The organism is Mastigocladopsis repens PCC 10914 (assembly GCF_000315565.1).
Taxonomy (GTDB): Bacteria; Cyanobacteriota; Cyanobacteriia; order Cyanobacteriales; family Nostocaceae; genus Mastigocladopsis; species Mastigocladopsis repens.
This window is the reverse complement of sequence record NZ_JH992900.1, coordinates 115,344-225,493: the sequence shown is the minus strand read 5'-3', so window position 1 is coordinate 225,493 and position 110,150 is coordinate 115,344. Positions and strand designations below refer to the sequence as shown.

Here is a 110,150-nt window from a genome sequence, read left to right as displayed (position 1 = left end):
TGACAATAAACCTTTTATTCCTGATTCGGTATAGTCCTTCAACCATCTTTGTACCGTTACCCTTGCTCTCCCTAGCACCACCGCTACATCCTGTATTGTTTTTACATGACCTATTTTCAGCAAATACAACGCTTGAATCCGTTCACGACTTGATACTATTTTTTGTTTTCTCAGCAGTTCCTGTAATTCTTCTGCTGACTCATATATTTCTACTTTGGTGACTCCAGCCATCTTTGCTCGTTGATATTTATTCCTTCTTTATCTGTATCATAGTTTTAGTGAATTGGTATCACATCGTTGTAGACCAACGACTGCATTGCCTGCTCGTTAGTCAACCCTGGTTTAACCATCCTGTTCGTATATTCGCAAGCATCAGCAAACGCCTGCAACAACTCGTCAATTTTGACAACTTGTTCAGGTAAAGTTCGCTTCTAAGGACTTCCAAAAAATAAAATATACAGGTAACAAAAATGATAATTATTTATTAGGGGGAGAAAGCGGTAGCCGACGGCTACGGCTTTCTCCCCTCTTAAGAAACACATTCCGTCGGAGTTGAAATAGGGATGAGTTCTAAGCCAAAAGCTAGAGTACGGGATAATTGCTAGGTACAGGGGGTTGTTGCCTGAGAGAGCTAAAAACTTTGTCGATGTATGTTTCCCAGCTTTCTCCTGTTTTGATTGTTTGGTTTATTTTTCCCTGCATATCAATCAAAACTTCCAGGGTTAGTTGATTTTTGATTTCTAGAAGTTTCAAATCCCAGGCTAATTCAAATGCCGGGTTAATTTGTTCGGATGCTAACTTGAGTTCGGTGATACAATTGCCCTTAGTTCCAGCGCGTTTAATTAGCCTTATTTCGGTTGTATCTCCTTGAGTATGTCTGGTGATTTCGGCATTCGCGTACTCTGGGAAATAGGTAGTGATTGCTAATTTTAGCTTTTCGTCACTGATTGCTGTTTCCTCTGGGATAGGTACTTGCTGCCCTTCAATAATGGCGATGTAATTCATAATTATTTAGAAAAGTGAAAGTTGTTTTTTGTTAGATTCGGCTTTTTGATAATCTTTAGGTAATTCTCGCTGTTGTACTTGTCTTGTTTGGTGAGAATTGCTGGTAGTATTTATTGCATTTTCAGCAGTTTCTATGATTTTGGGTAGTACTTCTTCCAACTCTCGGATGCAGTCTTTGATGGCTGGTTGTGAAATTATTTCCTGATAGTCGATACTTTTTCAGTTACCAGTTACCAGTTACCAGTTATCAGTTATCAGTTTCATGCGCGCATGTTTAAGTCCCCCACCAATTGGTGGAAAGCGTTAGTGGCGGGTTTAAATCCCCCACCAGCCCGCTGGCGTCACTGGTCACTGTTCACTGTTCACTGTTTTAAGCTAATCTTTGATTAAGAGCATTTTCCACTTGATAAGTTCCAAGAGTGCAGTTTGCATAGAGGGGGAATATAGGGAATTCGGGGTAGTTATTCATGGTTTTTGTGACCCTGCACAATACCATGACTCCCTCCCTCCCCTTTTTCTCTTGATTGTGATAGTAGCTGATGACCTCGAACTCATTGTTACCTGCTTCAAACTTGCTTCCTGCGTGCTGGGAGATAGCTTTTTTCCAGTTAGGTTGCCAGATCATAAGAGTATTTATTGCCATTGATCTAACAACGGGATTATCAAGCTTGGTAAGTATGTCTGGCAGGTAGTTACACTCTTGGGTCATAACTTCTCGGGCATAATTTACCAGCCAATACTCGGCTTCTTTGAGGAGGCTTTTTGATTCAATGGTTTGGCATACTTCATGGTGAACTTTAGACATTAAATATGCTCTTTGCTCAAAAACCATTCCATTGGTTCGCATTTTTAAATCTGATGGATAATCAATCATTAAATCAGCTAGTTCATCGCTGATAGCAGGTAAAGGATATTGAATTTTCTCTTTCTTGAAAATCGGGCTGATTTTCACTTGATACCCTAAATTGACTGCATGATTAACTATTAGATAAACTTCTGATGCAGGAATATAATCACCTAACTGATAATTTATCTCTAAAAGTAAATATGTTGGCGCATGGACAATTTGGAATTTTTGAGGAGATTGCTCGCAGTCAGGAACTAATTCTACGTACATCATACTAACCAAAATACTTTTAGTTTTAGTCAACGTTAGTTACTAGTAGTGGTTTGATTTATGTTGGTTAGTATTAGATTTATTATCACTAGTCCTACCTTATGAATAAGGCAGGACTGTTTTTTAGAGAGTTTGTACCTGTTCTTGGATTAAATCTTGGAGTATGAATAATCCAACTTGTTTGGAGATGGCTGTATTGTCATCTGGACATCTGTAGATAACAGTACAATTGGAACATCCATGCTTACATGGACAATGTTCCACTAAGAATTTTGCCTTGAATACAGCTTTTTCCAAATATTGAAACAGCGTATCGCACATTCCGGTTCCTCCTTCAACTGTATCAAAGAAGTAGCCGAATGAGTTAGGTTGGGTTGGTTCTTCATGGAGTATAAAGTCGATATCCTTACTGCTGGCTCCATGTTCGACTAGTGGTAATGCTAGCATAAGTTGATGTGCTAGACTGTGGATGCAAATCTCGGTTTCGTTGTATTCAAATAACTCTCTTTCCTCCCTGGAGACGTACTTCTGATTCTTGATTTCTGACCGAAACTTGTCTACTTTTGATTTGAAGAAAATTTTTGCTTGTCGGTCGATTGTAACTTGCAGACAACTTGTAGAATAACTAATAGTAAAAGCTTCCTTATATGGCACTTCTTCTACTAGCTGGATTATGTCTCTTTCTGTGAGTTGACTGTTGCATATGAGACAGTTTTCTAACTTACTTGCTAGAGATTGATTGTGGTTTCTACAATCTCGATTTGGACAAGTCCATCTTGATTCCCGATTGTATATTTTGTATCCGATTACCGACTCAGATATTTTACATATTTTAGGTGTGAGTTCTATCACTCCCCTCGGTAGTTTGATTGACTTTGCTTCGCTAGTAGTTTTAACCTCCTCAAATTTAATGACTCCTTGAGGGCGTGTGAATAAGTTTGTTTGTCCGATAGGCTTGAGGAAAGCTTGTCCCTCTTTGATTTTTAACTCTGATGATTTATACCAGACAGGGTTGCCATCAAAATCTTGGGCTGTATAAATTGCATCAGGGTATACCTCTCTTAAGGCAGTGTTAATTGCGCTTTGTTCAAATTCCTCTCCGTTTGAGGTATTTATGTAGTTGATGTTGTTGTTCCTACTCCCCCTAATTTTGATATCGCCGTGTATGTAACCCAGATGGCGGGCGCACGCTAGCTTGCTGTTGAAGCTGTATACCAGCTTATTTTCATTTATGAGTTGGTTTGCGATCGCAAGTCCTGATTGCCCGAAATGCCTGATAATTTGATTGATTGTCGGGCGTGATTCCTTACAGCAAGCTAAGATATGCCACGTGAGTAGATTTTCAAAATTCGGATTAAAATTGATGACCTCCGGCGGATCGGTTAACAGTCGGTCGGGATGTTTCGAGTAGTACGAGTCCAAGATTGATTGTCTGGAGGGGATAAATACCACCAGTCCTTCTTCTTTTCTGCCAGCACGACCCGCTCTTTGGCGGAAGGATAAGATACTACCAGGATACCCGCAAATGAGAACAGCATCTATACATCCCAGGTCTAACCCAGCTTCGAGGGCAGACGTTGAGACAATGAATTTGACTTCTCCGGATTTGATATCTGCAATTATTTTTCTCCTTTGGTTGTTTTTCAAGTTGGCGTAAAATGCAGAAATAGTATTTTTGAGGTGAGACAACCCATTTTCGCTTAATATTTTGCGGATAGTTTGGGTTAGGGCTTTGACCATTTCCCGACTGTCGCAAAAGCAGATTCCTACTACATCTTTACTGACGAGTAAAGCTGCTATTTGAGCAGTTGTGTACAGGATACTGTTCTGGGGTTTAAGACTGATAAAAGTGGTTTCAGCTTTTCTTGCATCATTTTGGTTAATTACCGTAATATTTTCTCTGCGATTGGAAATCTTTTGGGCTATCTCTTGACTGTTGTTGATAGTAGCTGAGGCGTAAATATACTTGACTTTAGATAAATTACCTCCAGCTGTTTCTATCATTAGTTGGGTGCGGCGGTTGAGTAGAGCAAAGTTCGCACCGAAGATTCCGCTGTAGAAGTGAGCTTCATCTACTACAATGATGGAAATTTTGCGTAGTGTTTCAATGAAGTTGTAGTTATCAAATTGGTAGTTGGTAAGTTCATGATTCCAAACATCGGGTGTGACACAAATAATCGAAGGTTTATGTGTATAGAGTTTTTTACGCTCTTGAGCTGGAGTATCGCCATTAATATTGAGAATTGCAGGGCGAATAGACTCTGGTAAGAGGTTGATGAACTCCTTTATTTTCTCCTCTTGGTCAAATGCTAGGGCTTTAAGGTTAAAGAAAATGATGCATGAATTGCCTTTGAGACATTCGTGAATAACTGGAAGTAGGAATGATATTGATTTGCCACTACTTGTTGGAGTTTCGAGAATTATATCTGATGATTGATTGTATGCTTCCCATGCTTGAATTTGGTGGAAGTATAATTGATTTATTCCTAATTGAATAAGTGCATTATTGACTGCTGAATGAATGTTTTCTGGTATTGGTTGACTCTTTGCTGCTTGTTCGGGAATCACATCGCAGTAGGCAAGTTTATTTCTACCCTCTAGTTCGGTTGCTATTTCTTGATAAATTAGGTTTTTTAGGGATGGCGCGTCTTGAAGTGGAGTAAGATTTCCTTGCTCTATCTCTTCTTCCCAATTGAAGATAATTTGGCTGATATTTCCTTTCCTGAAATAAAGGTTGTTACCGATGATTGTGCTAATTTGAATTATTCCATGCTGCTTGGAGTAGATGCTGCTGCTTGGTTGTAATACCAATTCACTAAAACTATGATACAGATAAAGAAGGAATAAATATCAACGAGCAAAGATGGCTGGAGTCACCAAAGTAGAAATATATGAGTCAGCAGAAGAATTACAGGAACTGCTGAGAAAACAAAAAATAGTATCAAGTCGTGAACGGATTCAAGCGTTGTATTTGCTGAAAATAGGTCATGTAAAAACAATACAGGATGTAGCGGTGGTGCTAGGGAGAGCAAGGGTAACGGTACAAAGATGGTTGAAGGACTATACCGAATCAGGAATAAAAGGTTTATTGTCAACGAAAAAGAGTCCAGGAAGACCGCCAATGATTAACTTACAAGCAAGAGAGCAGCTAGACAGAGAACTTCAACAGCCACAGGGATTTAAAAGTTATGAAGAAATACGAACTTGGTTAAAAGCAGTGGAAGGGATAGAAGCATCATATAAAGTAGTACACGACACAGTGCGCTATCAAATGAAAGCGAAGCTAAAAGTACCGCGAGCCGTAGGTGTCAAATACGATAGTGAAGCAGAATTGGAATTTAAAAAAAACTGCCACAATACCTAGAAGTAATTAAAAAACACATCATAGCACCAGTCGATAAACAAAAAAAAATTAGATATTGGTGTGGAGACGAAACCCGTGTGGGGTTGAAGACTGAACCTGGGAGATTAATTACGACAAAAGGAGTCAAGCCCATCGGCATTATGCAATGGAAGCGGGATAATTTTTATTTATATGGATTAGTAGAACCATTAACTGGAGAGCATTTTATTTGGGAATTCTCTCATTTAAATACAGCTTGTTTCAATATTTTTTTAGAAAAATTCTCAGAGACTTATTCTCAAGATATACATATTCTTCAGTTAGATAATGGAGCGTTTCATTTTAGTCAGCATCTCAAACTACCAGAAAATATAGTTTTGTTATTTCAGCCTCCGCATACACCTCAAGTTAATCCAATTGAAAGATTGTGGGAGGAGGTTAAAAGGCATTTAACTTGGGAAAGCTTCTCAACTTTAGATGAATTAAGAGAATTTATTTGGAAGCGATTGGAACAATTAAACACATCAATCGTTGCTTCTATTACAGGTTGGGATTTTATTCTTGATGCTTTATTTGTATCAGGCTTTTCGTGAAATGGTATAAGACCCCGTTATCACCGAAGTCATATTCGTATAAAAAACGTTCTCGCATTCTCCAGCTAAAATCTGATAATTTGACAACTTTAGGGTCGTCAGAAAACCACATTCCCCCAATTTGAGCAATCCCGTAATCCTTACCGTGAATTATGAAACGATGTAAGTGGGAATCCGTCCACCCCATTACTATCTGGATCATGTAGTGCAAATCGGCGATTGTACTGTCACTGCGGATTTTGACCCTACGCCAAATCATTGGACTGATGTCCAGGATAAAAATATGAAGCTGATAGATGACAAGTTTCTCAGAATCGGTCATTGGGTCATCTTACCGCATTGCCAGTCCCATCTCCCCCGAAAAAAATCGCTCTCCTAGAAGTGCGCCTGTAAATACCCCGTGTTTACCATCTAACTGCTGATAGGCTACTCCATAGTCACGGGATGCAGCAATCAAAAAGCGATCGCATCCTGAACTATGGCTTCTAAGTTCAGTATCGTTGAAGTTAAGTAGTTCTCCACTAAAGCAGCAATCTAGCCAGACAATTTGTTGTGGTACTTTACTTTGCTGTAATGTTTTCCATAACCATTGCAGAGATACACCCCATTGACTTTTTCTAGGATTGACATCACTGGTTGCTAAGAAACCTTCTATTAAACCGTTCAAATCCTCTCTGATTCCATGCCCTGCAAAAAAGAGTAGTGCTGTTTCTGGTATTTTTGTACTTTTTGGTAAAAATAGGTCAGCTATAGCTTGTTTCAACGTACCTGCTTCAACGGTTGTGTTTGGATCTACTTGTAGTCGTTCATCAATTATGATGTTAGGAAACCGTTTAACTCGGAAGTCACCGTGGTTTTCTAAAAGTTGGGCGATCGCTTCTGCGTCAGTGGCAGGGGTCGTGAGATGCTTATAGTTACCTGTTGAATCTTTAAGGAAAGGGTATTTGTTGATTCCTACAACTAAAGCATCTCGGCTCATGTGGGCAATATTAAAATAAGTATTGTAATTGAATGTGTAGATTATAACTAAAATGTAAAAGTTGTATTTTTGAGAGTAGTGAGTGCGATCACTACTGTTTTATTCACTTTCCCAAATATACTGACGACAGACTTCACAGGCTTGTTTGGCTACTTCTGTTTCAGGATTTTGCAAGACTGGATGGTAGCGTAATCTATTGCACGCTACTTCCAGCCAAGTCTGCCAATTTCCTATACCCCAAATTCTGACTGTATTATCCCAGCTGCCACTGACAATGTACTGCCCATCCGGACTAAAGGCGATCGCTCTGACAGCATCTGTATGGGCTGGGAAGGGATCACCAATTTGGATTCCCTGGTTATCCCACAAACGCAATGATCCATGCAGACTACCAGTAACAATGTATTGACCATCAGGGCTGAAAGCAACTGAATGTACCCAATCTCTATTTTTCGGTGGTAGCAATTGAGAAATTTCTTCTCCTTCCAAATCCCATAAACGCACAGTTCCATCCCAACTACCACTAATTACAAAATTGTCTTTGGTGAAAGCAACTTTATTTACAGCATCGTCATGTTTTCGCAATCGGTTGCCAATCTGATTACTCTTTAAATCCCACACTTGTACAGTACAATCTCCACCGCCACTGACAACGTAAAGGTTATCTTGACTGAAGGCGACGGTTGTCACAGCACCATCATGTATCTTCAACGTTTCCATAATTTTACGGTCTTGGAGATCGCAAACCATTACAGACCCGTCATGAGTACCACTCACAATGTAATTACCGTTTTGACTAAAGGCGACAGAATAGACAGAGTCTGTTGTTGCTAGTTGCCAAATTAAATCTCCCTTCAGGTTCCACAGGCGCAAACTCCGATCGCTGCTTCCACTAAGAATATACTGTTTGTCTGGATCTTGACCAATGCAACTCAATGCAATTGCATTCACTCTTTGTTCATGGCTTAGCACTAGATTATAAATCTGGTTTTCTTTCCACTTCCATACTCGAATGGTTTTATCTGAACTACCACTAACAAAGTACTGACTATCTAGACTAAAGGCGACTGAGCAAATCTCGTTTTCATGCCCAATAAAAGTTTGGCTGATTGGATATTTATTTAGATCCCATATTCTTAATGTTTTACTTTGTTTCCCATCCCAATTACCACTAACAAGGAACTGATTATCTGGACTGAAAGCGATAGATTTTATGCTCCCCTCTAGTCCATCCGACAATTTACATATTTCCTTACCATTGAGATCCCACACGAGTAAAACACCTTCAGCACTTCCACTAGCAATATTTTTGCCATCGTGACTAAAAGCTACTGAATTGATATACCATCTATGTCCTGGAAAAACAATTAAAGACTCTCCTTGAAGATTCCACAACCGAGCAGTTTTATCATTACTGCCAGTAACAACATACTCACCATTTGGGCTAAAAGCAACAGCATTGACTCTCTCTTTGTGCCCCTCGAAGATATGGAATTTATTAGGGTCTTGCCTATGCCACAACCGTACAGTATGGTCAAACTCACCACCTCCACTGATAATATATTGATGATCCTGGCTAATAGCAACGGACATTACCCGACCTTCATGCCCCTCGAAAATATTTTGAATCTTCCCATTTAAATCCCACAACTTGACAAGTTTGTCATCACCACCAGTAACAATGTATTGACTATTTTGGCTAATACTAACAGACCTGACTTCACCTTCATGACTCTGGAAAGTATGACTACGAGGATTTTGCATCCAATTTTGCCACACCCACACTTTCCCATCCACGCAACCGACAACAATATATTTTGCGTCGGCGCTAATAGCAACGGAATTTACGGCACATCCATGCTCCAAAGACTTGCAAAATAAATTCCCTTTTAAGTCCCAAACCCGCACGCTGCCTTCTAAACCGCCACTGATAACTAAATTAGTATCAGGAACAATAGCAACTGCTCTCACCTCAGTTTTGTCACCCTGACAAATATTTTTTTCAAAAACTATTTCTATTGCTCTTTTGAGACTATCCTGAACTGGGCTGAGAACCTGACACGATAATTTATCTAAACTTTGACCAGTGCATTGAATAATTTTGACTAAGCCTTCTACTGGTTCAGCTTTGACTAAATCAATTAGTTTTGGTGCTTCGTTCTGTAGTTTTTCTTGGGTTTTTTCTCGCTCCCATTCTTTTGTGCTAACTTCAATAAACTCTTGACTTAGAGATGATAGAGAAAAAACATCTATATTCCTATCACTATTGAGTAAATCTACTGCATCGAATAATCTTTGACCTCGTAGTAGATATCCTGAATCTAGAGGTTTGTCTTGATCTTGCCATTGCTTGGCAGCATCTTCAATATCTTGTTTTCTCATGAGCATTTCGCGATTTTTATTGACCCATTGGCGTAATAATGACCAATGTCGAATCAATGCTTCATGGGCAATCTCTACCAATGCTACACGCTTGTGATTAATTTCTTGTTCATAAGTTATTAACAAACCTACTTTGGCAAAACGTTCAATTACTAAATTAACTAGAGATTCTGATTGCTGTTTTATAACTAAGTTACCTTTAGAGACAGACCTGCGAGTATCATCTGTCCCCTCTCCTATATTGATCATTTGTAAAAAAATACGTTTAGCAACTAATTGCTCGTCTGGTAGTAAAGATTCATAAATTTTATTAGCTTGTTTTTCCAAAGTTTTTTTCACCCCACCAAGGCGGGTATACTCAGATAAAGTTAATCTATTTAAGGTTTTCTGTTGCCACAATTCTTTTAAAACATACTGTAATAGAGGTAAGTTACTGGATGCTCCTTCAAAATCTTCGACTATCCTAGTAACTAACTCACGCTCAACTTCTATACCTACTTGTTCGGCAGGTTTAATAATAACCTCCTTCAACTCTTCTTGGTTCATGGGCATAACTCTAATTAGATTTTGGTCAATTTTGCTAATTAGTCCCTTATATTCCTGCTCTGCACACTTACCCTGGAAATCCGCGCGCATTACCAGCAGCAAACAAAGTTTATTTCCTAAGCCTTCCACTGCTCCTAGAAGACACTCAAAAAAGTTTTGTCGTTCTGCATCATCCTGACATTGAGTAAAAACTTCCTCAAATTGATCTACTACTAGCACTTGTCTATCAGTAGCAGCCTGAATCAAAGCTTGTAGTTGGTCAGGTCTTACACCAATTAGCTGCTCTAAACTTTCGAGAGGATGCTCACCTGGGGTAAATGGTTCGTAAATTTTCCATCTGTCGCTTCCTGGTAAAATCTCCCCTAACTTCAGCTGATACAGTAGTCCGGCTCTTACAACGGAAGACTTACCGATTCCTGATGCTCCTAACACAGCAAGAAAGTTGCTTTGACGGACTTTCTCTACAAGTTGCTTTGTTAGTAATTCTCGACCGTAAAAATACTTTGGATCTTCCTCATTAAAATCAAAGTAAGCTAATCCTTTATAGGGGCAAACGCTGGAAATAACGGACTGCGTACCCGTGAGGATGATTTGACCACCAGAATTTTTGCAGATTGGGTGCTGTGGTGCTTCCTTTAAAGCCTCTTTGACAAAATCAACTAAAGTATAATTAGTAACCCATTTATCAGATTGTAATGTTGGATTAAGTCCTTGCAACAAAGCGCCACTAAGAACCCCATGCTCCCCTTGAGCTTGTGCATAAGCAACTTGGAAATCTCTAGAAGCGACAATAAAACATCTATCTCTTCCCTTCTCAAATTCTCCTAAATCTATCTCAGCAAAATTGAATAACTCGCCACTGTAACAGCAATCTAGCCAAATAATCTGCTGCCGTACTGGACTATTATGTAACATTTGACGCAACCACCTCAGGGACAAACCCCATAATTCTTTCCTGGGACTGGCATCACTTGTTGCTAAATAACCTTCTGTACTACCATCCCCACTTTTATGTAAACCATGTCCTGCAAAAAATAGTATTGCTGTCTCTGGGACTTGACCACTTTGTGGATGAAATAAATTAGTAATTGCCTTTTTCAATTCTTCTAACTTGACACTCTGCTGTGGATTAACTCGCAGCTTACCATCCTGATTAACAGCAGGCAGTCTTTGTACCTGAAATTCTCCGTATTGCTCCAATAATTGCGCGATCGCTTCCGCGTCGGAAGCAGGGGTTTTAAGATGCTTATAACTACCCGTTAAATCTTTGAGAAAAGGATATTTGTTGATTCCTACAACCAAAGCATCTCGACTCATGTGAACAGCTTGAAGTTAAATGTTTTTATTTAGATATAGATTATAACTACAAAACGGTGGTATAGTTTTTCTGAAAAATTTCTAGACATAGCAATTGTATTAACTAACTATCTCTCTTCCAAGATATCGTGATTTCCATATCTTCGTAATTCTAAAGTTCCATTTATGAACTTACAACTAATACGTAAACCTTGGCTAACACGAAAATAATCAATACCTGATTTATTGAGTAACTTTTGGTAGTGCAAACCTGGATCTTTTCTCAATACATTAGTATCGCCATTGAATTTTTTAAGTAAGTAAGCTACTTTAGCCAATGTTTCATTTAATCTAACTCTATCTTTCGGATTTCTTATTGCGTTATAGTCCTTTCTAAAAGAATAATTATAAGCTAAAAATGAAAATGGTAATAAATCCCCAGACAAGAAAAGATTTTTACACTCTTTCCAAATTAATTTTCCTAATTCTGACATTACCGCTTCATTCTCTATTACATCTATAAAGATGTCAGGTACATGATTTACTTCTGAGACAGGTATACTTCCTACTTCCATTAAAGCAAATTCAACAGGTTGAATAAAGGATGTATTAATCTGTATTGGAATTTTAGGAAGGTTAATCAGATTCGATTTCATTCCTTCAAAAATATAGATTAGTTCGTCAGCATATAACATTCCAATAATATCCATATATGCTTGTAATGTTCTAGGAGCACCAACTAAGTTAAAATATACTTTATATCCTCTCTCTTTAAATCCTGGAATCGTTTCACCAAACCACTTAAAAAGTTGATTTATTCCTCCAGCAAAAGTAGCATAATTCATCATCGAAAAACCAGATGGATTATAAACTCCAATATTAAATCCTTTTTTTAGTAGGAATTCGCGAATAATATCCGATGTTGTATGACCTAAAGCAGTATCTCCGGTTATCAAAAAGTGTGTATCATTTTTTCCTTGCTCTAGGTTTTGCTCATAAAATGCATAAATAAAGTTGAGTTCGCTGCTAATTCTTCTAATAGTCTGAATATCTCCATTCTTGAGTTTTTTATCAGCCCGTTCTTTAAGTATATCGATAATATCTAAAGCCTCTGGACAATACTTGTACACTTCTTCAAAAGTAAAATTAGAAATTCTGATTATTTTATTTATTAATTCTCGATTGTCTGAATTTATATCAATTTGATTAGTTAATAGATTGGTTCCGGTAAAAGAAATAATAACTCTTCTTTGAAGCTCAGATTGCGATGATAGGTTTTGAGGTAAAAAATCTGGAGTATTATATGCTAATTGATTTTCTAAAAAATTCTCTCGCCAATTTTTTTGTACATAACTCTGCTCTTGATCATAATCATCACTATATTGATAAAACTCCTTTGCTGTCGCATCGATTTCCATCTGGAAATCTAACCAATTTTCTCTAACTTTCGCTAACAGCCCCCCCATCATTAAATCTTCATCCTTATTGCCATTGGCATCCCATACTCGCAAGGCATCATCTACGCGATCGCGTAACCTAAGTATTTGTCTGTATTTCTCTCGCCATTGTGCAAACTCTTCCCATCCTGACATCAATGCTTCATGGTTCAGGTCAATTATTTGGATATGTTCTGAAGATTCACTGGACGAAATTTCTACTTCTGATGTTACTAACAATCGCCATTTTATTAATTCTTCTATTAGTTGGCTTAATGCTTCCTGTTGTAGCAAATCCTCTCCCGCAATTGCCATTAATTTAGTTTTTGGTTGTGGTTGGCGAGTATCTTTAACTCCTTCACCAGTTCGTAGCAACTTTAAGAAAATTCGCCGAATCAATTCTTGCTCTTGAGGTTGGCGTTTTTGTGAAGGGGATGCTGACTTATAATCTGTATAATTGTAAATTTGTTGGGCGTGACGATTTAGTGCCCCCATTACACCACCCATTTTTTGGTAAGCGTGCAAGGTTAATAGTTGAGAATTAGATTCTGTATTTCCGGTAGTATTAATATTGCGCTTTTCCCAGAGTTCCATTAGGGTAAACTGCAATAGTGGTAAACTTCCAGGGGATTTTTGGACATCAGCAATCATCTGGATTACTAATGTTTCTTCCAAGCCTAAGCCAACTTGTGATGCAGGTTCTTTAATCGCTTCGGTTAATTCCTCTGTTGTCATAGGAGTTACCGTGACCAAATCTTGCTGAATTTGTTTGGCTAATTTGGGATATGCTGCACACTCACCAACAAAATCTGCTCTGATCGTAATTACCAAACATAGCTGATTATTAGAGCTTTCCACTGCACTCAACAAACAGTCAAAAAATTGCTGTCTTTCCTTAATATCTTGGCAGAGGGTAAAAACTTCCTCAAACTGGTCAACTACTAATACAACCCGACTATACTTTTCAATGTCTTCAGCAATAAAATCTTGTAATCTGTCAGCACCATTATCTCTAAGCTCTTTTTCTAGAAACTGAATAAGCATTTTTTTGCTATCTTTGCCAGTAAACGCCTCTGCTAAAGAGTACAACGGATTATGTCCAGGTCGAATGACAGGCAGAATTTTCCATTCATTGCTACCAGACAATCTTTGCCCTAACTTTAATTGATAAAGTAGCCCAGCTTTCACTACTGAAGATTTCCCACAACCTGATGCTCCCATCACGGCTAGAAAGTTACCTCGTCTTAATTTTTCTAGCAATTCATCAGTCAGTGCAGTCCGTCCATAAAAATATTTTGGGTCTTCATCATTAAATTCAAAAGCAGCCAATCCTTTATAGGGGCAAATATTATTTTGTAAATGATTGAAAACTACTACCTTACATTGTTTAGCTCCTTGGATCAGTTTTATCTCTCCCCCCGAATTGTTGTATGACGGACGCTGAGGAAAGGTTCGTAATTTCTCATCATTTTCTAGTTGTTGAATAATAAAATCAGTCAAACTGTAGTTATTAATCCACCGACTAACTTCATAGCGTTGTGGGTCTAAACCTTTTAATAAAAGACTAGTCAAAATACCGTGTTCTGCATTTCCATAAGCAACAGATGCATCACCACAAGCTGCAATAAAACAGCGATCGCGTCCTTTTCCCCGTTCACCAGGGTTTGCTTCATCAAAATTAAGAAATTGCCCGTTGAGTAACTCGCCACCATAGCAGCAGTCAAGCCAAATAATTTGTTCCTTTACCGGACTTGATTTTAAAATTCGCTGTAACCAATTTAACGACACACCCCAAACATCTTTCCGTGGGTTGGCATTACTAGTTGCTAAAAAACTTTCTATTATACCTTTATCATTTCGCAGTCCGTGACCAGCAAAGTAAAGTAAAGCGGTATCTGGTACATCATTGCCTTGGGGATTAAAAAGTTCTGCGATCGCTTCTTGGAGTGTTGTCGCAGTAACTAACTGCTGTGGAGATGGGTTTTCATCAACACTCAGCAATCCTTGATTATCTTTTACAGGTAGTCGTTTTACAACCTGAAAACCACCATGTTTTTGGAGTAAACTTGCAATTAGCTCGGCATCGCCAGCAGGAGTCTTCAGATTTTGCAACCCAGGATAATTATTTATACCAACGACTAGAGCCTGTCGCAGCATGATTTTTGTTTAGCGCTAGTATTATTTAAGACTATAGCTTATTTGGTTAATTCTATGGCTGAACCACCTAAAATCACTTTACTAGCTCTGCTCATCGCCTTAGAACAATTACCAACCCCTCTTACTCCAGATGAAAAAGAAGCTTTGGAAACCACTGCTTCCCAACTATACCTTGACCCCGATGACTGGGATTTTATTAAAGAAGGATTAATTGCAACCATTGAGGCAAACCCGGCTCTGTATCAAAATTATCAAACAGCCTTAACTCAATTACAGTCAGTTAGCGGTAATATTCCTTCAGCGCAAATGCCTACCCAGAAGGAATTAGAAACAGAATTAATCAGTGATAATAACCAGCCTACGACTTTCGGCTACTTTGAAGGAGAACCAGATCGCGAAAGTGATGAGATTTTGAATGTAACAATTAATGTATTAACCAGGAAAGACCCAGACAAAGCAGCGAAAAAGCTAAGTTTTCTCAAGCGTCTGCAAAACTGGCTCCCGAAACAACAAAACTCCTGATAGCATCAACTTTATGAGTGAACTTATTTATCCTACCTTGGATTTATTTATCTATGACCTGCGGGATGGGTTGGGAGACAACAACGCAGACATAACTGCTAATCAGGAATATTTTTTACGCAGATTTCCCGAACGACTTCACCCTTTACTCAAACAACGAGATGCTATAGAAGCTGAATATGTTGAACTTTTGGGGAACCGAGGTAGAGAAACCTTTGACAGCAGTACAAAACAGCATAGTTTGAAGGGTTGGTATTACCCAGTGCGCTTGGGGGATAGTTACGGATTACTGTTAGACTGTTCTGTTGAGCATTCCTTGGGAAATGTGCAGCAGGGTAAAAATGAGGCTTTGCCTATTAGTTGTTTTGGTAATCTAAAAGCGGAAATAGAAAACAGATTAGCCAATACCCACAGCACCATTGGACAGGTATGGATGCTATCGGGACAACTCTCGAATTTTACTCCAGATAAAGCAGAAATTATCGCTCAAGAATGCAGTAAAGTAAGCGCACGTAGTTTAAATGTGAATTTGGAATTTACTGGTAAAAGTCCATTCCTTGGGGGAATGTTATTTGAGTTTTACAATTACCGCTTGCATATACCATCTGAGTTACAAAATACTTTCAATATTCAAGATATTCAGGATAATCACTATGTTATTATTGCTATTTATCCAGATGCCAAAACTGCCAGGAAAGCTTCTGAATTTAACTTTGACTGGCTGCGTTTGTTTGCTTATCGCAGTAAAATTCTCTGGGCTTATGCTCAAAGTCAGTATTTGAAAAATAAATTACGCGATGATTTTGTTGCTATCCAGCAATACCAAAAGGACTTTAACAAAGCCAAGTCTGGTAAGTTAGATTTAAACAAACTGCGTCAAACTTTAGTTAATGCTCAGGAAACACTTTGGCGTTATTCTGTTAACCTAAACTACCTTGCTACTCAAAAACGTACCATTGAAATTAATCTCCTCAATTATGAAAGACGGCTAGCTATAATTCAGCAAAAGTTAAATACACAGCAAGATTCTATTGATTTTGACTTACTACAGCCACTAATTGAAAAACAACTAGAAACCATCAAACAAAAAATTACTAATTTACAAACCCCTCGGAATTTGGAATTTCTCCAGAAATTTATTGAAGAAATAAGACTCAAATATTTAGAACAAGTTAAAAATGACTATGAAAGCTTGAATGTTGGTGTGATATTATTAACTGACTTGATTAATGCAATTCGTGGGGTAACTGAGATAGAAAGCTCGGAACGCGATCGCACTTTCCAAAGTACCATTGCAATTTTTGGTGTAGGTTTGGCTGTTAGTTCTTTTGTTGCTTCCATTGCTGGGCAATTTCCTGGTGCAGCAAATCCCAAGGAAGCGGCTAAGTATCCTGTAGGTTTAGTAATATCGCAGTTAGGGGTTCCAGAACCTTGGCTTTCTCCTGTGGTGTCTGCAACTATTAGTTTGGGATTTGGAATAGTATTTGCGTTTGTTACCTTGTTTGTGATTAAAACTTTTGAATGTTTTCGGAAGTAGTGTTCGTGCAATTGCCGAAGCCAGTTTCAGAAACCCTCAACATCTTCTCCTCCCAAACTGCCTGAGTCTTCCCCAAAAAGCCAGTCGCTATCACTGTCGGCATTACCTTCGCCATCCACTTGAAGATTTAAGGAAGGTATTAGCTGTTCAATTTGGCTTTCAAGTCGGGAGATCGCCAGCGTTAAAGAAGCAAGTTGCTCCCTATCCTTCTTAATTTCATTTGAAATCCCCACCCGCAATTGATTTAACCGCTCCTGGAGGGTATGTACTTCCGTTTTGGTCGCAGAAGGAATATTCACTTTCTCTTCCAGGGCGGCGATTTGAGCTTTCAAAGCTTCAATTTCGGCAGCAGTTGCGCTTACACCATCCGGACTCTCTTCCACCAGTGCGTTTCTAATTATAGTTCTCGGCATCGTTATTATCCGTAAGGAGTGCGCCCAGTGTCTGACGAAAATTTACCCCTTTTCTACGCGAAACCACTTGAAGTGGAACTCGTGACTTCGCCACTAGATGATGCCCGCATTGCTCTTGCAGATTATTACTTTCCTAACCGTCAGCGGATAAGTACGACCGAGCAGTTAATTGAGTTGTGGGTGCGCTCTGTTACTATTAAAAGTGAACAAACGCAACGCGCGTATCGTCAAATCGGTTATGAACTTGTTGACTTTATGCAGTCGCGGTTTGGGATATCCGATTTGCGCTATTGTACGTTGTTTCACCTTCATACATATATTGCTTGGTTACAGGATTCAAAACCTGTGCGGGGGAAGAAGGATAGCTATGGACTTAGTAAAAATGCGATTGCCAAGTACACTGCGGCGATAAAAAGTTTGTGGGAGTGGGGGACTAGAGCTTCTATTGGTTATTTTGCCGTAGACTTGGGTAAGGACTTAAGTATACAGTGGGATGATAAGCTCGCAGAGCGCATCTTATCGGAACGCGAAATTGCCAAGTTGGAAAAAGCTGCAATTGCAGTTGATAAAGAACATAAAACGAATAAGATGCATTGGCTGCTGTTTACTCTGGTCTTTTACAGTGGAGTTAGGGCGGGGGAAATTGCACGTCAAACTTCTGATGATGGTAGGAAGATAGTTACGCCTGGTTTATTTTGGCGACAATTTAGGGAAGATGGGGACTGTCTACTATTAACTGTGACGGGAAAAAGGAACAAAGTCCGTACTATTACCTTAGACCCCGAAACGAGTGCTGTAATATTGGAGTATCGTGGGGATGCAAGGAATGATGAGCCGGTGTTCCCCAGTCCTAGTCGGCGAGATAGGGGTAAACCTCTAAGCGACCGAGGGTTGCGGCGGATGATGGAGGAAATTTCTGATTTTGCTGGAATTAAGTTCTCTGCCCACTTTCTACGCCATACCCATGCGACGCTTGCTAAGAAAAATGGAGCTTCTGATTTTGACTTGCAAGCAGATTTGGGCCATGCATCGCCTGCGACAACTGCAAAGTACATCCACCACGTCGGGCGTATCGGGACTTCTCATGCATTGCGTAAAAAAAGGTAATTTTAGCCTTTTATTTTTTATTAATTCAACCTTGCGTCACCTGTATGCTTTAGCTGAAATTGGATAATACAACTTACCACTTGCATTGGCTAACGCAGTGCAGATAAACCATTAGAGCGACGAGGAGAATTTTATTTGATTGTTATCATCGGACAGCGAGCCACTCCAGAACAAATAGAGCAAATGCTGAGTGAGCATAAATTTTACATAAAAGTGGTGGTTGACATTGAGCGTCGTGTCCTGGCTGGTGGTGGCGAAATGCATTATGACTGCTTTGCAAGTTTTACTCGATTGCGGGAGTAGACAGCAAGATATCTGGGCTGCGGCGTATATGCCCTCGACTACTAAAATGACCTTTGACTCTATGGTCAACCTTCGTCCGCGCCAAAACAGGTCAATGGAAATACTCGACGCTACCATAAGAGAACGGGTTGCCCAAATTATCATCGAGTTTTTGGGGGGAGAAACATGAACACAGTAACGCTAAATCAAAAACGCTTTCAACTGAAGGATATTCCGACTCGGTTAAACGACTTAGCAGCGCACCTAGACCAAATTCAATCGCTAATCTTAACTGGCACAGACTCAGATACAGTTGTTAGCCTAATGCGCGAGAGTCGATATTATATCGAGTGGATTGTACCGGAATTTGTGGATATTGATGTTGACTCTTGTGCCGAACTAGTGGATTTAGGACGTGTTCTTACCCGGTGGCTGTTTAATTGGGAAAAAATCTGGGTTGACACAGATTCCCGAACCGAGGTTGCCCAAATTACTTCTGGTTTGTCAGAACGTGTCCGGGAAATCTCGAAAGTAGCATCATGACAGCTATCGTTCCAAGTGCAAACATCCTCAAAAACATCTCCCCACATGGAAGTGTTCCAGAAACTATAACAGTAGGGTTAGGGGCTAACTGAGATAGTTGCTTAGCCTTGGCTTTTACTATAGCGGCACCCATAATTGCTCATGTTAACTACTGTGCCAAATATCTACACCAAGCAATACGCCAAGTAGTTGTAAAAAGCTTCACCCAGGATATGGGTTTTTATCACTTGGTCCCGTACTCAATCTCCAAAACATTCAACAACTTTTCTTGTAATGGTGTCAGATAAGGTGCTAACAGCTTTCCCATTCCATGTAGTATCCAATAAGCAGCAGTATCTAGATTGCCTACTTGGTGAAGTTTCTTAAGGCGCAAACATAACTGTTGCATAAAAGTGCATTCTTCTTCCAGGTAATCCAAATGACTTTAAGTGTTCTAATTTCACAACATACTCGCAATCCCAGGTCGTTACTGTACAACTATAATCGGCCACATAAGTCACAATGCACCAACAACCGCTTTTCCCTTTAAGTTCAGGATTATCTTTGGGAAGAATTTGACAAACTTCCCCCACGTGGTAAGGATTTGGCACTTTCGTTCTTTCTCTAATACGTTGCACAATATCTTTAACAATGTTACCTGTTGGTACTTTACCACCTGCTTGCTCCACAGCCATCTGCCATGCTTGACGCTGTTCTTCTCTTTCCAGTTTGGTTAGTGGTCTGACTTGGCGTTCACTGGTAGGAAGAATTTGTGTCCCATTGGGACACATTTGGATAAGATTATCAACAATATCAGCACCATCAATCAGTCGATATGGATGACGGCGCTCAAATCCAAACCTATCTTTACAATATTCCTCAAATGTCTTGTGAGTAGAGCGATAGAGCCGCTTATCCCGCAGTTCCCGTAAAGCCTTACCAGCTTCGTAAAATGCACTTTCTACCTGACGTTCTAGCTCTAGGCGCAGGCGCAATTCCCCATCAGTGAGCTCGTCGCTAGGAAAAATTTCAACTATGACATTTGCAGTGACCATGGGAGCTACAGGATCGCTGGTTGTGGCAAGACTGTCAAGGGGCTTATCCATCTGCTTTTCCCATTTTCTTTGTAATAAACTTATTCAAAAATAGTGAGGTACTTTGCTATTAGTTTTGAATTATACAGTAAAATGAACGAAGAGATAGTGGTATCATCAAACTTCATTTAGTTTCCAAAACTGGCGATAATTGCACAAAAGCAAAGAAGATAGCTAATAAGGGCGAAAAGCTAAGTCCGAATCTCAAGATCACGATTTTCGGGGAGAGGCTCAATTAAGAAACAACTAGCATGACATTAATGTCCATGCTTTTTAGAACTATAATCAGAATGTTGTTTGAGGTGTTAGATGAATGGCGAGACCTGGGGGCAATCCTGATTTTGGAACCAAGTATCGCTTTAGCTATGGTAGGGAAGAGCCGCTATCAGAACAGGTGAAAGTATTGATGTATCCAGAAATGAAGCATCAACTAAAAAATTTGGCTGCTCAAGAAAATTGCACTGTGCCAGATTTAATCCGAGAGGCTATTGAGCAATATTTGGCTAGTAAAAAGACGGCTCAAGCGAAGCTTTGAGTATTTTAAACGTAGGGGTAAATGAGAAAACTGATTCAATTGCTCAGACATGAAAAGCTACAACGTCTTGAATAGATGCCTCTAAGTGTTTACGAGCCTAGGCTTGGACGTGATTTCATTAGACATCTCCGAAAATACTCAAATTGTTTGCCGAAGTGACTTTTAGCGTGCGATTGCCCAAGGGGCACTGCGCTTCGCGCAATCGCCAATTCCAAAAGTGAGCTAGACAACACGTAACAATAAGGGTTTGAGATGTTTCTTATTAAGAAGAGGGCAAAAATAAGTGGCTATGTACAGGAATTGTACTTGAGAATTATTCCGCTCTTTTATGATGAGAAAACTAAGGTTCCAAGTCGGAGTCTTACAAGTCCACAAATAGTCATAATTATTTGTTCATATTTATTAGGATTTAACCGAAACCGTTCTTGGGCTACTCGGAATATTTTCACGACACGAATTAAATGTTCAACAAATATTCGTTCCTTGGCCAATTCTTTATTTCGTTCTTTTTGTTCCGGAGTTAATTCTTGTTTTTTTGGCTTTTTCGTTGGGGTCTTGATTGATTCTTCTCCTGCGTATGCTTTGTCACCATGAAACCTCTGATTGGGGTCAAATCCTTTTTGATGTTCCCGAAATAAATTGATGTCACTTTTTGTTCCTGGTTTTCCTGCTACTACATCAATAATATCTTTCCCCTCAGGTAAAACGATAATTTGATTTTTCATAGTATGGTTTTTCTTTTTGCCAGAGTAATATTCTTTTTGCTCTTCATATTCCCCAGGCCGCTCTCTTGGCTGTTCATAGCTATCTACTATTAGCTCAAACTCGGTTAAAATTTCTTGAACAACTTGGTAGTCACTTGAGTTTTTTTTTACCTGCTCAAGTAGGCTTGGTGGTAATAATTCTCCTAGAATTGGAAACCAATAATTGAATGTATCGTTTGCAGTTGTCTCACTTACCCCAAATTGGATGCCCAGCAATTGAAATGTTGTTAAATGTCTGAGATATGTCAAAGTTAAAATTATTTGCTCTTCCAACGACAGTTTAGGTCTGCGACCTCCTCCACCCGCAATAATTCTTACCTTTTTAGACTCAGATGATACTTGTTTTTGGTTATGCACCTCTCTCGCTTGTTCTAAAAGTTGCTCTAATTGCTCATACTTGAGACCAATTAAACGCTGTGCATCTAGAGGATGATGTTGAATATGCTCAAATAGAGAACCCACAATAGTTTGGTAAAAATACATTTGTATATGATTTTACCAGGAATTATTTATTTTCCGGAGATGTCTATTGAACTGCTCGGCTAGGTACAGGCATACCCTTGCGCTATGTGAGCTTCCGTGCTGCGAGAATCAAAAACAGTGGAATACGCTTTCGCCGTTCGTAGGTTTGCACGTCGTGAAAGTATTCGCGTTGCGGACGCGCTTCACGCAGATCCTCAATAATAAATCCAGCTTTATTGAGAAGATGGAAATAGTCTTCGACTGTGCGCTGATATTCAAAATTTATCCTAATTTATTCTATCAATCATGACCGACAAGTATTGGGAGAGAGAGCCTCTAGCGTTGGGGGTGGTATAGTTCGTCCGAAGCCTTCCATTCCCAAGCAACACTCATTGGGTCACGGTTGCGAGACCAACTTAAAAATTCTTTGGCACTCTTGTTTTCTCTTTCAGCGATGAGGCCTTGGGGGGTGATGCCAAGTCTTGGTGCAAGACTTTCGTTTGTCCTAGGCTGTAGTTCAACTTGTGTTTGTTGGTACGGGTACGCTGTTTGTCTTCGCCCTTTGTTGTTGCCCAATCTCCCAGAGGCGTTAGCGGAGCTGATCGTAGATATCGCTCGCTCAATTAGCTCTAGCTTTTTGGTGATCCCTTCTAGTTTTGTATCCACCGAGGAGCCTTGAGCCGCAATATGGGATTCCAGTTTCAAGAGCTTCTCCTCTAGCTGTTTAACTGATTTACTGCCTGCTGTTATATCGATATCATTTTTGCTATCAAATTCTCCTAGTAATTCCTCTAAGGCTTGCAGCAAGGCAATTGTATGCCCTTGCCTGTGTAGCTTGGATAGTCGCCGAACCACCCCAATGAGTGGAACGGGCACACGAATCATTTCGCTTGGCGGGGACTTTTGGTCAGGCATTTGATATCAATTTTGATATCGGCAAGCTGATTGTAAAATGTTTGGTGTCACGCTGTCATTTACTTCAGCTAAGTTGTGTCCATATTTTGAAAAATTGTTACAAAACAACACAATTTGTGATGGGAGTGCCTGCTTGAGAACGCCCAGGTATTGTTTTGGTTGTTGTTTTGGATAATTCATCACCTAGAATTGATTACATTCCCCGCCAATTTATCTTGAGAAGAATATACCAATATGATTTAGATACTGAAGATGTAAAAGCAATAGACAATATGGTGGAAGTCTATGAACTTGAAACGGATATAGTCATGGTTTATGTTAACCGGAAGAGTGAAATGTATACTGCTATGGAAAAACCAGAAAATACTCTCCCTGAATGCTATGAAACTCTGCGTAAAAAGGATGAATCAATATAATATATTATGGTATAAGTATCCTAATAAAATCATTAAATTAAATTTATTAAATGGGTATTTTAATAAATAATTAATATTAGGAATTAGGAGTTTTATGTGCAACTAAAAATTGGATTACAAAGGGGCGTTGATAACACACCTATTGAAGCCTATTTAGTAGATTTAGGACAAAGGCATGTTGATGATTATGTCAATAATTGGGTAGAAAAATTAAGGCGGTTTAGCCAAGAAGATAAATACTGGGACTGGATATTCAAATTAAGATATATTGCAAATCAAGAAAACCTTGAAGGTTATGCAGTTGAGTGCGAAAACAAAACTCAAGGATTAATGATAATAGAAACACAAATGCACGGTTCTCGGTTGAATATTGGTAAGAGGCTAGTTTATGTTGATGGCATTGCCACTGCCCCGACTAACCGAATCGAAATTCAACGTCCGCCTCAATTCAAAGGTGTTGGTCAAGCACTATTAAATTTCGCAATTCCTTAGAAGTGTTGAGTTAGGGTATGAAGGTAGAGTTGGGTTGCATTCCTTACCAAGGTCTGAAGGATTTTACGAAAAACAAAACATGTTTAACTGCGGACCTGAAGAAGACTATGATAATTTGGTCTATTTTGAATATGGTGCATTGAGACGAAGATAAGGGCTGATAAGGTAAAAATTTATGAATCACCAACAGCAAAATGATAATTCTGAGGCAAACGAGTCAATAACAACCCAAGAGGCTATAGATTTACTTTTTGGTGAAGGATGGCTGGAAGATGCTGTTTGCATCGAAGATGAAGCAAATTGCACTATCGGCGCTGGTTTGGATTGGGGTAGCGCATTCGCACCTTTAATGCTCAACAAAACTTTATTTGGTCGTTTATCAACGCTACGTGTATCTCTCAACCTCGAAGTCAGGCTAATAATTGAAACATGGGATCTGGGTATAGGTACTTTTTCAGCGACAGAAACTGCAAGGGCACGCATTAAAGAGCGGTTGCTATCTCCTACGCCTGAATTAATACCTCATTTGTCAGCTACTTTGCTGCAAGATGATTTATATGGTGAAGAGTTTATATCTAACCGCGAAGCCCTCAAATCACTACTTGCAGTACTTCTTACTGATTCTGATAGAGAAGAAATTGTAGAGAAGGCTGCTAATTCAATACGCACACAAGTTATGTCTCAGGTGAATTTTTCCGAAAAAGTTTCTGCGTAAATAGTAAATATAAGAACAATGATATCGTGTCAAATTCAATCAAATTCATAAAAGGGGCGAACGCGCTCTTCAGCGGCTACTCTTGACTCTATTGTCAATAAACTTGAGTTATTTATTTCCTCATCCTATTTTTGTAATTCCCACATAGCAACCTTTCTAAGCTTTTTTGTTCGTCGAACTCACGTTCAAGTTAGTAGTTATTGGTTGCTCTTTTCTTACATATTGGGACAGGTTGGCATATCATCTCCAACGAGTAGCCTTGCGAGACTGGGCAATGCCTCACCGTAGGTTGGGTGAATGTGAACCGATTGTTCGAGTACCTGCCACGTTGCTTTAGCTTCCATAAGTGACAAAAAGACATGCACGAGTTCAGCCGTTTCGTACCCAACTAGCGTTGCTCCTAAAATCAAATTCGTGTGGGTGTCGATGACCATGCGGTAGAAACCCAGATCGTGCCCCCACTCAATGCTACGGGCGATGTGAGCCATAGGCAGGGTGACTTCACGGGCAGCAATGCCCTGTTTGTGAGCCTGCTCTAGCGTCATCCCTACCCGGCCCACTTGCGGCTCTGTGTAGACAGCATAGCCTAACACCCGATCGTTGCGTGTCCGGTGTTCGCCACACAGAATGGCTTTCAAGCGACGATAGTCTTCCCAAGAAACATGGGTAAAAGCAGGCTGCTTGGCAGCGTCTCCGATGGCATAAATCCCAGAATGAGTCGTCTGAAACTGATCATCGATTTTAATAAACCCTTGTGCATCTAATTCAACGCCTGTCACCGCAGTATTTAATGCCTCAGTATTCGGTTTGCGCCCAGTTGCAATCAGCAATGCTTCTCCATCAAGTACTTCGCCATTACTCAGCGTTAGGGTAAACACACCGTTCGTGTAAGCAACCTGCTGAACCGTCACATTGAAATGCAGTCCAATTCCATCTTGCTTAAATGCATCCAAAAGCACAGCACTGACATCGGATTCTTCTTGAGCCAGCAGGCGATCGCCCCGCACAATCAATTCGGTTTGGCTTCCTAAACGCGCCATTCCTTGCCCTAACTCTAGGGCAATATAGCCACCGCCGACCACGAGCAACCGGGGCGGAATCTGCTGCAAATCAAAGAAATTTCGGTTGGTGAGATAAGGCGTTCCTGCTAAACCAGGAATGTCAGGAATGGTGGAGGATGTCCCTGTATTGATAACAATGATCGGAGCCTGCACCGTCACACCACCTCCGCTTACAGTTCGCTCTCCGGTGAAAGCAGCTTCAGCGTAGACAACTCTAACCCCTGCACTCTCTAATCGCCGCTTGGTACCCTGGTTAAACTGGCTGCGAATGCTACGCACACGCTCCATCACTGTAGAAAAATCAACTTCAACTTGCGCGTGTATACCTAGCTTTGTGGCTTGTCGAGCACGACCTGCGGCATGGGCAGCCGCTAGAAAGGCTTTAGAAGGCGTACAGCCATAGTTGATGCAACTGCCGCCCAACGCATCGCGCTCAAATAGAACGACGTTCTGACCTGCTTTGGCAAAGTCAGCCGCGAGTGGAACTCCGCCTTGACCACTTCCAATCACAATTACATCTGCTGTTTCCATTGTTACCTCTGTTGATAGCTGGTGATTACAGTTTGTTGAGTACGACTGGCTTTAATTAAATCGACTGCTTTTTCACCAATCATGATGATCGGTGCGTTTGTATTGCCTGTCGTCAGCGTTGGCATGATGGAGGCATCGACGACCTGCAAGCCCTCAATTCCATGTACTCGCAGTTTAGAGTTTACCACTGCCATTGGATCAGTGCCCCGGAATGCAAGTACATACCTGTAGTGAGCTATTTCAATTGGATTTGGCAGCACAGCCGCTTCAAGACCACCGCAGCGCAGCGGGCAGGTTTAGCCGATCGCTGTTGGAGTTGGCATGAGGCATGCGATTTACCCCACAATTATTTGACGCACAATCGAATGGGCTACAGGGGATTGAATGTAACAGGGGAGTGTGTTGGGTTTACTGTCGTCAACCCAACCTACGCGGCGGGCGATAAGCTGGGTACAGCTTGCGCTTCGCGATCGCACTACGGGAGATTCAGAGCAGGTAAGCGATCGCCTGAAACCCTTATTCTTTCGTCAACGTACAAAAGTTTTCGGTCTACTGTCCTTGACTGATGAATAGAAACAATAAGTCAGGCTAATTTTGCCCGCCAGTAACTGGAATAAAGCATTAATCATAGTCTTGTGATTCTTGCCAGACTTATGTACAACCATATTGATATCAATGATTGTCTCATCAATCAGACTTGCTTGAACGTCGAGGACGCAACCCAACGGGACGCGCGATGTGTGGAACAGCTTATAATCACAGTTGTAACGGATATCGCACGACTCTTAATTGCATTTATGGGCGCAAACAAACGCAGTCGCTATCCCTCGAATTGGAATTCTATCGCGTTAGACATTAAATCAAAATCCGACTGGCGATGTACGCGCTGTGGGATGCAATGTCTGAGACCAACTGATAAAAAAGAAGGATTATCTCGTAGGGAACGTAGCATCAAAACATTAGTTGTCCACCACTGGAATTACACGCCCGAGGACAATCGAAACGAAAATCTCGCGGCTTTATGCCAAGGTTGTCATATGCTTTTCCATACGCGGCGGAGGGGAAATATATCACCAGGACAACTGTCTTTATGGTAACAAAACCAGTAATTTGAGACAAATAAATAGTAAGTAATTCTGATAAGAGAAGAAGATAATCTTCCCTTTTAAAATCTACATCACAACAAATGCTGACGCAACAACTTCACGCTCATGAATTGAAGTTGTATAAAGATGAAAACTGTTACTAATTATAACTCAAAAACCAATCAAAAACCAGCAAAATCTGCACCAGAAGTTCAACAAATCAGAACAATCCTAAGCGAAGTGGATTACTACGACTACGAAGCAGAATTGGCGCAGGAAAAGTCAGACTACTATCACTTATACGGTTACTAAATTCAATCTCCCTTCAACCATCAACTCTTAATAGTCAACAGCCAGTAACAAGTAACCACTACTGGCTTTTCATATTAATTAGGAACTTTTCATGACTCAAGCACAGATGCGCGAAATCAACCAACTTACGCTCAAGGAATTAAGCTTAGATGCTGCTAAACTCTGGTCACAGATAGAAGAAGCAAGCGAGTTAGGCGAAGAAGGTAAAGTAGAACAACTCGTACAAGAACTTATGGGTGTTCAAGATGGTATCGAAACCAAAATCGATGCGATCGCCTGGGTAGTTGATCAGCTAAACCTTGACCTCGAAACCTGGGAGGAAAGAAAAGCGCGAGTAGCCGAACTCCACAACCAAGTAATTTCACGCCGAAAAACTCAACTTGAACAAATCAAGCGCACCCTCATCCATTTATACGAGATTGGATTAATCAATGACAAAAATATCGGTAAGGAAAGGGTGATTGAGATTAGAGATAACCCACCTAAAGTGGCTAACTTGCTATTAGAAGTAGATGATGAAGATTTTCCGGATGAGTTTAGAACTATCAAGTACCAAGCTAACAATAAGGCAATTCTCGAAGCTTACAAATCTGGTCAAGATATCAGCCATGTTGCTGAGGTAACTATCGGAAAGCAGGTACGGTTTAAAGTGCAATCAAGTGGAAAAAGTCGCAACAATAAAAACCAGAAATGATGGCATAAGCGAAGTTGGATAAGACAAAATACCTGAAAGATTACCATCGTGGTTGAGTAAAATCTCAACCATGTTTTTTATTAACTCTTAAGATTATCTTGTACCTATAAGGGGAAAGGATAAAAATATCCGACAATATAAAACACCACAGCAGCTTCGCTCTCATGATACTAGAAGAAATTGCGTAACGTAACTCACTTCATCAAGGCAACAACAATTCAGTATTAAAAGGCAACTGCAAATGGAAACTTTAGTTCATTTTATCGACAACTTACTTTACATCCTTATTTACGGATTTAGCAGCTTGTTTATTCTGGTATTCATGTTAGAGATACAAGCTGCATTCGTCAACTATATGCCAGGTAACACCGCACCAAACTACATTCAATCATTCAGCCATCAACTGCTACCAGTTATAGAAAAAAATGAGTAAATACCGATTTTTTAGCAAACAGAAAATTTAGATAAAGAAGCATTACCATTAGTTTTCAAAACCCAAAATTCTAGACAAGCAGCCATATTAAAAAGCGGTTGTGACAACTCTCGTCGCTAACTGCTGCTTAAGCAGAAGTAGAAAAAATTAACCGCAAATACCCCAATCTTTTCTTTTAGGTAAAGCAACCAAATGCCAAATAATCACCCTTACAAAATTATTCCCAATCGGATTACCAAACTAGGAGAAAATCAAATTTTCGTCTTTGGCTCCAACACTGAAGGAAAGCACGGGGCAGGTGGTGCCTTATTTGCCCGTCAGCACTGCGACGCCCAGTACGGCAACCCCCAAGGGCTTCAAGGTCGCTCCTGGGGAATTATCACCAAAGACCTGTCCAAGGGTAAATGCTCAATCCCCCTTCCCCAAATTAAATATCAAATTTCAGAAGTAATCAACTATGCAGCAGCGCACCCAGAACTGGAATTCCTCTTCTCTGCAATTGGCTGTAGCCTGGCTGGTTACTCAGCCACAAAGATAGGTGGACTGTTTGCAGACATTTACCTTCCTCCCAACATCTGGCTTCCTCAAGAGTTTGTAGACCACCTAATAGAAGATAAACCCACTCTTAGAGTTGTATTCATTGGCAATCGTAGACAAAAGTTTAAACACCCAGATATTTGGAACAAAACATGCTCATCAATTGCACTTCTAGTTAATAGAATTTGCGAGCGCGCGGTGGAATGGAAGTACCAAAGGGTAGAATTTTATTCTGGTATGGCGTTAGGGGTAGACACTGCCGTCGCCGAAATCGTCTTGGAGCAGAAAAATAATCCGAATATTGAGGTGATTCTTACCGCCGCCGTGCCATGTACAAACCAGGATGCCAAATGGAAAGAGGGTGACCAGCTCAAATATCACCAACTCCTCTCCCAGGCAAAATGTATCAAATACGTGTCAAACCTCCCTTATCAGGAAGCTGGTTCTTTCAAGTGCCTGGACAACCGCAATAAATGGATGCTATCTCAACTGAAGGGAAAACCAGAACACGATGCGGTAATCGCCATTTGGGACGGGCAACCAGGGGGAACAGCCAACTGTCTAAATAATGCGATGAGACTCGGACACCGCGTATATGATAAATAGGTCAGCACAAATATTTGTCGTTGAGACAAGGCAGTGGGAGCTCAACGGAAGAGGATTTCAATGCCTTAATCTTTCTGAACATATAGCAATCCTATTTGATAGGTGAACAGTTCGTTTGGGCTGTTGACTGTTAACAGTTGACAGTCAACAGTCTTAACTCAATATTTACAAATCATTTAGGACTGCTATAGTTATGTTTTTTTGTGCTTTCCTACTTAGCGCCAAAGCCGTTAGTTCAATATTTTTTACAAAGAGCGTAGTTGAGCCGTAAGTGATTGAATTAACTCTTCTGCTTCATCCTTGCCAATACCTTGTAAAATCGCAATCGCTTTTTTCAAATTAATTTGGCAGTCTTCTGAATATCCCTGCATCATATCCTCTAAGGCATGATTTAAAGTATACTCACCTAAATCAGCAACTTCGCGGTGGAATAACCAATATGTTAATGTCACCCGCAATGCCAACTTATCAGCTAGGGTAAGTTTCTCTAGCGTTGTGCCGAAAGACTCGATAAGTTGGTCAATTTGATTCGTATGCGTAGAATCTGTAACGCACTTGCTCATCTTGATAAATTCCCTAATTTTTTCTCGAAAATATCACCAGTAGTAGCCGCTACATTTTTCCTAGACAAAACTGGACAACCTTCGCAGTGAGGCGGTTTGAGTCGTGTAGAATTTACGGTTATTTGTCAATAACCGCCTCACTGCGTCAATAACATCAACTCTAACTAGTAATATTTGTAAAAGGTTGTCCAGTTTTGTCATGGGTTCACCCTTCCTAGAACTCTTTTGCTAAATACCTGAAAAACTTTACTATTGCAGGGTGGCGATTGCTATCCAGTTGAAAAAGGTTAAAAAGCTTACTGTACAAGCTTTCCTTGCTACCCTACATCCATCGAAGGGCTTTGCCCTACAGCTCCCGTTGACGAATTGCACTAGTTCCTATATGCCAAATACCCCTGGCGGTAATTACTTTTCTTCAACTTCGTAGCCTGACGAGGTGTCCACTGCTTAATAGCGTCTACCCTACCCGCATGGCGCAACTTCTCTTCATAAGTAGTATTACCCGTCAGTTTTGCGATCGCAATAGCGATGACAAGCGCACAACGCTCCGGCTGGCTGGAAATCTGTTCCTCTGCGAACCGCACTACCACCCAGTTAGCTTCGACAAAGCACTTGTTCCTGTAGTCATCCTCCCCAATACAGTGAGTAGGTTTTCCCGTCGCAAACGATATCGGCTCATCCACTTCAACATCTAGGTGTAGCCCAGTGGTGGGTTCCACAATCAGAAAATCAGCCGTGTAATGTAAATCGTGCCCTGGCGGTAACATCTTCTGTTGGGGTAAAACAACCCCTTCACCAAAATAATGCTTCAAGACATTCCCGAATAAATTCTCACTCGCGCCCACAAACGTCTGCTAAGACTCGCTGATAAATTGTCACAAATCATACTTTATTTTGATGATTTTGATAAAGCTTTTGCCGGAGATGATGATATAGCTAAACGATTAGCTGGTAAGCTTTTGACCTGGATGCAAGAAAGACAGTCTGATGTATTAGTTATTGCTTCAGTAAACCGGATGGAGTGGCTACCACCCGAACTCACCCGCGCCGGACGGTTTGACTACCTATTCAAGGTAGACTTACCCAACAACGGGGAAAGACATACTATCTTCAAACTGCATGCTGCTCGATTTGACGAACGCTTCCGCAATGGGGGCGATCCTTGGGACGAAGAACAGTGGCGCAGAATTCTTAAAGCCACCAATAGGTGCGTAGGTGCTGAAATCCAGACAATTGTAGAACGTGCTGCTAGCACCATATTCTGTCAGACAGTAACAGAAGATACCTACTCACGAAGCAAACTCCCCCCACTTGAACTAACCATCGAAGCACTGCTTGAAGAACGCCGCCAGATTAATCCGCTTGCTATCCGCGAAGCAGATAGAGTCGAGTCAATGCGTAATAAAGCAGATCAACAAGCTTTACCTAGTAGCCCTCGAGATGAAAGCAAGTTTGCTGTTGGAAATATCGATATTTTTAGCTAGCAAACATCAATAAAAAAGGAGTCAGAATGCAGAATTCAGAATTCAGAATACTCTACTCATCAAGGGATAAAGTTTTAGGAAGGAAGAGTATTTAATACTGGTTTCGCCCCTGACGGGACGTTAGCGTAGCGGGACGAAGTCCAGTTTTCAACCAACAACCGATACCACTCGTACAGAATTCATGACAGATTTTGACTCCTGAGTTCTTGTTCATAAATCAGTTCAAAGTTTCATCATGTTTGGGCTAAAGCAAACAGACCCAAAACATTTCAACAGTTCATAATGTTTGCCATTTCTAACCACTTTACCACTTTATTTCTCTAAAATTATGGAAGTTACAAGACAAACTACTCAAAAGCACGCTCAAACAAAAAGCGCACAAACTTCAGAAAAAAGCTTATTCTTCAAATTTCTCAATGTCGCTGGACCAATTGCTGGTTTCATTGCTGCCCTCTCACCCCTACCACTCTACTTTTAGACTCATCAACCCCAGTCTCTACCGATTGGTGCGACCTTTACTAGTAATAACCAAACAATCAAACTAGAGGTAGCTAGAGTTGCCCAAGAACTATCCAAAGGACTCAAATTCCGCAAGTCAATACCCAACAACCACGGGATGCTATTTGCTATGAACAAATCCGAACCAATTAGCTTGTGGATGAAGGATACTCACATCCCCCTAGATATGATATTTCTCAAAAATGGAGAAATTAAACATATCGTCAAGAATGTACCACCCTGTACAACGAGGGAATGTCCTAAATACAATTCAGTGTACCCTGTCAATCAAGTCATCGAATTACCCGCAGGTAGCGCAGATTCTCTCGGGTTAAATAATGGAGGATTTCTCAAAATAAATTTTAATTAGTCTCAACTCCTGAGCAAACAACAAAAGAGCAAAAATCAGGCTTGAAATCCCTAAACATAAGGATGTTTAGGGTTTTTACTTTGCTTAAAGATACGATTGAGATACATTTTTCTTTTTGTCAATACAACTATATTTGAATTTAGCTTCAACACTGTATAGGCAAAGATAACATCAAAACTTAAACAATTCATCGGATGTATCAAAAATCCTGACAGCCATAGAATAAACGTATAAGTCACAAGGCTTACAAGAGTTTTAACAGAAAGAACTCAGGAGTCAGGAGCCAGAATTCAGAATTGAATTCTGTGCGACTGGTGAACCAGTACTGCAGGAGGTGAGACCAGTGCTGCAGGAGGGTTTCCCTCCGTAGGCAACTGGCGAACCCGAAGGGGTAACCCGAGCGCAGGTAACTGGTGTTCGCGTAGCGTGCCGAAGGCATACCCGGAGGGCGGATGAGTAAAGGGGTTTAAATCCCCACCGTCTATACGGTGTTCAATGCGCGTTGGGGTCTGAATCCAAGGGCGTACATTGATTCTGACTCCTGAATTCTGACTTCTGAATTCTTCTTCAACCAATAACGATGCTTTGTTGGGCTTTGCCTAAAAGAGTATCTCTGCGACAAGTTCTCTCAAAAATTAGCTCTCATAAACCCATAATTACACCCACATGAGAACAAACTACGACTCCGATTACAATAAGGACTATACATCCTACGAACAAGAATACGGATATCCTGTTTCAGCGAGACGTCGCCGCACTTGGAAAGAAAATGGCACAATCGCGGGTTTGATGGCTGTTGGTACCGGATTGATGATTGTGGATATCTCAATCCACAACATGGTTATGGCATCACTTGCATTTGCTACTGCCATCATCGCATTAATGCCCAAAAAAGCAAACAGTTTGCTTTCTAACTTTGAGAAATGGCAGCGCAAGTACGGCATCAACATTTACACAATCATGTTTTGCTTGGTAGGTGTGGTATTCCTGCTGGATATGTCAGTTGCACCAGCCAGCGCGCAATTCATGAACAGTGCTGAAAAATTCTTTACAGATGATAAGTACTTCCCTGGTATTGATAAAAAAGTAACTGGTTTCATTTTCGCAGTACTGCGCGGTCTGTTCCTTATTTATCTCGCTATCGGTCTTATCCGGGTAGTCCAAGCAGCCAGAAATGATGAAGATTGGCAGACCATTGCCCGTACTCCAATTATTATTGCCATCACCATAGTTGTTGGCGATATCCTCGCTGGACTAGTAGTTGGTGGTGGCGGCGGCTAAACACAAAGCAGCACAGCCAACCCAGCTAAGGCTTGATTAGTAAGCTGTCGGCTATACAATTTTCCTGCCCATAGCCTTGCTGTAAGGACGGAAGCTTACAAAAAGTGCAACTTGTAGACGCGACAGCTTATCACTCCTACTTGAATCAAATATGCCTAGAGACAAAGAATTCCGTACCGTTAACCGAGTCTTAGGTGACCAACCCCGCCTCGGTCCATTTCCCGCTGACCAAATTGTTCCTTGGAGTGCGATCGCCCTGATCATGTATGTAGTAGTCCAAGGATTTCTTCAAGCAGGATGGCTAGCAACAGGAATATCAATTGCCTGGGGATGGGCAACTTGGTGGACGGTCACATCAAATAAAGCCTTCTTAGGTAAGTTTGTCGGTACTCCCCGCATCACTCGCGGATATAAGCCCTTCGTTTCATTGGTTAATCCACACCAAAGCGAACCAAGGAAAAAACCCGCTTCTAAGCGCAAACGCAATTGAAGAAGAATTCAGGAGTCAGAATTCAGGAGTCAGAATAAGAAATTGGGAGAGGATTCTGACCCCTCCCAATTTAAGACAAAGATGCAAGGAGGGGGTTTTAGACCCGTATACGAGGCGAGCCAGTCGTATAGGAGCCACGCTCATATCTCTCTCAATTCTTATTTCTTCTGACTCCTGACGACTGACATCTGAGTTCTTTTTGATAACTTTTTTTTAATAACTAACGCAGATATTATACCGCCATGACTTCGACTAAATCAACCAAGCCGAAAGATAAACTTGGCAGACAATCCCTCGAAACCGAACAATTAGGAGTAGTCAAAAATCTTACCCCGTTTGAAGATATTACCCATCTAGCAGGGATTGCAAGTATCTCACTTGGTGGTCGTAAAAATATTGGTGCACTGATTCTCAAGAAGAAGGAAGATATCCAAATCAGATTTTGCTTTGATATCCAAGGTATTCACCCATCCCTTAGCTCGGAACAAATTTTACCTATATTTGAAAATATCGAGGGCGGACTCAAAGAATTACCCGAACGCGAAACCCTCACTATCCACATTGGCTCATTTACCGATGATACCTTCCGACAACAAGAGTTAAAGAAAATCGAAAAAGAATGCGACCTCGAACAGCTAACATTACTTATGAGGTCAGAACGCCTGCGAACACGCGAACTTACTCAAGCAGGGGTACGTAAAAATAAGTTTCTCCGCTTCTGGTGTACTTATACCGTACTTGCAGCTGAAAACAGCAAAAGCAACGACCCCATCGAGAAAACTATCAAACAACTACAAACCTATTGGCAAGGATTTACTGGGGAAATTCATTCTGTACGTCACCAGAGAATCGAAACCATTCTGCGGGATAGCTTCACCTCTGGATTCCAAATGTGGGAGCAAATTATCTCCAATACAATGGGATTAAGCGCCAAAGTACTAAAAGCAGATGATATTTGGGAAGTCATCTGGAATCAATTCAACCGTAGTGAAGTACCACCCATTCCCAACCCCCTTATCCTTGATGAAGCAGGGCTTAGGGAAGAACAAACTAGCGATTTTCATATCAAACACCTAGTTCTGGAAAACGAACAATCAGTTCCCTTCCTTGACCGTGGTTGGGTTAAGCTTCAAGACAAGTATATCGGTGTGCTGCAATTTAGCGAGAAACCCCAAGGATGGGTTGATGAATACGACCAACTACGATACCTCTGGGAAGTTATATCCAAAGAAAAAATCTCTGATACGGAAATTATCTGTCAGCTATCCAAAGCAAATCAAGGGTTAGCAAAAACAGCTTTACAACGCATAACCAAACAGTCAATTACATCTAGTGCTATGTCTGCTGATAAAGGCTCTATCGATGTTAAGGCAAACATGAACATTGAAGAAGCTGTACGGGCACAAGAAACTATCCTCAGAGGTTCTATTCCCATCCATACAGCAGTTGTTTTTTGTATCCATCGTCATAGCCGTTCTCAACTAGATGAAGCTTGCAAATATCTTTCTAGCTGCTTTCTACGACCAGCAGTAGTTGATAGAGAAGTAGAATACACATGGAAAACTTGGCTGCAAACAATACCTATTATTTGGGAGAATTTACTAACAAAGCCATTTAACCGCCGTCTTCCATATTTCTCTTGTGAAGTACCAGGAATCATGCCCTTAGTACGCACCGCCACAGGTGATAAAAATGGGTTTGAACTGATCGCCGAAGAAGGAGGAACACCCGTACATCTCGACTTGTACAATCAGCATAAAAACTTAGCTGTGTTTGGTACTACCCGTGCTGGTAAATCTGTACTCGTGGCAGGATTATTAACACAAGCCCTGGCGCAAGGTATCCCCGTTATCGCCCTGGACTATCCCAAGCCTGATGGGAGTTCCACATTTACTGATTATACCAAATTCATGGGAGCAGAAGGAGCGTATTTTGATATTAGCAAAGAATCAAACAATTTATTTGAATTACCCGATTTGAGGGGGTATGAACCTGAAGTTATTAAGGAGCGGATGACTGATTTCAAGGATTTTTTGAAATCAACGCTCCTGACAATGGTACTAGGGACAAACCCGATAGGAGTCAGCCCCACAATGATATCAAATATTGAGAGTATTATTACAATTGCAATTGAAACATTCTTTAATGATGATGATATCAAACTTCGGTATAAACTCGCTCTAGAAAATGGAGTAGTCACAACCGAATGGGCAGATATACCAACTCTTAAAGATTTTTACAATTACTGCTCACCAGGATTTATTAAGCTTGATTCCATTGCTAATAATAGTAAGGAAATACTTGATGCATTAGACCATATTAGGTTGCGATTAAAGTTTTGGCTAAATTCACGAGTTGGTCAATCAATCGCTAATCCATCTAGCTTTAGAACTGATGCCAGACTACTCGTCTTTGCATTGCGTTCACTTTCTTCAGAAGCAGATGCAGCAGTCCTCGCACTCAGCGCTTATGCAGCTGCCTTGCGTCGTGCCTTATCATCTAAAGCAAGTATCTTCTTCCTTGATGAAGCACCGATTCTCTTTTCTTTCGAGTCAATTGCCGAACTCATTGGAAGACTCTGTGCCAACGGTGCAAAAGCTGGTATACGTGTGATTTTATCAGCACAAGAGCCAGAAAGTATATTTCATAGTAAATCTGCTGACAAAATATTCGCGAACATTACTACACGACTCATAGGGAGAATTCAAACATCAGCAGTAGACCCGTTTGTTAACCGATTCAAATACCCATCAGAAATTATCTCACGCAATAGTACCGAAGCTTTTTTCCCGAAGCAAGAAAGTATTTACTCGCAGTGGTTACTTGATGATAATGGCAAACTCACCTTCTGTCGTTATTATCCTGCCTATTGCTTACTTGCAGCAGTAGCAAACAACCCAAACGAGCAAGAAATGCGTACTTTATTCCTCAAAAAATATGCCAATAATCCAATGCTTGGAATGGTGAGGTTTACGGAAGCTTACGTACAGATGATTCGTGGAGATGAGTTAAGCCAAGAAGCTAAAGAACTACTGGAAATGCTGGATAAAAATAACGGTACGCAATTAAAACTAGTACAAACTATAGAAGAAAAATTAACTAATAATCAGGTTAATCTACCTGATGAAAAATCAATAATTCCTAGACAAGTGGCTTAGTTTTTATGTAAGAATTCAGGAGTCGGGAGTCAGGAGTCAGAAGAAATGAGACAGGCAGCCAGGACATTTCAGGATTTGATAGTTTGGCAAAAGGCACATAAGTTTGTTCTATCTGTGTACCCATTTACTAATCAATTTCCTAAATCTGAAACGTATGGATTAACTTCTCAATTTAGACGAGCGGCAGTTTCCATTCCAGCAAATATTGCTGAAGGATTTAAGAAAAAGGGAGCAGCAGATAAAGTACGGTTTATGAACATTGCACAATCATATGACGGAAGAATGCCGCTACTATCTAATTCTTTCTAGAGACCTAGAATAGGTCGATACTAAAGAATTAATGCTTCAGCTTGAAGAAGTCAGTAGACTACTGACAAGCTATGCTAATTCTATTCTGTTCGCGTAGCGTGTCCGCAGGACATATTCTGACTCCTGACTCCTGAATTCTTACGTTCTGTTAGTTAATTTATCCAGCAAATGTATGAAATTCAAGTTAAAGTTGAAACCAACTAAAGTCGTTATAATCGGGTCAGCAATTGGTCTTGTGACTCTCTTCGGTGCAACCCCCAGTTATGCCTTCTCAGTTAAAGATTTCTTTCATGGGATTTTAGGTGAACTCAATAGCTATTTTGAACAAACCAAAAGCGAACTGACTGCAGTGATAAATGAAAGCTGGGGTGGGATGAAAGGAGAAGCAAAAACTGCTACTAACAATTCAACCGGAACTATGGGTTTACCAAACCCTGTAAAAAGTGCAGACAAACTAAAAAACCAACTCAAAGGCAAGGGTAACTGGAACGAAAGCAATACTGTCGAGGGTGCAGTTTTTGCTGGTAACGAACTCGAACGCGAAACCACCCGTGCTACAGTTGAAAGCGTCCTGGGAGAAAAAGGGCAAGAACGTACCAAGAAGGAAATTGAAGCAACCCAACAAACAGTAGCCGACGCGCAAGATTTGGCAAACCAAGCTCAAGGTATGGATGCTTCCCAAAATATCCTCAAGGTAATCGCTGCTCAAAATGCCCAAATTGTCTCGATGTTGGGACAGTCCCGCACTGATGGACTGCAACAAAGGCACGACGCACAACAAACTAACCTCATGCTATCCCAAATCGCCGAACAAGGCGCAAGCGATCGCCGCCGTCAAAACTTAATAATGGACGGCATAACCGCCCAATACATGGAAATCAGCGGGTTTAGCTCTCTCAAAACGACTGCTGGTAAATAGTTTGTTGTAATAAAAGGTTTTGAGCAGGTTTAGCCCAACCCACAGGGGTGTCCTCTCTATTGCAGAGATGGCACTCTCGCCACCAGCCACTAAGTCATCAAAGCATCATGTTATACCATTTCACGAAAAGCCTGATACAAATAAAGCATCAAGAATAAAATCCCAACCTGTAATAGAAGCAACGATTGATGTGTTTAATTGTTCCAATCGCTTCCAAATAAATTCTCTTAATTCATCTAAAGTTGAGAAGCTTTCCCAAGTTAAATGCCTTTTAACCTCCTCCCACAATCTTTCAATTGGATTAACTTGAGGTGTATGCGGAGGCTGAAATAACAAAACTATATTTTCTGGTAGTTTGAGATGCTGACTAAAATGAAACGCTCCATTATCTAACTGAAGAATATGTATATCTTGAGAATAAGTCTCTGAGAATTTTTCTAAAAAAATATTGAAACAAGCTGTATTTAAATGAGAGAATTCCCAAATAAAATGCTCTCCAGTTAATGGTTCTACTAATCCATATAAATAAAAATTATCCCGCTTCCATTGCATAATGCCGATGGGCTTGACTCCTTTTGTCGTAATTAATCTCCCAGGTTCAGTCTTCAACCCCACACGGCTTTCGTTTCCACACCAATATCTAATTTTTTTTTGTTTATCGACTGGTGCTATGATGTGTTTTTTAATTACTTCTAGGTATTGTGGCAGTTTTTTTTAAATTCCAATTCTGCTTCACTATCGTATTTGACACCTACGGCTCGCGGTACTTTTAGCTTCGCTTTCATTTGATAGCGCACTGTGTCGTGTACTACTTTATATGATGCTTCTATCCCTTCCACTGCTTTTAACCAAGTTCGTATTTCTTCATAACTTTTAAATCCCTGTGGCTGTTGAAGTTCTCTGTCTAGCTGCTCTCTTGCTTGTAAGTTAATCATTGGCGGTCTTCCTGGACTCTTTTTCGTTGACAATAAACCTTTTATTCCTGATTCGGTATAGTCCTTCAACCATCTTTGTACCGTTACCCTTGCTCTCCCTAGCACCACCGCTACATCCTGTATTGTTTTTACATGACCTATTTTCAGCAAATACAACGCTTGAATCCGTTCACGACTTGATACTATTTTTTGTTTTCTCAGCAGTTCCTGTAATTCTTCTGCTGACTCATATATTTCTACTTTGGTGACTCCAGCCATCTTTGCTCGTTGATATTTATTCCTTCTTTATCTGTATCATAGTTTTAGTGAATTGGTATAACTCCATCACCAGTGCGATTGGTTCGATGATAACCGGGTTTGTTGCGGTCATCCTTCTGGCTCTAAACAATGCCTACCAATGGGGAATTGAGTTCACAATGCTTTTAACCGCTTTACTTGGTCCATTAGCAGTCGGCGGTTCGCTACTTCCCTTTGGTGCTAAACCCATTTTCGCTTGGTTAACTGGTTATTTTTCAGTTGGAATGGCGAAACTTTGCTTCAACATCATTATTGGGTTATGCGGACAACTCATTGCTAATTCTGAACAAAACCAACCAATGATTTTCTTATTATTTGTGGGATTGGTTTCTCCTATTCTTGCATCAGCTCTTGCTGCTGGTGGTGGACTTGCTGTTTGGACAGGACTAGGTAAAGTTACATCATTTGGATCTGAAATTGCAGCAGGAATTGCCACTGGTGGAGCAAGCACAGCAGCGACAGTAGCTATCAATACCACAAAACTTATCGCTTCAAAAACCAGGAAAAGATAATCAACCATGCTCAAATCAAAATCAAAATCACAGCCACTTCGCCTCCTCAGTTATGGACAATCTACATCAGCACCAGTTGCAATTACAACTACAGTAGGCGCAGCAGCAGGCATACTCTCTCTTTTATTACAGTTTGTCAATTTTGGAGCAAATTCTGCTGCTGCCAAATACATGAAAGGTATGACATTTGTACAACTCCAAGATGGAACAACCGCAGCAGCTAAAACTCTTGGTCCAGGAGAAAGAACTAACGAAACTGTGAAAACTTTCGTCACCAATAGCATGGTGAAGTTATTCAACTGGGATGGAATTATCAACACCGACGAAAATGGTAAGCTCATTCAAAAAGTTGATAAGGGAGTAGAAATCGAAACCGAAAATGGAGGTAGAAGGAAAATCCCCAGTGATGTTTGGTCAGCAGCATTTACTTTATCTGAAAACCAAGATTTTCGTGCCAGCTTCCTCAAAAAACTAGCTGAAACAATTCCTGAAGGCATACTCTCTGGGCAAGGTACAGTCACACTCGTCACCAACTACATCTCTGAACCGAGAAAAATATCTGCGGGCAAGTGGGAAGTTGATATTATCGCCAGTTTAGTTACGTTTAATGGCGAAAGAAACAAAAGTAAAGGTTTACCTTTTAATAAAACAATAACTGTTGCAGCAGTAGATACACCACAGAATCCACCTCAAACTACTGATATTGCTCAAAAAGTATACCAAGCCAGACTTTCGGGTTTAGAAATTATTCAAATTGTCAATTATGAACTCGGTAAAAAGAAAATATAGCAAGAAAAATTAACTATTATTAATAATTTAAAAAGAATTATGTTACAGTTCCAATCTGACAATCAATCCAAGGTTAATAATAACGGGAATTCACAACAAGCTAATTCTGTTGATGCACTCTTACCGTTAGATGAGGAATTAGTGAAAAATTTCGAGTCTGAAGATAAATTAGAAGAAGAAGAGGGGGAAGGGGAAGAGGAAGAAAACCCCGCAGCCGTTCAAACCAAACACGACTTTGTAACTTCTCCCTGGTCAAGACTTGGTATTATTGGAGGTGCATTTGGAGTAGGTTTTCTAGTCATGTTTGTCGTCCTTAACGGCATGATGAACAGTGGCAGCAATACTGCCCAAACTCCAGTTGCACTCTCCTCTCCTACTCCCACATCCACACCATCCGAAGAGAAAGATGGGGATGTTTATGCAAAACTAGCACTGCAAAAGCAACAGCAAGAACTTGAAACACTCAACGGTAAAGAGGAAGAAACTAAAGACAATAATACTGAACAAGAAACTCTAAATAAAGAAAAACAAGCTTTAGCTACCACTGACACAAATACTAACAAAACTGCAAGTCAAACTAGAGTTACTCCCCAACAGACACCTTCCAAAAGACAAGTATATCAGGAACCAAACCCCGAAAGCGAATACAGACTAAGACGCAGTGCAGTACTCGCATCTCGTTCCATCGAACCCAAAAGCGCTACTGCAACTTTCCCTCGAATAACTCTACCAATTAGTAAAAATAATACTGCTCCTGCACGCACAATCTCATCACTCAGCCCTCTTCGTATATCAGAAACACCAAAAAACCCCCTCGCCGAACTCGAACGCCTTCGTAACTTAGGAAGTATCGGTAGGGTTGAATATACCAGCGCTGACAACACCATCGTTGCAAGCAAGGTAAGTGAAGAAGAAGTACTCAATAGCGATGAAACACCCCGTCGCCGTCGCCGCAACCGTCGCAGTGAAACAAGCGAAACAAGCGTTGAAAACACAATCAACAGTACAGCCAACAACACAGGGGAGGTTGAAGAACTGCGTCCCCGGTGGGAACCAACTCGCAATACAGCCAAGTTTACTGCATCTTATAGCAAGCAAACTCAACTCGCTTCTGTTAACTACCTCAGTGATGAAGCCCAAATTTTAGAGGAAAGACAAACTCAATATTTAGTAGTAGGTTCTTCTGCAAGCGCTACCTTGGTTACTCCCCTGATACTTGCCCAAGGCAGTACAAATAACAATATTAGGTTTGTTGCTCGGCTAGATGAACCAATCAAAAGTAATACAAGTGGAATAGCCATCCCTGCTGGCACCCAGCTAGCAGTTGCTATGACTGGTGTAGATAGTGGATTTAATATCACTGCCCAAGTCAGCGCCATACTCAAAGATGGTACTGAATACCCCATCTCCCCCGGCGCAATCTCAATCCTGGGTAAAGGTAACACCCCCCTTATTGCCCGTCCCTACAAAGGTAAGGGGGGTGAAATCGCTCTTGGTGACGCCACTCTCGGTACTATCGCCGGACTTGCAAAGGTGGGGGAAATTATCAACCAGCCTGAAGAAATAACCGAAGATTTACTGTTCGGTGGTAGTCGCACCCGTTCTAGAGGCAATAACCGCAATATCGCAGGTGCATTTTTACAAGGTGCATTCGGCAAAGTTGCTGAAACTATGGGCAGCCGCACTCAAAAGGCTACTAGTGAAATTACCAGCCGTCCCAACATCTGGTATGTACCTGCCAATACCAAAATTTCTATCGTTGTCAATCGCTCTATCAAACTGTATTAAGCCGTGAAAGCTAAATATTTATTCGGTTTCAGCTTACTTTTCTTCAGCGCGAGCGCACCCCTCGTTCTACCTATACAAACCGCTACAGCAGGTATCGTAAGGCAGGTGCAAGCATCCCAGGTATCAGGAGAAAAAGCGACTGGGCAAACAGTTAAGGTATGGGCGGGACACGGGGTATCTATCTCGTTTTACCGCACCGAGGAAGTTATTAAAAAAATCTGGTTAGACGATCCCTCTAAGTTCGTAATTGATGTGGATGGATGTTTGGAAGGATTAGGGAGATGTTCAACAGAGGGAACAGGAGCAGGACTTATTCACCTTCGCCGCATCGAAACAGTAAAAATCCCCGGTTTGCCACAAGCTACCTACGGCACACATCTGACTGTAATCACTGAATCTGGAAGTACCAAAAAATCCTATCACTTTCGTATTGTACCCGGTACGGGAAAACCCGAATACAGCCAGTTAGAAATCATAGGCGATTCAAGCAATGACCGGGAACTCAGACAACCAAAAGCTGATTACACCGCTATATCTGATAGCAAGTATATCGCCAAAGGAATGCAGTTTGCACTTTCCAAACAGTGGATAACCAGCGATACCCCGCTGTGGGAAAGACTAACCAAACTCGTTGAGTTGCGATCGCTTGGAGAAGAACTCACCATCGCTGCAAGCAACGCCGGGGTATCGATGAAATTAGTTGAAAAGCTCATGCTTATGGGTGGAAAACGCTTGCTAGAGATGCCCCCACGTTCACTCAACACCCAACAAGTTAATACAAATAATACTCAACCTACACCATTCAATCTAGTTGTTGAAAAGAAGAGATAATTATGGAAACCAGAAACGTTACAACAGATAGTCAAAAACTTAAAGTCATAAATTTTACAGTAAATCAGGAAAGTCCACAGGAGGAGAGAAGTGAGCGGGGGAATACCATCCACGTAAACGATGAAATAGTGGCAATTGTTCCAGTTTCAACGACCGTACCCAACCAACCTACGAATAATCGCAGTCAGGGATACCAATGGCGGGAAGCAAAAATGAATACATGGCGGTATCTCATGGTTGCTGGTATGGTAGCAGGACTCGCCCTGCACGGGTTAATGAGATTCGGGGGTAGCTACAATATCGGCAGTCTCGTATTTGGGGATAAAGTTGTCGCAGCTACACCAACGAATGTTTCAAATGTGAGAGAAGTTGCCAGAGCAAGTATCCCCCCAGCAAACCTTTCCTCGAATGATTCAAATTTGAATCATTCGACCAAACAAGCTAAAACACTGAAAGAACAACCTCTTGCGGTCAAATATGTCAACGGCATTCCCGTCCCCGACTGGAGCAAAATTAACTTCGAGAACATGAAGTTAAAGGAAGCGGGTTCAGTAGAATTTCCCAATGTCAAAAACCCCGGCATGAAAGAAAAGCGCGTTTGGAGTGCAGGACAGTCGCTTACTCTTGTCATGGAACTGGGGGATTTTGAAGCAACTGAATTCAAAATCGAAAACCTCAACCTCCAACAAATATCACTTGTTACAGGTATAAACCTCAAGGATTTCAAGCTCTCAGATTTTGAGACTCTCAAATGGCAAACACTTGGAGATTTAGCAGAAGCTATCCCAGGACTGGAAAATAAAGATATTGCCGATATACCCGCCCTTGATGATTATGTTGCTAAAGTAACAGGGGATAGCTACACAAGTCAAACTGTCGGGGAAGCACTCAACAATTACCCCCAACTTGAAAAAGCGGAACTTGGTAAATATATTAAGCTCGACCAGTACAAACTCAACAGTATCCCCGGCATAGAGAAAGCTATACTCAAGGAATTTACCAACTGGCAGAATACCACGATCGCCAAAGTACCGGGATTAGGGAAAGTACCATTTGATGAGTTTCCAGGAGTACCAGTACCCGATATCAGCTTTGTCGGCAAGGTAGATATGGTACTTAAAGAGGTAGAAAACGGTAGGTGGAAATCAATATCGGGTAGTTATCAAGAAGGGTTCAATGTACCCTGCTACAACTTTGAATGTGCTCACATCGAGGTCGCTGGAAGCGATACCCTCACTGGCGCAACCTGGATGTCAGGTAAATTCCAAAAGGTAAGAGGTGGATTTGGGATACTGGGTAAACTCAACGGTGGGAAGGAACCAACCGGACGCCACCCCTTTGGTAAATCATTTAAACACGTCCTGTGGGATGTCAAAGAATCGACAGGTACAGTCACAAGCGCGATGTTCTTTCGCATCTGCAAACGCGGATGGATTGACTTGGGATGTTCACCCTATTTTATCGGACCAGTCCCCTTCTTTGAGTACAAGGAGATGGACCCTATCATCTTAGGGGCACCTCTCACTGTACCCAAAAAACCGTAAGAAGAACGCAGAACCCAGAATGCAGCTTGGGCTGAATATCCCCATGAATTCTCTTGATTTGACAAGGAAAGAACTTTTATTTCCTCCATGCCATCTCTGTTGGGGGCTTTAAACTCAACTTGCCACCCACAAAGCACACTCGTCATTCTGACGACTGACGCCTCTGTTCTTTCTTGGTAAGTAATACCCTTTGGCTCAGAATTTGAATCAAGACAATTTTTAAAAGTTTCTTCAAACACCAGAAGAAATATGCAACCCACAATGCATATTTCTCAACGGAAAGTTTGCTCAAGTCAAGACAGTTCCCGCTCTTTCTTTATACCAACTTTTATGAATAACCTATATTTCGCCACAGCCAAAACCATCAAAGTTACACAAACTCAAGAGGCTCAACCCTCTGCTTCCAGCTACAACTTCAGCAAGTATACCAACCAATTAATGTCTCCCCAAGGACTAGCACTCGCCGGGGGAATATTAGCACTATTTCTCCTACAGATGTTCTCTGCTGGTAAGAAGGGCAAACTCGCCACCAGCTATTGGGGCGGAGGAAAAGAAACAGCACGCGCCAAGAAAAAAGCCATCAAGCAAGTCACCTCTCCCAAGTGCGATAGTGCTAGCTTGTATATTGGAGTACATAAGTACAAAGGACAAAAACCACCCAAGGGAAGTGGGGGAACACCTGTATATGTACCCGATGTTCAAAGAGGTACAGCTGTTATTGGGGCACCCGGTAGCGGTAAATCCTTCTCGGCAATCAACCCCATGCTTTACTCAGCTATCGACCAAGGGTTTGGTATTGTTCTATACGACTTTAAGTATCCCAGCCAAGCCAAAATAGCCAGTTACGCAAAATCAAAAGGGTATTCTGTACACGTCTTTGCTCCGGGTTTTCCCGAATCTGAGGTATGCAACCCCATCGATTTCTTGCGCGATAGTAGCGATGCTGAAACTGCAAGGCAGTTGGCTACCGTGATCAACAAAAACTTCCGTATGCTTGGTGGTGGCTCAGAAGACGCATTCTTCGGTCCTGCGGGCGACCAGTTAACTCAGGCAATCCTGATGCTCACCAAAGAGTTTGGGGAGTTTGGGGAGTTTGGGGAGTTTGGGGAGTTTGGGGAGTTTGCTGATATCATGACCGCAGCAGCTATTCTCTCAAGCGAGAAGATGGTCGAACGCTTGATGGCAGCAAGTCTTAATCCATGGATACGGATAGCCTTCGGTCAATTATTTAGCTCCAGCGGAAGTGAAAAAACCATCGCGGGTATCGCCGGTACTGCCTCGCTCATGTTCACGCGCTTCATGGCAAAGAACACGCTTGGCTGCTTTGTCGGCAAGACGACCCTACCACTAGAGGTGGGCAAGAAACAGATGATTATCTTCGGACTTGACCGCGAACGCCGCGATGCAGTTGGTCCACTGATGACTTCAATCTTACACATGACTGTCGCCCGCAGTATTGCCAAAAAGAGGAAAGAAACTGGTCCACTCGTAGTTAGCGTTGACGAGCTGCCATCGATTTTTCTCCCAGATTTATTCAAATGGCTTAACGAATCCCGCAGTGAAGGATTTTGCGGAATTCTCGGATGGCAAAACATGGGGCAGTTGGAGAAAATTTACGGTAAAGAAATCTCAAAAGCAATCCTCGGTGCATGCGGTACCAAGTTTATTTTCAACCCAGGTGAAGAGGAATCGGCAAGGGTTTTTAGTGCTTACCTTGGTGAAGAAGAAATTAAATATAAGCAGAAATCTCGTTCGACTGGAGGCGGGAAAGCTTCAACATCTATCTCAGACCAAGAACGGACTCGCAAGTTATTTGAACCTGCCCAATTCCTCAAATTACCATCTGGTAAATGTGTATTTATCAACCCTGCTTATAGCAATAAAAATGAAGGTTCTGTTCCACTATTAAAGAGTATTAAAGTCCCAAAGTCTATCATTGGATTAGAGGAAGAAAACGATAGGCAATGGGATAAAGTTATCAAACAACTTGCTCGAAAAAGTACCCAGAAAAGACCAACTCAAGAAGACTTGGATGTCAGAGTCAAAGAAGTAGACAAGCGTTTTCCCATTCCTCAAGCACCTGTACAAGCAGGTAATGCGCCATTACCTGTGGATAGTTACAAAGAATTTTTCTCATAACTTCTACAACTCTTGCAAGAGAAATTAGCAAGTATCAAAACTCCCCTAGATGAAATTATAAATTTCCTTTTCGTGTAAAATTATTTTTTCATAAATTCTATTATATCACTAAAATTGCAATAGCCTAGATAATATTTACGACAATAAATATTATTAATATGCTGCTAAACCAGCATGACTAATCATTAGATTCGACAATTAGTTAATATTCGTTCAATCCCAAAACTTAGTACTTCTCGATAGATGACCAACACCACCATGTTTGACCCCCAGCAACAACGAATAGCAGATAACTATCTTCAAGTAGCTGATACTGCTGGTAAAGCAGCATTGGAATTAGCCAAAATCCTGATTAATACTTTTAAAAAGATTCAAGAAATACTTAAAGAAGGGGAAGAAACAGATAAAATCGCAGTCGAGATTGGCAAGGATATTTACAACCTCGTACCTGATGAATCTAGCCCTGGGGCTTACAAATGGGAAAAGGTAGATTTAAATCAGGAGGTAGGTGGTAGAGACACAGTAGTCTTAATGCCGGATATGTACATGGATAATGTACAGTACAGCATGACAGTTGAATATAATACACAAAACGAACCAAGCGAATATCAAGCACAAATTATCGCCGCCCAAATTGTACAAGACGTACCTGATTTAGATGATAATTCCACAGATTACGAACCAGCTATCAAAATAACTGTCTATACTGAATCAGGCGAGAAAACTGTCATTTACGAACAAGATTCACAAGGCAAATGCCGAATAAACTTAGTCACAGAAAATCTGTCTCAAGATGAAATTCTGGATGTAGCTTACGAACCACTCGTGAAGCTACTACCTCCTTCATCTGATATCATTAAAAATTCCCAAAATACCAAAAACAATCTAGAAGAAAATAACAGTAGCGTACAGTCTGAAACTAACGTTAATGACAAATTAGATATTAAAAACAACAAAATTGAAAATCTATCGATAGCAGCAAATGATATGCTATTGCAAGTCTTCAAGAATAACAATTTTGAAGAAAATCCAACAGAGTTAATTACTACTGATGCCAAGGAAATTCAATCAGTAGAATATACTCCAATAGAAGATGTACCGCCGGAAGAAGAAACAGTTGGATTTCTAGAAGATGTAGATATTAGTAATCCTCTAGATTTTGATGATGCACCAGATGAAGATGAGAAAATTGCTACAGTCATTCCGATTAATGAGTCAGCAGAATTAATAGATAATACTGGTTCAACAACTATATCAGAACCAAGTGATCAGATAGATAACCAACCTTCAAATATTGAAAATCTTAACTCCACATTATCAACTATATCAGAGTCAACCGAAGAGAAGTTTGAAGAAAATGTCATCAGTAATCTTCAGGAAGAGGTAGAAAATCAGGATAAATCTACCTCAAAAGAAATAATACTTACTAATAATAAGAAATCTGTTGAGTCAGAAGAAAGCCCAAGCACAACTCCCAAAAGAGAAAATTTCCAGGAAGAAGAACAATATGCTGCTCAAGATACTTACCAACAAGCAGCTAACTCCAAGGGGGTAGAACCGCAAGCGCAACAGTGGGCACGTCAAGTAGAAGTACCAGTATACGAGATAAAAAACAAACAAGCAGAAAAAGAACGTTACAACGGCGAAAACAAAGATATTGCCCAAGCTGCAACTGAGATGTTGAAAAAATACGGCACCATCGAGCAAGATGGTTCTCGTATTTACAGAAGTGATACCTTTGTAATTCGGCAAGAAGCAGATACCATCAGCGTCCACCGGCGCAGTGACGAACTTCAGGGTTGGAACAACTCCTTGATGGAGTTCAAACCCGGTAAGGGAAACAAAGAACCCAAAATCACCAAACAGCCTAAAGAAATGTTAGGGGTAGAACGTCAGGAATTTTTGATGGTAAACGAACACCTTCAGGATAAGGGTAAACTACCCGACTTAAATTCTTCAGATATCCGGGATGTGGCAAATACACTTGGTTCTCTTGCGCCTGCTGGTACCATCAAAACCCTTGAGGTATTCAAACAAAACGAGATGCTGGATACTCTCAACAACATACTCCTGACAGCAGGGAAGGATGAACTCGCTGTAGGAGAATTTACCATTAAACGCACCCGTGACCCTCAAGGAAAAAAAGCCAGCCTGCAATTATTTAAAACCACCGAGGAAAGGGGTACTCAGGAATTGGTCAAGTTCGACTTAACCAAAACTGAGGAGGGCATAAAAAAAGAAGTTGCCAAGATGAATATCAGCGACTATGACATCAACCAAATGAAGTTTATTGCCCAACAGCAATGCAAACTCAATCTTGAACAGATATTTGACGGCGGACAAACAGCACAGGCGCAACAACCCCCCACTCCCCAACCTCAACAAATCCAAAGTGCAGGTGATATCCCTGTCAAAATTCACCCCTACATTGCTCAAGAGTGGGCAGAGATAACAAGAAAGGGTGGTCCCGCCTGGGGAGGGGCTATCAATCAAGGTAATGAAGAAATCCTACAAAAGCTCAAAGACAATGATGGCAAACTACCCATCGCCGATCAGCGCGAAATGTACCTCAAAATCATGACCCACAAAACAAACGAGGCAGAAAGGCTTGGGGAAAGCACCATCGAATTTACCCCCCTCAAAGACATTATGCAGGACTTGCAACAGTGGCGGGCTGAAGAAATCAAACAACAATTCACCCCCACTCAGGTTGTTGGCTCCCCCCAAAGGCAAACAGTCGTCGCTGCTGCACCTACAAGGAAATTGGGAGGGATAGAGATTTGAAACTGAAGATTTACTTATGCAGATTGAATCGCTCTAGCCGTTCGTGAAGCTTTCTTCAAAACACGCAATGTATTTGTTATTTGACAAGCTTTAACTTTGTACTCCCCCAACTATTAGGTGCGCTCAATTAGGTATCTTCACCTCTCTGGGCTTTCTGACACAGTAAAAATTAGAAATCACCACATATGAGCTAACGCAGTTAGATAAGAAATAACTGGTTAGCCGTATGAGTTTAACTTCAGAATTAAAGAATAAAGAATTACCCATAAGAAAGTGGTTTGATAATAGGTATAATACAGCAGTAGCAAGAATTATCACAAGGCACAATCAGTTACTATCCCAACAGAAAATAATTCAGCCAGTAGAGGGAACAGACTTTCCACTAACAGGAAATGCTCTTAGCAAGGCACTCAGCAAATACTTGGGACTCATTTACAACCAGAAAAACTGGTATCAAGAGTGTACACCACTAACAGGCGCACAATTATTAAAAGTTGAATATGCGTTCGACTACTGCATTACTGAGTCTAAATCCCTCGAAGAAGAAGCACTCAAATGCATGATACTTAGTGCCTTAGAAAATTATGTTCGTACTAGAGAAATCCACGAAATAATTCAACCATTTCTCCAAGGAGAAAACTACCTAAATCTAGAGGCTGAATATTTCATAAAGTGGTTACCTACTATCCAAGACACAGCCCAAATAATTGGCATATTACCCCGCACTTGGGAAACAGTTAAAAGTCAAATAACACCTGGTAAAATCATCTGTAATGGTTCGTTCCCACTTAGTGAATTTATTGGCGGCGCGGATTATCAGGTCTTAGTAGGAAATACCCTCATTGATATTAGAACAACTGCAAAACGCCGTCCATTCACTCTAGATAATTTCTACCAACAAATTAGTTACTGTCTACTTGACAGTAATGATACCTACAAAATTAACCAACTTGTTTGGTTTTACAGCCGCCAACAGTCTGCGTTTTGCTATCCAATTAGTAAGCTATTTCACAATCTTAAAGCCACGAGAGAAGAGTTTAAAAAGATGATACTCGCTAATTATGGATATAACAGCAAGCTCGATAGTATTGAGAGAAAACTTTCTCTTAATTCCAATTTTAAACTGTATCTGAAACCATAACACCTCTATGAACGATATACCTCAACCGAAATTTAACATCGGGATGTTAGTTAATTACACCAAAGAAACAGGATGTATCCTCCCAGGTGGAAAAGCTGAAATCATACTAATGAAATATGACACCGATGTCAAAATGTGGATTTATCATATCCAAAATGAACATATCGGAAAAGTCAAAGCCCACACAGTCGGTGAAATTTGGATTCAGTTAGTTGAACCAAATAGCGAAATTGAATGTATTAAATATGCAATGGCAGCCCACGATAAAAAATATTGGGTAGTAGTTTCAAATGAAGATGAGAAATGGATACCCTTCAGAAAATTCATGGCAAAAAATTCTGTACCAGGGCACGGGTTTACACCAGGATATGACACATTTTATATCAAAAACCATATCCAAAGCTGGAAACAAATTCTCGAAAAGGAAAACCAAGTATGAAAATTCAAGATTTTCAACTAACACCCAGCTACAGCATTTACCATGATGGGATGCAGTACTGCTGTCAGATACATTTTGATGACCAGTCAGATAGCGAACCAGAAGAATTGTTCGCAGATTCCGAAGAAGAACTAGCGCGCAAAGTTAGCGAGTGCTGGAAGAAATACTTCAAGAAACAAATGGAATTTCATCGCTTATAAATATCTAAGCAGAATTATGAAACTAGGTTTCTATGCGGTTTTGGGAAAAAGAGATTATCTCAAGCTAAATAACAAAAAAGTTGGAATCTGGGAGCTAACTGAATACCAGCCAGCTGGATGGTTATGTTCGCTCTTCATAAAACCAGAAATCATACCGCAAAACTGCCCAATCATCCATGACTGCGGTGCATTTGGCTACCGTGAGCAAGACTACCCCACCATCAACAGTCAATATGTTGACGCGCAATGGGCAGCCAACCGATATCGAGAGCGCAGCTGTGAGGGAGATACTGTAGTAGCCCCCGACAACCTACTTCTGGGAAATATTAACTGGCGACGGCAATATAATCTAGAACAGGCACAAATTTTCATCCGGATAGCCCAAGAAAAACTGCCCGACAGAAAACCCCTCGCTACCATTCACGGACTGTCAATTCAAGAGAAAATTGAATATGGGATAAAACTTTATCAACTGGGATACAAATGCTTGGGGATAGGGGGGTTGGCACAGCAAGTAGCATCCCATATCATGGAGACAACCAATCCCAATGTAGAAATTATCTTCCTTACTGGCAAATTATACCGACAGCAAGTAATTCCTATCTTGCAAGCACACAATTACACCACCAGGACTCCGATGGAAGGTTTAGGTATTGGTCAACAAATCAAATGGTTATTAAATCAATTATCAACACCCAAACAACTTAGTCTCAAGCTATAAAATGATAATTAGCTGGTTCTTGTTTAAATCAAGAACCAGCACGCCTACACTTGTGTTAAGAAGATTGTTCTAATTAACCATATTTTTATATAAACTAAATCTTTAAAGAAATATTACTAAATATGCGTAATCGAACTATTGACATTGGAGAAAAGTTTGGTTATTGGCAAGTCATCGAAAATCAAGGGACAGAAATACTATGCCAGTGTACAGCATGTGGAACAAGAAGAGATGTATTTAAATTTAATCTTCTCAACGGCAGAACAAAAAGCTGTGGCTGCATTAAAAAAGGAAACCTACTAGAAATAGGACAATCCTTCGGCAAGTTAACAGTAATTGATAACCAAGAAATACAACAAGCAGGTAGATTTGTAAAAGTTCTAGTACTTTGTAGCTGCGGAACTGAGAAATCTGTCTACAAGCATAGCTTAATTGCTGGTAATACCCTAAGCTGTGGCTGTGCAAGAAAGAAGCCAATTAAAATAACAAGCGAAAACCCAAGAGAATACCACTCATGGAACTATATAAAACAAGTTTGTTATAATAAAAAACACCCTTTTTATAAAAAACATGGCGGTTGTGGAATCGAAGTACATCCAGATTGGAAAGATAATTTTAACCAATTCTTTTTAGATATGGGGACTGCTCCCAATAATACAATTATCGCCCGTATCGATCCCACTGGGAATTATGCACCTGGCAATTGTTTTTGGAGCAACCGCAAAAAATATTGGCAAGAACTCGAACGAGCAGAAATCAACAAATTTATCAAAAGTTTTTACACCAGCACAGGTCAAGACAAAAAGGTAAAGATATCTGAATCAACTATTCGCATGATACTACTGGAACACATGAACGGGGAAGCCAATATAAACAACATTGCTCGCAAATTTAACATCTCTAAAGATGATGTATTAAATATAATTATTAATATATAAATTACCACTTCATATTTACATACAGCACATTGCAAGTAAATGAAGTACAACGCTGTTGTCTAAAAGCCAGACATAAAACCCTTTTTACTTCTGACTTCTGACTTCTGACTCCTGAATTCTGCTGTATAAGTGGATGAAATTAAAGAAGAAGCACACCTAATTTTCAATTTACAAAATGCTGCTAACAATCAACCGCTTAAAGATTTGCAGCCATGTTTAGGAGCAAGAGGACATTTAGTCATCGCGTGCGAGTAGCATTGGAACTAAAATGTACGCTAATGACTAATTCCTGCGATAACAATAAAATTTCTACCTTCTTCAACGCCTCATTGTCACCGTTTATTCAGACAATGAGTGCATTTTTCCTGTGATAAAGATTCTTACCACAGGAATAGGCACGTTTAAGGTCTCTGGCTCGAACTCATGTACAGTATGCATTTTGGGCTTAACGTACATTCCTGTTCCATTGCTACTCACGGGCGGTCATCCTCAAACAGTCATAGGCATTGACAGCAACAGACTACACTCATGCTCATGCATGAAAAGATACTTCAGCAGGAGAAGTTCATTTTCTCACCAATTTCCCTCAAGTCGGAAAATATAAACTTTGGGGTCAGTTCAATCGTAATGGCAAAATCGTCACTACTGATTTCTAGGTCAATGTGCAATGGCTAAGTTGAAGTTTCATTTTGATTTCATCTTAATCTTCTATAATAGCTGGAAAAGGTTTAATAAGCTTACTCCTCAACTACCACACCCTCATCAGGCTTTCTAGTTGTGCCACCATAGTATGACTATAAGCCTGATTTTTTTTAGCTCGCATAGACCGACAACCCATGCCAAACCAGACGAGAACTTTGTTACCCGGATGACATTAGACATCTCCAAAATAGAAGCGTTCTGTGGTAAAAGAGTATAAAATTAACTTTTTTACCACAAGAATATGAGTGACACACTCAAGAACAACGAATGAGTGCAGTCAGCAGAATTGCTATCAATTCTTTTGCCAGTTTCAACTTTTTGTAAATTACGTTACTCCGTAACAGATATCAATAAACCACTTGCCTAAATTTGGTAAATTCTCTTGGGTAAAATTAGTCAAGCGTTCGATTTTGTTCTCAATTTCTTGCATAGCTTTTTTAGTGAAACGCACTCCGGTAGAGTAAGTTTGCGTGACCAACTTAACAACTGGATGCTTACCATTCCAAGTCATAGTTTTAGCAAAATATAATGCAGTTTCTATCTCATCTAAAATGCTACCATTCCAATGATTCTCTAAAACTGCCCAAGTTCGTTCAATGGGATTATACTTGCGCGAGATATGGAGGATAGTATGCTAAACGTAAATTGAGTTGATATTCGTGAGAAAATTCAACTATGCGTTTCATAAATTGTGTGCGCCGCGAATTATTCTCTCCTCCATTATCCTGATTGATAACTAAGGTTTTTATTTGAGGAAATCGCCAGCTTTCTGATTTCCAAAAATCCGCTAAAATATCAACAATAAAATCGCTCGTTACTTTGGATTCTGTAAAATACAAAAATAGCTCGTCAAGCTCTGGAAGGAATATACCATAAGGAGTCAGGCTTGTTTTTGGATGGAAGTCATGGTCATCAGTTTCCGTCGGAACTCGATTTCTACCACCACGGTTACGGGGTCTTACACGTAAAAAATCAGCCAGCCTTACTACTACGAGTACTCGTCTTGTCTCATAGATCAATCAAACAAAGGCTGGCTGATTTTTAGGGGACAATGCGTCAAACGAGCCAATATTTACACGGGCTTTCGCATCTAGACTTAAGCGTAAAATACTTGGGTCATCTGAAGCCGATTGATGAACTATAGCTAATTGCTCAAAAATTGCATCTGTTTCGGGAATTTTTTTTGAGGCTGAATTTTGGCAACCCGTTTGAGGCGATACCCTAAATCATTTAACTTAACACGAATTGTTTCTGAAGTTGGTAGTTGTTCATCATTATAACCAAATTTCTCAATTAATTGATGTCTGACCTCAGTAGCTCCAAGGCGTGTGTAAAGCCTTTGACTTTTAAAGCTTGGGTCTATTTGGCTTTGAGAATCAACCAATGTTTTGATATCATCTAAAAGATTGGGGAGGTGTTCTTCTACTTTTTTACGTCCTCTACCCCGATAATTATCAATACAAGTAATACCACTATTTAATTCTTTAATTCCTTTCCCAATAGTTACACGATTCCATCCCAACTCTCGCTCTGCTTTAGACTGTTCGCCGTATCCTAATGCTACAACTGTTTGTGCGATAAATTTACGTTTGGCTGCTCCTTTTAATTGCTGTGCGGTTTCCTTCAACAACTTTTTTAGTGAATCCGTTAATTGTATTGACACCTCTAGACACCCAAAAATCGAATCATCATTGAATTTACTACAAAAAGGGGAAGGGAGAGGCTGCCGTTAGCAGCTTCTCCCTTCCTCTTATAATGATTATCATTATTATAAGTTATATATTTTATTTTCTGGAAGTCCCTAAACAAATGTTGCAATCTGCATTTGATGGGGGTATCCGTCCAGCATCGGTAGTTACGGATGAAGTCTATGAGAGTGATGGCAAATTTTGGTTGTGGTTGGAGAGCGAACATCAACAGCCGTAGTTGCAGACCTTTGGTGTGAAACATTCAGTGTCATTATCGAAAACCAAGTTTCCTTCTTCTGTGCTAAGTACAACTCTAATACTTACCTTAACCGCAGTTTGCCTTCAGCCCTCGCTACCTATCGCAATATGAATAATTTTTATTAACCAGGCAAAATTTCATCTGAATTTCATAGCGGTCTGTCAAGCTAGTTGAGTGAAGGTTTATGCATTAAGAATGAATCGCAATCTAGTTGACATAATATTATTAATCTGACACTTAAGATGAAGAGAACACCGATTTACACTGCTGCATTTGCTCTGGTTACCACAGCTTTAATGTCTCCTAACTATGCAAGTACCAAGACAGACGATAGTAGGGTTCCTGATGTTGATAATAATGTGGAATTTCCTTCCAGTCCTAGTCGCTGGCGTATAGTTAAACATACTTTTCGAGTACACATTCCCCAGAATAACAAAGCTCTTTCTCAGATAATTATTGATGTTCCATCTACTGTAGCTGTAAGTAACGATATTGTTGTTTCGGATGAAAATGGTCAAAAAATTAACACTAATGTTTCTGTAAATGGCAGAAGAATCATTGTAAATTTTCCGGAAACAGTTATTGCTAACACCAAGCTCCTCATTGAATTCAATAAAGTAAAACAACCAGTTAATGGTCCAGCCTCTGTTTACAGCCTTTCGGCTAAAGCCGTTGGCAGTGACGTAGAGATTCCTGTGGGTTTAGCTCAGTTTTCTACATTTTCATCTATAAATTCTGACAACAAGCACTAAAATTTCATCTTAATTTCATACTGACCTGTCATTCTAGTAAATAGAGGAAGTCTACCTATGAAGGCAAAAACATCCCAACAGGTTAACCCGCCTACGGCGAGTAAGCTGTCTAACTTTCCCCAAACAACGGGTAAATGTCGGGGGTAGTTAACTGTGGCTTTACCAAATTGTGATGCAGATGAATGAACCTAAAATTTAGCTGACTTAGTTGATTTATAGGGAATTAAATATGAAGAAATTACTGATGTACACTGCTGTATTGGCTCTAGCTACTGCACTCTCAATTCCTGCTACCCATGTAAGTGCCAGGAATGATGATAGTAATGTTACCCATATTGATGGAAACGAGCAATTTGCTCCAACCCGGCGGGGGCTTGCTAGACATACTTTCCGGGTACACATTCCCAAAAACAGTAAGGGGGTTTCCCAGCTAAGTATTGAAGTTCCAACCACTGTAACTTTAACTAATGATATTGATGATATCGATGTAGTAGATGAGAATGGTCAGAAAATTAACACTAATGTTTCTGTCAATGGGAAAACTATACTACTATCTTTTACCGAACCAGTTGCTCCTAACACTGACCTAGAGATTGACCTCAATGATGTAAAACGACGACATCTTGGTAATAGTTATGTCTACCGCTTCAGGGCTAAATTTGCTGGCAGTGATGCAGAAATACCTATAGGTGTAGCTAGTTTTCGTATGCATCATTAACCCTATCGTTATCTAGTAATAAATCAGTGTAGGTACTAATCTTGCCAAAGTTTTTTATGAAAAAGTTGATTAACACGGGTGCAGTCTTTTTTCAGTAACTTCTTCGGCTTCTTCGGATGTTTGATAACGGGGTCACTATTAAGGGTAATTGAACGATGAAGGTGCTACCTTTACCAAGTTCGCTTTGCACATGGATGCTACCGTCGTGAGCCTGAACAATTGCAGTCGCGATCGCCAGTCCCAATCCCGCTCCGCCCGTGCTACGCGAGCGATCGCTATTCACACGATAAAAGCGATTAAAAATCCGCTTCTGCTCACCTGGTGCAATGCCAATCCCCGTATCTTGAACCTCAATCACAGCATGACTGTTGTTGCGCTTGAGAAAGCAATTGAGTCTCATAAAAAAGATATGAAAAGCATCATCACAAAACATAGGTCTGGTTCCCAGGCGGAACTAATCAAAGACCTTAACCCTGTTATTAGGGGATGGGTTACATATTACAGAGTTTCAGACGCCGGAACTAATGGGGATTTCGCCCGGTTAGATAGAATAACCTATCTTCGATTAAGAAGATGGGCTAAAAGACAAACCGGAAGCACTAATAAAGGTCATCAGAAATATTGGAAAACCATCGCTGACAATCATTGGGTATTCACCACGCGACCAGACAGTAACGGTTTAAAGTTACTAACACATATCGAATTTCACTCAAGTGTAAACGATTATGTTAAAGTCCGGGGTGATAAAAGTCCATATGATGGTGAGACTATTTACTGGAGTTTAAGGTTAAGCAATCATCCTGATTTACCTACTACTAAAAGAAATCTTCTTAAACAACAAAAAGGTAAATGCATGGGATGTGGCTTACATTTTAATGAAGGTGATTTATTGGAAATAGACCACATTAATCCCATTTCTTGCGGAGGTAAAAAGGAATGGAAAAATCTCCAATTACTACATCGCCATTGCCATGATGTTAAAACTGCCACTGATGGCAGCCTGAAGTCCCGTAATGACAAAAGGGAAACACATTGAGTAGCCGTGTGTAGTGAAAAATTACAAGCACGGTTTCGGATGGGAGGGGTGGAACAGTAATGTTCCCCTCGACCCTATCAAACGGAAATAGAGGCTGAAAACGCTTACCAATTCTAGGTTTCAGCTTTTAATGCTCTATTTAAACCAAACAGTCGAATCCAGCTTTACCATCCTCACTAAACTCTGGATTGAGTGTGTGAGTTAACCGAGTTTTTTCAGGTTTTAGTTCAAGTCCTATACCAGTTAACCATTCCGCAATAATTTCTCGGCATCTTTGGACAACAGTTTTGTTTTCGTGAAGTACCACAAAATCATCTGCGTATCTTATTAAGGATAAGGATTTAATCCTATCCTCTTCCTTCATAGCTACCCCGTTTGGGTATCTAAGTTTTAAGGTTTTTGCAAATTCTTTAATGTGGTTTTCTAAACCGTGCAGAGCAATATTGGCTAACAATGGGGAGATAACTCCTCCTTGTGGCGTACCCTCAGATGTAGCGGTGAATACTCCATAGTCTATTACTCCGGATTTTAGCCAAGCTTTTATTTGTTGCCTGACCTTATCTTTCCTGTTCAACTTCTGGAGCAGTACTTCATGGTTGATGCGGTCAAACAAACCCATTAGTTAATGCCCATCTCAAGAACCCATTAGAAGACTTAACCCAAATAGAAGTCACTGACGTGATGCACCCGTTGTTTGGGCGGCGGTTTGCTGTGGTGTCTTTATCAAATCCACCAAACGGTGCTGGTCATGTAGTTGTGGCTTATCGGGGTTATATGCGATTACGCATTCCTGTATCAGCAACGCAATTAGTCCCTCCTCAACGATATTTAAGTACTAAGCTCACATTAGAAAGTGTGACTGAGTTGGTCACGCTGGCTAAGCAATGTGAGGTTTTATGTCAATCCAACCGCGTGCAATCTGGAGCCGACTCACTCCGGAGCTCCAACAAGCGATCGTTGACGAACTCCAAACCGTCTTCGAGGAGGTAATTTATGACCACATCCGAATTAGTAACACGTCACCACCTGACCCGCAAAGCGATAATTTACATTCGTCAATCTACGCCGCACCAATTACTCAGCAACCAGGAGAGTCTCCGTCTGCAATATGCCCTACGTCAACGAGCGATTGAACTGGGCTGGTCAGACGATAATATTGAAGTAATTGATAGTGATTTAGGAATAACTGCTGCCACTGCACAACAGCGACCAGGCTTTAAGGAACTATTAGCCCAAGTGACGTTAGGACTGGTAGGGATTATCCTTTCTTATGATGTTACCCGCCTGTCGCGCAATTGCTCAGACTGGTATCCCTTGCTGGATCTGTGTGGTTACAAAAGCTGTTTGATTGCTGACCGGGATGGTGTTTATGACCCTGGTAGCGCCAACGGTCGATTGTTGCTTGGACTCAAAGGACAAATCTCAGAGGTAGAGTTGCATACGATTCGCTCTCGCTTAAATGCGGGGATTCTCAGCAAGGCTCAGCGTGGTGAACTGGCACTGACTTTACCTGTGGGTCTAGTTCGTGATGAGCTGGGAGTGGTGCATAAAGACCCAAATCGTGAAGTGATTGACCGAATTAATTTGGTGTTTGAGATTTTTGGGCAGCGCAAGTCAGCTTCCAAAGTGTTGCAGATGTTCAACAGTGAAGGGCTGTTGCTTCCACGAAGGAATCGATTCGGCGATATTGTCTGGCGCAAGCCGAGTGTGGCGGCTATCTTGTCAATTTTGAAAAACCCTGCCTACGCTGGTGCGTTTGTATATGGACGTACACGTACTCTTAAAAGGGGCTTGGTTTCAAATCAGCCACAACAAAAGCATCTGCCAATGGCAGAATGGAAGATCCGAGTCAATGACATATATCCGGCTTACATCAGTTGGCAAACCTACGAGCGGAATCAGGCACAGCTTATGGACAACTATGCTGAGTATGACCGTAATAAAACCCGTGGTATCCCTCGCCCTGGTGCAGCATTATTGCATGGGCTAGTTTACTGTGGCGAATGTGGCCACAAAATGGTTGTGCAGTACAAAGGCGTAACCCGCTATATTTGTAACTACTTGCGGCAGCAGTATCGTGTACCTGTTTGTCAGTATATTCCTGCTGATGTAATTGATGAGTACGTAGTCAATGCCTTTTTAGAAGCTCTGTCGGCTGTAGAGCTAGATGCTTATCACAAAGCTGTCAAAACCCAACAGCAGTCTTTAGAGACAGTGGAACGAGCGCATTCTCAACAAATCGAACGTTTACAGTATCAAGTAGCACTAGCCGAAAGACAGTTTAATCGAGTTGACCCGGATAACCGATTGGTAGCTGCCGAACTAGAACAGCGTTGGGAAAATGCTTTACGTGAACTAAAGCTTGCCCAAGAAAACTATGCTCAACGTCAGCAGCCTCAAACAGTAACTCAGTTACCAAAAGAACTCAAAACTGCTTTTATTAACATTGGGCAAAGGCTCCCCGAACTTTGGCACACTGGCACCTTAACCCAAGTGCAAAAAAAATCTCTGCTACGCTGTCTCATCGATAAAGTTGTCATTCATCGTCTTGTCCGCGACACAGTTCGCACTCGGATTATTTGGAAAGGAGGTGACACTACTACTGTTGACCTACCAATTCCAGTAGGTTCGTTGGCTGAACTTACTAATGCGGACGAATTGGAAACTCAGGTTGTTGCTCAAAGCCTTCAAGGTATTGATGACCAAGTTATTGCTCAACAACTGACGGCACAAGGTCATCGGTCGCCGCTACGCACAACTCTTTTACCCAGTACGGTCAAAACTATCCGGCTTAAACATCGCATTTTTCAGAACCGTAGCCAGTCTCATCCCCGTCAAATTTCAGGTTATCTCACGGTTCCCCAAGTTGCCAAGTCTTTAGAACTTTCACCCCACTGGATCTACGATCGCATTCATAAGGGAACGATCGCCATCAGCAAGGACGAATCAACAGGGCTTTATCTTTTCCCTGATGTGCCCGATACGCTAGAGCAATTCCAAAAACTTAAAGCTGGACTCGTCTACAACTTGCGTTTTTGATAGGAGTATCAAGATGTCTAATCAAAGCATTGCGAAATATCTGCATCTAGTACAAATTTTGCTTTTGATACTATGCAGTTTTTGATATGCTTGATGGCATCATGGCATGACCTGCCTTGTCGAAACCCGTAACTGGATGGCTCAAATCGAGCTTCCCATTCCGGTTCTAAGGTAGCTTTTACTACAGCTTGTAGGGCACGGTCGAAAATAGTGGGTATCGAAAGCGGGCGTTTTTCGGCTTTCCCTGGTTTAGGTATCCAAACTCTTCGTGTAGGTTTGGATTTGCCGTTTATTCTTAGCTCTTTTGCTAGGTTCAGACGTGCTTCTGGGGACAAGGATTTAACCCCATCCACTCCTGCGGTCTTTTTACCTTGATTGTCTTGCGTTACCCTTCTTACCGCTAGTACCTTATTCGACCAAGACCTCATTAAGGTTTGCTGGAGTTTACGAACTCGCTTAATATCACCACAACGCGAAGCGGCGTAAATGCGTTTTTGCAACTTAAAGACGTATTTCTCGACTTTGCGCCAATTAATACTTCTCCATCCCTCAGTATTCTCGGTTGAATCTGCTAAACGGCGTGTTCATTGCTACTTGCACCTCTAGCTCTATCCACATTGCGGGTTACGTCTGCGTATCCCGGACATTACTCCATCCCTTTTCAGGCTTTAACCGTTACTTCGGTTTGGGCATTTGCTTCTTAACCCATCCCTCCCAAATCAAGCATTTAGTTTGACTACTTACCTATGTATCGACCATCATAGGAGCTAAAATTTGGGTTATTTCGTTCCTGATATCCATTGTTTTGAGTTTTTAGAGGATGCCTATCCACCGGGGTTCTAGGAGGTGCGTTGTTTCGGTTGCAAGAACCTAACAGTCCTTACCCTATCGGTTATTTCCGAACCAAGGTGTGTCCGTAACACAAGCTTATATCCCGGGCGTGAGATATGACGATGGCGAGGGCGGCATTTCGTTTGCTCTCCCCATGAACTCTTGCTTGCGGCTGGTGCTTTCAGCAATTACCACCAAAAAACCGCTTTCATCCCCGCTTTACAGATTTGATAGTCAGTCTCTTCTGTAGGGGCTACGATGATTGGTAGTTTATGTGCTTTCAACCCCGCACCAGGGCAATAGGACTTGGTTTAAAATTTCACCTCACCTACATCGATATCAAGTTGTCATTAGCAGAGGATTAAAGTGCGTTCGCGTTCGCGTAGCGTGTCCGAAGGACTCAGCGTGCGCCCCGCGCATACTCAACCCCTGATGGAGTTACTCTACTAAAGCCTGGAATCCTCCCAATGGGTTTCTCCAGAACGAATCGCACTTGCACGTATCCCGGCTGTACCCCATCACCTTCTGAGTTGGATAAAACTCTGGCTTGTCCTGTGTCTGGTTCCCAAATGGCAATGGCTGAATTAGTTGTCCCTAAATCAATCCCTAAAACATCTACCTCACTCACTGTCTACTCCCCTTTTAATTTTAAATTTTTTAATATGTATAGCAACTTAAACCGCAAGCTGTACCTATCCATAATTTAGTCTCTTTATCTTCACCAATGCTGATGGTCAGTGCTGTAACTCGATTTGCCCCTAAGCCACTATTGTGGATGTTAAATTCGTTAATTTTCCTGCTATTGCCCTGACTTAGCAAACAAAATAGCCCCCTATCTGTCCCAACCCATAAACTGCTATTGTTTCTATCCGATATCAAGGCTGTTATGATGTGGTTATCAAGCTCAGGTATTGGTTCCCAATTGTCAATATTACCTACATATAATCCCTGACTTGTACCCACCCAAACCTGTTCCGACTCATCTCTATTAATTGCTAGTAGCGATCGCACATCTGCGCTGCCTAAGTTACCAGTAATTGGAGTCAGTCGTTTTGTATCAGTTTTATATAACAACAATCCTGCCGAAGTACCTAGCCAAACATGGTCTGTGACAGCTTGGGAAATTGCTTGCAGCCATCCCCTCACAGGCAGTTTTTTGTTAGAAATTACTTGTAACCAAGCTGAATCTTTGTACTGATAAAGACCATCTAACCCAACTGCCCAGTAGCGATCGCTTCCAGCAGTTAGGGTTAAAATTGGTTCAGAAATATTGGGCGCGGTTTGCAGTTCATTCTGCTGTTTTAAGCTATGTAAACCACTACTCCAACTCGCAACCCAAACAGTTTCTTGGTCTTGGCTGGTGATGATAGCGCGGATATCTTGGCCAGCAAGTTGTCCATAGCGTCGCCAACTTTCGGTAAATAAGTCATATCGAAATAAACCCTGTGCCGTTCCTATCCATAAAATAGAACGGTCTGCAAATTGTTGCACTGATAGTGCTTGCACTAAACTGCTGAAAGTGGGTGGAGATTTTTCACGGGAAGCTAACCCAATGACATCAGGGGGATTATCTGTTAAATGCAAAAGTATTTGTTTGTTCTCGCCGCGCAGTAGTCCATCATGAGTACCAATCCATACTTGATTATCACTACCAACTAACAAACTGGTAACAGGAGTATTAAATCGCTTTTCTCCCAATGGTGTCCAACTTGTTTCTGTTGCTAAACCCACCTGTCCACCGCAAGCTGCCCAAACTCCTTGCGGATGGGGAGCTAGGGCGGTAACTTCGCCAGGATATGTAGTATCAATTTTATGTGCTTTGTTGGTTGTCAAGTCGATGCGTATAAGTCCGCGAAAAGTGCCTAACCACAGGTTTTCACCTTGACGAACTAGCGTGAGAACATCTGGCTGTACGCTGTCGCTAGTACGTATCCAACTAGCATTTTTGTAATTATAAACGCCTTGAGCATTGCATAGCCAAATATCATTTTCGTTAGCAATGGTCATTGCTCTGGGAGGAAACCCAGCAGGGGGTAATTCAATTAAGGGTTTGCGGTCTGGAGTGTTGATAGCATAAATACCGCTAGCAGTTCCAGCCCAAAGTTTACCAGTAGAGTCCAAGGTTAAACAACTTACCCTTACCTCGCCCAGAATGCGGTAAGGTCGCCAAGTATCATTTTTTAGATAATAAATTCCAAATTGTTCGTGAGCAGCCCAAACTTGACCTGCACCATCTACGGTAACTGCTAACACTGAGTTACCTGGCAAACCATGTTCGCTGGCGTATCTAACAAATCGGTTTAATTCCAGCTTCCAGTGCAGTATCCCTCCCCCAGTCGCCAACCATAAATTTCCCTGTGTTGGGTCAAAAGCTAAAGAGCGCACATGGCGCTGATTTGCCAAGTTACTCCATTCTACAAACGCTTTATCACTGGGTTGTTCTTGTTGCGGTGCAGTATCAGCAACGGGGATGGGCAAATCTTCTACCCCTACTGGCACAGGTAAATCAAGTTGGTAGTCTTTACTACTCATAATCTGTTATTGCTGGTGAGTCCACTGCTGTAGACGGGTTTCCCGTCGCAGGCAAGTGGCGAACCCGAAGGGTGATGCGCCCCCACTCCTCTTTTAATTTGTCTAACTCAGCTTGTAATTCGTAATTTTGGTCTTGCTGCTGTTCGATACATTGATTGAGAAAATTATGCCAGTGTTCTTGACTTTTTTGCTGTTGCTGCCAAAGTCCGTAACGTGCATCTTTATACAAACGTTCTGTTGCTTGCTTTAAATTTTGTAGCTGTCGGTTTAACGCATTCTCCCAAATCTTCAGACGTTGGTATTGCTGTGTCAAGTTTTCTTGAGAGTTACGAGTTATCCAAACTACTCCCCAAGGTAATTCTTCTAAAACATCAGCTAAACTGGCGGTAGCGTCACTGCATAAACCCTGGAGATTAGCGAATAACTCTGCATCCTCAGCGTTGACATCAGGATCTAATAACCGAAAAATATGCTCCAGTAGCATATCTTTATCAATCGCTTCTGGGTCTTTTTGGGTAGATTCTGTTGTTTGTTCTTCCTGGTAGAGAAAATTATCGTTTCCTACATCCTGCTGTTGGGTGTCGTCTTCATCCTGGGTGAAACGTTGAATTTGGCTACGAAGAGAGGCAATTTCTACTTGCAAGCGCATTGACTGGCGACGTAATGCACCAACTTCCACCTGAAATTCGTTATAAGCTGCTGCGAGATTTGTTTCTAGTGGTGCAATTGTTTCCCGTGCATTAGTAATTGAGGAGCGCAATTGTTGCAGTTGCGTCAGTAACTTATCTAATTCTGCTTGGGTAATTGCTGAGGTAGATGGGTAGTTTGTCATTAGGCGACACCTACTGTAGCCAAGGGTTGAGTTAGTCGATAGTAAGGCGGACTATAAAGACCATAAGCCAGACCTAAAGGGTTATTGTACTCCTCTATAAAATATCTGCGGGTAGCTTGTAAGGCTTCCCCAATTGTCATTTGTTTATCTATAAAAAATGTATAAAATTGTTGAGCAAACGCCGCAGCAAACCGGTCAGGAACGGGACAAGCAGTTGCAATTACTGCCTCAGCACCCCGCTTAATAAACATTTGGGGTAAGTTAAAAGTTTTGCGTAAGGCATCAGTACCACCTGCTGACTGACAGGCATTTAGAAAGACTAATGGTTGGCACTGAAATCGTTTATCTTCTCTTACCAAAATGAAAGATATAGCTCCTAATTGAATCACTAAGGGTTCGCCTTCTTGTCCTTCATCCTTTAACAAAGTAAATAGCAGCGTATCAATATCTAGTTCTTCTGACAGACAATGACATGCAAAATGCAAAATATTATGGTTAGCTTCTATGAAATAATCAAGTAGGTTTTCTCCACTTTCAACCCCTATTAATTTCCCTGCTGCCGAAAGAAGAGAGCATCGGCTATTTTGGTAACTGCGAATCAGTTTTTGAATTAGCAGCCATTCTTTTTGATGAGCTTCTCGCAGTCGATGATGCAGACAAAACATCATATCTAATGGTGTGGTTCTGTCTGCCAAAAAGCGAGAGATATCTTTTTCGGGAGTAAGAATTCGAGCGGGAGTGTAGCGCAGTCCCCAAAACATTTCTGGATTAGCTTCTTGATAATTATCCCCTGCATAGAGTACTTCCCAAGGAAAAAGTACCCGCTCAGATATAAAGGTGGGCGCTGGGATTTCACTACCCATCATTTTACAACGACCTTCGATAAGTTGACGGGAGCCTTCTTCTTCAAAAAATCTGCGGTAAGCTGCTAAACCCCACTTTGCCAGTTCTTTCATTTCTTGCTGGCAAGTTTCCGCATCTAATTTGATGCTTTTGGCTTGATTAATTGCTTTTTCTAGTCTCCAAAAAGACTCTAAAACATTATTTGTAAATTTTAGAAGTTCTTCATCACTAGCACTTATTTTAAACTTTTGCCAACCAATATTATAATAATTTTCTTTAGGGATTACAATTGGTAAAAAAGATGCCATCGTTTGATGGCGAATAGCGCTACTAATACCGCTCATTCTTCCCTCCCGTTTTCTATGTTGAGAGAGAAATTTAGGTTATGAATTGGTCGCATCCCATCTGCAAAGTACACCTGAACTAAAGCTGAGGTATCAGTAATTTCATTAGGTACAACTAGGGTAAACCAGCCTAAATAATCACCTTTAGCAGTAAGTGTCATCGTGACGGGCAAATCTGGAATCACTTGCAGACCATAGGTTACGATATGTACCTGTAAATTTTCAAAGAGGAGATTCTTTGCTACCTCGATAACTCTATCTTCATGCCACACAGGGGGATTTCTTCGCAGGGTAACACGAAAACGAGCGATCGCACCAGGGGGCAATGGGTCATCAATTTCCCGTCCTATAGGTTCGACAATGGCATAGCCATCACCAGGAACGGGATGGTAAGGACGCGCCATTGGGTCGCCAAAAAGAACGTAGGCTAGCCAGTCGAGGGAATCAGGCGCAGCTGCACGGGCTAACTGACGGCTAGTATAAAAAGCTTCGCTCAAGGAAGCGCCAGCCCACAGACGGTTGTAGAAGCAGCTAATAAAAGCAGCTTCTACTGCTGGTTCTACAGCCCAGAGGGAACCTGTAAAGCCGCTACATCCAGCGCGGATAAAGGCGGATGCCCATGTGTTTTCTAATGCCGTCAATTCTGGTGCATCGGTTTTCACGTAACTCAAGGTGACAAATGGACGATTGCGCCGCAGGTTTAGTTTGGCGGAACGCATTTGGAGTTCTATGTCTTCTGTGTCGTTGATATTATCTAAGGTTACGGGAGCGTTACGAAGGTCTGCATCTGAGGACTGACTGTAGCGAATTAAATGCAGACCCCGCATAGCCTCAGTGGAATCATGCAATACACCTGCTGGTAAAGGCTGGGGTAGAGGTGCGCCGGGGGCTTCGAGGAGAGTAGCCCAAAGTTGGGGTTGTTCGACGTTGGCGTAATGAGCGATGTTAACCGTACCTAGGGGAAATTCGTAGGGTTTAGTGTTGTTTAATTCCTGTAGCCATCGGCTAATAATGAAGCGATCGCCCAGGAACTTCTGCCCATCATATAATAGTTCCCAAGGTATCCAAGCTTCTTGGTCAGCGAGAATTAAAAGTGTAAAAGTGGAATTTTGGGGTATTAAACTGCGAAAGTCGGTTTGTAGTTCCGTGGGTAAGACTTACCCAAATAAGTATTGACCAAGGGAAATTAAACGAGATTTTCCCTCAGTTGGTAAACTACCGGATATATTTTCGAGTGTAGTTGCTAACAATCCCCGCGTCTGTTCTAACCTTACTGTGCTTCCTGGGGATACTGGGTCGTCAATTTCTTGACCAATAGGTTCCACAACCGCATAGCCCTGTCCCTGTACTGGTCGGTAAGGACGCGCCATTGGGTCGCCAAATAATACATAAGCCAACCAGTCTAAGGATTCCGGTACAACAGTTTTAGCCAATCTGCGAGCCGTTTGGAACGCCACACCCAAAGTTTGCCCTGCCCCAATGCTGTGATAAAAAGCACTAACAAAAGCCGCTTCCACATTGGGTTGTACTGCCCAAAGGGAACCAACAAAGGCGCTACAACCTGCTCTGACAAAGGTAGAAGCCCAGGTTTGCTCTAATGCTGTTAATTCCGGTTGCCCTACATTTAAATAACTTAAAGATACAAGGGGATGATTGCGACGCAGACTCAGCTTGGCTGGTTGCACTTCACGCTCAATATCCTGAATATCGCTACTGCTATTAACCAGCACTGGCGCATCCTGGCGGTTTGCTGTGTCCACAGATTGACCATAGCGAATTAAATGCAAGCCACGTATTGATTCAAACAAAGTAATATCATTAAATATACTAGCTTGCATGGGAATTGGGGGTGGTGCGCCTGATGAGTGCAAAAGCTCAGTCCAAAGTTCAGGTTGTTCCACACTGGCATAATGGGCAACATTGACCGCACCCACAGGAAACTCATAAGGTCGTGCTTTTTCTAACTCCCAAAGCCATCGCCCAATAATAAAGCGATCGCCTAAAAATTTCTGCCCATCATGCAACAGTTCCCAAGGAAACCAAGCATCCTGGTCAGCTAATATCAGTAAAGTGAAAGGGCGGTTGAAACCTGCTATGGCGCGAAAGGTATTTTGCAGTTCTTCTGGGAGTAAGGATTGAAATAAGTACTGACCGAGGGAAACAAGGCGAGAACGGAAATCTTCTCTGAGGCTACTTGCTGCTTCCTCAAGGGTAGTTTTTAATAATGAGTGCGATCGCGAAGCGACTCCTTCGGAGTATCGCTCGACCCAAGTAGTAGATAAAGACTGTGAATTATAGTCAACGTTATCCGCGAATAGCAGGCGTGGTTGATAGCTATCGATGTGGTAATTGAAAGTACAGGCTGAGATATCTGCGTTCCAACTAGTACGCACTTGGAGAATTATATCTGGTTGGGGAACGGGACGCGATCGGGCGGCGATAAGCGGGCGTAGTTCTGTTTCCTCAAACGCAATAACTTCTACTTCAGTTTCGAGCGTTGTTTTATAAGTTTCACCGCAGTAAAGTTCTGCTTTAATTTTGGTTTTACCTGGACGCAGGGCGGTAAGATTGAAAGTTGCGGTTTGAGTTATGTTAATGGTGTCAGTTTCAAGGGGTAAGCTTGTGGTGTTGTCACCACTAAATTGAAAGCCGGGAGCAGTGAGAAATATGTTAAGTTCGTTACCGACGGCTTCGTCTTGCGTAATTTGAAGCAAATAACCTTCTTTTATAGTTTGAACTTGCCTCAGATTAATTGAAAGTTCTATTTCTCCTGCAACTGTTGTAACTGATTGTGACGTAATAATTGATACATTGTAATCGAGAAGGTTTTCTAAAAATAATGCTTGATATGCAACTGCATAAGATTGATATGCCAATTCGTCAACAAAAGCGAAAAAAACTTTTTTGAGGCGAGAACCCTTTTTTATGTGAGCTACTACAGTGTTTAATATATTAAAAACTAATGTTGCTGAATTAAATCCTAGAGCGCCTGTACCTATTGAAGGGAAAGCTATTGTCTTGACTTCTGCTAAATTTTCCGCTTTATTTAAAGCAGCAGAAATGGCTTGAGAAATAGTTTCAATAAAGGAGTTTTTGTCTTGATAAGTTGGTAAGTGAAAAATATAACGGGCAGGTAAAATATTGGCATCAGTTACCAAAACTTCACCAAATGAGATTTTGGAGTTATTTTCTTGAATATTTTCAAAAAAGCTAATACCCAATCTTTGAATAATTTCTTGACTAATCAACCCGCTAAAGTTTAAGTTTGTATTTGTAGGATTAACGATAACATCAACTTCTAAATCCAAAATATTTATTCTAATTAGTTCAATGCGTGTAAGTGCTTCATCATGGCTAATAGATTGAGCTAAACCAAGCGCTTACATAAGAATTCATTTGTGCCACGGCTTTCTATCTTCTTTACAAGTCACGACGAATACAGCCTCCGGAGATTGAATTTTCTTACTGGTTCGGAGTACTTCTTTAAAAAAGGCGATCGCTTCCCGCGTATTCGAGCAATAACGCTTCACTGTATGTTGGATTTGTGCATTTATACAAAATTCTAGTGTACAAAACATTTCACGTAACAGTTCTTGAACTTCTATCTGACTTGATTGGCTTAATTTTTCCACAGGATCGGACCCTGGGGGTCGAATAATTAACCCCAAATTCTGGATAATTCCATGTGACTTGTCAACAAACACTGTTGCTGTGCCTAGATTTAGCAATAATAAGTACTACGTTCTCTTTGTCCGGGTTGTAATACTCGTCCTAGTAAGCCAAAATAATATTTATTATTGGCAACCATCTCTATAATTGCTAACTAGCTGAGGTCACTCACTAGTTCATTTTTAGCCTGCTGGAGTTAACAGGCTATTAAAAAATTTATTTTTTGATTTAAGTAGCGACTGAGGCTATTTCCGGTGAGAATAATTTGTGATTGTCAATAGCATATTTATAGCTAAACAATTCATTGTTTGATAAGAAAAATTTCTCTTCGCTACCCGATATCTTGAGTACCGTGATCACGCACGGTGGTTGAATATTGTTATTGCGAATGAATTTCCTTGCAGTTGTACAGGTTTTTTCTTGATGGTTTTGTTGATAGCAGCTAAAGCTTGTAACCTTTGATAGCAAAACTTTCCCACGTAACTTACGTCTCAAATGGTATCTACCTAGTTTTTGTCGAATTCGTTTTGGCATTTTGCACTCTCCTTAATAATTGTGCATGGTTTTTATATCGTTTAAGTTGAATTTCAAGCTGACGGGCTTCTTGTTTACTTGACGTTTTCCATACGTAAACAATTTTGAATTCGATGCCGCGTTTTATGGCAGCACGAGTAAATGCTGCGCCAGATCCTTGTAGATGCTGCTGAAATCTTTTCTTGAGGTTCGCGCATGAACCTAAGTAGTAACGAGCTTGATGTTTCTCATTTCCAAGCGGACGAGATAGCTCAATCATGTAGCAGCAAGGAATTGAGGGTATCTTTCCTGACAATTCCATTTATGCTTTTTTTAGGATTATTTTGAAAACTGAGGCGTTAGCTGTTTGTGGTGGTTTACGTAGTTACGCAGTTGAGTCTTTCTTGTTCCTGTATCCAACTAATTACATTTGATTTACTAATGCTTACAGGCTTATCTTCACCTGCAATAAATACTTGAAACCAGCCAGTTTCTAACTCATAGTAGTCAATAATTAAACCTGTTTTTCTGGCTGTTTCTAGAGCTAATACTTCCTGGGGCAACAATCCTTTAATTCTTAACTGTTCTTCTGGGGAAAGCTGTTTCCAAGCTTCATCTTTAACAGCCAGATGCCTATATATAGCACTTCTAATTTGATAGTAACTGGTAGCTGATTTGAGTTTTTCTGCCAGCATTAACACTTCTTCTCCAACTGGCTGCTCTTCTGTAGTGTTACTGGTGCTGGTTTGTTGGTTTTGTTTTAGCCTGGAGTTAACTTCTATAGCTTTTTCGCTCTCTGTTGAGGATGTTTCCTCTTGTGGTATTCCTGACTCAACCACAACCACTTCAGATTCAGCAGTCTCTTCTTGCGGCTGCTCTTTTTCTTGAGATTTGATTTTGGCGTGATAATCTGCGATCGCAGCGCGGAGAATTTCTTGGGGAAGTAGCCCATATCCATCAATTAATTCCTGTGTGAGTATCCCTGTTTGGTGGTCTTCTTCCCACTGAGGAGGGAATTGACAGTAGCGATCGCCTTTTGGAGTTCTGCGCCAGATTGATATCTGCTTTTGTTGTTCCTGTTTTTGGGTTTTAAGGAGGGCTTTCCTTTCTTCGATTAACTCCAGTACCAGTTTGCAGGTCAATTCCTCAATTGGATAATCCTGTAGCTGACTGATAATTGGCTTGTATTGAGAAGAACACAACCTGAGAAGTATTGTTACTGGAATTGCGGCTAGGTGTTGAGGACAAGTTAAAAATTCTTGGAAGTTTTCGGCTATTTTGAGCGCTCGTTTTTCCTCAGAGCTTCCTTTGTCCCAACCGTATGTATCGAGCAAGGTTCGGTATTCTTTCTTGCTGTAGGTGGTTTTATATTCGTAGAGCAGGAAAGTGGCGTGCAAATATTCCAGACTGCTGGTTTCGATATGTATGGTTGGATTTGGATCTAATTGATGTTTTTGGGAGTAAGGGATTGATGCGATAGTTCCTGGCATGATAAGATTCACTTTGCATTAATTTCGTTGGTCTTAAAAGCTCGTTGGTCTTAAAAGACCACCAGAAATTAAAGGCCGGGTGCCTCTGCCTTGAGAAATGGGGGTGAAGCTCGTCGGCAATTTTAACTGCCTAAGATTTCTCTTAAAAAGCATACGAATATCCGTCCTTCTTGTGAATGGGTTTGCAAAACCTATGATTGATGTCTCCAACTCTTCCGGTCTTGGTAACGATGTCAAAACTGCCTTTGGCGCGACATAATACGCGACCAACGTACTGACCCACTTTCTTCCCTGAAAGCACAACAGCTTTAACTATATCGCCAGTCTGGAAGCCAAAATGAAGCGATTGACGAGTACGATGACGGATAGGAAAGCCATACTTGTTTGTACCAGCCATTTGTCTGGTTCCCCAACCATTCGCTTTAATTAGTAGTGGCTGCAATGTTAGCAACTTAATTGCTTTAATGTCGCCAATACAAGCCGCGTCAATCCAGTGTTGCTTTTCTAGTTGAAAAAGAGTTCGATTGTACTTTGTTTGAGCACCTGTTCCTGTTGTTGTTGGCAAAATACCTTTTAGGGTATGAAAAAGTGTCCAACGAGTCGCATTAACAGCGGCAGCATCTTTTAATGGTTTTTTGGCTTGTTGTTTAATTTTCTCTAATCTTTTTGCATCTTTTTTCAAAAACTCATCAACAAGTTGTGTCCCTTTTTTAAGATTGCATCGTTTACAGCTAAGAGCTAAATTGCTGACACGATTGCTACCACCTTTGGATTTTGGATGAATATGTTCAATTTGAAGTGGCACGCCTTCTTTGTCACAGTAAACACATTTACGCCCCCACTTTTCTAGAAGATATTGTCGGACTTCGTAACCAGCGAGTTGTCCTTGCTGATATTCGATGCCATCAATCTCTGGGTTTTGCATTTTTTGCGTGTCGAATTTGACTAATTCCATAACAGTTTGAGCGATGGGTGCGTAGCGACAAAGCCGTTTTACCCAAGTTTCAACTGTGAGAACACGATGCATCAACGAAGGAGGTAGCCACCCTTCTGGTCGCTTACGGTTATCAAAACGAGCCATACGGTAACGAGTTTTGCGGCTACGACGTGAGCTACGTAACGAGCGGCGGCTGTTAAGTGCGTCCTTGATGGACCAGCCCCTATGTTGTAGTTCTGCTGCCCAAATAACATTCTCCCCATCTAATAATGCTATCCCTGTGGTTTTGCTACCAGGGTCAAGCTTAAGAGTAAGTAGTCGAACAAGTGGGTTATCAATTGCCTTGTGCAGCACAAGAGTGAAAGGAAATTGTCGGTAAATTGCTGCTTTATTTTTGTTAAGCAACTCTCGCGCTCTCGCGGGATGAATTGGGTTTAATGGTTGTTTATTGGTGTCAACAAGAAAAACATAATTGGTTTGCATTTCTGCATCTCCTTACGGGTAAAGTTTGCCTCGTTCATGTTTACGATCGGTAACTATCCAAATTGCACAGTCCTAAACCTCCTCGGACTTTTAACAATCTGGTTTCAGAGCCTGGGGCTGGCACGCACCCCAAGGTGAGTTCTTAAACGCTTGTCGTAAACGTAGTCCTTTAATGGACTTGAACTGGTCAACTAGAGTTAACTGCAAGCCCTTGCCTTATAGGGGTTTGCACTCAACGGTTAGGTCGTTGACTTACCTATTTCAGTCAGTGCAAACAATTTAGGCTGCTTGTTTGTCCCAAGCTTTTGATGATTTGGAGATAGCAGCCAAGGCATAGCCCAAGGTGTGCTTGTGAATTTTGGGCATTTTGTGAAACGACATATCCTGACCCCAATCTTGGACTGACTTTGTGCCAATATGTAATACTTGCGTGAGGGTTTTGACACAAGTTGCGCGAAAATTGGCGTGAGAAACAGTTTGCAGTATTTGCTGTTCAGTTAACCCTTCAAGGAGTATTCTTTCAAGAAAGGTTTGAGCATCTACTTCCGGTGCGTTGTATTCTCCTATCAAGATGCTTTTTAGCTGGTTTGGTATGATTTCGGCCGCGTGAATGTAAGCAAGTGAAATTTTGCAGTAGTTGGGTATTCCGTCAAAGTTGAGATCGCTTCCCCACTTACGGACTGTTGGTCTTTGCACACCTAAGACTGCACATAGTACAGTGATACATTTTTTGCGGTATTGCGAATCTGTTTCTTCTTCGAGAAGTTCTGGGGGGCTGAGTTCGGCTATACCGAAGCAGTAGCGTAGAAATTGTCTGGGTTCTAATCCTTGCTTTGGTAGTATTTCTACCACTTTGTAGTTCTTTTGCATCTTTATTAGCTCTTACAGGATTTTTACCGAGTTAGCTTGATTTATCTCAAGCCCTTGTTTTGTGCTTTTTAGGTAAAGTTTACCGATTCGCAAAGTTAGTGATGTATTAATTTAATATTATTTAATATTTAGTGCATCACTAATTAAATTTAGTGATGCACTAAATGTAAAGGGTTTATTGAGGGCAAGACATTTAGTTGTTGTAGCGATATGGGTTTTGATATAAAAGTTAATGTTTGTAACTAAAAACCCTGTTGTTTCTATAAACTGAAGAGAAACCTAGATAAACCAAGTTCAAAAAACGTGTGTCAAATCAGCGCGAACGCTTTTCTGGAGGGGATACTGACCGGGTATCCTTTACCCTTGCACCCGGTGTGCGGCAAAAGGTAGATGATGTACTGCCGATATTGGGTGGCACTTTAGCAAAAACTCTAAGGCGTTTAGTTGATTTGGGTTTGGATTTAGTTGACCTAGCTCAAAAAAGTGGTAAACCAGTTCCTCAACCGGGTAATTTGGAGCAGATGTTTTCGGGTTATACCTCTTTGGGTATAGAACTGATATTTGCGTGCGAATCCTTGGGTTTACCAGTACCTGAAGTGGGTCAGGTGGGAGTTTGGTTTGTAGATAATCTCTCCCTTGGTTTGGATGATATTGAGGGGATTAAGAAAGATAATGATTTTGGAGCATCACGTATATTTCGTTTAAGTCGAGAAATTCAGAGGTTTTTTCAGCAGCAGCTTAATGTACTATCAGAAGATGAGTATGCTGCATTTTTGAGGAATTTGCATCGGGAAGCTATTATTGGGCAAGAGTTTGTAGCTGCTTGTCAGACGCTGGGTTTGCAGTTACCAGAGACAGGAAAACTACAGGAATGGTTACAAGATTTGGTGGAGCGATCGCGCAGCCTCTCCACAGTAGAATCTCAATTATCAAACGAGTTATTAGAAGAATGTGAGCGATTGGGGATAGATCCGCCAAAACCTGGTGAGGTTGGAGCGTGGCTACAAAATACCCGCCCTGCGGTATTTGAGGAGCCAATGCACGAACATAGGTTACCTTTTACAGATGATGGTTTGCCTTTAGGGGGGTCACAACCGTTTTTGGAGCATTTACTGGCGCTAAATGCACCGCCAACTGAAGATGAGGAGTATGACATTGCTCATAGGTTTGGTGTTGACCCAGCGCATCTGAAGGAACTCATATCCCGTATGAAATTTGATAGGAACGGACAGACAAATAATTGTCATTAATAAGCTTCGGGGATAAATGCATGGATGCCATTGAAGATTCCTCAACATTGTGGACTTTATTATCTAGACCTGGATGGGAGATTAAGCCGAACCCAGTAAAGCATTTACTCAAAATTAAAGCTCCTAACTACCAGGAAGCATTAATACTTTATACTAACTATCGAAAATTTCTAGCGACGTGGGCAGCGTCTCTCAACTGTACCTGTGCTTTGATTGGAATTCAGGGGATGCGCGGATCTGCATTCAAAATTCTTGCAGCAACGCCAGCATCGCAGCAGAAGTTATACGAAGACTTAATTTTTGCAAGCTTACAAAAGTCGGTTCGTTTTGAATCTGATGGACTTGCCGGAAGTGATCGCTACGCCCACCGCAGGCATCGCTACTTTGAGGATAATATCTGCGAGTCTCCAGGCTTTTACATTGCCGAAACTTTTTTGTACCCTGAACTCAGACCAATTGTTGATGAAATATTTTCAAATCCAGACAAGAAACTTGCTCTAACACGAATGTCTGACAATTTTCAATTGATCGTGTCCGCATCAGCAGCACGGGCAATGAGTTCTGACTCACAAGATGTGGTGCGTCGCCGGACCACAGATTTTTGGCACGCTAGAGACTACCAGATTTTTATACAGAAATTTAAGCAAGATGGTAGTACAGGTTTTGAAATCACTTATCAGGCAACGACCAACCTGCCCAAGACTAATCCTTTAGCACCGTGGGCACAGTTTACTACGAGTTATAGGTTTTTTGAGATTGATATAGGCGGGCGCAGGGAAGTGTACCGTTTGGGCGAAGGTAAAGACATTACACCAATTAGCCGTCCCAAGGTTGTTTCATAATATAGTGAGGTTTTATGGCAGTAAGATTCCTAGAAAACAAGGGCAGTGGCAATATCCTAGAGATTAGTAGAGCTAGGCTTTTAGAACTAACTCCTAATGTTTATCCCCTTACTTGGGAAGCGATTCTTTCAGGTAAAGGTGATAGTGCAGCTATCTTGGGTGCAGGTTTTGCCGAACGTGAAGTTTTTTTTGGTTTTGAAGGAGTTGACCTAACGCGCTACCAACTTCCGACAATCGACTGTTATGACATTGCTATTAATCCGCCAGAAAAGTTTTTAGCTTTACGCAGCCAATACCCAAATCTACAGTTAAAATATTTTTGCGATCGCAATTTAGCAGAACTAGAACTGACAAAACTTTACGCTCCTAAAACCTTACGGTTGGTTTCGGTTCATGGAGTGTTAGATTATTTACAACCAGATGCCGTTATGCGGTTGTTACTCGATATAGTAAAGGTGCAACCGGAGGCAATATCAGTGCGGCTATTTTTAATTGGCAACCCGTGGTCGCGGAATTTTGCAAGCACAAATCAGTTAGCTGAGGAAGTAAAATCAATTGAAATAGCAACAAGTGATTTAGTTGAGCCAATTGAGTTTGATGTATTTTGTCGTACAGGTATTGTTCAATTAAATATTTCATCCGAAGATAAAATTGCACATAATTTATTACCAACATATGGTGCATCCCACGTAATCCCTGATAAGTTAGTTGGATATTTTAAAAATCAAGGATATCAACTTATAGCAAGCGATGTATACTCACTTAATAATCAAGATTTACAAGGAGATAAATTACACAACTATAATATGAATGAAGATGCATATATAAATTATCCACACGGAATATTGTTATTTTTTAAGCAATGAAATAGCTGGTTGGATAAAACTCATAGGCGTAACTAGGTGAATTCATCCATCTAAAAGCGCAGCTGAAGAAATAATGTTAATAATTAAGGTAACGGTTGTCTAATTTATAAGAGGTAATTTGATAAATAGAAATATGTTTGGGAGAGCCAAATGTTAAAAGAACTTCACCTCCAGCAAGTTGGTCCTGCTGCCCATTTTGATGTTGCATTTGCCGATAGGCTCAATATATTTACAGGTGATAATGGTTTAGGTAAAAGTTTTTTACTCGATATCGCTTGGTGGGTGATGACTACAAATTGGGCAGAGCAACCAGCGTACCCACATCAAGCGAGAGGTGAAAATCCACAAATTACAGGCGTAGTTAGCACTAAAAAAAATATAAGAGAATATCAGAGTTACTTTGATTTTTCTGAACAACAATGGCGTAGTTTACAAATACCTCCTTTATTAAAAGAGGTAGTTATTTATGTGCGAGTTGATGGTAGTTTTTCTGTTTTTGACCCGGCTCGCCAACGCGATATTGCTTATAATTTTAATCCAAATACACTTTGGAATGGATTAAAGTCAAAAAATAAAGTTCTTTGTAATGGTCTAATTCAAGATTGGGTAACATGGCAAAATCAACCGAATAAATATCCATTTAAACTGTTTTATAATGTCATTAAAAAACTTGCACCTCACCCTTCAGAATGGATAGAAGTGGGAGAACCAACGCGAGTTTCTATTGAAGACGTGCGCGATATTCCTACAGTTAATCTGCCTTATGGGAATGTTCCTGTCACTCAAACATCAGCCGGAATGAAGCGTATTCTGGGACTAGCTTATTTACTAGTTTGGACTTGGTACGAACATAAAAAAGCTTCTGAATTACGGCAACAAAAGCCAGTAGATCAGATAGTTTTACTAATTGATGAAATTGAATCTCATTTACATCCTCGTTGGCAGAGAGTGATTTTACCAGCTATTTTAGCTGTAGTGAAAGAATTACAACCCAGGATGAAGATACAGGCTTTAGTAACTACTCATTCTCCACTTGTTCTTGCTTCCTTAGAGCCAAATTTTAATGAGCAAGAAGATAAACTATTTTTATTGAAATTACAAGATAGAGAGGTTAGCCTTGACGAAGTACCTTGGTCAAAACAAGGGGATACAGTTGGATGGTTAACCTCAGAAATTTTTGGTCTCAAACAAGCCCGTTCCAAAGAAGCAGAAATTGCAATTGAAGCAGCAGAGGCTTGGATGCGTGATGATGATATGAATGCGTTTCCAGAAAATCTGAGAATACCAACACAAATTCATCAGGAACTTCAAAGAGTTTTACCAGGACATGACCCATTTTGGCCCCGTTGGATAGTTACAACGGAGAAAATAAATTTTGGGTTATCAGGGGCATAACACAGATGATGCCATTTAATCCTCCTCTAGAACCACCTGATTTTGATAAAAAAGTGCGACAACCAGGAAATGCTTGGTTGAGAAAAAATCCAGATCCCAAAAAAGGAACCAGAGATTATTGGTCGCCTTTCAAAAGTTATTTAGCTGATGGATTTAATAATCTTTGTGGCTATAGCGTTATGTACGAACCAGTTGGTACAGTAGATCATTATCGCAGCCGTGAAAATTATCGCAATTTAGCTTACGAATGGAGCAATTTACGCTTTGCTTCTGCTTGGATTAATAGTAGTAAAGGTACACTTGACGACCAAGTACTTGATCCTTTTGATTTGGGAGAACATTGGTTTGAAATTTTACTTCCTTCCCTACAATTAGTATTAACAGATAAAGTTCCTCCGCAACAACGTCAAAAGGCAGAATTTACTTTGGAACGGTTGCGGTTACGGGATGATGAAAGAGTCTTGCGCCAGCGTCAACAATGGTATCAACTTTATTTGGATGGGGATTTGACTCTACAAGGATTAGAAAAAAAAGCTCCTCTGATAGTGCGTGCGATAAAGAAACAGCAGCAGGCTATTTCTCAACAAGGGTAAGCTTTGCAGTCATCAGATTGTGAAGGCAAGTATTTTCATAACACGATACTGCAAGATAAACGGGTAAAAGTCCGATGAACTTGTCACAGACTATTAAGGCGGATATCGCGTTATATATTTCTGTTAGAGTACTTTCTTACTAAAAGAGTAATTTTTTTATTTTTTTTACTCATATATATGAACGTGCTTGCATTCTTAACAGGCAGTATGTAACTTGGCAAGTGTGAAGTTTAGCAGGAGATGGACTTAAATTTAGTTGTATTTGAGTTGAGCTATACCTGTACTAAAGTGACAGAAATTGTAAATTATTTTTTAATTTACAATAAGTTTTGTAAGGTCTTAGTTTAATTCGCTTTCAATTGATGTTGTCTTTCAGTTGGAATTGAGTTTGATGATATGTGAGAACGTTATCTACACCCAAAAAACGCTTGCCGAAAGATACAGGATTTCGATCGCCGCTTTACAACGGTGGTATCCCTATGCCGGTATAGTAAAACCGCGAAAGCGGGGAGGATATTTTGATGCAGCAACAGTTGAGATTGCTGACATTTTCTACGTTGCTATCAAAATTCGGCGGTTGACTTGTGAAGAATATTTACAACAGGTGATTCCTGCTGGTGGCTTAGATGCTTATTTACAAAAAGTCAACGACGTAACCCTTTATGACTTTTTGAACAAGCATATATCAGAGTCAGAAAAAAACAACCCGATTGTGCAAGCAGTAATTAGGAGAATTGAGCGAAATGAAGCATATCAACAAAGTGGCAGAGACTTTGCAGGTGTCGCCTGATGTAGTACGTACCTGCTGTCGGTTGTTGGATTTAGCTTTGCAGCCAAATGATACGCTTGACGAAACTGTTGAGCAGCAGCTAGTTCAACTCAAAGAGATAGCCTCTCGTGAAGGTATGTCCCTTGAAGAAGCAGCCCAGCATTTGATTGCAATGCGCGATCGCAAATCAGAAGTAGGCGAACATAAGTTCGACAAGCGCGAGTACATCAAACAGCGATTTGGCGTAGACCCAGAGCAAGCTTTGCCCGACAGCTTTGTAGGAATACTTTACCGAGATGCAGATAGGGGTATTCAGTTAGGGGAATTACGCCATAAGGTGGTGCTTGAATCTTCCACACTTGCTCTAGAAGAATTTGTTTTTCATGGCAGCAGTTCACTTCCAGGAGGTAATACTTCCGTTCCATCTGGTTACGATGAAGCGCAAGAGCGAATTAACTCGCGCATCGATAACGATTTTTTCGGCAAAGTGAACTGGGGGGAAGAGACTCATCCACTGTTAGTCGGTACATCGACACCGCAGCCCTTGCAGTTGAAGTCCTCGCAGCCGAAAACCGGGCAATCTCAGAAGAAATAGTAACTCAAATGCTACCCATCTGCTATCGAATACGGGATGATAGTTTACTCAACGCTCGTAAGACATCTACCCAGGCAGTTGGTATAAATTTGCTTTCGGTAATAGCTGGTACTGTGGTTGGGACGTGGGTAGCAGTTCCCCCAACTCAAGAGAGACAGGAAATTCTTACTATTCAACCAATTTTGATTGGTGTGGGTATAGGCGAATTAATTGGTTTAATTTTGGCACTAGTAATAATTTGGTTTACCAGGGACGAACAAAAAACCTAATCAACCTTTCTCTCATCAAGGACATTACTCATTTTAGTCGCATCATTGCCAGGGAGCAGTTATGAGTGCAGCATTTGACTTTTTGGTTAACACAGCGGGTGGTTTGTTGATGAACCTGGGTGTTTCTGGGATGGTAGGACAACTGTTGGGAGTGGGGGCGACCCTTGCCTTGCACCCTTTGTTACTCCTAACTGGGATAGTTGTGGGTGGTGCAGGAATTGCGATTGCACGCGAATTAAACAAGCGCCCTCAGTTGCAGTTGGTTGTTGATAATACATGAGGGGTACATGATGTTTACTCCTATACCTGTGCGAAATAAACAACCGAGTCGAAGAAGAAAAAAGGTAAATGTCACCCTGTGGACGGTTTGTTCGACTGTTAGTGCGCTGTCTGTTATTGGGGCGGTTGCATTGATGGTCGGGTGGAAGCAACAAGTTCCGGGTAATCAGATATCGGAGGTACAGCAGGTAAAGGCGCAAGTTTCCCAAATTCGGGAGGTGTACTTAGAGAAGCTTTCCCGTACTGACTACAATATAGACCATCTGTCCAGTTACTCCTCAGTAGAGGGTGCGCCTACTCTTACGGGCTGGCGACAGTTGGCGGCGGCATTGTGGGGACAGCAATTGCGGAGTGAAATATCTAGAATGCAAGCTAATGAAAAATCTGGGTTTTACCGCCTTCACTATATGCCGGCACTGGAGATAGTTAAGTTCAACTCTCTGGATGTTTTACTCGAAGCGGCTTCTGGAAATAATAGTTTTTACTGGGGATACCGCAAAACTGATGGCACGAAAGTTGAGGAGAAGATACCAACCGGGGCTGCTGCTGTTTTGATCTTGGGTAAATTAGAGGCGATTGATTACGCTCAAAACTTGGAATCTCAACCATCAGTTGATCTGAATCAAATGCTAATTCAGATTAGGAATGCTCAAGAACCATACTCTCTTGCACAGGCGCAGTTGTTACGGGCACGGGGATATCTAGACCCAGTTGAGCAGATGGTACAGGTGGCAGATATCCGCGAGAAAATACGCCAGAAGGAGGAGCAAAGGCGAATATATCTCCAACAAATGAAGAAGCAATTACCTAAGCCGATTCTTAATAAACAGCCTGTCAATAAATCGGGGGGGTGATGTCATGTATGCCAAGTTTGCTGCTGCGATAGTTTGCATAGCTTTGTGTTCGCTCAATGTTGTAGCGGCAGTCAAACGTACCCCTATTCGTACTACCCTTGAAGGTTCAACTCGTACAACGGTTGAGATGATGCCATCTCCCAATTCAGGAGTGCATTGGATGAGTGCAGTTATATTTCTAGCTGGGTTTGCTTGTTTTTTAGGCTGGGGAATTTCTGACTACAACAATGCAGTTGAAGAAAGAGATGAACTGTCTGATAACTTGGCTAATACCGACAATCAACAACTTCATGTTGGTGTTTCTGATACTGATATTCAGCCTTCTTTAGTGCCCCCGGTGTCACCTTCTCCTGGGATGAGATTCAATAGCGAGTTCTCTGCTAAAAATGTAGTTCAATTTTCTCCTCGTTCTACTGTTTCTGGGTTAGAGCGAGTACATAGTAGTCAGTTTGTTGAAGATGGAGTGCAAAACCAACCTGGAATGTTATCTCCAGAAGAGTTTTACGCCCAACTTCAGGATGAAGATTTCTGGGAAGATACTAACTCCCAGGTAAATGATAAACCCGCCAGCTAGTTAGTTAATTTGAGGTCATATTATGAGTAGGAATCAACGCCGTAATTTTGATGTTGATTATTCTGAAGGTGGAGCAATCGTGCCTGCAAATCGCTTACAAAATATGTTGCAGCAGGTACAGCAGGGAGGAATGGTAAATCAGCAACCTAACGTTTCTCCCATGACTACTTATGATACTCAACCCGTAGAGGTTAGGTATATTAATGCACCTACTGCCTATAAGCCGAGGGTTCCTCAGATAGAGATTCCCTATATCGAGACTTGGAAAGCACATAGGCTGCATCCGCAAAACCCTTGGAGATTTGGCTGGTATCCAGTATATTTTTTATCTGATGTAATTAAATCTCCTGTGGGTGTGGCTGCTGTGGGAGTGTGGTTGTTAATAATGCTGTTGAATTTTTTCCTTAATGGCAGTTACACCGGGCCGGGGTATGCGTCTGGGAAGAAGATTGAAGTTGTACCCAAAGAAGTTCCCTCTTTTGCCCTGCCTGTGGTTAAGCAGTTGGAATAATGTGGGTAAAGGCAATTTTTTGGTTCGTACTGCTGGCATGGATTGCAGATATCTTGCAACCGGGATATTTGCAATTTTATAACTGGCGTAATGCTGTGGTGTTGGCACATAAGTTTCAGTTTTCATCGCCTGGGGCAGTTGTCCCTAATCCTGCACCTGGCGTGAATATGTCTTCTACTCCTGTTCCTACACGTTACTCCCCTAAAGTTAGGGAACCTGCAACATCTGGGAATGGCCTAAATTCTCCAGATTGCCGTGTGGTTAGGAATGATTTTGAGGAAGTATTGAGTACTGCAAAGATTGGTTGTTGGCAGGTTTCTCCTGCTAATGCAAAAAGGCGTTAAGGCAATGCGAATAATCTTTGAAACTGACGGTGACAAGGAGGTTAGCAATTCGACTGTAACTAGTTTGGAGGAGACGGTCGATACTAGTTCGAGTGCAAGTTGGAGATATGCGATCGCAACCTCAGTTTTAATTGCAGCTATAGTGATTCCCCAGGTTTCTGGATGGATTGAATCTCAGCTGTTAGTTAAATCTCTCCAGGGTCTAATATTACCGAAAACTATTGGTAGTAATCAGGTTTTAAATAATGGTCGAATTGCTTTTCCAACTGCGCCTGGTACTCCTGTTACCTCAGAGTTTGGTTGGCGAACACACCCCATTACGGGCGAACGCAAGTTTCACACGGGGATTGATTTTGGTGCAGCAAAGGGTACGCCAATTTATGCGGTTGATGCTGGTCGAGTGGTTTTTGCAGGTGACAAGGGTGGTTATGGCAAAGCAGCTGTTATTCAGCATCAAAGAAGTTTATCTACTCTCTACGGTCATGTCAGTCAGCTGTATGTACAGCAGGGGCAACAAGTTGTGCGTGGGCAGATGATTGCGGCAGTAGGTAGTACGGGCTTTTCGACGGGGCCGCATTTGCACTTTGAAGTTCAGGTTAATAGTGTAGCGCAGAACCCCCGTCCTTATTTACACGAGTATTTAGCTAACCGTTGAAGGTTATCGCCCTTGAAGGCAGGAGGCAGAGGAGGCAGTGCGGTGGACGGGTCTCCCGGCATAAAGCAACTGCCGTGGCAGAAGGGGATAACCAAGGACTGAGGAAAGTTCTTTTGCCTTGCCCATTAGGGTCTAAAACCCCACCGTCTACACGGGAGCCAGTACTGCAGGAGGGTTTCCCGACCTAGGGAACTGGCGTTGTCTTTGATTGGTTGGGGTCGGAATCCACATACTACATTCCTTCAGCATAGCTGCCCTCGTACTTCTGCCTTTCTTCAATTAGCTATTAGCAAGAGAAATGCAAATTGTACCGATTTTTATATCAGGTGTAGTTGGTGCAGCCTGCTCTGTTGCATTTTCTTATGGAGTAGCTTCACTGCCATGTGGATTGGTATCAAAAGGTGCGGATACTATTTGTCAGGTGCGTAGTTTTGGTAAGGCACTTGATAGTTGGAAATTTGGGTTTATTGTTGGTGGTTTGGTTGGGTTGATTTTGAGTCCTCGCCATCAATTTATATCCCGTTTTCAACCCATCCATTTGTCAACTGCTTCTTTAATTACTTTGGGCATTTATTTTTCAAATTCTCAAAGTACTGGTGTTTTTTCAGCGTCGTTAAATAGTTTAGGAGGAAGAGTTAGTACAGGTTCTTATTCACCACGATTGAGTGCTTTTTTAGCGACAATTCGTTGGGCAGAAACAGGAACCAGTGAGCCAGAAAGTTATCGTAAGTTAGTATTTAACGGAACTTTTAATGATTTTTCTACACACCCGTTAAAGAAACAGTGCGCTCCTATTAATGGTAAAAATGTTTGTTCAACTGCGGCTGGTGGATATCAAATGTTAAATAAAAGTTGGCAAGACTTAGCGCCAAAGTTAAACTTGAAGGATTTTAGCCCAGCTTCTCAGGACAAAATGGCAATTGAATATATTCGTCGTAATAATGCCTTAAATGATGTTGAATCAGGAAGGTTTGATACTGCTGTTTGTAAAGTGGGCAGGGTATGGGCTTCGCTGCCTTGCAATAATTATAACCAAAATGCTAAATCTATCGATAAATTAAGAACTTACTATCAGCAACAATTACAGAAGTTTGAAATTTCCAGGAGGTGAAAATTTAGTGATGTTAGTACCATATAATGCTCAAAATAATATTGGATATCAAAAACACCAAGTTTTAACTGCAATTGTGCAAGCCAAACAAGATGGTTTAAGCAATGAAGAGATTATGGCGAATGTATGCGAAGCTTTACCTTCTTCATTGGTTGATTATGCTGAAACGGTTCTACAACAGATTGATTTTAAGACGAAGTTATCACGTCCGGTTATTGAATTTGATTTAGAGTTTTTATTCCAGGTAATATACGAATCAGTGATTGCAGGTACAAGTGATGAAGAAATATTATCGGTATGTGCAGAGCACTGTACTTTAAATCAGTATGAGTTTGTGCGTTATGCTCTTGAGTATATCCATGTCAATCGGATTCCATCGCAGTGGGAGCAGAATAACGTATATCGAAAAATTATTGAACTAATTACTATCTCACCAATCGAATCCTTATTTGAGTATATAAATTCACTAAAGAATATTTACCTCAAGCAAATTGGATATGAAATTGTTCGTGAAAATCTTTACAAGTTATTTGTCAAGAATAAATCGGTAAGTTTTTTTATAGACTTAGCTAATCAAAGTAGAGATAATATTATCAAAAATTATTGTTATCGAACCGCAGTGCTTGTTGCGCGTATTACGGGTAAATCTACAGATTTAAAACTTACAGGAGATGGTTCAAGAATTAACGAGCCTAAATTTTTAGACAGTAAGACTGCTACTCATGAAATCGTTCATTCACAGATTTCTACTATGGAACAGGCAGGAAAATTATTAGTTGATACTTTGGAAGATTTTAGTATCAATGCCAAGTATATTAATGCCAAAACTGGTCCTACTTTTAACCGCATTAAGGTAAAACTGGGACGGGGTGTTATACCATTTCACGAAAAGCCTGATACAAATAAAGCATCAAGAATAAAATCCCAACCTGTAATAGAAGCAACGATTGATGTGTTTAATTGTTCCAATCGCTTCCAAATAAATTCTCTTAATTCATCTAAAGTTGAGAAGCTTTCCCAAGTTAAATGCCTTTTAACCTCCTCCCACAATCTTTCAATTGGATTAACTTGAGGTGTATGCGGAGGCTGAAATAACAAAACTATATTTTCTGGTAGTTTGAGATGCTGACTAAAATGAAACGCTCCATTATCTAACTGAAGAATATGTATATCTTGAGAATAAGTCTCTGAGAATTTTTCTAAAAAAATATTGAAACAAGCTGTATTTAAATGAGAGAATTCCCAAATAAAATGCTCTCCAGTTAATGGTTCTACTAATCCATATAAATAAAAATTATCCCGCTTCCATTGCATAATGCCGATGGGCTTGACTCCTTTTGTCGTAATTAATCTCCCAGGTTCAGTCTTCAACCCCACACGGCTTTCGTTTCCACACCAATATCTAATTTTTTTTTGTTTATCGACTGGTGCTATGATGTGTTTTTTAATTACTTCTAGGTATTGTGGCAGTTTTTTTTAAATTCCAATTCTGCTTCACTATCGTATTTGACACCTACGGCTCGCGGTACTTTTAGCTTCGCTTTCATTTGATAGCGCACTGTGTCGTGTACTACTTTATATGATGCTTCTATCCCTTCCACTGCTTTTAACCAAGTTCGTATTTCTTCATAACTTTTAAATCCCTGTGGCTGTTGAAGTTCTCTGTCTAGCTGCTCTCTTGCTTGTAAGTTAATCATTGGCGGTCTTCCTGGACTCTTTTTCGTTGACAATAAACCTTTTATTCCTGATTCGGTATAGTCCTTCAACCATCTTTGTACCGTTACCCTTGCTCTCCCTAGCACCACCGCTACATCCTGTATTGTTTTTACATGACCTATTTTCAGCAAATACAACGCTTGAATCCGTTCACGACTTGATACTATTTTTTGTTTTCTCAGCAGTTCCTGTAATTCTTCTGCTGACTCATATATTTCTACTTTGGTGACTCCAGCCATCTTTGCTCGTTGATATTTATTCCTTCTTTATCTGTATCATAGTTTTAGTGAATTGGTATCACCACTAGAAATGGCGTCTGAACTACCAGTGATAGTAACTATCAATGAGCAGCAGCAACGGAAGCAAAATTTGATGAACCTAAGCACGAGAAAATTACAGCGTTTTTGCTCCAAAGCTTCGATCCCAGGCTATTCTGCTTATTTGAAGCGAGGCAAGGAAGCGTTGGTTGATTTTCTTTTAGGTTTGTCGGTTGATAGCAGTCAGGTTGTTGAGTCTTTGCAAATAGGAAGCTAGTTGCTAGACTACCCCGGCGATACCAGGGGATTGAACTAGGAGGATTTTTTTAGTTCGGACGATGATTCCTGCAGTACTCCTGTGAAGTTACCACATCACAAAAAACCACCCCTTTGGGATGGGATGGTTTTTTGCTCTATTAATCTTGTCTTATTTATTGGGGTTGGGTTGCTAAAATGCGTTCTATGCTTCTTGGGGATAGTGTTGGCAATCCCCTCCGCGTGGCTTCTTCAGCTACTTGCATATGGTGATGGTGCTTTGAACGACTGGGTTTTCGGTTCTTGCTCCACTCGCTAATTTCAACGATCTTGCTCTCTTGTGTACTTTTGCACTTCTTAGGTCTGCCTACGTTTACACCTAATACCTCATTAGCTTTTGCGATCGCCGAATCCCAGGTTTCTGATGTGATGGTACTTGATGTCCATCTTTTCTTCCACTTTGCTATTGATTTTTCGGTTACACCAATCTCTTCCGCTAAGGCTACATATTTTTTGCCTTCGTCTAGTCCTAGCAGAATTTTCGCTCTTTTACTAACTTCATCGCTACTCGTTGCTGCTATGTGCTCTAGTGCTTGTTTTTCAATAGGATTTAATATCTGAAGACGAGGCATCTAAAATTTACCCCTCTTTACTGTACAATTTTGCCAAATGGAATGAAGCCTGATATACTCTTTTATAACGTACATTTGTAGCGTACATACTTTCTAAAAATTCATTTAAAGCCCTGCTCGTAACAGGGCTTTAAGGAAAAAACAACTCCACCTGTTATTAGTACAGGACGGAACTTTGTTTTGTCGATTCAATAATCCATAACTATCATATCATGATTACACCCACCTTCTCAAATCTTCCCTTAGATAGTTGTTTTTCTCCCGGATGCCAAGACACCACATATTTCTTCAGTAGTATTAGGGAGAAGCATTTAAAGAAAAGCGAGCGCTGTATTCGGTTATCGTGAATGCTCGACATACTTGTGGAGAAAGCAACCCTTTAGGAGTTAGCTAAGGAGCGTGCATCTTTTTTTCAGGTAAATGCCTTAGCTCTAAATGCTCTAGTAATGAGACTTTTCTACATCAAAAAATTCCTTCGATAGTTTTCCTGGTAGGTAATTTTTTGTTATCTACAAAGCCTAACATTTTTTAATCATGTTGTTTTTGCTGATAGGTGGTAGAGCTAGAAGTTTTACTGTCTAAATTTTTCTGTTTTTCGTGCTTGTCTTTTAAAGACTTAAATTTCTCTTCAAATTGTTTGTAACCCGGTGTAGAAATATGTCTGAGATACATAATCCGGATATTGTATATATTTCTCCTTCAGAATTGGTTGTTCATCCGAACCTGATAGAAATATACGGTGAAAATGAGAGCCGCCCTGCTTTGGAAAAAAGCATCTCTGAACTAGGGATTCTCGAATCTTTGAAGGTTTCAGCACGTACTGGTGTAAATGTTGTCCTGGCGGGTAAGTGTCGGCTCCAGATAGCCCGCAAGCTGGGAATCAGCTTAGTGAAGGTGGAATTTGTCGAGTCAAACTCGCCTGAAGAGGATTTGAAGCTAGTACTTGACTTTAATCTCCATCGAGAAGGTGGGAAGACTCATTTCCAGAAGTTTCACGAAGGGCAGTACTGGGAGAGCGTACTTCGTCCCTTAGCTAAAGAAAGACAAAGGGAGAGCGCTCGCCGTTTGAATCAGCCGAATGATTCAAATTTGAATCATTCGATAAATGAAAGTAACTCTCAATTAAAAAAGGGTAAGCGAGTGATTCAGGAGGTTTCGGACAATCTAAATATAAGTGTTGGTAGTTATCACAAGGGCAAGAAAGTATTTGATTTTATTTTGCAATTACGAAAAGTTCAAAAATTTAGGGCGGCTGTTGCGCTGGAGAAGGAGTTTAACCGGAGTATTGATGCAGCGTACAAGTTTGTTTGCGATCAAGATATCTGTAACCAGGTGATAGAGCTAATTGAGGCGGGTAGTTGCTGTAGTGTTGAGGATGGTATTGCTTGGATGCGGAATGGTGAACGCAATCCATTTCGGCATTTTAAGCTTGACCATGTGTATCAATTCAAGAACAGACTGCGCCCTGAGTTGGAAATCGTGGGACGTGTTATTGGTATAACTAACGAATTTGTTGTGTTTGGATTTAGAAATTTGGTGAATATGTCTGTTGAAGTTGTGAATCTACGTCCGCGACAGATTGATGCCCAGTTGCAAGATGAACCATCTGCGGAACAGAGGAAGAGGATATTTCGCTTGATGCAGAAATTTAGTGATGTTTTCCCGGTTCAGGTGTCTTTGGCGGAGTTGTTGAAACTTCCAAATTTGACTGATAAAGAGGAGGTTCTGTTGCGAGTGTATGAGTCGGATGTATTTGAAAAAACTTGGGAGGATTATAGGAAGCAGATAAAAGCAATGGAATCTACAAATAGAAATAGGGATAATATTCGTGCTGCGTAGGTAGCGTCAGAAAGCTAATCTAGCAGAGAATATATCCCGATAATAACGTTAATTACTAGATTAGCAGCTAAATACTTATTGCGGTACGAGTTCACAAATTTAGTGGATGCCGAACTCGTATGAAGATATGTGACTTTTTTTTGCTTTTAAATTCAGTGGTGGAGTATGAGTAATTTTATCTCCACCAGCCGTACCAAACCCTGTCCTGTGTGTGGTGATACTCGCGGGCGCTGTCGAGAACTGCGAGACGATCCCAACAAGTTCCTCTGCATGACCGTTACCGATGGGTACAGTACTCCTCCTGGGTTTACCTTTCGGGGGTTAACCAAAGATGGAACGTGGGGAGTTATCACCCGCGATATGGGAAAAGCTGATAACGAAGCCCGCCACGAGTGGATTTCGCGATGGCGACACCTTAAAGCTGAACGTCTTAAAGCTGAAAAAGAGCGTTTATCTCGCCTACTCCCGGAACCCGACCGAGACAAACACATCCGAAATATCTTTTCCCAACTGTCGTTATTCCCAGACCATCGCGATGACCTACGCCGACGGGGACTCTCGGATGACCTAATTAAGGCGGGAATGTTTCGGTCGGTGGTTTCGTGGCAAAAACTCGACCGGGAGGTATCGCACCAACTTGCAGGTGTAGGTATTTCAGGGAGGAGTTTGACCAACTTTGATTCGGGTTATCTTGTTCCAGTGTGGAATGAGAAATTAGAAATTGTCAGTTGGCAGTTGCGCCTTGATAATCCTGACAAGGATGAAGGGAAGTATCGGTGGGCGTCGAGTCGATTTAAAAAAAAGCGCCCTAACGGTCCTACCTCTCATTTGTCTAATGGGGAATTACCCCTTACCTATTGTTTGCCGATAACTGGGAGGTGTGGTGATAGTCATATAAGTAATTTTGAGGTGACTAACCCGCAGTCCAATTTATTGCCTGTTGGTGATGCTTTTTCTCTACCTCAATATATTGGACTTGCCGAGGGTATTCTCAAACCGTGGATTATTTCCCAACTGCGATCGCAGATTGTAATTGGTGCTGCAGGTGGTAATTTCGGGTCATCGCCTGAAACTTTCAAGCGCTACTTGTTAGCAGCAAAAGCCCAATTGGGAATTGATAATTGTCAATTGATTCTCTGGGCGGATGCCGGGGCGGTTCTCAACAAGAACGTGATGCGTCAGTACCGCCGTACTTATGAGTTGGTTACTCGCTGGGGTTATACCTTAAGGGTGGCTTGGTGGGGACAACTCGATAAATCCTGTGCTGATCCGGATGAGTATGCTGGTAAGTACGAGTTGCTCACCTGGGCGCAGTTTGAGGGTTTATCGAGAAATCCTTCTCGCTTTTGGGATGACGTAAAATACCAGATCTTGAAAATCAAACGGTTGGTTCGCCCCCACCGGGGATTCCAACAACAAAAGCGTCAGTACCGACAAGAGCAAACTGCGACAACTATTATATATATCCCTGGCGAGTTACCCACTCCCGACGAATATATCCAACTTGGTTGTCCCAAGATTATTTACCAGGGGGACGAGCGCGTTAGTATCTGGAAGGAAGCCGTCGCCAAGGGTTGGCAACATATATTAGATAAGTCTGCTCCTGGGTTGGGTAAGTCTCACACCGCGGGCAGTATGAAGGCATCTGAATTTAACTTACACCAACTGTGGTATTTAGCTTGTGACCATCGCAATCCAACAACATTCACAGTCGAGCAGAACTTTGTAGATTTGCCTCCCCGCCATAACGGGTTAGCTTATGACCATGACAGACTTACACCTATGGGGCAACCTTTTTTGGTGCATCCAACGGGAACTTACGTTGGTAAGTTATTTCCTTCTAACTGTCATCGTACTCCCATTTTCCGTGCCTTGGGGTCGAAAAATGTAGCTAATATTGAAAACTCCTCTAATCCAATTTGTCTTAGCTGCCACCTTTACAATGCCTGTCGCAGTAACAGGGGTATGGGATTTGGTTATAGGTATGAACGCTACTCTGTATTTGGCTATTCTCAAGTACGTGCCCATCCCGATAGTTTGCCTAACTGTGATGATTATGAATATTCTGAGTGTGGTGCATTCTGGGATGAAGCTTCACTGGTTATGCTCACGCGCAAAAAAATTGAAGTTAGTATAAGTGATTTCAATCAAATGGCTGGTGAGTTAGCTGTAGCCGCGCCGTTCCTATTTACAAAACTTAAACCTATATTTGAGAGATTAAGGTTTCTGCTTTGGCCAGAAGAGTACGGGTTCGGGATGTTGTGGGCAAACGATACTACTCTACCAACTCGTAACGTCTCTTCGCCCAAGCCGACAAGCTTGTCCACACGAGTGGCTCCTCGTTATGGCTATAACGATACAGCTATTCGTCAGATGTTGGGAGAGATACCACAAGATATTACTGATATAATCTCCGAGGTTGAACTTGCTCTACGTCCGGATTTATCTTTCCTGCTCTCAGCTCCAGATAATATAGATGCCAGTACCGGGACTAAAACGGAGAAAATAACATCGCGGCGTATAAATAAACTTCTTAGAGGTCAAACTTATACTGAAGCTAAAGAGCAAATCAACCAGGTACTGCTCAACTGGTTGGTTCCTCTACTTGAAGTATGGGCAAACTATATTAGAGGGTCGTTTCATTTTGATAAAGGTATACTTTCTGTACATTTAGAAGATAATCGCCACCGGGAAGTGGCAACTGCGACTAAGTTTAATATTTACCTCGATGGCACCTTGGATGTGCGCTATTTAGCGCTGAAATTGGAAGTGGGAGTAGAAAATATCCTCGTTATCTCGCAGCTTGTGCCAAGCTATGACAACTTGACAGTTGTCCACGTTACTGATATGGGCTTGTTGGGTCGCGATAGACGCGATTCGCTTTTACAGAGAGTGGCAGCGCTAAGAGAAACTATTACCAATAAGTACTTGGGTTTGTCGGTTGCTATTATTGAACGTAAAGCTTTTGCACAAACAGGCGATGGGTATCACTTCCGCGACGGGCGGGGAATTAACCGTTTTGCGGATGTCAATGTACTGGTGAGTTTGGGTATTCCGTATCCAAATATTGGAGAGTTGGCAGCCGAGTATCAAGTATTGACTGGAGTCGTACCGGATATATCAGTTGAGAAATCCCCACTTAAAGAAGAAAACCTGGCAGCAAAGTTCTCTGACCTCAACTTCCAAGAATTTGTTGATAGTTTGGTTCGTGCTGAAATTCTCCAAGAGTCAGGTCGTTTGCGAGCGCACCTGCGTTCCGAAGAGGAATTAATCTATTACTTTGTGGGGGATTTCGATGTCGGATTCCTACAAGAGGAATTACCTGGGTGCAAATTCCAAAGAGTGCGGGCGATTGAGATAGATTGGCGGGCTGCTGAGTGTGGCGAACAAACCAAGTTTGTTTTAACCAAGGCGATCGCCAGACAAATATTATCGGGGAATGAGAAACCGACGCAGCAGGATGTTGTTGATGAAATTGCTCAAGCGTTACCAAAGGGGAAGGCAATCAAGCAATCAAGGGTATCTCAAATTGTGAAAGAACATATGTCCCACATTGGGGGGTGGAACCAATTGCGGGTATTGATTGCGAAGCTACTTGAAAGAGTTACACAAGAGCGAGGCGAACAAGTTCTCTCTAGTGATGAAAGTTGGTTGGCAAAAATTTACTTCCCTCTGCTGGGTGAAGAGTCTCCCGTGGAGGCGATAGTAAACCTCATTCAGGTTGCCCAGGTGGTGGGTACTCGCTTTGGAGCAATTCTTCAATATGTATCTCTTGATGTGCGATCGCAATTGTTGAGCCATGCCTTCGCTGTCATGGCAGATATTGGGGTGGGGATAGATTGGTTGGTTGAGGAGTTAATGCCCCTATGGAATAGTTCTTGATTAATTTTGAATTAATCATTTTAAATTTATCACTTCTGATTGGTGAGTAGCTTTGCCCTAAACCTTGGCGTGTTGGTATTTTAATTGCCTTAGGTGGAATTGTTACTTACTGACTGGATATCGCTCCGCGTGAACTACCCACCACGCTCACGGAGTACTGTTATAGTGAGGGATGTACACTTGAGCTTCATATCGTTTGGGACTGTAATCGGCAAGTCTAACCGCATACGTCAACTGGGTAGAGCAACGGATGAGGCAATTAACCGAGGTATTGCCTTTGCTCTTGAGTCAATGACTGAGTGCGATTGGTCTACTACCCGAGTGATTTGTATCGACAACAAGTGCATCAAGGCTATCGCAATTGCAGATATCGTGCCTGCTATCAAGGAAGCTTTAGGAATTACCAATTAAATTTAACTTTTTATAGGGTTGTAATTTGCGTGCTTAAATGAATTACCAGCTTACTTTACTTACAAAAAATATTAATTTTGTATAGAAGTTCTTAAATATTTCCCTTGACCTGGGGTAAAATTATTACTTTTGTATAAAAATACTAAACACAAAATTAATAATTTTATCTCTGATAAATCAGGAGTATGTGTTCATTAGATATTTATCTAACTGATGCTAAATTTTGAGTTAAAAATTATTAGTTTTGTAGAAAAATACTTGATACAAAACTAATAATATTATTTAGTTTTATAGTTAATTTGTTATAGTTTTTCTCTGAAATCGGCTTAGTGTTTGATATTTTAAAAATAGTTTTATATATCTATAAACGGGGAATTGAATTTACATTTAATACTAAAGTTACAAAGCAAATTAAATATTAGTTTGTTTTTCTTTCTAGTTTGGATTGGGATACTGAGGGTAGTTTCTGAGCAAACTATCCTAACTTATGGCTGATGACTAGTATTTATATTCAGAATTGATAAATTTTATCTATTCCCCTTAATTGGAGTGTTGTCAGGAAATATTTTCATGCAGGTTGTGTACGAACACGACTCTTGTGAAATTATAGTACCTCCAAGCTTTGGGACTGAAATTTGCTTATCTCAATTCGTTGTCAACTTTAATAGACAATTTTTCTTTCAAAACTTCTTAAATATGGCTCGTACTAATATTAAAAGGAATCATCCTATGTCTGATAATAATGAACAACAGCAGCAGGACAATCAACAACATCAGGTTGAAGAAAAAACAAAGAGACTTGTCATTGTTACTGGTGATAAAGGTGGTGTTGGGAAGAGTACCTTTTCACGAGGCTTGCTTCAGCTTTATATTGATAAAAATCTTTTTTGTATTGCTTATGATGCTGACCAGCGTAATAATCAATTACGCCGACATCATGAAAAATTCAACCCTGGTTTAGTTCGTTGTATTAATGTATTTGATAGAGGAAAAGCAGACCAATTATTAATAGACTTGGAAGCAGAAACTTTTCCATTAGTTTTACTTGATTTACCAGCTCAATCAGGCGGAGTTTTTGAATTATTTGTGAAAGAGCTATCTTTCTTTGATACGCTGGCAAATGAACTTGGCTACAGAGTTACTATGGTGTCGGTTATTAATCGACTTCGTGACTCTGTAAACATTTTAAATGCTTTACATAAATACTGTGAAAACAAAGTTGATTATGTAGTTGTTAAAAACCTGTTTTTTGGAGATAAGGAAAAATTTGGTCGCTATGATGGATCTCCTATTCGTGAAACATTACTTGGCAAAGGTTTAGTAGAAGTTTTAATGCCTGAGTTAATTGATTATTGCTATGATTTCATTGATGAAAATGATTTAACTTTTAGGCAAGCTTCTTCTAAAGATTTTGGTTCTCTTCTTGCTGTTAGGGCAAGAGTTAAGTCGTGGTTGGATGATTTTGAAGAAAAATTAAAGCCAGCTCATAACTTGCTGGGTTTTAATTGCGAGCAATTGCCTGAAGGATTTTCACATACTGTGAAAGAACATGAAAGCGAGAAAGCTACTGTAGACGACAAAGCTCAAAATGCTGCATAACCTATATGTTTAGAAGACGATTTATCATTACAATGGGTGATTCGCGTGTTGGTAAGTCTACAGTTTCTAGATTGTTGTTGGAATTGTATAAGAAGCATGATTTAAATATTCGTGCTTTTTACCATGGTCAGCGTCCTGGTGACTTGTCTAATCAGCTATCAGTCTATGATAAATTAGGCTTTAATATTAGGCATTTAGGACTGAATAGAGGTGATTCTGACCTTTTATTAAACGAACTGGAAATGTTTTCAGAAATTGATTTGGCATTTACTGATATGCCAGGTCAGAATCTATTGGATTTTTTTCGATTTGAGAAGGAAATATATTTTCTAGAAAATTTGAGTTCTTTAGGCTATCGTGCCACTTTTATTCATCCTATTTCAAACCGCAGAGATTGTGTTAAGTACTTGCAATCTCTCTATCATATTTTTAGTAGTCACGCTGATTATTTAGTAGTGAAAAATCAACATTTTGGGGATGGTTTTAAGTACTATGATGGGACTCAAATTCAGGAAGATATTAACAAGTTAGATGGGATAGAACTGATATTGCCTAAGCTCGAAGATTATGTTTACCAAGATTTAGAAGATACAAATTTACCTTACGGTATTGCTATTACTCCGGAGTCAGATATGCAAGTATTATATCGCTCGCTGGTATTTAACTGGATGGATAATTTTCATGATACTGTCATGAATCACAAGGTTGCTCCGGTATATTTAGGCTTGAAAAGAGACCCTACTGAATTAACTCATCAAGAAGCCAGTTTCTAAAATATTTCTTATTATTATCAGCTTATTTGATTGCTATTTTATGACTGATACTAAAAATGTACCCACAGAAAATAATCCTAGTAAAGAGCAATTAGAGAAAGAGTATATAGAAGAGTTGATAGCCAAGTCGGGTATGAAGCCATCTGACCCTTTGTTTAAGTTATGGGCGCAGATTGGTACTACTCAATATGCGATTATGCAGCTACCTGCTAAACTTGATAGTGTGATAGCTGGCTGGACGCTCAAGGTTGATAACAAATTAAGTGATGCGGCTGAGGTGGCGATAATTCAGCAGCAGGCTGCAATAGCTAAAGCAGCGCAAGAGTTGGTAAGAAATACTAAAGAATTTACTCCCCTTAAAAGTGAGAAAGGTGTTCCTGTTGGGTTAGGTTTGTCTGATGTCAGCCACTTTAATTTAGCGACTATTGGTTTTGTCTTTGGCTGCGTCCTGGCGTTGGGTGCGGCTATAGGGGCTTTTACTTTCAATATGGCTATAGCATCCCAATTGAGTGCTAAATCTCCTGCTGTGCCAAATTTGAAGCCTGAAGACGCTAAACTTTTAGAGTGGGCTAAATCTAAAGAAGGACGCGATGCTAGACAAATTTATACCGAGAATGCTGGCATTATTCAAGCCTGTCGTAAGGGTAATAATCCGGGCGGTTGTATAATTGACGCTAAAGTTGAGAAATAGCTGATTACGCAGTGAAAAATTCGCAGTTATTGTAATCGGGAACGAATTCTTTCGCTTCTGTGTATACTTCTTCAGTTAAGTCTTCTGGGCAGAGTATTCCTAGTTTTAAAGCTTCACATACAGCTTTTCCTCTAGTAGGTCTATGTTTTTCGTCTTTTTCTGGTTTGTCGAGCTTACTGATTATTCGACGAGCGTGCGAACGTACAGTACTAATTTCCACACAGAGTTTGTTAGCCATTTCCTCATAGGTTAGTCCTTTGGCTAGCAATTTTAGGACTTCACACTCTCGTTGTGTTATCTTGTTTTCGGGAGTATCTTCAGTATTAGGCTCCCACATTGCCTGCGCTACAATTGTGTGTATTGTGCTATCAATCCAAGATTCACCTTTGTAGGTAGTTACAACAGCTTCGATAATTTTACTTTCGACATTGTTTTTGCTGTAAAAGGAAGTTGCCCCTTTTTTAAATACTTCTTTGACTATCTTTTTCTCACAACTTCCTGTTGTAACAATAATTTTAATTCTGTTTGAGTAGACTTTTCTGATTTCTTCAACTACTTGTACGCCACTGATGTCAGGTAGTCCGATATCTACAATTACTACATCTGGCTCTGTATTTTTAATTATGCTTAGAGCTTCTTTTCCGTATCCTGTTTCTCCACATACCTTAATTTTGTTGCTTCCTTCTAGTACAGTTTTTAAACCAAGTCTGAATATATTTTGGTCTTCTACTATGACGGTTTTAATAAATTTCATTTGAGAAATATTTTTGATGACACCGTGATAATACTTCTAACATTCCTTTCAACCCTGTGCTGAGACTTGACAAAATTTATACACAAATAGCTATTAACTTCATTACTTTTTTATACTGTAAACGCGACTTCATTTCCCCAATTGGCGAAATTGACGAAGATACGCTCCTGATGGGGACGCATTAATCTACACAAAACGCGCAACCCTCCCCAAATCGAGCGGCATTTTTCGTGAAAGCTTGACAATTTTTTCTAAGAAACCGCTCGGTTTGGGGCACTTCACGAGTAATCGTGGAGCGTAGAACGAGTAACCGTAAAAGGGTTGCGCGTTTTGTGCAGTTTTTTCCACGGGATAGGGTGTGGTCAAAACCTATTGGTGAAGGAATGGACAAGGGAAGAACACTTGTATGTCCAGAGTTGTCTGACGGCCGGTTTCCTCCGATTGCAGGGAGCACACTGCCCTTGGCAATCGCCATTATTGAGGGTATAGAAAACAGAGCCGCACAAGGTCACTATCAAGTTGAACGTTTTATGTTTAATTAAGTTAACCTACTTATGCAGCTTGAAAATACTCTGACCCGTACTTCTGTTGTAGTTGTACGACTGCTTCTTAGTCAATATCACCCAGCCAGTCAAAATTAGCAAAAAACTCTTTGAAAACCTCTTTCAAATACTCTTTTGAAAACTAGTGAACATCTGGTGCATCATGTTCATAACTATCAATTAGAAACTTTTCTAGCTCAATTTCTAACTCTTGCTTTCTATTAACTGGCAGTAACGATTTAGCTTCTTTTAAAGATAAAGGAAAGTCTAAATAAGGATGACCTTTCGCTAAGTAAGAATCACCCAATTGCTCTAAACTATCAAGCACAATAGAACGGGCAAAATACTTATCTTGTGGATGTAAATAGACACCATCTAGTTCTGAGCCCACTAGCATCATCGCGCTCGCTAACAAGGCATACCACCCAGCCCTTCGGGTTCACAGATCTCTGCGGAGGGAAACCCTCCTCTAGGGATGGGGTGAACTTTAGACAAAGCCGTAGAACCGTCCAAACCGCCCACCTAATTAATTAGTTTTGTGTCCGGATTTGTCCGGATTGGCGGTTTGACCGCCCTAATAGATCAACTTTAAAGACCAACTCAAGGGTAAAGGTTGCCCGGCTTAGGAGAGGATTAATGTAGCGGCTGATTCACCGTCAAACGCGCGATTTTCCGGGACAGTGCCAACTCTCCATACCACGGCGGTTGTATGATCTACGCTTAAGTTGAGATAACATTATCTCAAAATTACCAAACAAAACTGATATAACATTATCTCAGGATTGAGAGTGAGAAATGTAGTTAGCCAACAAAGAAAAATGACCATGCCAGTCAATTTAATCCTTTCCATTGAGACAAACGCTGGAGGGGTAGCTAAAAGTACTGTTTCGTACAATCTTGCTTACGAGTTAGGTGTTCGTGGCTATTCAGTTGCGCTACTAGACATCGACCCTAATGAATCATTGACATTGTTTTGTGGACTAAGAGAAGTTGAAGCACCAGGAACGATGGCTGATGTATATAACCATGAGTTCAAAGGGAATTGGCCTTTAGTTACAGCTTGGCAGGGGAAAACTGACAAAATTCAGGTTTGTAAGGGCGGAAAAGAATTGCACGAGACAATTCGGATGATTTCAAAGGATCTACGCGGAGCTTATATCCTTGCAGATAGGCTTAGTGATTACCCCTTATCTCACGATTTTGTGATTATCGATTGTCCCGCCACCTTGGAGCCTTTACCACTAACTGCTCTTTCAACCTCTACTCATGTATTAATTCCGATTCAACCCGAATACAAGGCGTCCCAAAGCGCTGCTGCAATGATTGAGTGGTACTATGACAACTGCAAGCGGCTGAGATTGAAACCAGCTCCGAAAATCATTGGTATGGTCCCCACTCGTTGGAAAAGTGACTGGGGAGCACATAGAAGTATTGTTGAGGAACTGCCACTAGTCTGTAAAAATCTAGGAATTCAGTACTTTAGTCCAATCCGCGAGTCGGCAGACATTTTAAACGCATCCGGTAGAGGCTTACCCTTAGGGATTTACAGACCAGGTAGAGAGGCCAGAGCAGACTTTCTGCCTATAGTTGATGCACTAATTCAAGAACTTAAGGTAATGAGAGGTCAATAGATGCCAAAGTCAAACAAACCAAGTGTCCTGGGAATGTTTGCTGGAGCTACTGGTTCACAGCAGATATTTGAACTAGAAGAACGGATAGAACAGCTGCAAGCAGAGATTACTAGATTGAGAGATGAACGGGTAAATGGAGAGCTTGCTGAACAAGAACGTACGCGACTCAATCAGACTATTGAAGAACTGCGAGAACAACTCAAAGCATCTGGTATTTTTAAAATTCACTATAGTCAAGTTAAACCCAATCCTAAGCAGGTAAGGCAAACATTTACACCGGATAGCATCCACAGCATAGCAGTTTCAATTAGAGAAGAGGGGCAACAAGAACCAATTATTTTACTTCCAGGAAATCTCATCTTTGATGGAGAGCGGAGATGGAGAGCAGTTGGACAATATTTGCAGCCGGAAATTCAAACGCTGGATGCAGTCATGTTACCGAAGGAACTCTCCGACTCGGAATTACATGCACTGACACTATTAACTAGTCTTCACCGAGAGGGTTTGAATGAGCTAGATTTAGCTGAGGGTTTGATTCAACAAGCTAAGTTAGCTTTTGAAATTGAGCAAGAAGAGGTTGTCAAGGCAGTTAGGAGAGTTATTGCCAGATTAAATGCAAAAAAACTTTTACCTCAATTAACTGAATTAGTTAGTGCAACAAGAGTTGAGCAGTCAGAGCGCATCAAAGAATTTGAGTTAAACGATACTGAGCGTAATGTCTTTCTGCTATTGCTACGTTTTCAACAAAATCCAGCGTCTGTAGATGCAAACGTCTTTCCTTGCTTACGGCTTCCAGAAGATTTAAAGACTGCGATTCGAGGATCAGGACTTGGTGCTAACCATGCTCGCTCGCTTCAACAACTGAATCCTAAAAATTTAGGAATCGAGGAAACTGAGGCTACAAAAATTCGACAAAATGCCACTTTGCAAGTTTTGCAAGAAAGGCTAACAGTGGCTCAAACTCGTTCTCTAGTTACCAAAATTATTGCTGAACATACTCCTGAAAAAAAACCGAAGCCAAACCACCAAATTAGTTCTCTAATTCGAGCTGTTTCAGCAACTAAGGTAGATAATATTCAGCAGGAGCAACTCTTCGATTTACTTTCTGCATTAGAGGCCAAGGCTGAAGAAATTCAGAAGAAACTGAGAGATACCACTAATTGAAAAGCCAAAGTCCTACCTGGAATATCAGTTCCTCGATATCTTCATCCATCTTCGAGTGCAGCCATCTAAGAAGCGCTCGTCAATACTCGTCTCTGGCTAGCAATAAAGCTTTGAACGTCAACTCGCCGTCGAGTTGAATCTCCTTGCGTTTACGCTTGCGCGAGAGTTTCTGCATCATTTGAGAGTCGCAGCTAACCCCAGCTTCTACCAACACCTCCACAATATTGGGATTATCAGGTTTAATTGATAATGGGGTATAAGTGGGGGCTATAGATACCCCAAAAATTAATAACAACTTTTTTAGCAAAATTAACCCCTATACAGGGTATATATAGGTACTTCTTAGGGTATATTGAACTCATTTCGGTTTTATACCCCATTTGACCCCTATGAGTTCTAAGAACATTCACGCGAATCAAAAGATTTTTTGTGCCGGTTTTGATAATGGCTATGGTAGCGTCAAACTGTTAGTCGATGGTTTTGATGTCGTGAGAATTCCAAGTTACATCTCACGAGAAGACATGGAAGATGTACCCGGTCGGGTGGTTTTTAACGGCAACGCCTACACTGTTGGTGAGTCGGCTTTCCGCACTGGGTATTATTTCGAGCGAAACACAGATAGCAACATCAACAAAGTCAACAATGCCCTCATCACTTTGTTAGGTGCGTTGGCTCATTTACCACATCGTAAGGTTTGGCACTTAAAGCTAGTTGTCAGCTTACATGATGTTGCTTTGACAAAAGAGTTGTGTCAAATACTCAATGGAGAATACCAACCAATGCTCGCTGGCAAGCTATCTGATGTCAAAGTAGAAGTTCTCAAAGTCGTGCCTGAAGGTATGGGTGCTTTGTTTGGTCGAAAGCTGCCCAAAAAGTTAACTGTCGTAGATTTTGGGAATGGTACAACGCTTTATTCTCGTTACTTTCAAGGTAAAAGAGAAGTACATACGCCCTACGCTGCTGGTGTGGAAGTTCTTATCGGTGAGATTGCTAAGAAGATGAAACATCTCAACGGTGGTAAGCTTGGGGACTTATCGAAAATTCGCTTTTGTCTGGAAATGGGACATACGAAATACAGCCGTGATATTGATATCAAAGACATATACACCACTTGTCTGAAAGATTGGTATGAAAGCTATCTGAAAAAGCCTGTCAATCTCGCCCTTGATGCCAAACACCAAGGGGATGAAATCTGGGCTATTGGTGGTGGTTGCTTGCTTCCTGGGTTTAAAAAACTGCTCATACAAAACGGGTTTGAAATTCTAGAAAACCCGGTAGAGGCTAATTCTTATGGGCTATTGCAAATGGCTAAAGCAATTGTAATGACTGTTAACAGTTAACAGTGAACCGTCAACCAACTATTTAATATGGTTTCTCAGCAAGACAAAACTCCAGAAAAAGTCCGTATCAAAGATAGCTACCGCGAGCGTATATTCCGAGAATCCCAACGATTAGGTAAAAGTTATCTAGAGACGCTTTACTTTATTGTTGATTGCTACTTTGCGTTTAAGCAGGGTGCATTACCAATACCAACTGTAGTCCTCAATTCCCATACAGTCCCCATACAAGCGGAGTCAGCCACAGTGGCTGATTCAACGCATACTCTAGATGAGCCCCAACACCAAGCAGAAGATGGTGACGAAACTTTCACACTTGATTGGGATTTATAATGCAGCATTTAGGAGCTTTTGAAGCAGGAGTTGGGCTAAACCTGCGATAAAAGTGAAATTGTCGGCGTCGGGGATGCGTTCGGGACAATCGTAAGAGGAGTCTAGGTAGCACCCGTAGAGACAGGAAACCAAAGGGGTGACTCTTTGGTTTCCTCATCAAGAGCCGTTAGGTAGGATGGGGAGGATGTCAGTGATGCATTAGTGGTTATCCTGATAGGTGCAATATAAGAAATCACTTATCTTATTTAGTAATATTTCTGTGGTAAGTCCTGGTAATGTGGTGCTTTGATAATTTCAGTAGCGTTTGTATGTAACTGCGGTGCTGTATAAAATACTAGTAATTGGTAGAAAGCGAAATCAGATTGTTGCGAGTGTTGTTGATAGCTTGCAGCAGTCAAATTATTCGGTGGTTACTAAGTCTGCAATACCTGACAATCTTGAAGGTATTGACTTGATACTGGATGTTACTTTAAAGCTAACCAGTATCCGTTCGGAAGGTTTACCAGCTATTAAGGTGGTGCAGTCACCGGATCATTTATGGGTTTCCGATTTTGACGATTTTTTGGTGTATCCTTTTTCTTCCTCTGAGCTACTGAAGCGTGTAAATTTATGCTTGCACAGGCGAAGTGATTATCTCCGGAGGCTTCCTCAGTATTTGGAAATGATAGCTCACGATGTCTATCACCCTTTAAGGGCGGTTAACTTTGTTTTAGGCTTGACTAGAGTAGGTAACTATGGTGATAGCCTTGAGCAGCTGCGTTCCGTGTTAGATACCTCCTGCTCTACAATCACAGCTACTTTAGGTGTGCTTACTGATTTGAAGAGTGAGTTGAGTCAACAGCCAGGAGGAAACATTGAATATATCAATATTGCTAACCTGCTGCATTCCATCCATGCTCAGTTCTCTAAGAGTGCTCTAGCGCAGAATATAAATTTCTCCCTTATAATTGAGCCTGAAGTTGCTGATGTGTGCATATATGCGAATTACAGCCACCTTTGGCGGATGGTTTGCAACTTGATTGTAAACGCTTTTAAGTATACTCCTGCTAGTGGCTCTGTTACCATCAAGCTTGATACTCAAGTAGGTGGTTTCCTCCACTTGGCGGTTCAAGATACTGGTGTGGGTATCACTTCAATGCAGTTGGAGCAGTTGAATATTGATTTGGGAATAAGTGGATGCAACAGAATATTTACTCTTGATGGTACTGGTTCTCATATACCTCGTGCTGGCTTGGGCTTGCGTACAGTTAAGTATGTTGCGGATTGTTACCAAGCTAGTGTTAACGTGTTTTCTCAGGTAGGCGAAGGTTCAACATTTGTCATAATCTTTAATTTAAAGGCTAATTTTCAATGTTATTCTCAGGATAAACGCTTACTTGTGGCTAATGCCGCCTCTTAAAATGGAAAAGCCCAAAAAAAAAAGATATGGTTGGATTATATTATCGATAGCATTGTGAATTTCTCCAATCGATTCGATATATCGTGGCTCTTTTTTTGCGGTTTTACTCTTCAATCATTAATTTTTCTTAGCAATCTTTTTGTAGGTCAGTTTGCTGATGCTGACTACTTTCGACTCGCTTATTGTATTGGCATGGCTGGAATTACTTTTCCTAAAAGCAAGATACCGAATAAGTATATTTTTATTACTTGTGGATTTTTTTTCGGTATCTTGATAGGAATACTTTGATTAATTACCCAAGCTCGTTCTCAGAAGATTTTGTATTAGCCTGTTGTTGAACTTGCTGGTTGTTGCGGCGGTTTTGTTCCTTATTAAACAGTAACTTAAACCTTTCAAATTCTTCTTGGGTAATATTGTTGACTACGATACTATAACTAGGTTCATCATTATTTTTGGAAGCTACTAGCGCTTCTCTATTTTCTAAATGTGAATTTCTATCAAGGAAAAGGGTATTTGAACTTTCTTCGATTTTGATACTAACTGTGTACTTTTCACCCTGATAAACTACCAATCCATTTTCCTGCTTTCCTTCGTGACTTAAGACTTCTAATAATTTAGGAATTATTACTAGCTGTACATCGGAATTTTTGGCGATGACTATTTCTCTATCTTCTACTGTAACTTTGCTCTTACTATTTTTGTCATCATCTTTTTTATCCGAATTGAAACTTTGATTTTCTGAATCGGCGGTTATAGCTTGACTTTGATTTTGGTGAAAGCTAAAGTTCTTAAAATCGATTGGTTCTACACCTTTAATGCTAATTTGTGCTTGTGCCATTTTTTCTTCATGGTCAATTATTGATTCTTGCCAAAGTGCTTCTTCGGCTTTTTTTTGTTCTTCTGCGGTAACTAGACCAATTTCTTGTGCTTTTTTAGCAACACTTTCATCAGTTATGCCTAAGAGAGCCATTTTTTCCTGAATATTGGCATAATGCATTGCTTCTGTTATATTTGTCATTTTATTTACCTTTCTATAAGTTCTTTTTTGAAACCTTGAAAACTACTTTCAATTCGAGAATTCATAAATTTAAAGTCATTTACAACTTCTTCATTAAGATTATTAACTAGGGTTTTTCCCTCTTTAATATATAGCACTATATTACTATCTTTATCCTTAATTAAATAAATCTCTTCTTGTGCTTTCGTTGCTATTTGATAATTTTTATAGTTTTCAGTTTTCACACTCATTATACCGTTAATATCTTCACTACCAAAGGTTTTAACAACTCTTTGGGCAAGCTTTGTCATCTCATTAATTTGCTGTAGTTCCTTGATGTCACGCGACATAGCTTGGAATGCATTTTCCAGACTACAACTGCTGTCATTCATATACTGCTCGGTTACTTCTTGAATTCGGTTTATATAATTTTTATTTCTACCTAATTTTTGGGCTGTTTCATACCAATTTTGCAGGTTTTGAATAGTACTTTGTTTAATGTTATCGAAAGTTCTTTCTATCGACTTTGTTTGGCTATTTGTAAATCTTTGTGATAATGCCTGTTGAATGTCTGCATCTAGGGTTCGCGAACTTTCAATTTGATTTTTAGGAGAAGTGGGCGCGGAGATATTCCTTCCGTCCAATTTTGGAGTGAAGCTTATCTCTGTGTTTTTCCCTTGTGGTTCTGGTTCTGATTTTTGGTTGGAGGTAAGCTGTATTGCTTCTGCTTGTTGAGAATTGGAATTTTCTAGTGCTTTAGTATATCCCTGGATGAGTGCGCGGATGTAAGGTGATTCTAATCCCTTTCCTTCCCAGAAATTTTTCTCTCCACTTGATACGAGATAGCTGCACTGTTTTAACCATTCGGCTCCTCCCCTTCCGGCTATGGCTTCGGCTAATTTGGGGTGTTGCTCAAACCGGGCTTGGAGAATTTCAGCCATCAGCTGTACCCTTGGTTCTTTTAAAGGCACTGTTTCCTTGTAGGCGTAGAAAGCTTGTTCGGCTGACAGGAAAGGTTGTCCTGCTGGCTTAGATTCGGTGTAAGTTTCTGGTCCGTATGTTCCAGCGGGCATTTCCTTATTATCGCGGAATGAAACCGGTTTTTCGGAACTAACCTTACCCAAAATCTCGATAGCTTTAGACTTATCTGCCGCTTGGGCTGACGGTAGGGTGATAGGTTTGTTGTTTGACTGTACTAGTTGCGGTTGCGTCTGGATTGTTTGAGCATTCTCTATGGCATTACTTTCATTATTGTTACTATTGGCGATCGCGGAGCGCGCCCTTGTGACAACTGCTTGAACAATATTTTCTGTAGGTGGGTTAACTTCGACTACAGTTTTATTAATTGGTGATGCTGATTTTGGAAGTATATTTAACTCTTTATCGTTAGTACCTTCTTCCTGAACTGGCTTTGCTGGTGCTATTGGTAAAGGTATTTCCTCTTTACCAATTTCTTTGGGGCGATTCGGGAGTGATTGAAGCGCCTGCTTGTATTCGCTTAGCTGTGGTGTAGAGTTGATTTCTAGCAGGCTCCCTTCTTTTTCTACTTTTTGATTAAGCTCATTACTTAATTGTTTATATTGGTCAAATCCATCTATTTCACCAATATTGATAGGTTTTCCTAATAAACTATTGAGACCTTCTTCTAATTCACTACTAACTGTCTCTTTTTCGATTAGAAATATAGCTATATTGCTATTTTTATCAATAATGTAGTTATTATTTGTGCCTTTAAATTCTAACCAACTGTTGACAGTAGTGGAATCTTGGGCTGGTACTACTAATCCAATACTTTCTTTAATGATTTGCGAGTTATCTTCTAGGGTGTACTGTTGGTTGGGGTTGCTGAAATATACAGTTTGTTCAGGAATAATGGGAGCAGGTAGTGGCGGAGTATCATTACTTTTGATAGTGCCAAACCTTTCTATAAACTGTTCTTTTCTTTTTGGAGTAATTGTACTTTCATCGAGCATGAATACTGTCATGCCCTTTCTAGCTCCCAGTCTGCTTTGTGACTTAGCAACTTGGTCGTATGTTATTCCTACTCTTTCTAAAAATTCTTTTGTCACCTCAGCTTTTTTACTATCGACAGCTAACCCAATTAATCCTACTAATTTATCCTCCTTACTTTGGAATAGTATAGTAGGACGTTCGGTAATTTTATCAAATAACTGATTATTTTTTTGCTCTACTGGATTGACCTCTTTTTGTTGGTCAACTAACTGGTAGCGCTTCACCCATATTTCAGGATATTGTACTGATTCAGGGTCAATAGTTAGTTTACAGGTAGTTTCATTGCTTGTGATAATAACAGGAATGGTTGTTTGTACTTTACTTTCATTAATTATGCCTGCATCGACTAGTTGTTGTACTGAACTTTTCTTTTGGCTGTACCTACTTTTATTTCCAAATGCTTTTTCCGTATGTTGACCGATAATACCAAGAGATAAATTACCAATCTTGGCTGTATATACATCCTGTTTATCGTAAGCTTTAACTGTTGCTGATATCTCTTGTCCTTGAAATTCTATATTTTTAAGCTTGTCGTTAATATCTATTCTTACTAGATTGCCATTGGGTGTCTTTCCAATAGCGAAGGCATTTTCACCTGTAGCAATATTTGTAACTTCTAACTTTAATTGTTGACCATTTTGACCCGGCTTTTCTGCCAGCCATCCCTGTTCTATTCCTGCTTTTACTGATTCTTTAGAAAGAGTACCTAATTTCTCTTCTTTATTGCCATTTTTAATGGTAATAACATAATCTTCCCGTTCAAGTTTATCTTTAATGATAGTTAAATTTACTTCTTCACCATTAAATTTTTGGTCTTTACATTGAAATTTTTGTAATTCTTTGACCTGAAATTCTAGATTTATGCCTCCAGGTATGTTTATTTTAGCTGTGGCTGTATACACTTCTCCTTTTTCAATAGTACCAGTTGCGGTTGTACCGATGGGAAGTTTACCATCAGTGGCGTTGATGTTAGCGAAGGTTTCATACTTTCCTGTTTCAGGATTTTTTACTTCGATGACATCTTTAATTACAATATTACCTCTACTGTCTTGAGACTCGCTAATATTAAATCTAATTTCCTGTGGTTGATTTTGATTTTCCTGATTGATGATTTCACTTGTACGGTTGTATCCTGTCAGGGTAAATTCAGTAAATTGAAGTTTATCTACTTGCTTGATAATTTCTTGAGGGAAACTAGCAAATACAAAATTTGATACTTTCTTTTGTCTTTCAACTTCTTGTTCAATCTCGTTTTGCTGGCTCTTAGAGTTAGAACCTTCACGAGTAGTTGATACTGCCCAAGTAGCAGCAGCCATCGCTAGCTTTTGTTCTTCAGGAATTGAATTATAGAAGTCTTCGGCGATTTGGTAAGCCTTTTGGTACATTAACTTAATTTGCCCTTCACTTAATTCTGGTTGGAAGGATATCTTAGTTGATGTAATTTCTTGGTTGGGGATAATT

The 110,150-nt window shown here is 40.8% G+C and carries 104 protein-coding genes and 9 pseudogenes (1 of these 113 only partly in view); 68 read left to right on the top strand and 45 right to left on the bottom strand.

Annotation, left to right across the window (positions count from 1 at the left end; genetic code table 11):
- The 4 genes from MAS10914_RS0101275 to MAS10914_RS32430 all read right to left on the bottom strand — a co-directional run.
- Positions 1-231 (bottom strand): helix-turn-helix domain-containing protein (locus tag MAS10914_RS0101275; RefSeq protein ID WP_017314100.1); only part of this gene is annotated, 231 nt, incomplete at its 3' end.
- A 351-nt stretch (positions 232-582) separates the two neighbouring features.
- Positions 583-1,005, bottom strand: a complete 423-nt coding sequence (locus MAS10914_RS0101270; protein ID WP_017314099.1) for a hypothetical protein — start codon at positions 1,003-1,005, stop codon at positions 583-585.
- A 370-nt stretch (positions 1,006-1,375) separates the two neighbouring features.
- On the bottom strand, positions 1,376-2,155 hold the full coding sequence (locus MAS10914_RS0101260; RefSeq protein ID WP_232224077.1) for a hypothetical protein: 780 nt from the start codon (positions 2,153-2,155) through the stop codon (positions 1,376-1,378).
- Positions 2,156-2,245: 90 nt separating this feature from the next.
- A complete protein-coding gene (locus MAS10914_RS32430; protein WP_017314096.1) occupies positions 2,246-4,933 on the bottom strand; it encodes a DEAD/DEAH box helicase in 2,688 nt (895 codons plus the stop codon).
- A 52-nt stretch (positions 4,934-4,985) separates the two neighbouring features.
- Between MAS10914_RS32430 and MAS10914_RS0101250 the strand changes: the two genes are divergently transcribed.
- Positions 4,986-5,486, top strand: coding sequence for a helix-turn-helix domain-containing protein (locus tag MAS10914_RS0101250; RefSeq protein WP_017314015.1), 501 nt, complete (start codon positions 4,986-4,988; stop codon positions 5,484-5,486).
- Complete coding sequence (locus MAS10914_RS0101245; protein WP_332248790.1) at positions 5,471-6,058, top strand: IS630 family transposase; 588 nt, start codon at positions 5,471-5,473, stop codon at positions 6,056-6,058. Before MAS10914_RS0101250 ends, MAS10914_RS0101245 begins: the two co-directional genes overlap by 16 nt.
- On the opposite strand, the gene MAS10914_RS0101240 is transcribed toward MAS10914_RS0101245, so the two are convergent.
- From MAS10914_RS0101240 to MAS10914_RS31920, 4 genes are all read right to left on the bottom strand, one after another.
- Complete coding sequence (locus tag MAS10914_RS0101240) at positions 6,021-6,380, bottom strand: plasmid pRiA4b ORF-3 family protein (RefSeq protein ID WP_017314094.1); 360 nt, start codon at positions 6,378-6,380, stop codon at positions 6,021-6,023. The two genes, MAS10914_RS0101245 and MAS10914_RS0101240, sit on opposite strands and share 38 nt — an antisense overlap.
- A gap of 9 nt (positions 6,381-6,389) precedes the next feature.
- Positions 6,390-7,037 (bottom strand): caspase family protein, encoded by a 648-nt coding sequence (locus MAS10914_RS0101235; RefSeq protein ID WP_017314093.1) that lies wholly within the window; start codon positions 7,035-7,037, stop codon positions 6,390-6,392.
- A gap of 99 nt (positions 7,038-7,136) precedes the next feature.
- The gene (locus tag MAS10914_RS33800; RefSeq protein WP_017314092.1) at positions 7,137-11,282 is read right to left on the bottom strand and encodes an nSTAND1 domain-containing NTPase; all 4,146 of its coding nucleotides are present in this window, start codon (positions 11,280-11,282) and stop codon (positions 7,137-7,139) included.
- 107 nt (positions 11,283-11,389) lie between these two features.
- Positions 11,390-14,854: an nSTAND1 domain-containing NTPase gene (locus MAS10914_RS31920; protein WP_017314091.1), complete on the bottom strand. Its 3,465-nt coding sequence runs from the start codon at positions 14,852-14,854 to the stop codon at positions 11,390-11,392.
- A gap of 54 nt (positions 14,855-14,908) precedes the next feature.
- On the opposite strand from MAS10914_RS31920, the gene MAS10914_RS0101220 reads away from it, so the two are divergent.
- Together MAS10914_RS0101220 and MAS10914_RS0101215 are read left to right on the top strand one after the other, a co-directional pair.
- The gene (locus tag MAS10914_RS0101220; protein ID WP_017314090.1) at positions 14,909-15,376 is read left to right on the top strand and encodes a hypothetical protein; all 468 of its coding nucleotides are present in this window, start codon (positions 14,909-14,911) and stop codon (positions 15,374-15,376) included.
- A 13-nt stretch (positions 15,377-15,389) separates the two neighbouring features.
- Positions 15,390-16,913: a GumC domain-containing protein gene (locus MAS10914_RS0101215; protein ID WP_017314089.1), complete on the top strand. Its 1,524-nt coding sequence runs from the start codon at positions 15,390-15,392 to the stop codon at positions 16,911-16,913.
- A 26-nt stretch (positions 16,914-16,939) separates the two neighbouring features.
- On the opposite strand, the gene MAS10914_RS29260 is transcribed toward MAS10914_RS0101215, so the two are convergent.
- Positions 16,940-17,326: a hypothetical protein gene (locus MAS10914_RS29260; RefSeq protein WP_232224076.1), complete on the bottom strand. Its 387-nt coding sequence runs from the start codon at positions 17,324-17,326 to the stop codon at positions 16,940-16,942.
- A gap of 27 nt (positions 17,327-17,353) precedes the next feature.
- Between MAS10914_RS29260 and MAS10914_RS0101205 the strand changes: the two genes are divergently transcribed.
- From MAS10914_RS0101205 to MAS10914_RS0101195, 3 genes and pseudogenes are all read left to right on the top strand, one after another.
- A complete protein-coding gene (locus tag MAS10914_RS0101205; RefSeq protein WP_017314087.1) occupies positions 17,354-18,433 on the top strand; it encodes a tyrosine-type recombinase/integrase in 1,080 nt (359 codons plus the stop codon).
- A 183-nt stretch (positions 18,434-18,616) separates the two neighbouring features.
- Positions 18,617-18,905: pseudogene (locus MAS10914_RS31395) on the top strand (DUF5674 family protein).
- Positions 18,902-19,258, top strand: a complete 357-nt coding sequence (locus MAS10914_RS0101195; RefSeq protein WP_017314086.1) for a hypothetical protein — start codon at positions 18,902-18,904, stop codon at positions 19,256-19,258. Before MAS10914_RS31395 ends, MAS10914_RS0101195 begins: the two are co-directional and overlap by 4 nt.
- Positions 19,259-19,620: 362 nt before the next feature.
- Here MAS10914_RS0101195 and MAS10914_RS31915 read toward each other — a convergent pair whose 3' ends face one another.
- Positions 19,621-20,343 (bottom strand): hypothetical protein, encoded by a 723-nt coding sequence (locus MAS10914_RS31915; RefSeq protein WP_332248784.1) that lies wholly within the window; start codon positions 20,341-20,343, stop codon positions 19,621-19,623.
- Positions 20,344-20,644: 301 nt separating this feature from the next.
- Here MAS10914_RS31915 and MAS10914_RS0101185 point away from each other — a divergent pair, with 301 nt between their 5' ends.
- Complete coding sequence (locus tag MAS10914_RS0101185; RefSeq protein WP_017314085.1) at positions 20,645-20,866, top strand: ribbon-helix-helix domain-containing protein; 222 nt, start codon at positions 20,645-20,647, stop codon at positions 20,864-20,866.
- Positions 20,867-21,192: 326 nt separating this feature from the next.
- Here the strand turns inward: MAS10914_RS0101185 and MAS10914_RS0101180 are convergent, their stop codons facing one another.
- Together MAS10914_RS0101180 and MAS10914_RS0101175 are read right to left on the bottom strand one after the other, a co-directional pair.
- On the bottom strand, positions 21,193-22,113 hold the full coding sequence (locus tag MAS10914_RS0101180; protein WP_017314084.1) for an IS5/IS1182 family transposase: 921 nt from the start codon (positions 22,111-22,113) through the stop codon (positions 21,193-21,195).
- Positions 22,114-22,428: 315 nt separating this feature from the next.
- Positions 22,429-23,007, bottom strand: coding sequence for a hypothetical protein (locus MAS10914_RS0101175; RefSeq protein WP_017314083.1), 579 nt, complete (start codon positions 23,005-23,007; stop codon positions 22,429-22,431).
- A 155-nt stretch (positions 23,008-23,162) separates the two neighbouring features.
- Here MAS10914_RS0101175 and MAS10914_RS0101165 point away from each other — a divergent pair, with 155 nt between their 5' ends.
- The 3 genes and pseudogenes from MAS10914_RS0101165 (at position 23,163) to MAS10914_RS0101155 (ending at position 24,630) form a co-directional block, all read left to right on the top strand.
- Positions 23,163-23,423: a hypothetical protein gene (locus MAS10914_RS0101165; protein ID WP_156818060.1), complete on the top strand. Its 261-nt coding sequence runs from the start codon at positions 23,163-23,165 to the stop codon at positions 23,421-23,423.
- A 96-nt stretch (positions 23,424-23,519) separates the two neighbouring features.
- Positions 23,520-24,069 (top strand): annotated as a pseudogene (locus tag MAS10914_RS31390) (GNAT family N-acetyltransferase).
- Positions 24,070-24,090: 21 nt separating this feature from the next.
- A complete protein-coding gene (locus tag MAS10914_RS0101155) occupies positions 24,091-24,630 on the top strand; it encodes a hypothetical protein (RefSeq protein ID WP_017314079.1) in 540 nt (179 codons plus the stop codon).
- Between the two features lie 215 nt (positions 24,631-24,845).
- On the opposite strand, the gene MAS10914_RS0101150 is transcribed toward MAS10914_RS0101155, so the two are convergent.
- Together MAS10914_RS0101150 and MAS10914_RS29240 are read right to left on the bottom strand one after the other, a co-directional pair.
- On the bottom strand, positions 24,846-26,222 hold the full coding sequence (locus tag MAS10914_RS0101150) for a dihydrolipoyl dehydrogenase family protein (protein WP_017314078.1): 1,377 nt from the start codon (positions 26,220-26,222) through the stop codon (positions 24,846-24,848).
- A 2-nt stretch (positions 26,223-26,224) separates the two neighbouring features.
- Positions 26,225-26,428: pseudogene (locus tag MAS10914_RS29240) on the bottom strand (GMC oxidoreductase); the annotation flags it as partial.
- Positions 26,429-26,449: 21 nt separating this feature from the next.
- Between MAS10914_RS29240 and MAS10914_RS36510 the strand changes: the two are divergent.
- The 6 genes and pseudogenes from MAS10914_RS36510 to MAS10914_RS31910 form a co-directional block, all read left to right on the top strand.
- Positions 26,450-26,563, top strand: a pseudogene (locus tag MAS10914_RS36510) (IS1 family transposase); the annotation flags it as partial.
- A 312-nt stretch (positions 26,564-26,875) separates the two neighbouring features.
- Complete coding sequence (locus tag MAS10914_RS32415) at positions 26,876-27,319, top strand: hypothetical protein (protein WP_332248783.1); 444 nt, start codon at positions 26,876-26,878, stop codon at positions 27,317-27,319.
- A gap of 135 nt (positions 27,320-27,454) precedes the next feature.
- Complete coding sequence (locus tag MAS10914_RS34810) at positions 27,455-27,619, top strand: hypothetical protein (RefSeq protein ID WP_017314076.1); 165 nt, start codon at positions 27,455-27,457, stop codon at positions 27,617-27,619.
- 91 nt (positions 27,620-27,710) lie between these two features.
- A complete protein-coding gene (locus MAS10914_RS0101135; protein WP_017314075.1) occupies positions 27,711-28,313 on the top strand; it encodes a siphovirus Gp157 family protein in 603 nt (200 codons plus the stop codon).
- A gap of 241 nt (positions 28,314-28,554) precedes the next feature.
- The gene (locus MAS10914_RS0101130; RefSeq protein WP_017314074.1) at positions 28,555-28,746 is read left to right on the top strand and encodes a hypothetical protein; all 192 of its coding nucleotides are present in this window, start codon (positions 28,555-28,557) and stop codon (positions 28,744-28,746) included.
- A gap of 192 nt (positions 28,747-28,938) precedes the next feature.
- On the top strand, positions 28,939-29,889 hold the full coding sequence (locus tag MAS10914_RS31910) for an A1S_2505 family phage non-structural protein (protein WP_017314073.1): 951 nt from the start codon (positions 28,939-28,941) through the stop codon (positions 29,887-29,889).
- Positions 29,890-30,134: 245 nt separating this feature from the next.
- Here the strand turns inward: MAS10914_RS31910 and MAS10914_RS0101120 are convergent, their stop codons facing one another.
- From MAS10914_RS0101120 to MAS10914_RS0101115, 3 genes are all read right to left on the bottom strand, one after another.
- Complete coding sequence (locus MAS10914_RS0101120; RefSeq protein WP_017314072.1) at positions 30,135-30,452, bottom strand: hypothetical protein; 318 nt, start codon at positions 30,450-30,452, stop codon at positions 30,135-30,137.
- A gap of 60 nt (positions 30,453-30,512) precedes the next feature.
- Positions 30,513-30,653 (bottom strand): hypothetical protein, encoded by a 141-nt coding sequence (locus MAS10914_RS35230; protein ID WP_232224075.1) that lies wholly within the window; start codon positions 30,651-30,653, stop codon positions 30,513-30,515.
- Positions 30,654-30,823: 170 nt separating this feature from the next.
- Positions 30,824-31,297: a hypothetical protein gene (locus MAS10914_RS0101115; RefSeq protein ID WP_017314071.1), complete on the bottom strand. Its 474-nt coding sequence runs from the start codon at positions 31,295-31,297 to the stop codon at positions 30,824-30,826.
- On the opposite strand from MAS10914_RS0101115, the pseudogene MAS10914_RS0101110 reads away from it, so the two are divergent.
- The 8 genes and pseudogenes from MAS10914_RS0101110 to MAS10914_RS0101075 all read left to right on the top strand — a co-directional run.
- Positions 31,298-31,936 (top strand): annotated as a pseudogene (locus tag MAS10914_RS0101110) (AAA family ATPase); the annotation flags it as partial.
- A gap of 328 nt (positions 31,937-32,264) precedes the next feature.
- Positions 32,265-32,414 carry a hypothetical protein gene (locus MAS10914_RS35225; RefSeq protein WP_232224074.1) on the top strand — a complete coding sequence of 50 codons (150 nt, stop codon included), beginning with the start codon at positions 32,265-32,267 and terminating at the stop codon, positions 32,412-32,414.
- A 24-nt stretch (positions 32,415-32,438) separates the two neighbouring features.
- Complete coding sequence (locus MAS10914_RS35220) at positions 32,439-32,804, top strand: DUF192 domain-containing protein (protein ID WP_332248789.1); 366 nt, start codon at positions 32,439-32,441, stop codon at positions 32,802-32,804.
- A 666-nt stretch (positions 32,805-33,470) separates the two neighbouring features.
- Positions 33,471-34,085 (top strand): hypothetical protein, encoded by a 615-nt coding sequence (locus tag MAS10914_RS0101095; protein WP_017314066.1) that lies wholly within the window; start codon positions 33,471-33,473, stop codon positions 34,083-34,085.
- Between the two features lie 151 nt (positions 34,086-34,236).
- Positions 34,237-34,575 (top strand): hypothetical protein, encoded by a 339-nt coding sequence (locus tag MAS10914_RS0101090; protein ID WP_017314065.1) that lies wholly within the window; start codon positions 34,237-34,239, stop codon positions 34,573-34,575.
- Between the two features lie 242 nt (positions 34,576-34,817).
- On the top strand, positions 34,818-37,733 hold the full coding sequence (locus tag MAS10914_RS0101085; protein ID WP_017314064.1) for a hypothetical protein: 2,916 nt from the start codon (positions 34,818-34,820) through the stop codon (positions 37,731-37,733).
- 45 nt (positions 37,734-37,778) lie between these two features.
- Positions 37,779-38,139, top strand: a pseudogene (locus MAS10914_RS31380) (four helix bundle protein).
- A 75-nt stretch (positions 38,140-38,214) separates the two neighbouring features.
- Positions 38,215-38,961, top strand: a complete 747-nt coding sequence (locus MAS10914_RS0101075) for a hypothetical protein (protein WP_017314063.1) — start codon at positions 38,215-38,217, stop codon at positions 38,959-38,961.
- Between the two features lie 120 nt (positions 38,962-39,081).
- Here the strand turns inward: MAS10914_RS0101075 and MAS10914_RS0101070 are convergent, their stop codons facing one another.
- Positions 39,082-39,606 (bottom strand): IS630 family transposase, encoded by a 525-nt coding sequence (locus tag MAS10914_RS0101070; RefSeq protein WP_033364704.1) that lies wholly within the window; start codon positions 39,604-39,606, stop codon positions 39,082-39,084.
- A 47-nt stretch (positions 39,607-39,653) separates the two neighbouring features.
- Positions 39,654-40,154, bottom strand: a complete 501-nt coding sequence (locus MAS10914_RS0101065; RefSeq protein WP_017314015.1) for a helix-turn-helix domain-containing protein — start codon at positions 40,152-40,154, stop codon at positions 39,654-39,656.
- An 86-nt stretch (positions 40,155-40,240) separates the two neighbouring features.
- On the opposite strand from MAS10914_RS0101065, the gene MAS10914_RS29220 reads away from it, so the two are divergent.
- The 12 genes from MAS10914_RS29220 (at position 40,241) to MAS10914_RS0101005 (ending at position 54,019) form a co-directional block, all read left to right on the top strand.
- A complete protein-coding gene (locus MAS10914_RS29220; protein WP_017314061.1) occupies positions 40,241-40,705 on the top strand; it encodes a hypothetical protein in 465 nt (154 codons plus the stop codon).
- A gap of 6 nt (positions 40,706-40,711) precedes the next feature.
- Positions 40,712-41,494 (top strand): hypothetical protein, encoded by a 783-nt coding sequence (locus tag MAS10914_RS0101055; RefSeq protein WP_017314060.1) that lies wholly within the window; start codon positions 40,712-40,714, stop codon positions 41,492-41,494.
- A gap of 39 nt (positions 41,495-41,533) precedes the next feature.
- Positions 41,534-43,282 carry a TrbI/VirB10 family protein gene (locus MAS10914_RS0101050; RefSeq protein ID WP_017314059.1) on the top strand — a complete coding sequence of 583 codons (1,749 nt, stop codon included), beginning with the start codon at positions 41,534-41,536 and terminating at the stop codon, positions 43,280-43,282.
- 3 nt (positions 43,283-43,285) lie between these two features.
- Positions 43,286-44,113, top strand: coding sequence for a hypothetical protein (locus MAS10914_RS0101045; RefSeq protein WP_026082259.1), 828 nt, complete (start codon positions 43,286-43,288; stop codon positions 44,111-44,113).
- A 2-nt stretch (positions 44,114-44,115) separates the two neighbouring features.
- Entirely contained in the window at positions 44,116-45,657 is a 1,542-nt protein-coding gene (locus MAS10914_RS0101040; RefSeq protein ID WP_017314057.1) for a hypothetical protein, read from the top strand.
- A gap of 330 nt (positions 45,658-45,987) precedes the next feature.
- A complete protein-coding gene (locus tag MAS10914_RS0101035; RefSeq protein ID WP_026082258.1) occupies positions 45,988-47,796 on the top strand; it encodes a type IV secretory system conjugative DNA transfer family protein in 1,809 nt (602 codons plus the stop codon).
- Between the two features lie 243 nt (positions 47,797-48,039).
- Entirely contained in the window at positions 48,040-50,580 is a 2,541-nt protein-coding gene (locus MAS10914_RS0101030) for a hypothetical protein (protein WP_017314055.1), read from the top strand.
- Between the two features lie 226 nt (positions 50,581-50,806).
- Positions 50,807-51,721, top strand: a complete 915-nt coding sequence (locus MAS10914_RS0101025) for a hypothetical protein (protein WP_017314054.1) — start codon at positions 50,807-50,809, stop codon at positions 51,719-51,721.
- Between the two features lie 7 nt (positions 51,722-51,728).
- A complete protein-coding gene (locus MAS10914_RS0101020) occupies positions 51,729-52,160 on the top strand; it encodes a hypothetical protein (protein WP_017314053.1) in 432 nt (143 codons plus the stop codon).
- Complete coding sequence (locus tag MAS10914_RS0101015; protein WP_017314052.1) at positions 52,157-52,360, top strand: hypothetical protein; 204 nt, start codon at positions 52,157-52,159, stop codon at positions 52,358-52,360. The genes MAS10914_RS0101020 and MAS10914_RS0101015 overlap by 4 nt, the downstream gene beginning before the upstream one ends.
- Before the next feature lie 16 nt (positions 52,361-52,376).
- On the top strand, positions 52,377-53,081 hold the full coding sequence (locus tag MAS10914_RS0101010) for a DUF6884 domain-containing protein (RefSeq protein ID WP_017314051.1): 705 nt from the start codon (positions 52,377-52,379) through the stop codon (positions 53,079-53,081).
- A gap of 122 nt (positions 53,082-53,203) precedes the next feature.
- Positions 53,204-54,019, top strand: a complete 816-nt coding sequence (locus MAS10914_RS0101005; protein ID WP_017314050.1) for a hypothetical protein — start codon at positions 53,204-53,206, stop codon at positions 54,017-54,019.
- A 1,027-nt stretch (positions 54,020-55,046) separates the two neighbouring features.
- Here the strand turns inward: MAS10914_RS0101005 and MAS10914_RS31375 are convergent.
- Positions 55,047-55,668, bottom strand: a pseudogene (locus tag MAS10914_RS31375) (ISAzo13-like element transposase-related protein); the annotation flags it as partial.
- 108 nt (positions 55,669-55,776) lie between these two features.
- Positions 55,777-56,378: pseudogene (locus MAS10914_RS0100990) on the bottom strand (ISAzo13-like element transposase-related protein); the annotation flags it as partial.
- Between the two features lie 532 nt (positions 56,379-56,910).
- Here MAS10914_RS0100990 and MAS10914_RS0100980 point away from each other — a divergent pair.
- Positions 56,911-57,420, top strand: a complete 510-nt coding sequence (locus tag MAS10914_RS0100980) for a DUF2808 domain-containing protein (protein ID WP_017314048.1) — start codon at positions 56,911-56,913, stop codon at positions 57,418-57,420.
- A gap of 229 nt (positions 57,421-57,649) precedes the next feature.
- The gene (locus tag MAS10914_RS0100975) at positions 57,650-58,138 is read left to right on the top strand and encodes a DUF2808 domain-containing protein (protein WP_026082253.1); all 489 of its coding nucleotides are present in this window, start codon (positions 57,650-57,652) and stop codon (positions 58,136-58,138) included.
- A 91-nt stretch (positions 58,139-58,229) separates the two neighbouring features.
- Here the strand turns inward: MAS10914_RS0100975 and MAS10914_RS29210 are convergent.
- Positions 58,230-58,520 (bottom strand): annotated as a pseudogene (locus MAS10914_RS29210) (sensor histidine kinase); the annotation flags it as partial.
- Here MAS10914_RS29210 and MAS10914_RS29205 point away from each other — a divergent pair.
- Positions 58,500-59,174 (top strand): HNH endonuclease, encoded by a 675-nt coding sequence (locus MAS10914_RS29205; protein WP_084786295.1) that lies wholly within the window; start codon positions 58,500-58,502, stop codon positions 59,172-59,174. The pseudogene MAS10914_RS29210 and the gene MAS10914_RS29205 overlap by 21 nt on opposite strands.
- A gap of 139 nt (positions 59,175-59,313) precedes the next feature.
- Here the strand turns inward: MAS10914_RS29205 and MAS10914_RS0100965 are convergent, their stop codons facing one another.
- Together MAS10914_RS0100965 and MAS10914_RS36080 are read right to left on the bottom strand one after the other, a co-directional pair.
- Complete coding sequence (locus MAS10914_RS0100965) at positions 59,314-59,793, bottom strand: reverse transcriptase/maturase family protein (protein WP_017314044.1); 480 nt, start codon at positions 59,791-59,793, stop codon at positions 59,314-59,316.
- Between the two features lie 51 nt (positions 59,794-59,844).
- Positions 59,845-59,976, bottom strand: a complete 132-nt coding sequence (locus MAS10914_RS36080) for a hypothetical protein (RefSeq protein ID WP_269635038.1) — start codon at positions 59,974-59,976, stop codon at positions 59,845-59,847.
- 191 nt (positions 59,977-60,167) lie between these two features.
- On the opposite strand from MAS10914_RS36080, the gene MAS10914_RS0100960 reads away from it, so the two are divergent.
- Positions 60,168-62,213: a recombinase family protein gene (locus MAS10914_RS0100960; protein WP_017314043.1), complete on the top strand. Its 2,046-nt coding sequence runs from the start codon at positions 60,168-60,170 to the stop codon at positions 62,211-62,213.
- Positions 62,214-62,230: 17 nt separating this feature from the next.
- On the opposite strand, the gene MAS10914_RS29200 is transcribed toward MAS10914_RS0100960, so the two are convergent.
- The 13 genes from MAS10914_RS29200 to MAS10914_RS0100900 form a co-directional block, all read right to left on the bottom strand.
- Positions 62,231-62,713 (bottom strand): reverse transcriptase N-terminal domain-containing protein, encoded by a 483-nt coding sequence (locus MAS10914_RS29200; RefSeq protein ID WP_232224073.1) that lies wholly within the window; start codon positions 62,711-62,713, stop codon positions 62,231-62,233.
- Between the two features lie 731 nt (positions 62,714-63,444).
- Positions 63,445-63,672, bottom strand: coding sequence for an Hsp70 family protein (locus tag MAS10914_RS36075; RefSeq protein WP_017314041.1), 228 nt, complete (start codon positions 63,670-63,672; stop codon positions 63,445-63,447).
- A 29-nt stretch (positions 63,673-63,701) separates the two neighbouring features.
- The gene (locus MAS10914_RS0100945; protein ID WP_017314040.1) at positions 63,702-65,576 is read right to left on the bottom strand and encodes a ligand-binding sensor domain-containing protein; all 1,875 of its coding nucleotides are present in this window, start codon (positions 65,574-65,576) and stop codon (positions 63,702-63,704) included.
- On the bottom strand, positions 65,569-66,408 hold the full coding sequence (locus tag MAS10914_RS0100940) for a hypothetical protein (protein WP_017314039.1): 840 nt from the start codon (positions 66,406-66,408) through the stop codon (positions 65,569-65,571). The genes MAS10914_RS0100945 and MAS10914_RS0100940 overlap by 8 nt, the downstream gene beginning before the upstream one ends.
- Entirely contained in the window at positions 66,408-67,595 is a 1,188-nt protein-coding gene (locus tag MAS10914_RS0100935) for a CHAT domain-containing protein (RefSeq protein ID WP_017314038.1), read from the bottom strand. The genes MAS10914_RS0100940 and MAS10914_RS0100935 overlap by 1 nt, the downstream gene beginning before the upstream one ends.
- Entirely contained in the window at positions 67,592-68,443 is an 852-nt protein-coding gene (locus tag MAS10914_RS0100930; protein ID WP_156818056.1) for a CHAT domain-containing protein, read from the bottom strand. Before MAS10914_RS0100930 ends, MAS10914_RS0100935 begins: the two co-directional genes overlap by 4 nt.
- A 309-nt stretch (positions 68,444-68,752) precedes the next feature.
- On the bottom strand, positions 68,753-70,903 hold the full coding sequence (locus MAS10914_RS31905; RefSeq protein WP_017314036.1) for a macro domain-containing protein: 2,151 nt from the start codon (positions 70,901-70,903) through the stop codon (positions 68,753-68,755).
- Positions 70,904-70,987: 84 nt separating this feature from the next.
- Positions 70,988-71,227 (bottom strand): hypothetical protein, encoded by a 240-nt coding sequence (locus tag MAS10914_RS35210; protein WP_232224072.1) that lies wholly within the window; start codon positions 71,225-71,227, stop codon positions 70,988-70,990.
- A gap of 265 nt (positions 71,228-71,492) precedes the next feature.
- A complete protein-coding gene (locus MAS10914_RS36505) occupies positions 71,493-71,798 on the bottom strand; it encodes a DUF3155 domain-containing protein (RefSeq protein WP_156818055.1) in 306 nt (101 codons plus the stop codon).
- A complete protein-coding gene (locus tag MAS10914_RS0100915) occupies positions 71,767-72,099 on the bottom strand; it encodes a GIY-YIG nuclease family protein (RefSeq protein ID WP_232224071.1) in 333 nt (110 codons plus the stop codon). Before MAS10914_RS0100915 ends, MAS10914_RS36505 begins: the two co-directional genes overlap by 32 nt.
- 55 nt (positions 72,100-72,154) lie before the next feature.
- Positions 72,155-73,267: a hypothetical protein gene (locus tag MAS10914_RS0100910; RefSeq protein ID WP_017314033.1), complete on the bottom strand. Its 1,113-nt coding sequence runs from the start codon at positions 73,265-73,267 to the stop codon at positions 72,155-72,157.
- Positions 73,268-73,409: 142 nt separating this feature from the next.
- Complete coding sequence (gene iscB / locus MAS10914_RS0100905; protein ID WP_017314032.1) at positions 73,410-74,687, bottom strand: RNA-guided endonuclease IscB; 1,278 nt, start codon at positions 74,685-74,687, stop codon at positions 73,410-73,412.
- A 279-nt stretch (positions 74,688-74,966) separates the two neighbouring features.
- On the bottom strand, positions 74,967-75,557 hold the full coding sequence (locus tag MAS10914_RS0100900; RefSeq protein ID WP_017314031.1) for a hypothetical protein: 591 nt from the start codon (positions 75,555-75,557) through the stop codon (positions 74,967-74,969).
- 305 nt (positions 75,558-75,862) lie between these two features.
- On the opposite strand from MAS10914_RS0100900, the gene MAS10914_RS0100895 reads away from it, so the two are divergent.
- The 15 genes from MAS10914_RS0100895 (at position 75,863) to MAS10914_RS0100825 (ending at position 86,464) form a co-directional block, all read left to right on the top strand.
- Positions 75,863-76,807 carry a hypothetical protein gene (locus MAS10914_RS0100895; protein ID WP_017314030.1) on the top strand — a complete coding sequence of 315 codons (945 nt, stop codon included), beginning with the start codon at positions 75,863-75,865 and terminating at the stop codon, positions 76,805-76,807.
- A 20-nt stretch (positions 76,808-76,827) separates the two neighbouring features.
- The gene (locus MAS10914_RS0100890) at positions 76,828-77,649 is read left to right on the top strand and encodes a hypothetical protein (RefSeq protein WP_017314029.1); all 822 of its coding nucleotides are present in this window, start codon (positions 76,828-76,830) and stop codon (positions 77,647-77,649) included.
- Between the two features lie 14 nt (positions 77,650-77,663).
- Positions 77,664-78,515, top strand: coding sequence for a hypothetical protein (locus MAS10914_RS0100885; protein WP_017314028.1), 852 nt, complete (start codon positions 77,664-77,666; stop codon positions 78,513-78,515).
- A gap of 150 nt (positions 78,516-78,665) precedes the next feature.
- Positions 78,666-79,910, top strand: a complete 1,245-nt coding sequence (locus MAS10914_RS0100880) for an AAA family ATPase (protein WP_017314027.1) — start codon at positions 78,666-78,668, stop codon at positions 79,908-79,910.
- Positions 79,911-79,915: 5 nt separating this feature from the next.
- Positions 79,916-80,503, top strand: a complete 588-nt coding sequence (locus MAS10914_RS0100875; protein ID WP_017314026.1) for an HNH endonuclease family protein — start codon at positions 79,916-79,918, stop codon at positions 80,501-80,503.
- A gap of 391 nt (positions 80,504-80,894) precedes the next feature.
- The gene (locus tag MAS10914_RS0100870; protein ID WP_017314025.1) at positions 80,895-81,293 is read left to right on the top strand and encodes a hypothetical protein; all 399 of its coding nucleotides are present in this window, start codon (positions 80,895-80,897) and stop codon (positions 81,291-81,293) included.
- Positions 81,294-81,315: 22 nt separating this feature from the next.
- Positions 81,316-81,867 carry a hypothetical protein gene (locus MAS10914_RS0100865; protein ID WP_017314024.1) on the top strand — a complete coding sequence of 184 codons (552 nt, stop codon included), beginning with the start codon at positions 81,316-81,318 and terminating at the stop codon, positions 81,865-81,867.
- Positions 81,868-81,875: 8 nt separating this feature from the next.
- Positions 81,876-82,136, top strand: a complete 261-nt coding sequence (locus MAS10914_RS0100860; RefSeq protein WP_017314023.1) for a hypothetical protein — start codon at positions 81,876-81,878, stop codon at positions 82,134-82,136.
- A 61-nt stretch (positions 82,137-82,197) separates the two neighbouring features.
- Positions 82,198-82,416, top strand: a complete 219-nt coding sequence (locus MAS10914_RS0100855; RefSeq protein ID WP_011316696.1) for a hypothetical protein — start codon at positions 82,198-82,200, stop codon at positions 82,414-82,416.
- Positions 82,417-82,426: 10 nt separating this feature from the next.
- Complete coding sequence (locus MAS10914_RS0100850; RefSeq protein WP_026082252.1) at positions 82,427-83,269, top strand: phage terminase large subunit family protein; 843 nt, start codon at positions 82,427-82,429, stop codon at positions 83,267-83,269.
- A gap of 4 nt (positions 83,270-83,273) precedes the next feature.
- Positions 83,274-83,843: a hypothetical protein gene (locus MAS10914_RS0100845; RefSeq protein WP_017314021.1), complete on the top strand. Its 570-nt coding sequence runs from the start codon at positions 83,274-83,276 to the stop codon at positions 83,841-83,843.
- A gap of 22 nt (positions 83,844-83,865) precedes the next feature.
- On the top strand, positions 83,866-84,354 hold the full coding sequence (locus tag MAS10914_RS0100840; protein WP_017314020.1) for a hypothetical protein: 489 nt from the start codon (positions 83,866-83,868) through the stop codon (positions 84,352-84,354).
- A complete protein-coding gene (locus MAS10914_RS0100835; protein WP_017314019.1) occupies positions 84,354-84,698 on the top strand; it encodes a hypothetical protein in 345 nt (114 codons plus the stop codon). The genes MAS10914_RS0100840 and MAS10914_RS0100835 overlap by 1 nt, the downstream gene beginning before the upstream one ends.
- A gap of 4 nt (positions 84,699-84,702) precedes the next feature.
- On the top strand, positions 84,703-85,353 hold the full coding sequence (locus tag MAS10914_RS0100830; protein ID WP_026082251.1) for a M23 family metallopeptidase: 651 nt from the start codon (positions 84,703-84,705) through the stop codon (positions 85,351-85,353).
- A 298-nt stretch (positions 85,354-85,651) separates the two neighbouring features.
- Positions 85,652-86,464, top strand: coding sequence for a glycoside hydrolase family 24 protein (locus MAS10914_RS0100825; protein WP_017314017.1), 813 nt, complete (start codon positions 85,652-85,654; stop codon positions 86,462-86,464).
- Positions 86,465-87,346: 882 nt separating this feature from the next.
- Here MAS10914_RS0100825 and MAS10914_RS32405 read toward each other — a convergent pair.
- The gene (locus MAS10914_RS32405) at positions 87,347-87,871 is read right to left on the bottom strand and encodes an IS630 family transposase (protein ID WP_033364704.1); all 525 of its coding nucleotides are present in this window, start codon (positions 87,869-87,871) and stop codon (positions 87,347-87,349) included.
- A 47-nt stretch (positions 87,872-87,918) separates the two neighbouring features.
- Positions 87,919-88,419, bottom strand: coding sequence for a helix-turn-helix domain-containing protein (locus MAS10914_RS0100815; RefSeq protein WP_017314015.1), 501 nt, complete (start codon positions 88,417-88,419; stop codon positions 87,919-87,921).
- Between the two features lie 70 nt (positions 88,420-88,489).
- Here MAS10914_RS0100815 and MAS10914_RS0100810 point away from each other — a divergent pair, with 70 nt between their 5' ends.
- Positions 88,490-88,714: a hypothetical protein gene (locus MAS10914_RS0100810; protein WP_017314014.1), complete on the top strand. Its 225-nt coding sequence runs from the start codon at positions 88,490-88,492 to the stop codon at positions 88,712-88,714.
- A 154-nt stretch (positions 88,715-88,868) separates the two neighbouring features.
- Here the strand turns inward: MAS10914_RS0100810 and MAS10914_RS0100805 are convergent, their stop codons facing one another.
- Positions 88,869-89,324 carry a helix-turn-helix domain-containing protein gene (locus MAS10914_RS0100805; protein ID WP_017314013.1) on the bottom strand — a complete coding sequence of 152 codons (456 nt, stop codon included), beginning with the start codon at positions 89,322-89,324 and terminating at the stop codon, positions 88,869-88,871.
- Between the two features lie 657 nt (positions 89,325-89,981).
- Here MAS10914_RS0100805 and MAS10914_RS0100800 point away from each other — a divergent pair.
- The 6 genes from MAS10914_RS0100800 (at position 89,982) to MAS10914_RS0100775 (ending at position 98,519) form a co-directional block, all read left to right on the top strand.
- Entirely contained in the window at positions 89,982-91,163 is a 1,182-nt protein-coding gene (locus MAS10914_RS0100800; protein ID WP_017314012.1) for a ParB N-terminal domain-containing protein, read from the top strand.
- Between the two features lie 165 nt (positions 91,164-91,328).
- On the top strand, positions 91,329-95,045 hold the full coding sequence (locus MAS10914_RS0100795; RefSeq protein ID WP_156818054.1) for a hypothetical protein: 3,717 nt from the start codon (positions 91,329-91,331) through the stop codon (positions 95,043-95,045).
- Positions 95,046-95,225: 180 nt separating this feature from the next.
- Positions 95,226-95,456: a hypothetical protein gene (locus MAS10914_RS0100790; RefSeq protein ID WP_156818053.1), complete on the top strand. Its 231-nt coding sequence runs from the start codon at positions 95,226-95,228 to the stop codon at positions 95,454-95,456.
- 570 nt (positions 95,457-96,026) lie between these two features.
- A complete protein-coding gene (locus MAS10914_RS29180) occupies positions 96,027-97,055 on the top strand; it encodes a P-loop NTPase family protein (RefSeq protein ID WP_017314009.1) in 1,029 nt (342 codons plus the stop codon).
- A gap of 32 nt (positions 97,056-97,087) precedes the next feature.
- The gene (locus MAS10914_RS0100780) at positions 97,088-97,828 is read left to right on the top strand and encodes a hypothetical protein (RefSeq protein WP_017314008.1); all 741 of its coding nucleotides are present in this window, start codon (positions 97,088-97,090) and stop codon (positions 97,826-97,828) included.
- A gap of 40 nt (positions 97,829-97,868) precedes the next feature.
- Positions 97,869-98,519, top strand: a complete 651-nt coding sequence (locus MAS10914_RS0100775) for a DUF6753 family protein (protein ID WP_017314007.1) — start codon at positions 97,869-97,871, stop codon at positions 98,517-98,519.
- Between the two features lie 4 nt (positions 98,520-98,523).
- Here MAS10914_RS0100775 and MAS10914_RS0100770 read toward each other — a convergent pair whose 3' ends face one another.
- Together MAS10914_RS0100770 and MAS10914_RS31900 are read right to left on the bottom strand one after the other, a co-directional pair.
- Complete coding sequence (locus MAS10914_RS0100770; protein WP_017314006.1) at positions 98,524-99,273, bottom strand: response regulator transcription factor; 750 nt, start codon at positions 99,271-99,273, stop codon at positions 98,524-98,526.
- Positions 99,274-99,957: 684 nt separating this feature from the next.
- A complete protein-coding gene (locus MAS10914_RS31900; protein WP_198014944.1) occupies positions 99,958-100,215 on the bottom strand; it encodes a hypothetical protein in 258 nt (85 codons plus the stop codon).
- 424 nt (positions 100,216-100,639) lie between these two features.
- Between MAS10914_RS31900 and MAS10914_RS0100755 the strand changes: the two genes are divergently transcribed.
- On the top strand, positions 100,640-101,446 hold the full coding sequence (locus tag MAS10914_RS0100755) for a ParA family protein (RefSeq protein WP_017314003.1): 807 nt from the start codon (positions 100,640-100,642) through the stop codon (positions 101,444-101,446).
- Complete coding sequence (locus MAS10914_RS0100750) at positions 101,447-102,610, top strand: ParB/RepB/Spo0J family partition protein (protein ID WP_017314002.1); 1,164 nt, start codon at positions 101,447-101,449, stop codon at positions 102,608-102,610.
- A 79-nt stretch (positions 102,611-102,689) separates the two neighbouring features.
- On the opposite strand, the gene MAS10914_RS0100745 is transcribed toward MAS10914_RS0100750, so the two are convergent.
- Positions 102,690-102,917, bottom strand: coding sequence for a hypothetical protein (locus tag MAS10914_RS0100745; RefSeq protein ID WP_017314001.1), 228 nt, complete (start codon positions 102,915-102,917; stop codon positions 102,690-102,692).
- 82 nt (positions 102,918-102,999) lie between these two features.
- Here MAS10914_RS0100745 and MAS10914_RS0100740 point away from each other — a divergent pair, with 82 nt between their 5' ends.
- The 3 genes from MAS10914_RS0100740 to MAS10914_RS0100730 all read left to right on the top strand — a co-directional run bounded on the left by MAS10914_RS0100740 (position 103,000) and on the right by MAS10914_RS0100730 (position 105,679).
- Entirely contained in the window at positions 103,000-103,950 is a 951-nt protein-coding gene (locus tag MAS10914_RS0100740) for a ParM/StbA family protein (RefSeq protein WP_017314000.1), read from the top strand.
- Positions 103,951-103,977: 27 nt separating this feature from the next.
- Entirely contained in the window at positions 103,978-104,280 is a 303-nt protein-coding gene (locus tag MAS10914_RS0100735; RefSeq protein ID WP_017313999.1) for a hypothetical protein, read from the top strand.
- A 319-nt stretch (positions 104,281-104,599) separates the two neighbouring features.
- Positions 104,600-105,679, top strand: coding sequence for a sensor histidine kinase (locus MAS10914_RS0100730; RefSeq protein ID WP_017313998.1), 1,080 nt, complete (start codon positions 104,600-104,602; stop codon positions 105,677-105,679).
- A gap of 292 nt (positions 105,680-105,971) precedes the next feature.
- Here the strand turns inward: MAS10914_RS0100730 and MAS10914_RS0100725 are convergent, their stop codons facing one another.
- Both MAS10914_RS0100725 and MAS10914_RS0100720 read right to left on the bottom strand, forming a co-directional pair.
- On the bottom strand, positions 105,972-106,697 hold the full coding sequence (locus MAS10914_RS0100725) for a hypothetical protein (RefSeq protein WP_017313997.1): 726 nt from the start codon (positions 106,695-106,697) through the stop codon (positions 105,972-105,974).
- A 5-nt stretch (positions 106,698-106,702) separates the two neighbouring features.
- Positions 106,703-110,150: the 3' portion of a hypothetical protein gene (locus MAS10914_RS0100720; RefSeq protein ID WP_017313996.1), read on the bottom strand. The gene runs 2,750 nt beyond the window's last position; 3,448 of the gene's 6,198 nt are visible here — the last part of the coding sequence; its start codon lies off the right edge, out of view — the gene reads right to left on this strand; it ends in the stop codon at positions 106,703-106,705.

Excerpts from the sequence above, each read along its gene's own strand:
- MAS10914_RS0100875 (WP_017314026.1), top strand. The coding sequence starts at position 79,916 with ATGATGCCATTTAATCCTCCTCTAGAACCACCTGATTTTGATAAAAAA.
- MAS10914_RS0100980 (WP_017314048.1), top strand. The coding sequence starts at position 56,911 with ATGAAGAGAACACCGATTTACACTGCTGCATTTGCTCTGGTTACCACA.
- MAS10914_RS0101130 (WP_017314074.1), top strand. The coding sequence starts at position 28,555 with ATGGAAACTTTAGTTCATTTTATCGACAACTTACTTTACATCCTTATT.
- MAS10914_RS0100945 (WP_017314040.1), bottom strand. The coding sequence starts at position 65,576 with ATGAGTAGTAAAGACTACCAACTTGATTTACCTGTGCCAGTAGGGGTA.
- MAS10914_RS0100770 (WP_017314006.1), bottom strand. The coding sequence starts at position 99,273 with ATGAAATTTATTAAAACCGTCATAGTAGAAGACCAAAATATATTCAGA.
- MAS10914_RS0101250 (WP_017314015.1), top strand. The coding sequence starts at position 4,986 with ATGGCTGGAGTCACCAAAGTAGAAATATATGAGTCAGCAGAAGAATTA.
- MAS10914_RS0101030 (WP_017314055.1), top strand. The coding sequence starts at position 48,040 with ATGACCAACACCACCATGTTTGACCCCCAGCAACAACGAATAGCAGAT.
- MAS10914_RS32415 (WP_332248783.1), top strand. The coding sequence starts at position 26,876 with ATGTACAACCATATTGATATCAATGATTGTCTCATCAATCAGACTTGC.
- MAS10914_RS0100795 (WP_156818054.1), top strand. The coding sequence starts at position 91,329 with ATGAGTAATTTTATCTCCACCAGCCGTACCAAACCCTGTCCTGTGTGT.
- MAS10914_RS0101085 (WP_017314064.1), top strand. The coding sequence starts at position 34,818 with ATGACTTCGACTAAATCAACCAAGCCGAAAGATAAACTTGGCAGACAA.
- MAS10914_RS0101005 (WP_017314050.1), top strand. The coding sequence starts at position 53,204 with ATGCGTAATCGAACTATTGACATTGGAGAAAAGTTTGGTTATTGGCAA.
- MAS10914_RS0100940 (WP_017314039.1), bottom strand. The coding sequence starts at position 66,408 with ATGACAAACTACCCATCTACCTCAGCAATTACCCAAGCAGAATTAGAT.
- MAS10914_RS0101050 (WP_017314059.1), top strand. The coding sequence starts at position 41,534 with ATGTTACAGTTCCAATCTGACAATCAATCCAAGGTTAATAATAACGGG.
- MAS10914_RS0101010 (WP_017314051.1), top strand. The coding sequence starts at position 52,377 with ATGAAACTAGGTTTCTATGCGGTTTTGGGAAAAAGAGATTATCTCAAG.
- MAS10914_RS31915 (WP_332248784.1), bottom strand. The coding sequence starts at position 20,343 with ATGGATAAGCCCCTTGACAGTCTTGCCACAACCAGCGATCCTGTAGCT.
- MAS10914_RS0100805 (WP_017314013.1), bottom strand. The coding sequence starts at position 89,324 with ATGCCTCGTCTTCAGATATTAAATCCTATTGAAAAACAAGCACTAGAG.
- MAS10914_RS0100975 (WP_026082253.1), top strand. The coding sequence starts at position 57,650 with ATGAAGAAATTACTGATGTACACTGCTGTATTGGCTCTAGCTACTGCA.
- MAS10914_RS33800 (WP_017314092.1), bottom strand. The coding sequence starts at position 11,282 with ATGAGTCGAGATGCTTTGGTTGTAGGAATCAACAAATATCCTTTTCTC.
- MAS10914_RS0100810 (WP_017314014.1), top strand. The coding sequence starts at position 88,490 with ATGGCGTCTGAACTACCAGTGATAGTAACTATCAATGAGCAGCAGCAA.
- MAS10914_RS0101185 (WP_017314085.1), top strand. The coding sequence starts at position 20,645 with ATGGCGAGACCTGGGGGCAATCCTGATTTTGGAACCAAGTATCGCTTT.
- MAS10914_RS36505 (WP_156818055.1), bottom strand. The coding sequence starts at position 71,798 with ATGCCAAAACGAATTCGACAAAAACTAGGTAGATACCATTTGAGACGT.
- MAS10914_RS0101075 (WP_017314063.1), top strand. The coding sequence starts at position 38,215 with ATGAAATTCAAGTTAAAGTTGAAACCAACTAAAGTCGTTATAATCGGG.
- MAS10914_RS34810 (WP_017314076.1), top strand. The coding sequence starts at position 27,455 with ATGAAAACTGTTACTAATTATAACTCAAAAACCAATCAAAAACCAGCA.
- MAS10914_RS0100880 (WP_017314027.1), top strand. The coding sequence starts at position 78,666 with ATGTTAAAAGAACTTCACCTCCAGCAAGTTGGTCCTGCTGCCCATTTT.
- MAS10914_RS0101025 (WP_017314054.1), top strand. The coding sequence starts at position 50,807 with ATGAGTTTAACTTCAGAATTAAAGAATAAAGAATTACCCATAAGAAAG.
- MAS10914_RS0101040 (WP_017314057.1), top strand. The coding sequence starts at position 44,116 with ATGGAAACCAGAAACGTTACAACAGATAGTCAAAAACTTAAAGTCATA.
- MAS10914_RS0101150 (WP_017314078.1), bottom strand. The coding sequence starts at position 26,222 with ATGGAAACAGCAGATGTAATTGTGATTGGAAGTGGTCAAGGCGGAGTT.
- MAS10914_RS0101220 (WP_017314090.1), top strand. The coding sequence starts at position 14,909 with ATGGCTGAACCACCTAAAATCACTTTACTAGCTCTGCTCATCGCCTTA.
- MAS10914_RS31910 (WP_017314073.1), top strand. The coding sequence starts at position 28,939 with ATGCCAAATAATCACCCTTACAAAATTATTCCCAATCGGATTACCAAA.
- MAS10914_RS0101240 (WP_017314094.1), bottom strand. The coding sequence starts at position 6,380 with ATGACCGATTCTGAGAAACTTGTCATCTATCAGCTTCATATTTTTATC.
- MAS10914_RS0100855 (WP_011316696.1), top strand. The coding sequence starts at position 82,198 with ATGAGTGCAGCATTTGACTTTTTGGTTAACACAGCGGGTGGTTTGTTG.
- MAS10914_RS0101090 (WP_017314065.1), top strand. The coding sequence starts at position 34,237 with ATGCCTAGAGACAAAGAATTCCGTACCGTTAACCGAGTCTTAGGTGAC.
- MAS10914_RS29180 (WP_017314009.1), top strand. The coding sequence starts at position 96,027 with ATGCAGGTTGTGTACGAACACGACTCTTGTGAAATTATAGTACCTCCA.
- MAS10914_RS29260 (WP_232224076.1), bottom strand. The coding sequence starts at position 17,326 with ATGCCGAGAACTATAATTAGAAACGCACTGGTGGAAGAGAGTCCGGAT.
- MAS10914_RS0101055 (WP_017314060.1), top strand. The coding sequence starts at position 40,712 with ATGCTCAAATCAAAATCAAAATCACAGCCACTTCGCCTCCTCAGTTAT.
- MAS10914_RS0101155 (WP_017314079.1), top strand. The coding sequence starts at position 24,091 with ATGAATCACCAACAGCAAAATGATAATTCTGAGGCAAACGAGTCAATA.
- MAS10914_RS0101095 (WP_017314066.1), top strand. The coding sequence starts at position 33,471 with ATGAGAACAAACTACGACTCCGATTACAATAAGGACTATACATCCTAC.
- MAS10914_RS0100845 (WP_017314021.1), top strand. The coding sequence starts at position 83,274 with ATGTATGCCAAGTTTGCTGCTGCGATAGTTTGCATAGCTTTGTGTTCG.
- MAS10914_RS0100965 (WP_017314044.1), bottom strand. The coding sequence starts at position 59,793 with ATGGGTTTGTTTGACCGCATCAACCATGAAGTACTGCTCCAGAAGTTG.
- MAS10914_RS0100860 (WP_017314023.1), top strand. The coding sequence starts at position 81,876 with ATGCTACCCATCTGCTATCGAATACGGGATGATAGTTTACTCAACGCT.
- MAS10914_RS0100815 (WP_017314015.1), bottom strand. The coding sequence starts at position 88,419 with ATGGCTGGAGTCACCAAAGTAGAAATATATGAGTCAGCAGAAGAATTA.
- MAS10914_RS0101120 (WP_017314072.1), bottom strand. The coding sequence starts at position 30,452 with ATGAGCAAGTGCGTTACAGATTCTACGCATACGAATCAAATTGACCAA.
- MAS10914_RS0100755 (WP_017314003.1), top strand. The coding sequence starts at position 100,640 with ATGCCAGTCAATTTAATCCTTTCCATTGAGACAAACGCTGGAGGGGTA.
- MAS10914_RS0101175 (WP_017314083.1), bottom strand. The coding sequence starts at position 23,007 with ATGCCTGACCAAAAGTCCCCGCCAAGCGAAATGATTCGTGTGCCCGTT.
- iscB (WP_017314032.1), bottom strand. The coding sequence starts at position 74,687 with ATGCAAACCAATTATGTTTTTCTTGTTGACACCAATAAACAACCATTA.
- MAS10914_RS0101035 (WP_026082258.1), top strand. The coding sequence starts at position 45,988 with ATGAATAACCTATATTTCGCCACAGCCAAAACCATCAAAGTTACACAA.
- MAS10914_RS0101235 (WP_017314093.1), bottom strand. The coding sequence starts at position 7,037 with ATGAGCCGAGATGCTTTAGTTGTAGGAATCAACAAATACCCTTTCCTT.
- MAS10914_RS0100910 (WP_017314033.1), bottom strand. The coding sequence starts at position 73,267 with ATGCCAGGAACTATCGCATCAATCCCTTACTCCCAAAAACATCAATTA.
- MAS10914_RS0101020 (WP_017314053.1), top strand. The coding sequence starts at position 51,729 with ATGAACGATATACCTCAACCGAAATTTAACATCGGGATGTTAGTTAAT.
- MAS10914_RS29220 (WP_017314061.1), top strand. The coding sequence starts at position 40,241 with ATGATAACCGGGTTTGTTGCGGTCATCCTTCTGGCTCTAAACAATGCC.
- MAS10914_RS29205 (WP_084786295.1), top strand. The coding sequence starts at position 58,500 with ATGACTGTTGTTGCGCTTGAGAAAGCAATTGAGTCTCATAAAAAAGAT.
- MAS10914_RS0100800 (WP_017314012.1), top strand. The coding sequence starts at position 89,982 with ATGTCTGAGATACATAATCCGGATATTGTATATATTTCTCCTTCAGAA.
- MAS10914_RS0100870 (WP_017314025.1), top strand. The coding sequence starts at position 80,895 with ATGATATGTGAGAACGTTATCTACACCCAAAAAACGCTTGCCGAAAGA.
- MAS10914_RS0100840 (WP_017314020.1), top strand. The coding sequence starts at position 83,866 with ATGAGTAGGAATCAACGCCGTAATTTTGATGTTGATTATTCTGAAGGT.
- MAS10914_RS0100735 (WP_017313999.1), top strand. The coding sequence starts at position 103,978 with ATGGTTTCTCAGCAAGACAAAACTCCAGAAAAAGTCCGTATCAAAGAT.
- MAS10914_RS0100890 (WP_017314029.1), top strand. The coding sequence starts at position 76,828 with ATGGATGCCATTGAAGATTCCTCAACATTGTGGACTTTATTATCTAGA.
- MAS10914_RS0100835 (WP_017314019.1), top strand. The coding sequence starts at position 84,354 with ATGTGGGTAAAGGCAATTTTTTGGTTCGTACTGCTGGCATGGATTGCA.
- MAS10914_RS0101270 (WP_017314099.1), bottom strand. The coding sequence starts at position 1,005 with ATGAATTACATCGCCATTATTGAAGGGCAGCAAGTACCTATCCCAGAG.
- MAS10914_RS31920 (WP_017314091.1), bottom strand. The coding sequence starts at position 14,854 with ATGCTGCGACAGGCTCTAGTCGTTGGTATAAATAATTATCCTGGGTTG.
- MAS10914_RS0100780 (WP_017314008.1), top strand. The coding sequence starts at position 97,088 with ATGGGTGATTCGCGTGTTGGTAAGTCTACAGTTTCTAGATTGTTGTTG.
- MAS10914_RS0100960 (WP_017314043.1), top strand. The coding sequence starts at position 60,168 with ATGACCACATCCGAATTAGTAACACGTCACCACCTGACCCGCAAAGCG.
- MAS10914_RS0101215 (WP_017314089.1), top strand. The coding sequence starts at position 15,390 with ATGAGTGAACTTATTTATCCTACCTTGGATTTATTTATCTATGACCTG.
- MAS10914_RS0101065 (WP_017314015.1), bottom strand. The coding sequence starts at position 40,154 with ATGGCTGGAGTCACCAAAGTAGAAATATATGAGTCAGCAGAAGAATTA.
- MAS10914_RS0101015 (WP_017314052.1), top strand. The coding sequence starts at position 52,157 with ATGAAAATTCAAGATTTTCAACTAACACCCAGCTACAGCATTTACCAT.
- MAS10914_RS0100900 (WP_017314031.1), bottom strand. The coding sequence starts at position 75,557 with ATGCAAAAGAACTACAAAGTGGTAGAAATACTACCAAAGCAAGGATTA.
- MAS10914_RS0100830 (WP_026082251.1), top strand. The coding sequence starts at position 84,703 with ATGCGAATAATCTTTGAAACTGACGGTGACAAGGAGGTTAGCAATTCG.
- MAS10914_RS0100850 (WP_026082252.1), top strand. The coding sequence starts at position 82,427 with ATGTTTACTCCTATACCTGTGCGAAATAAACAACCGAGTCGAAGAAGA.
- MAS10914_RS0100935 (WP_017314038.1), bottom strand. The coding sequence starts at position 67,595 with ATGAGCGGTATTAGTAGCGCTATTCGCCATCAAACGATGGCATCTTTT.
- MAS10914_RS0100885 (WP_017314028.1), top strand. The coding sequence starts at position 77,664 with ATGGCAGTAAGATTCCTAGAAAACAAGGGCAGTGGCAATATCCTAGAG.
- MAS10914_RS0100725 (WP_017313997.1), bottom strand. The coding sequence starts at position 106,697 with ATGACAAATATAACAGAAGCAATGCATTATGCCAATATTCAGGAAAAA.
- MAS10914_RS0100775 (WP_017314007.1), top strand. The coding sequence starts at position 97,869 with ATGACTGATACTAAAAATGTACCCACAGAAAATAATCCTAGTAAAGAG.
- MAS10914_RS0101180 (WP_017314084.1), bottom strand. The coding sequence starts at position 22,113 with ATGTATTTTTACCAAACTATTGTGGGTTCTCTATTTGAGCATATTCAA.
- MAS10914_RS0100740 (WP_017314000.1), top strand. The coding sequence starts at position 103,000 with ATGAGTTCTAAGAACATTCACGCGAATCAAAAGATTTTTTGTGCCGGT.
- MAS10914_RS31900 (WP_198014944.1), bottom strand. The coding sequence starts at position 100,215 with ATGATGCTAGTGGGCTCAGAACTAGATGGTGTCTATTTACATCCACAA.
- MAS10914_RS35230 (WP_232224075.1), bottom strand. The coding sequence starts at position 30,653 with ATGACAAAACTGGACAACCTTTTACAAATATTACTAGTTAGAGTTGAT.
- MAS10914_RS0100750 (WP_017314002.1), top strand. The coding sequence starts at position 101,447 with ATGCCAAAGTCAAACAAACCAAGTGTCCTGGGAATGTTTGCTGGAGCT.
- MAS10914_RS35225 (WP_232224074.1), top strand. The coding sequence starts at position 32,265 with ATGGAAGTTACAAGACAAACTACTCAAAAGCACGCTCAAACAAAAAGC.
- MAS10914_RS0100825 (WP_017314017.1), top strand. The coding sequence starts at position 85,652 with ATGCAAATTGTACCGATTTTTATATCAGGTGTAGTTGGTGCAGCCTGC.
- MAS10914_RS0100915 (WP_232224071.1), bottom strand. The coding sequence starts at position 72,099 with ATGGAATTGTCAGGAAAGATACCCTCAATTCCTTGCTGCTACATGATT.
- MAS10914_RS0101135 (WP_017314075.1), top strand. The coding sequence starts at position 27,711 with ATGACTCAAGCACAGATGCGCGAAATCAACCAACTTACGCTCAAGGAA.
- MAS10914_RS0101195 (WP_017314086.1), top strand. The coding sequence starts at position 18,902 with ATGAACACAGTAACGCTAAATCAAAAACGCTTTCAACTGAAGGATATT.